This window comes from Collinsella sp. TM05-38, from assembly GCF_003466445.1.
Lineage (GTDB): Bacteria > Actinomycetota > Coriobacteriia > Coriobacteriales > Coriobacteriaceae > Collinsella.
Genome location: NZ_QSPM01000007.1, coordinates 79,400 through 165,390, shown reverse-complemented (window position 1 = coordinate 165,390; position 85,991 = coordinate 79,400). Strand labels below are relative to the sequence as shown.

Annotated in this window: 82 protein-coding genes and 2 tRNA genes (1 of these 84 cut by a window edge); 32 read left to right on the top strand and 52 right to left on the bottom strand. The window is 60.2% G+C overall.

Annotated features, from left to right (window positions below; translation table 11 throughout):
- Positions 1–203: 203 nt before the first annotated feature.
- From DXD49_RS05915 to DXD49_RS05790, 26 genes are all read left to right on the top strand, one after another.
- Positions 204–276: transfer RNA gene (locus DXD49_RS05915), tRNA-Ala, on the top strand.
- A 75-nt stretch (positions 277–351) separates the two neighbouring features.
- On the top strand, positions 352–2,385 hold the full coding sequence (locus tag DXD49_RS05910) for an ABC-F family ATP-binding cassette domain-containing protein (RefSeq protein WP_117735223.1): 2,034 nt from the start codon (positions 352–354) through the stop codon (positions 2,383–2,385).
- Positions 2,372–2,668 carry a hypothetical protein gene (locus DXD49_RS05905; RefSeq protein ID WP_164473297.1) on the top strand — a complete coding sequence of 99 codons (297 nt, stop codon included), beginning with the start codon at positions 2,372–2,374 and terminating at the stop codon, positions 2,666–2,668. Before DXD49_RS05910 ends, DXD49_RS05905 begins: the two co-directional genes overlap by 14 nt.
- Before the next feature lie 9 nt (positions 2,669–2,677).
- On the top strand, positions 2,678–3,361 hold the full coding sequence (locus DXD49_RS05900) for a site-2 protease family protein (RefSeq protein WP_117794468.1): 684 nt from the start codon (positions 2,678–2,680) through the stop codon (positions 3,359–3,361).
- 84 nt (positions 3,362–3,445) lie between these two features.
- Positions 3,446–4,258: a ScpA family protein gene (locus DXD49_RS05895; RefSeq protein WP_117654752.1), complete on the top strand. Its 813-nt coding sequence runs from the start codon at positions 3,446–3,448 to the stop codon at positions 4,256–4,258.
- An 11-nt stretch (positions 4,259–4,269) separates the two neighbouring features.
- Positions 4,270–4,998, top strand: a complete 729-nt coding sequence (gene scpB / locus DXD49_RS05890) for an SMC-Scp complex subunit ScpB (RefSeq protein WP_117794467.1) — start codon at positions 4,270–4,272, stop codon at positions 4,996–4,998.
- The gene (locus DXD49_RS05885; RefSeq protein ID WP_117794466.1) at positions 4,985–5,959 is read left to right on the top strand and encodes a pseudouridine synthase; all 975 of its coding nucleotides are present in this window, start codon (positions 4,985–4,987) and stop codon (positions 5,957–5,959) included. Before scpB ends, DXD49_RS05885 begins: the two co-directional genes overlap by 14 nt.
- A gap of 66 nt (positions 5,960–6,025) precedes the next feature.
- Positions 6,026–6,712 carry a (d)CMP kinase gene (gene cmk, locus DXD49_RS05880; protein WP_117794465.1) on the top strand — a complete coding sequence of 229 codons (687 nt, stop codon included), beginning with the start codon at positions 6,026–6,028 and terminating at the stop codon, positions 6,710–6,712.
- 3 nt (positions 6,713–6,715) lie between these two features.
- Complete coding sequence (locus DXD49_RS05875; protein WP_117794464.1) at positions 6,716–7,444, top strand: lysophospholipid acyltransferase family protein; 729 nt, start codon at positions 6,716–6,718, stop codon at positions 7,442–7,444.
- A gap of 2 nt (positions 7,445–7,446) precedes the next feature.
- Positions 7,447–8,346, top strand: a complete 900-nt coding sequence (locus DXD49_RS05870) for a 4-hydroxy-3-methylbut-2-enyl diphosphate reductase (protein ID WP_117794463.1) — start codon at positions 7,447–7,449, stop codon at positions 8,344–8,346.
- A 2-nt stretch (positions 8,347–8,348) separates the two neighbouring features.
- Positions 8,349–9,791 (top strand): DUF512 domain-containing protein, encoded by a 1,443-nt coding sequence (locus DXD49_RS05865; protein WP_117794462.1) that lies wholly within the window; start codon positions 8,349–8,351, stop codon positions 9,789–9,791.
- A 10-nt stretch (positions 9,792–9,801) separates the two neighbouring features.
- The gene (der, locus tag DXD49_RS05860; RefSeq protein WP_099431760.1) at positions 9,802–11,136 is read left to right on the top strand and encodes a ribosome biogenesis GTPase Der; all 1,335 of its coding nucleotides are present in this window, start codon (positions 9,802–9,804) and stop codon (positions 11,134–11,136) included.
- Positions 11,129–11,812, top strand: coding sequence for a glycerol-3-phosphate 1-O-acyltransferase PlsY (plsY, locus tag DXD49_RS05855; RefSeq protein ID WP_117794461.1), 684 nt, complete (start codon positions 11,129–11,131; stop codon positions 11,810–11,812). The genes der and plsY overlap by 8 nt, the downstream gene beginning before the upstream one ends.
- A gap of 9 nt (positions 11,813–11,821) precedes the next feature.
- Positions 11,822–12,829 (top strand): NAD(P)H-dependent glycerol-3-phosphate dehydrogenase, encoded by a 1,008-nt coding sequence (locus DXD49_RS05850; RefSeq protein WP_117794460.1) that lies wholly within the window; start codon positions 11,822–11,824, stop codon positions 12,827–12,829.
- 18 nt (positions 12,830–12,847) lie between these two features.
- Complete coding sequence (gene rpe / locus DXD49_RS05845; protein ID WP_117794459.1) at positions 12,848–13,519, top strand: ribulose-phosphate 3-epimerase; 672 nt, start codon at positions 12,848–12,850, stop codon at positions 13,517–13,519.
- Positions 13,520–13,525: 6 nt separating this feature from the next.
- Positions 13,526–14,704, top strand: a complete 1,179-nt coding sequence (locus tag DXD49_RS05840) for a cysteine desulfurase family protein (protein WP_117794458.1) — start codon at positions 13,526–13,528, stop codon at positions 14,702–14,704.
- Positions 14,701–15,510 carry a Nif3-like dinuclear metal center hexameric protein gene (locus DXD49_RS05835; RefSeq protein WP_117794457.1) on the top strand — a complete coding sequence of 270 codons (810 nt, stop codon included), beginning with the start codon at positions 14,701–14,703 and terminating at the stop codon, positions 15,508–15,510. Before DXD49_RS05840 ends, DXD49_RS05835 begins: the two co-directional genes overlap by 4 nt.
- Complete coding sequence (locus DXD49_RS05830) at positions 15,507–16,226, top strand: zinc ribbon domain-containing protein (RefSeq protein WP_117794456.1); 720 nt, start codon at positions 15,507–15,509, stop codon at positions 16,224–16,226. Before DXD49_RS05835 ends, DXD49_RS05830 begins: the two co-directional genes overlap by 4 nt.
- A gap of 2 nt (positions 16,227–16,228) precedes the next feature.
- Complete coding sequence (gene coaBC, locus DXD49_RS05825) at positions 16,229–17,443, top strand: bifunctional phosphopantothenoylcysteine decarboxylase/phosphopantothenate--cysteine ligase CoaBC (RefSeq protein WP_233541753.1); 1,215 nt, start codon at positions 16,229–16,231, stop codon at positions 17,441–17,443.
- A gap of 80 nt (positions 17,444–17,523) precedes the next feature.
- Positions 17,524–17,600: transfer RNA gene (locus DXD49_RS05820), tRNA-Pro, on the top strand.
- 294 nt (positions 17,601–17,894) lie between these two features.
- Positions 17,895–18,599, top strand: a complete 705-nt coding sequence (locus DXD49_RS05815; RefSeq protein ID WP_117735207.1) for a CDP-alcohol phosphatidyltransferase family protein — start codon at positions 17,895–17,897, stop codon at positions 18,597–18,599.
- Positions 18,600–18,665: 66 nt separating this feature from the next.
- The gene (locus tag DXD49_RS05810; RefSeq protein ID WP_006236002.1) at positions 18,666–19,100 is read left to right on the top strand and encodes an FHA domain-containing protein; all 435 of its coding nucleotides are present in this window, start codon (positions 18,666–18,668) and stop codon (positions 19,098–19,100) included.
- A 3-nt stretch (positions 19,101–19,103) separates the two neighbouring features.
- Entirely contained in the window at positions 19,104–19,982 is an 879-nt protein-coding gene (locus DXD49_RS05805) for a MerR family transcriptional regulator (protein WP_117794455.1), read from the top strand.
- Between the two features lie 40 nt (positions 19,983–20,022).
- Positions 20,023–20,553, top strand: coding sequence for an adenine phosphoribosyltransferase (locus tag DXD49_RS05800; RefSeq protein ID WP_117794454.1), 531 nt, complete (start codon positions 20,023–20,025; stop codon positions 20,551–20,553).
- A gap of 32 nt (positions 20,554–20,585) precedes the next feature.
- Complete coding sequence (locus DXD49_RS05795; RefSeq protein WP_117794453.1) at positions 20,586–21,713, top strand: NlpC/P60 family protein; 1,128 nt, start codon at positions 20,586–20,588, stop codon at positions 21,711–21,713.
- A gap of 165 nt (positions 21,714–21,878) precedes the next feature.
- Positions 21,879–22,745, top strand: coding sequence for a DegV family protein (locus DXD49_RS05790; protein ID WP_117794452.1), 867 nt, complete (start codon positions 21,879–21,881; stop codon positions 22,743–22,745).
- A gap of 73 nt (positions 22,746–22,818) precedes the next feature.
- On the opposite strand, the gene DXD49_RS05785 is transcribed toward DXD49_RS05790, so the two are convergent.
- Both DXD49_RS05785 and DXD49_RS05780 read right to left on the bottom strand, forming a co-directional pair.
- The gene (locus DXD49_RS05785) at positions 22,819–23,430 is read right to left on the bottom strand and encodes a DUF1836 domain-containing protein (RefSeq protein ID WP_199568966.1); all 612 of its coding nucleotides are present in this window, start codon (positions 23,428–23,430) and stop codon (positions 22,819–22,821) included.
- Between the two features lie 157 nt (positions 23,431–23,587).
- Positions 23,588–24,523: an NAD(P)/FAD-dependent oxidoreductase gene (locus DXD49_RS05780; RefSeq protein ID WP_117794451.1), complete on the bottom strand. Its 936-nt coding sequence runs from the start codon at positions 24,521–24,523 to the stop codon at positions 23,588–23,590.
- Between the two features lie 118 nt (positions 24,524–24,641).
- On the opposite strand from DXD49_RS05780, the gene DXD49_RS05775 reads away from it, so the two are divergent.
- Positions 24,642–25,943, top strand: coding sequence for a glycosyltransferase (locus DXD49_RS05775; protein ID WP_117794450.1), 1,302 nt, complete (start codon positions 24,642–24,644; stop codon positions 25,941–25,943).
- A 576-nt stretch (positions 25,944–26,519) separates the two neighbouring features.
- Here the strand turns inward: DXD49_RS05775 and dut are convergent.
- From dut to DXD49_RS05760, 3 genes are read right to left on the bottom strand one after another with little or no spacing between them, the layout of a single operon-like run.
- Positions 26,520–26,963, bottom strand: a complete 444-nt coding sequence (dut, locus tag DXD49_RS05770) for a dUTP diphosphatase (protein ID WP_117742761.1) — start codon at positions 26,961–26,963, stop codon at positions 26,520–26,522.
- Between the two features lie 4 nt (positions 26,964–26,967).
- Positions 26,968–27,411 (bottom strand): transcriptional regulator NrdR, encoded by a 444-nt coding sequence (nrdR, locus tag DXD49_RS05765; protein ID WP_117742760.1) that lies wholly within the window; start codon positions 27,409–27,411, stop codon positions 26,968–26,970.
- 51 nt (positions 27,412–27,462) lie between these two features.
- Positions 27,463–27,912: a LysM peptidoglycan-binding domain-containing protein gene (locus tag DXD49_RS05760; protein ID WP_158564770.1), complete on the bottom strand. Its 450-nt coding sequence runs from the start codon at positions 27,910–27,912 to the stop codon at positions 27,463–27,465.
- A 163-nt stretch (positions 27,913–28,075) separates the two neighbouring features.
- On the opposite strand from DXD49_RS05760, the gene lexA reads away from it, so the two are divergent.
- Both lexA and DXD49_RS05750 read left to right on the top strand, forming a co-directional pair.
- The gene (gene lexA, locus DXD49_RS05755; protein WP_147347835.1) at positions 28,076–28,720 is read left to right on the top strand and encodes a transcriptional repressor LexA; all 645 of its coding nucleotides are present in this window, start codon (positions 28,076–28,078) and stop codon (positions 28,718–28,720) included.
- Positions 28,720–29,424, top strand: a complete 705-nt coding sequence (locus DXD49_RS05750) for a heparan-alpha-glucosaminide N-acetyltransferase (RefSeq protein ID WP_117794449.1) — start codon at positions 28,720–28,722, stop codon at positions 29,422–29,424. The genes lexA and DXD49_RS05750 overlap by 1 nt, the downstream gene beginning before the upstream one ends.
- Here the strand turns inward: DXD49_RS05750 and hflX are convergent.
- From hflX to pyrR, 42 genes are all read right to left on the bottom strand, one after another.
- Positions 29,409–30,698, bottom strand: a complete 1,290-nt coding sequence (gene hflX / locus DXD49_RS05745; protein WP_117794448.1) for a GTPase HflX — start codon at positions 30,696–30,698, stop codon at positions 29,409–29,411. The two genes, DXD49_RS05750 and hflX, sit on opposite strands and share 16 nt — an antisense overlap.
- The gene (miaA, locus tag DXD49_RS05740; protein WP_117794447.1) at positions 30,698–31,636 is read right to left on the bottom strand and encodes a tRNA (adenosine(37)-N6)-dimethylallyltransferase MiaA; all 939 of its coding nucleotides are present in this window, start codon (positions 31,634–31,636) and stop codon (positions 30,698–30,700) included. The genes hflX and miaA overlap by 1 nt, the downstream gene beginning before the upstream one ends.
- A complete protein-coding gene (gene miaB, locus DXD49_RS05735) occupies positions 31,636–33,006 on the bottom strand; it encodes a tRNA (N6-isopentenyl adenosine(37)-C2)-methylthiotransferase MiaB (protein WP_117794446.1) in 1,371 nt (456 codons plus the stop codon). The genes miaA and miaB overlap by 1 nt, the downstream gene beginning before the upstream one ends.
- Positions 33,007–33,051: 45 nt before the next feature.
- Entirely contained in the window at positions 33,052–33,369 is a 318-nt protein-coding gene (locus DXD49_RS05730) for a stage V sporulation protein S (protein WP_006235982.1), read from the bottom strand.
- A 74-nt stretch (positions 33,370–33,443) separates the two neighbouring features.
- The gene (locus tag DXD49_RS05725) at positions 33,444–34,529 is read right to left on the bottom strand and encodes an ATP-binding protein (protein WP_117794445.1); all 1,086 of its coding nucleotides are present in this window, start codon (positions 34,527–34,529) and stop codon (positions 33,444–33,446) included.
- A 1-nt stretch (position 34,530) separates the two neighbouring features.
- Positions 34,531–36,081 (bottom strand): ribonuclease Y, encoded by a 1,551-nt coding sequence (gene rny, locus DXD49_RS05720; protein WP_089573375.1) that lies wholly within the window; start codon positions 36,079–36,081, stop codon positions 34,531–34,533.
- A 257-nt stretch (positions 36,082–36,338) separates the two neighbouring features.
- Positions 36,339–37,031, bottom strand: a complete 693-nt coding sequence (locus DXD49_RS05715; protein ID WP_117794444.1) for a regulatory protein RecX — start codon at positions 37,029–37,031, stop codon at positions 36,339–36,341.
- Between the two features lie 11 nt (positions 37,032–37,042).
- Positions 37,043–38,206 (bottom strand): recombinase RecA, encoded by a 1,164-nt coding sequence (gene recA / locus DXD49_RS05710; protein WP_304485477.1) that lies wholly within the window; start codon positions 38,204–38,206, stop codon positions 37,043–37,045.
- Positions 38,207–38,462: 256 nt separating this feature from the next.
- Entirely contained in the window at positions 38,463–38,993 is a 531-nt protein-coding gene (locus DXD49_RS05705) for a CinA family protein (RefSeq protein WP_117794443.1), read from the bottom strand.
- 12 nt (positions 38,994–39,005) lie between these two features.
- Positions 39,006–39,554: a CDP-diacylglycerol--glycerol-3-phosphate 3-phosphatidyltransferase gene (gene pgsA / locus DXD49_RS05700; protein WP_233541754.1), complete on the bottom strand. Its 549-nt coding sequence runs from the start codon at positions 39,552–39,554 to the stop codon at positions 39,006–39,008.
- 99 nt (positions 39,555–39,653) lie between these two features.
- Positions 39,654–41,003, bottom strand: coding sequence for a 30S ribosomal protein S12 methylthiotransferase RimO (rimO, locus tag DXD49_RS05695; RefSeq protein WP_117794441.1), 1,350 nt, complete (start codon positions 41,001–41,003; stop codon positions 39,654–39,656).
- Between the two features lie 27 nt (positions 41,004–41,030).
- Positions 41,031–41,528: a YajQ family cyclic di-GMP-binding protein gene (locus tag DXD49_RS05690; RefSeq protein WP_117735189.1), complete on the bottom strand. Its 498-nt coding sequence runs from the start codon at positions 41,526–41,528 to the stop codon at positions 41,031–41,033.
- Positions 41,529–41,554: 26 nt separating this feature from the next.
- A complete protein-coding gene (locus DXD49_RS05685; RefSeq protein WP_117794440.1) occupies positions 41,555–43,066 on the bottom strand; it encodes a RodZ family helix-turn-helix domain-containing protein in 1,512 nt (503 codons plus the stop codon).
- Positions 43,066–45,846, bottom strand: coding sequence for a DNA translocase FtsK (locus DXD49_RS05680; RefSeq protein ID WP_233541752.1), 2,781 nt, complete (start codon positions 45,844–45,846; stop codon positions 43,066–43,068). Before DXD49_RS05680 ends, DXD49_RS05685 begins: the two co-directional genes overlap by 1 nt.
- A 1-nt stretch (position 45,847) precedes the next feature.
- Positions 45,848–47,518, bottom strand: coding sequence for a ribonuclease J (locus DXD49_RS05675; protein WP_117735187.1), 1,671 nt, complete (start codon positions 47,516–47,518; stop codon positions 45,848–45,850).
- A 640-nt stretch (positions 47,519–48,158) separates the two neighbouring features.
- Positions 48,159–50,405 carry a polyribonucleotide nucleotidyltransferase gene (locus DXD49_RS05670; RefSeq protein ID WP_055309899.1) on the bottom strand — a complete coding sequence of 749 codons (2,247 nt, stop codon included), beginning with the start codon at positions 50,403–50,405 and terminating at the stop codon, positions 48,159–48,161.
- A gap of 150 nt (positions 50,406–50,555) precedes the next feature.
- The gene (gene rpsO / locus DXD49_RS05665) at positions 50,556–50,834 is read right to left on the bottom strand and encodes a 30S ribosomal protein S15 (RefSeq protein ID WP_035138510.1); all 279 of its coding nucleotides are present in this window, start codon (positions 50,832–50,834) and stop codon (positions 50,556–50,558) included.
- Between the two features lie 138 nt (positions 50,835–50,972).
- Positions 50,973–51,722, bottom strand: coding sequence for a DNA repair protein RecO (gene recO, locus DXD49_RS05660; RefSeq protein WP_117742747.1), 750 nt, complete (start codon positions 51,720–51,722; stop codon positions 50,973–50,975).
- 15 nt (positions 51,723–51,737) lie between these two features.
- Complete coding sequence (era, locus tag DXD49_RS05655; RefSeq protein WP_199407081.1) at positions 51,738–52,805, bottom strand: GTPase Era; 1,068 nt, start codon at positions 52,803–52,805, stop codon at positions 51,738–51,740.
- 12 nt (positions 52,806–52,817) lie between these two features.
- A complete protein-coding gene (locus tag DXD49_RS05650) occupies positions 52,818–53,195 on the bottom strand; it encodes a diacylglycerol kinase family protein (RefSeq protein WP_117735184.1) in 378 nt (125 codons plus the stop codon).
- Between the two features lie 9 nt (positions 53,196–53,204).
- Positions 53,205–53,714: an rRNA maturation RNase YbeY gene (gene ybeY, locus DXD49_RS05645; protein ID WP_117735183.1), complete on the bottom strand. Its 510-nt coding sequence runs from the start codon at positions 53,712–53,714 to the stop codon at positions 53,205–53,207.
- On the bottom strand, positions 53,711–54,697 hold the full coding sequence (locus DXD49_RS05640; RefSeq protein WP_117794439.1) for a PhoH family protein: 987 nt from the start codon (positions 54,695–54,697) through the stop codon (positions 53,711–53,713). The genes ybeY and DXD49_RS05640 overlap by 4 nt, the downstream gene beginning before the upstream one ends.
- Complete coding sequence (locus tag DXD49_RS05635; protein ID WP_117794438.1) at positions 54,678–55,970, bottom strand: MiaB/RimO family radical SAM methylthiotransferase; 1,293 nt, start codon at positions 55,968–55,970, stop codon at positions 54,678–54,680. The genes DXD49_RS05640 and DXD49_RS05635 overlap by 20 nt, the downstream gene beginning before the upstream one ends.
- A 9-nt stretch (positions 55,971–55,979) precedes the next feature.
- Positions 55,980–57,128, bottom strand: a complete 1,149-nt coding sequence (gene dnaJ, locus DXD49_RS05630; RefSeq protein ID WP_117735180.1) for a molecular chaperone DnaJ — start codon at positions 57,126–57,128, stop codon at positions 55,980–55,982.
- A gap of 81 nt (positions 57,129–57,209) precedes the next feature.
- Positions 57,210–58,313, bottom strand: coding sequence for a DnaJ domain-containing protein (locus DXD49_RS05625; protein ID WP_199568964.1), 1,104 nt, complete (start codon positions 58,311–58,313; stop codon positions 57,210–57,212).
- Between the two features lie 58 nt (positions 58,314–58,371).
- Positions 58,372–59,604, bottom strand: coding sequence for a radical SAM family heme chaperone HemW (gene hemW / locus DXD49_RS05620; RefSeq protein ID WP_117794437.1), 1,233 nt, complete (start codon positions 59,602–59,604; stop codon positions 58,372–58,374).
- Positions 59,605–59,606: 2 nt separating this feature from the next.
- Positions 59,607–60,650 (bottom strand): tRNA dihydrouridine synthase DusB, encoded by a 1,044-nt coding sequence (dusB, locus tag DXD49_RS05615; RefSeq protein WP_117735178.1) that lies wholly within the window; start codon positions 60,648–60,650, stop codon positions 59,607–59,609.
- Positions 60,651–60,654: 4 nt separating this feature from the next.
- Positions 60,655–62,466 carry a translation elongation factor 4 gene (gene lepA / locus DXD49_RS05610; RefSeq protein WP_117735177.1) on the bottom strand — a complete coding sequence of 604 codons (1,812 nt, stop codon included), beginning with the start codon at positions 62,464–62,466 and terminating at the stop codon, positions 60,655–60,657.
- 96 nt (positions 62,467–62,562) lie between these two features.
- Positions 62,563–62,829 carry a 30S ribosomal protein S20 gene (gene rpsT, locus DXD49_RS05605; protein WP_022094714.1) on the bottom strand — a complete coding sequence of 89 codons (267 nt, stop codon included), beginning with the start codon at positions 62,827–62,829 and terminating at the stop codon, positions 62,563–62,565.
- A gap of 133 nt (positions 62,830–62,962) precedes the next feature.
- Complete coding sequence (gene holA, locus DXD49_RS05600) at positions 62,963–63,925, bottom strand: DNA polymerase III subunit delta (RefSeq protein WP_117794436.1); 963 nt, start codon at positions 63,923–63,925, stop codon at positions 62,963–62,965.
- A gap of 78 nt (positions 63,926–64,003) precedes the next feature.
- On the bottom strand, positions 64,004–66,307 hold the full coding sequence (locus DXD49_RS05595; protein ID WP_117794435.1) for a DNA internalization-related competence protein ComEC/Rec2: 2,304 nt from the start codon (positions 66,305–66,307) through the stop codon (positions 64,004–64,006).
- Positions 66,304–67,017: a helix-hairpin-helix domain-containing protein gene (locus tag DXD49_RS05590; protein ID WP_117735174.1), complete on the bottom strand. Its 714-nt coding sequence runs from the start codon at positions 67,015–67,017 to the stop codon at positions 66,304–66,306. Before DXD49_RS05590 ends, DXD49_RS05595 begins: the two co-directional genes overlap by 4 nt.
- A 213-nt stretch (positions 67,018–67,230) precedes the next feature.
- Positions 67,231–68,475 (bottom strand): tRNA uracil 4-sulfurtransferase ThiI, encoded by a 1,245-nt coding sequence (gene thiI, locus DXD49_RS05585; protein ID WP_117794434.1) that lies wholly within the window; start codon positions 68,473–68,475, stop codon positions 67,231–67,233.
- Positions 68,476–68,757, bottom strand: coding sequence for a DNA-directed RNA polymerase subunit omega (locus DXD49_RS05580; protein WP_035138532.1), 282 nt, complete (start codon positions 68,755–68,757; stop codon positions 68,476–68,478).
- Between the two features lie 5 nt (positions 68,758–68,762).
- The gene (gmk, locus tag DXD49_RS05575; protein ID WP_117742740.1) at positions 68,763–69,332 is read right to left on the bottom strand and encodes a guanylate kinase; all 570 of its coding nucleotides are present in this window, start codon (positions 69,330–69,332) and stop codon (positions 68,763–68,765) included.
- Positions 69,333–69,641, bottom strand: coding sequence for an integration host factor, actinobacterial type (gene mihF, locus DXD49_RS05570; RefSeq protein ID WP_006236130.1), 309 nt, complete (start codon positions 69,639–69,641; stop codon positions 69,333–69,335).
- A 240-nt stretch (positions 69,642–69,881) separates the two neighbouring features.
- On the bottom strand, positions 69,882–70,598 hold the full coding sequence (gene pyrF, locus DXD49_RS05565; RefSeq protein ID WP_117735171.1) for an orotidine-5'-phosphate decarboxylase: 717 nt from the start codon (positions 70,596–70,598) through the stop codon (positions 69,882–69,884).
- Positions 70,592–71,500: a dihydroorotate dehydrogenase gene (locus DXD49_RS05560; protein ID WP_006236128.1), complete on the bottom strand. Its 909-nt coding sequence runs from the start codon at positions 71,498–71,500 to the stop codon at positions 70,592–70,594. Before DXD49_RS05560 ends, pyrF begins: the two co-directional genes overlap by 7 nt.
- Positions 71,501–71,514: 14 nt before the next feature.
- Complete coding sequence (locus tag DXD49_RS05555; protein ID WP_117742738.1) at positions 71,515–72,282, bottom strand: dihydroorotate dehydrogenase electron transfer subunit; 768 nt, start codon at positions 72,280–72,282, stop codon at positions 71,515–71,517.
- A 116-nt stretch (positions 72,283–72,398) separates the two neighbouring features.
- On the bottom strand, positions 72,399–73,688 hold the full coding sequence (locus tag DXD49_RS05550) for a dihydroorotase (protein ID WP_117742737.1): 1,290 nt from the start codon (positions 73,686–73,688) through the stop codon (positions 72,399–72,401).
- A complete protein-coding gene (locus DXD49_RS05545; RefSeq protein ID WP_035138537.1) occupies positions 73,672–74,616 on the bottom strand; it encodes an aspartate carbamoyltransferase catalytic subunit in 945 nt (314 codons plus the stop codon). The genes DXD49_RS05550 and DXD49_RS05545 overlap by 17 nt, the downstream gene beginning before the upstream one ends.
- Positions 74,617–74,620: 4 nt before the next feature.
- Positions 74,621–75,205, bottom strand: coding sequence for a bifunctional pyr operon transcriptional regulator/uracil phosphoribosyltransferase PyrR (gene pyrR / locus DXD49_RS05540; RefSeq protein ID WP_117735168.1), 585 nt, complete (start codon positions 75,203–75,205; stop codon positions 74,621–74,623).
- A gap of 452 nt (positions 75,206–75,657) precedes the next feature.
- On the opposite strand from pyrR, the gene rpmB reads away from it, so the two are divergent.
- Entirely contained in the window at positions 75,658–75,846 is a 189-nt protein-coding gene (gene rpmB / locus DXD49_RS05535; protein ID WP_022094725.1) for a 50S ribosomal protein L28, read from the top strand.
- Positions 75,847–76,072: 226 nt separating this feature from the next.
- Here rpmB and DXD49_RS05530 read toward each other — a convergent pair whose 3' ends face one another.
- Entirely contained in the window at positions 76,073–76,849 is a 777-nt protein-coding gene (locus DXD49_RS05530; protein ID WP_117742735.1) for a transposase, read from the bottom strand.
- Between the two features lie 332 nt (positions 76,850–77,181).
- On the opposite strand from DXD49_RS05530, the gene adhE reads away from it, so the two are divergent.
- Both adhE and DXD49_RS05520 read left to right on the top strand, forming a co-directional pair.
- Positions 77,182–79,830 (top strand): bifunctional acetaldehyde-CoA/alcohol dehydrogenase, encoded by a 2,649-nt coding sequence (gene adhE, locus DXD49_RS05525; RefSeq protein WP_117742734.1) that lies wholly within the window; start codon positions 77,182–77,184, stop codon positions 79,828–79,830.
- 88 nt (positions 79,831–79,918) lie between these two features.
- Entirely contained in the window at positions 79,919–80,683 is a 765-nt protein-coding gene (locus DXD49_RS05520) for an aminoglycoside phosphotransferase family protein (protein WP_117735165.1), read from the top strand.
- A gap of 180 nt (positions 80,684–80,863) precedes the next feature.
- Here the strand turns inward: DXD49_RS05520 and DXD49_RS05515 are convergent, their stop codons facing one another.
- The 4 genes in view from DXD49_RS05515 to dxr are tightly spaced (at most 25 nt apart) and all read right to left on the bottom strand, a layout consistent with a single transcriptional unit that may run on beyond the window.
- Entirely contained in the window at positions 80,864–82,573 is a 1,710-nt protein-coding gene (locus DXD49_RS05515; protein WP_117794471.1) for a proline--tRNA ligase, read from the bottom strand.
- Between the two features lie 12 nt (positions 82,574–82,585).
- Positions 82,586–83,668 (bottom strand): flavodoxin-dependent (E)-4-hydroxy-3-methylbut-2-enyl-diphosphate synthase, encoded by a 1,083-nt coding sequence (ispG, locus tag DXD49_RS05510; protein WP_117794433.1) that lies wholly within the window; start codon positions 83,666–83,668, stop codon positions 82,586–82,588.
- A gap of 13 nt (positions 83,669–83,681) precedes the next feature.
- The gene (locus tag DXD49_RS05505; RefSeq protein WP_117742731.1) at positions 83,682–85,043 is read right to left on the bottom strand and encodes an RIP metalloprotease; all 1,362 of its coding nucleotides are present in this window, start codon (positions 85,041–85,043) and stop codon (positions 83,682–83,684) included.
- 25 nt (positions 85,044–85,068) lie between these two features.
- Positions 85,069–85,991 carry the 3' portion of a 1-deoxy-D-xylulose-5-phosphate reductoisomerase gene (gene dxr, locus DXD49_RS05500; protein WP_117794432.1) on the bottom strand. Its footprint extends 265 nt past the window's final position, so 923 of the gene's 1,188 nt are visible here — the last part of the coding sequence; the start codon falls outside the window, past its right edge; the stop codon is at positions 85,069–85,071.

The window sequence follows — 85,991 nt, the reverse complement described above, 5'->3', positions numbered from 1 at the left end:
GTGGGGGGGGGGGGGGTCCCGGGGGCGGCCGGAGTGGAGCCTGATAGGCGGGCGGCGGCAGCGCTGCCCGCCCGCATCGGCCCCGCGGGCGCTGGCCTCCGCCATCGCGACCCCGCGGGGCTCCGGCGCCCGCGCCCCCGGAAAGTTTTTCCAAAAATGTCCTTGCATCGTGGTCCGAGTTCCCGTATAGTACTTCTTCGCACGGGGGCGTAGCTCAGCTGGGAGAGCGCTTGACTGGCAGTCAAGAGGTCAGGGGTTCGATCCCCCTCGTCTCCACCCGAGCATTGAATGAGGCTCCAACGCAAGTTGGGGCCTTTTTTCATATAGGCACACAAGGTCAAAGGCGGCACCATGATCCTCCTGGTCGACAAGATCGAAAAAAGCTTCGGCGCGCGCGTCCTCTTTAGCGGCGCGTCCTTCCAGATCAACCCCGGCGAGCGCTTCGCGCTCGTGGGCCCCAACGGCGCCGGCAAAACCACCATGCTCAAAATCATCATGGGCATCGACAGCCCCGACGCAGGCCAGGTCCAGTATGCCAAGGACTGCCAGGTGGGATACCTAGAGCAGGAAACCAACCTAGAGCAAAAGGACACCACCATCCTTGCCGAGGTCATGGCCGCTGCCAAGGAAATCCGCCGCATGGGCGAGCGCGCCAACGAGCTGCAGGCCCAGATCACCGAGCTCTCCGAACAGGGGAAGGACGTCGACGCGCTCCTCAACGAGTACGGCCAGGTCCAGGACCGCTTTGAGCACCTGGGCGGCTACGAGCTCGAGAGCAACGCCCGTAAAATCCTGTCCGGCCTGGGTTTCAAGGTTACCGACTTTGAGCGCCCTTGCTCCGAGTTCTCTGGCGGCTGGCAGATGCGCATTGCGCTCGCCAAGCTCTTCCTGCGCCACCCAGACCTGCTGCTCCTGGACGAGCCCACCAACCACTTGGACCTCGAAAGCGTCCAGTGGCTGCGCGGCTTTATCGCCAACTACGACGGCGCCGTGCTCATCATCAGCCACGACCGTGCCTTTATGGACGCCTGCGTCGACCACGTCGCCGCTCTCGAAAACCGTCGCGTGACCACCTACACCGGCAACTACAGCAGCTACCTCAAGCAGCGCGAGGACAACCTGGAGCAGATGCGCGCCAAGCGTGCCGCCCAGGAGCGCGACATCGCCCACATGCAGGTCTTCGTCGACAAGTTCCGCTACAAGCCCACCAAGGCAGCCCAGGCTCAGGAGCGCATCCGAAAGATCGAGCAGATCAAAAAGGAGCTCGTCATCCTGCCCGAGGGCCACAAGCACATCGACTTTAAGTTCCCCGATCCGCCGCGCTCCGGCGACATGGTCGTGGGCCTGGAGGGCGTCTCCAAGTCCTACGGCAAAAAGCACATCTACAGCGACATCGACCTCAAGCTCTACCGCGGCGAGCATGTGGCGCTCGTCGGCCCCAACGGCGCCGGCAAGTCTACCCTCATGAAGATCCTCGCCGGTCTGGAGCCGCCAACTACCGGCACGCGTGATCTGGGCACCAACGTGGGCGTGGCCTACTACGCCCAGCACGCACTCGAGGGCATGACCGAGTCCAATACCGTCCTGCAAGAGATCGACACCGTCACGCCCAAATGGACCGTGCCGCAGCAGCGCAGCCTGCTGGGCGCCTTCCTGTTTAGCGACAACGATTCCATCGAGAAGCAGGTCCGCGTCCTCTCCGGCGGCGAAAAGGCGCGTCTGGCACTGGCCAAGATGCTTGTGGCCCCCGAGGCACTTCTGTGCCTGGACGAGCCCACCAACCACCTGGACATCGACTCGGTGGACATGCTCGAGAACGCCCTGCAGAACTTCCCCGGCACCATCGTGCTGATCAGCCACGACGAGCACCTGGTACGCGCTGTGGCCAACCGCATCATTGACATCCGCGATGGCAAGGTCACGGTCTACGACGGCGACTACGACTACTACCTCTACAAGCGCGAGGACCTCGCGGCCCGCGCCGCCGCCGAGGCGGCAGGGGAGGGTGCATCGGCCGCGACCAAGTCCGCTAAGGTCACCGCGGCCCAGCCCGACGCCCCCGCCACCGCTTCCAAGCCTGCCGAAGGCAAAAAGACCAAGGAGCAAAAGCGCGCCGAGGCCCAGGCCCGCGCTGCGCTCAACAAAAAGCTCAAGGGCGTGCGCAACCAGCTCAAGAAGATCGAGGCGGAGCTCGACAAAAAGCGCGCCCGCTATGACGAGCTTATGGAATTGATGGCAAGCGAAGAGCTTTATGCAGATCAGGTCAAGTTCAATGCCGCGCTAGGAGAATATAACGGCCTTAAGCAAGAGCTACCCAAGCTCGAGGACGAATGGCTGGAGCTTTCCACCCAGATCGAAGAGGAGACCGCGCGTGAACTCTCGTAAGGCCGCTGCCGTGGCGATGAGCATCATCGCCATCGCCTGTCGCATCTGCGGCATCTTTATGAGCGCGATGACCGTGCTGCTGTGCTTTAGCGGCCTCACCGCCAAGCTGCAGATCGTAGGCTTTGTCGTTGAGCTTTCACGCGCGCTGCCGAGCGCCATCGCCGGCTACGGCGTCATCACGTCGCCCTTTGGCGGCGTCTTCCGCCTGGATTACGCCATCGTCGCTGTCATCCTGTTTGTGGCCGACTACCTGCTCACGCGCGCCTCGCGCCGCGTCCGCTAGGGGAGCGATATGTCCAGCAGCTACCTCATGAACCTGCTTGCCAGCGCCGTCGCCGTCATCGTCGGCATCGTGATCCACGAGAGCGCGCACGCCGCCGCGGCCTGGGCACTCGGCGACAAGACGGCGCGTTCGCGCGGTCGCGTGTCGCTCAACCCGCTCAACCATATCGACCCGTTTGGCACCATCATCTTGCCGCTGCTCATGCTTGCCGCCGGCGGCCCGGTGTTCGCCTTCGCCAAGCCCGTGCCCGTCTATCTCAACAACCTCAAGTACCCCAAGCGCGACGAGGTCCTGGTGAGCGTGGCCGGCCCTGCGTCGAACATCGCCCTCGCGTGCCTCGCGGCCGCCCTCATGCACGCAACGTACGGCAACCTCTACACCAGCATGTCCTTTGCCGTGGCATCACAGATCATGAACTTCGGCGCCACGTTCATCGTAGTCAACCTGTCACTCGCGTTCTTCAACCTCATCCCGATTCCGCCGCTCGACGGATCGTCGATTATCGTGCCGTTCCTCAAGGGCAAGGCACTCGCCAACTACTATCGTCTGCAGCAATACGCCATGCCTATCCTCATCATTGTGCTGTACCTGCTGCCCATGTGGACCGGCATCGACGTGATCGGCCGCTATTTCGACGTTACCGTGTATCCGCTGGCCGAGTGGCTGCTCAACTTCGCAATCGCCGGCATCTAAGGTAAACTTACAGGTCGACCGTGCAAAACGGTCGTAACATGCACCCAAACCGCGCCGCGAAGGCGCCGTCAAAGGAGGTCGAAGATGTCGTATCGCGTGTCGACGCAGGTCTACAGCGGACCGTTCGACCTGCTGCTGCAGCTGGTAACCCGCCAAAAAGTAGATATCGGCGCTATCTCCATCAGCGAGGTGGCCGAGCAGTACCTTGCCGAGGCTGAGCGCATCGAGGCGCTGGACCTGGACGTGGCGAGCGACTTTCTGCTGGTCGCGGCAACCCTTCTGGACATCAAGGCCGCCTCTCTGGTCCCGCAGGAGGCCCCGCGTAAAATTGATGACGACGATGGCGAGTTCGACGAAGACCTCGAGGAACTCAGCGCGCTCGACGGCGACGCCCTGCGCGAGGTCCTGATTCAGCGTCTGATTGCCTACAAGCAGTTTAAGGGTGCGGCTGCGGCCCTCGGTGCCCGCATGCAGGCCGAAAGCCGCATGCACCCGCGTGTGGCCGGCCCCGACCCCGAGTTTTTGGGCCTTATGCCCGACTACCTGGCCGGCATCACCCTGCGCGGCCTCGCCGTCATCTGTGCCGACCTGGACGGCAAGCGCCAGACCTTCCTGCTGGAGGCCGAGCACGTGGCGCCGCATCGCGTGCCGCTCGATCTGACCGTAGCCTCGGTCGACCGCTTTACCATGGCGCACCAAACTTGCACCTTCCGCGAGCTGTTGGACGGCGACGCCACCACCGAGCAGCTCGTCGTCACTTTCCTGGCCATGCTCGAGCTCGCCAAGCGCGGCTCGCTTACGCTGAGTCAGGACGAAATCTTTGGGACCATTCAAATCAACCGCGTCGAGGGCGCTGAGGCCTATGTGCCCGGCGAGGGCCCCGAGCTCACCGAATAGGAGCCGCAACCATGTCAACCCTTTCCACGCTAGAGGCAAACAGCCTCAAAGGCGCCCTCGAGGCGCTTCTGTTGGTGTCGAGCGACCCGGTGAGCGCGCCCGCGCTGGCAGGCGCGCTGGACATCGCCCCCGGCGAGTGCGTGTCGCTGTTGGCCGAGCTCAAGGTAGAGTATGAGGAGGCCAACCGCGGCTTTCAGCTGCGCGAGGTCGCCGGCGGTTGGCGCCTGTTTACGCACCCCGCCTACCACGACGTAGTCGAGGCCTATGTGTTGAGCTGGGACACGCAAAAGCTGTCGCAAGCAGCGCTCGAAACCCTGGCCGTCATCGCATACCACCAGCCTGTGACGCGCGAGGTGGTCAAGGGCATCCGCGGCGTCAATTCCGACGGCGTCATCGCGTCGCTCGTCGACAAGGGCCTGGTGCGTGAGCTCGGCCGCGACCCCCAGCGCGGTCAGGCCATCATCTACGGCACGACCAACGCCTTCTTGGAAAAGTTCGGTCTGCGCTCCACCCGCGACCTGCCCGACCTTGAGCAGTTTGCCCCCGACGAGCAGTCGCGTCAGTTTATCCGCGAGCGCCTGAGCGGCCGCAGCATTCAGTCCACGCTCGAGGAGCAGGCCGATGACCTGGACGAAGAGCGCGAACTGCTCGATACCGATGTTGAAGATGTTGAGGCAGTCGAGGACTTGGAGACCCTGGTCGTCGACGAGACCTCGGAGGATTTGCATGACGAGAACTAACGAAGTAGGGGAGACGCGCGCCGGCGCTGCGGTGCCCAACGCGGATACGCACGAGTCCGACGCCCAGCCCGTCTATCCGCACACCATGCGCCTGCAGCGCTTTTTGGCGCGTGCGGGCGTGGCGAGCCGCCGCGGCTCGGAGGACCTGATGACCGCCGGCCGCGTGACCGTCAACGGCCAGGTCGCGACCGAACTAGGTACCAAGGTCGATGTCGACCGCGATCACATCGAGGTCGACGGCATGCCCGTCAAGCTCAACCAGGGCGCCGTGTACCTGATGCTCTACAAGCCGACCGGCTACCTCACCACCATGAGCGACCCGCAGGAGCGTCCCTGTGTGGCGGACCTGGTCCCCCGCGACCGCTTTCCGGGGCTCTTCCCGGTGGGCCGCCTGGACCGCGACACCACGGGCCTTTTGCTCTTTACCACCGACGGCGACCTGTCGCAGGACTTGTTGCACCCCAGCAAGCACGTCTACAAGACCTACCAGGCACTCGTGGACGGGCAGCTGACCGACCGCGATCTCACGCCGCTGCGTCGCGGCATAGAGCTCGACGACGGCCTGTGCCAGCCGGCAATCTGCCGCGTCATCACCGCACGCGAGGCCGAGGCCGTGGCGCCACAGGGCGTCAAGCCCGGCACCACCGCCGTGGAGGTCATCATTCGCGAGGGTCGCAAAAACCAGGTTAAGCGCATGCTGAGCAAGATTCACCATCCGGTAATCCGTCTGCATCGCTGCAACTTTGCCGGCCTTGAGCTCGAGGGCGTGGCCAAGGGCTCGTGGCGCGAGCTCACCGACCGCGAGGTGCAGATCCTCAAAGGCGGCGGCATCCCGCCCAAGCATGCCAGCGCCATGCGCGGCAGCAAGCCCCAAGACACGCCCGCCAGCCGCACGCGTCACCACGGCAGCCACGGCTCCGCACCCAAGCGCAACACCTACCGCGAGCGCTACGCGGGCTAGGCAACCCGCCGCGCCCCAACGCCCGCGAACCATACCAGCACGTCACCCATCGAAAGGAAGCATTGCATGATCGTCGCCATCGACGGCCCCGCCGGTTCCGGCAAGTCCACCATCGCCAAGGAGATCGCCCGTCAGCTGGGCTTTAACAAGCTCGACACGGGCGCCATGTATCGCGCCGTCACCTTCGCCGCGCTCGATCGCGGCGTCGATCTGGACGACGAGGCGGCAATCGAAGCCCTCGCCGAGCAGATCGAGATCCGCTTTACCAACGGCACCGGAGAGGACACGCGCCTAACCATTGACGGCCAGGACGCTTCGGCCGCCATCCGTACCCCACAGGTCGACGCCAACGTGTCCAAGGTCTCGGCCTATCCGGGCGTGCGCGCCGCCATGCTCATCCATCAGCGCCGTGCCGCCGAGGACCGCGATATCGTGGCCGAGGGTCGCGACATCGGCACCGTCGTGTTCCCCAACGCCCAGGTCAAGATCTTCCTGACTGCCGACCCGCGTGAGCGCGCCCGCCGCCGCGTGCTGCAGCGTCACCAAAACGACGCCCAGCCGCTCACGTCCGAGCAGCTCGAGGCCGAGGTCGACGAGACCCTCGACGCCCTTAAGCAGCGCGACAAGCTTGACAGCAGCCGCGAGGTCGCCCCGCTCGTGCCCGCCGAGGACGCCGTGCACGTCGACTCCACCGCCCACACCATCGACGAGGTCGTGACCATTATCGAGGACCTCATCAACCAAAGGAGGTAGCCCATGCGCCTGTTTAAGCAGACGCCCGAGGATTACTACAACGCCCCCTACGCCGAGTTCCCGGTGCTCATCCGCGGCACCGTCGTCGTGGTCATGGCCATTCTTTGGGCCTTCTCCAAGCTCATGTGGCGTTGGAAGGTCGAGGATGCCGACCTGCTGTTTGAGCGCCAGGACGACCGCGGCAGCGTGGTCATCTGCAACCACACCTCGATGGCCGAGCTCTTGGCCGTGGAGACGGCGCTGTTCTTTGGGGGCCGCCGCATTCGTCCCATCTTTAAATCCGAGTTCGCCAAGAGCAAGATTGTGCGCTGGGCCTTTAGCCGCGTTGGCGGCATCCCCGTGGAGCGTGGTACTGCCGATATGAAGTGCCTGCGCTCCGCCCAGCATGCGCTGCAGCGCGGCGAGGACGTCCTGATCTTCCCCGAGGGCACGCGCATCCGCTCGCGCGAGATCAAGCCCGAGGTCCACGGCGGTTTTGCGCTCATCGCTCAGATGGGCAAGGCGCCCGTCAACCCGCTCGCCATCTGTGGCTGGTCCGACATCACGCCCAAAGGCAAAAAGCTCATGCGTCCCAAAAAGTGCTGGATCCGCGCCGGCAAGGCCGTCTCGCTTTCCGACGCGCCGGCCGGGCTTAAACGCACGGAGCGCTTGGCCTGGTTTGAATCCGAAGCCATGAACCGTGTCTATAAGATGCGCGACGAGCTGTGCGCTGAGCATCCGGGCAGGTTCTAGCCATGAGCGACAACGTGACAAACACTGCCGCGACTACGTCCGACCAGGACAACGCGCCCACTATCGAGATCGCAGCCCACGCCGGCACTTGCTACGGCGTACAGCGTGCGCTCGATATGGCGCTAGCCGCCGCGCCGCAGGCAGGGGAGAGCACTCAGGTCCATACCTTGGGTCCGCTCATCCATAACCCCATCGTGGTACGCGAGCTCGCCGAGGCGGGCGTCGGTCTGGCCGACACCTTGGACGACGCCACATCGGGCACCGTGATCATCCGCGCCCACGGCGTGGTGCCGCAGGTGATCGATGCTGCTCGCGATCGTGGCCTTAACGTCGTCGACGCCACCTGCCCCTACGTGAAGAAGGTCCATGTGGCAGCCGAGCGCCTGGTACGCGAGGGCTACCGCGTGGTAGTCGTGGGCGAGCCGGGCCACCCCGAGGTCGAGGGCATTCTGGGCCACGCCGGCAATGATGCGCAGGTCGTGAGCTGTGCCGCCGACGCCGATGCCCTGTCGCTCAAGGGCAAGGTAGGCCTCGTCGTACAGACCACCCAGACCGCGCAGAACCTCGCCGAGGTCGTGGCCGCTATCACGCCGCGCGTGCAGGAACTGCGTGTGATCAACACCATCTGCGCCGCCACGAGTGAGCGTCAACAGGCAGCGGCCACACTTGCCAACCGCTGCGACTGCATGGTCGTGGTGGGCGGCAAGAACTCGGGCAACACCCGCCGCCTGGCGCAGATTTGCGCAGACGCCTGCGAGCGCACGTATCACATCGAGGAAGCTTCCGAGCTCCAGGCCGCGTGGTTTACCGACGCTCGCCACATCGGCATCACCGCCGGAGCCTCCACCCCGCAAGAACACATCGAACGCGCCGTCACGCGCATCAAGGAGCTTTGCCGCTAACCATGGACCAGACCGTACCCGCATACGCCGCCGAGGTGGCCGATTACGGGCGCAGCCGCGACCCCGAGCCGGGTGAGGGCGCGCTCGTAAAGAACGTACGTCCCGAATCGCCCGCGTGGGATGTGGGTATCGAGCCGGGCATGCGCGTGCTCACGGTCAACGGCGAGCAGCTCACCGACATGATCGTGTGGCTCTGGGAGGCCGACGACGACACCGTCGAGCTGGAGGTATTCGATCCACGCGACGGCACCGTCACCCCCGTCGAGCTCGACCGCTTTCCCGGCGAGGACTGGGGCCTGGAGTTCGATGGCCCCATCTTTGATGGCATGCGTACCTGCGTCAACGCCTGCGTGTTTTGCTTTATGACCATGCTGCCCAAGGGTGGCCGCTCCACGCTCTACATCCGCGATGACGACTATCGTCTGAGCTTTTTGCAGGGCAACTTTGTCACGCTCACGAACCTCTCCGACGAAGATGTTCAAAACGTCATCCAACGCAACATGAGCCCCATGAACGTGTCGGTCCATGCCGTGAGCCCAGATATCCGCCGCCGCATGATGGGCCGAAACGCCCAACGCGGCATGGACGTGCTCGAGGCCATCATGGCCGCCGGCATCGAAATCCACGCGCAGATCGTGCTGTGCCCCGGCATGAATGACGGCGAGGAGCTGCAGAAGACCCTGCGCTTTTGCGAGGAGCACGAGCAAATCACCAGCCTGGGCATTGTGCCCCTTGGATTTACCAAACACCAGAATCGCTTTAGCTGGTCCTACAGCGACAAGCCCGAGCTGGCGCGCGAGACCATCGACATGATCCGGCCCTTCCAGGAACGTGCCTTCGAGCGCTTTGGCCGCCACACCTTCCAGATGAGCGACGAGTTCTATCTGGACGCCGGCATCGAGCCGCCCGAGGCCGATTTCTACGACGGCTACCCGCAGTATTACGACGGCATCGGCATGATCCGCTCGTATCTGGACGAGACCGACGACGTGATGGCTACCGATGCCGAGCGACTGGCCCGCGTCCGCGCTGGCATCGCCGCCCGCAGCCAGCACCTGCTGTGCCTCTCGGGCGCCAGCGCACGCGACACGTTGGCCCGCTTTGTGGAGTCGCCCCAGGGACTCGCCGGCACTGTCACGGCTATCAAGAACCGCTACTTTGGCGGCAACGTGGACGTGACCGGGCTTATTGTCGCCTGCGACATCTTGGAGCAGCTGCCACAGGGCCTCTCGGGGGTTATGCTCTTTGTGCCTAAGCTCATGTTCAACGCCGACGGTATGACCCTTGACGAGTATCATCGTGACGACTTACTCGCAAGCCTTACCGGTCGCGGCGCCGAGGTTCATGTGGTATCGACCATGCCGCATGAGCTGCTCGATACCCTGGAGCACATTCTTGGCATTGTGCCTGCCGACTCTACTAATTCCGCTGACCCTACCCATTAAAGGAGAGCAGATGAAACCTATCGTCGCCGTCGTCGGACGCCCCAACGTGGGCAAGTCCACGCTCGTTAACCGCCTGGCCCAGACTTCGGACGCCATTGTCCACGAGTCCCGCGGCGTCACGCGCGACCGCTCATACCACACGGCCGATTGGAACGGCCGCGAGTTCACTATCGTCGACACGGGCGGTATCGAGCCGCTCAAGAGCGACGATGTCTTTGCAACGTCCATCCGCGACCAGGCGCTCGCCGCCGCCGAGGAAGCCGCCGTCATCCTGTTTGTGGTCGACGGCCGCACCGGTGTCACCGAGGAGGACGAGTCGGTCGCCCGCATGCTCAAGCGCTGCGACAAGCCGGTCTTTCTGCTGGTGAACAAGCTCGACAACCCCGATCGCGAGAACGACAGCATCTGGGAGTTCTATTCGCTCGGCATCGGCGAGCCCACGCCGCTTTCGGCCCTGCATGGCCATGGCACGGGCGACCTGCTCGACGATATCGTGGCCCTGCTTCCGGAAGAAGAGGACGAGGTCGCCGACGAGTTCCCCGATGCGCTGAACGTGGCCATCATCGGCCGCCCCAACGCCGGTAAGTCCTCGCTGTTCAACCGCATCCTGGGTGCCGACCGCTCCATCGTCTCGAACATCGCCGGCACCACGCGCGACGCCATCGACACGGTCGTCGAGCGCAACGGCAAGCACTACCGCATGGTCGACACTGCGGGCATCCGCAAAAAGAGCACCGTCTACGAGAACATCGAGTACTACTCCATGGTTCGCGGCCTACGCGCCATCGACCGCGCCGACGTGGCGCTGCTCGTCGTCGACGCCTCCGTGGGCGTCACCGAGCAGGACCAGAAGGTCATGGGCTTGGCCATCGAGCGCGGTTGCGCCATCGTGGTGCTGCTCAACAAGTGGGACCTACTCGACGACGACCGCAAGCGCGAGGCCTGCATGGAGACCGTCGACCGCCGTCTGGGCGTCATGGCTCCCTGGGCCCAGTACCTGCGCATCTCTGCCCTGACCGGCCGCAGCGTGGAGAAGATCTGGGCAATGGTCGACGCAGCCGAAAAGACGCGCTCGCAGAAGATCAGCACCTCGCGCCTCAACACGTTCCTCACCGACCTGCGCGAGTTCGGCCATACCGTGGTGGACGGCAAGCGCCGCCTGCGCATGCACTACGTGACCCAGACGGGCGTCAACCCGCCGACGTTCACGTTTTTCGTTAACCACAGCGACCTGGTCAACGACACCTACCAGCGCTACGTGGAGAACCGCATGCGCTCGACCTTCGACTTTGCCGGCACGCCCATTCGACTCTTCTTTAGGAAGAAGGAGCAAAAGGATGCTTAATCCGATTCTGCTGACCGCCATCTGCGCCGTGGTCTCGTTCTTTATCGGAGCGATTCCGTTTGGCCTGATCCTGGGCCGCGTGTTCAACCACACGGACATCCGTAAGGCGGGCTCCGGCAACATCGGCACCACCAACGCCCTGCGCGTGGCCGGTCCCAAGGTGGCCGCGTTCACCCTGCTGCTCGACTGCCTTAAGGGCGCCATCTGCGTCCTTATCGCGCGTCCGCTCATCGCGAGCGTGGGCTATGGCTTTCCGCCGAACATTATGGCGCCCGGTGCCCCTGGCGACTGGATGCTCGGCGTCATTTGCCTGGCAGCCGTGTGGGGCCATATCTTCTCGCCCTACCTCAACTTCCATGGCGGCAAGGGTATCGCAGTTGGTCTGGGCGTCATCCTCGCCTGGTACTGGCCTATTGGCCTGTCGCTGCTAGGCATGTTTATCGTGGCCGTCGCCATCACCAAGTATGTGTCGGTGGGCTCGCTCGCCGCTGCCATCGGACTTCCCATCGCTGCCTGCGCGGTCTTTCCGTACAGCAGCCTGGGCCTCAAGTTTTGCATGGCGATGATCGGCATCACCGTAGTGTGGGCCCATCGCTCGAATATCCAAAAGCTCATGGCCGGTAAGGAGTCCAAGCTCTCGTTTACCAAGCGCGTCACCGAGCCCGACGATAAGTAGGAGAGAGTCATGAATGTTGCGCTGATTGGCTCCGGCTCCTGGGGAACCGCCGTCGCCGGCCTTGCTGCCGCGCGAGCCGAGCGCGTGACCATGTGGGCCCACAGCGAGCAGACGGCCGCCGGCATCAATGGCGAGCACCGCAACCCCCGGTATCTGGTGGGCTACGAGCTGCCCAAAAACGTTGTCGCCACGACGGAGCTGGCGCAGGCGCTCGACGGCGCCGAGGCCATCATCTTTGCCGTACCTTCGACGCACCTTCGCAGCGTGTGCCACCAGGCCGCGCCCTTTATCGCCGCCGATACCCCGGTGCTCTGCCTCACCAAGGGCATTGAGCCCGAGTCCGGCCTGCTCATGAGCGAGGTCATCGCCAGCGAGATCGGCAACGAGGCGCGTGTCGCGGCGCTTTCGGGCCCCAACCATGCTGAGGAAATCTGCCGCGGCGGGCTTTCGGCCGCCGTCATCGCCAGCGAGGACCAGCAGGTGGGGGAGACCTTTAAGAACCTGCTCCTGTCCACTGCCTTCCGTATCTATCTGTCGCAAGACATGACCGGTGTCGAGGTCTGCGGCGCTATGAAAAACGTCATCGCCATCGTGTGCGGCATCTCCGCCGGCACCGGTGCAGGCGACAACACGCTCGCCCTTATCATGACGCGCGGCCTGGCCGAGATCAGCCGTCTAGTGCACGCCCGCGGCGGTCAAGCTATGACCTGCATGGGACTCGCTGGTATGGGTGACCTCATTGCCACCTGCACCTCGGAGCATTCGCGCAACCGCACCTTTGGCTACGAGTTTGCCCACGGCGTGTCACTCGACGAGTATCAGGAGCGCACGCATATGGTGGTTGAGGGCGCCGTCGCGGCCCGCAGCGTCAGCGAACTTGCCCGTTCACTGGGCGTAGACATTCCGCTTACCTTTGCCGTGGAGCAAACGCTCTACAACGGTGTTACCTTGGATAGGGCGCTCGAAATTCTTACCGATCGCGTCCCCTCTCAAGAGTTCTACGGACTCACCGACTAGCGCAGAAAGGCTTCTACCATGGGTTCCATCAAAATCGCTCCATCCGTCCTCTCGGCCGACATGGCCAACCTGAAGGGCGAACTCGACAAGATTGCCGGCGCCGACTACGTGCACTTTGACGTTATGGACGGTCACTTTACCGGTAACCTTACCTTTGGCGTTGACATCCTCAAAGCCGTCAAGCGCTCCACCGATGTACCGGTAGACGCGCACCTCATGGTGTCGAACCCCGACGAGACGGTCGATTGGTACGCCGACGCCGGTGCCGACATGATCACCGTGCACTACGAGGCCTCCGCGCACCTGCACCGCACGCTCACGTACCTGCAGCAGCGCGGCGTCAAGGCCGGCGTGGTGCTCAACCCCGCCACGCCCGTCTGCGTACTCGAGAGCATCATCGACGTCGTCGACATGGTGCTGCTGATGAGCGTGAACCCTGGCTTTGGCGGCCAGAGCTTTATCCCGGGCACTCTGCCTAAGCTGCATGAGCTTACGGCCATGTGTGAGCGCCACGGCGTGTCGCCCCTCATCGAGGTCGACGGCGGTATTTCTTCCAAGAACATCGCCGAGGTCGTCAAGGCCGGTGCCAACGTGCTCGTGGCCGGTTCCGCCGTATTTAAGTCCGAAGATCCCGCTGCCGAGGTTGCGCTGCTGCAGAAGCTGGGCAACAAGGCCGCACAGGAGGCATAATCCCTTATGACCGCAGGTCAAAACCGCATACCCGTGAATCTTGACTATGCCGCCTCGACGCCCATGCGCGCCGAGGCGCGCCTTGCGCAGCGCGAATATGACGACAGCGAGCTTGCCGGCGTCAACCCCAACTCGCTGCACTCGCTCGGCCGCAAGGCCGCCGCACGCCTGGAAGCCGCCCGTCGCGAGATCGCCCGCAGCTTTGGTGCACGCGTTCGCCCGTCCGAGATCATCCTGACCAACGGCGGCACCGAAGCCAACCAGTTGGCACTGCTCGGTCTTGCCGAAGGCGCCCGTCAGCGCGACCGTAAGCGTAACCGCGTGATCGTATCTGCCGTCGAGCACGATTCGATTCTGGACAACCTGCCGCTGCTGCGCGCCGCCGGCTTTTCCGTCGACCTGGTGCAGCCCTGCCGTGCGGGCTACATTGAGCCCGCCGCGCTTGTCGAACTGCTAGGCGACGACGTGGCGCTCGTGAGCGTTATGGTCGCCAACAACGAAACCGGCGTGGTGCAGCCCATCCGCGAGCTTGCCGCCGCCGCACATGCTGCCGGCGCCTTGTTTCATACCGATGCCATCCAGGGCTACTTACATATTCCGCTCGATGTCACCGAGCTGGGAGTTGACGCTATGACCGTTGCAGCGCACAAGATTGGCGGCCCCGTGGCATCCGGCGCGCTCTACCTTAAGAGCCGCACGCCGCTGCGCCCGCGCATCTTTGGCGGCGGACAGGAGGCCGGCCGTCGTGCCGGAACGCAGGACCTGCGCACGCAGCTGGCTTTTGCCGCTGCCGCTTCCGCGCTGTTGCCGAATGTTGCCCAGGAGCGCACAACGCTGCAGGCCTTATCCGATAAGCTCTACGCCACGCTTACGACCCATCCTCGCATTCACGCCACGATGGGCGACTACACGCATGCCGATCGTCTGCCCGGCATGGTATCGATCTACGTCGACGGCATGGACTCAGAGGAACTCATCGTCAAGCTCGATGCCGCCGGCTTTGAGGTTTCGGCCGGATCGGCTTGCTCGAGCGGCAGCATGGACCCGAGCCACGTGCTCAGCGCCATGGGCATTGGTCGCGAGCAGGCGCTGGGCGCACTGCGCATCTCCTTCGATGACCGCATGAACCCGGCTGACCTGGACGACTTTGCCCAAGCGCTGCTGTCGATTGTGGGTGCCGCATGATCGTCGCCGACCTTGAGCGCGCTCTGCTGACGCGCTATCCCAAGACGGACGCCGAGGGCTGGGATCATGTAGGGCTCTCCGTGGGCGACCCTGCCGCCGAGATTACCGGCGTGGCCTGCGCGCTCGATGCGACCGAAGCTAATGTTCGCCGCGCACAAGATGCCGGTGCCAACGTGCTGCTGACGCATCATCCTATCTACATCAAGGCGCCTGAGGCGTTTTGTCCGTCGGATTCCGCACTCCCCCAGTGCAGCGCGGCGCTCTATGAGGCGGCCTGTTGCGGCGTGAGCATCATATCGCTCCATACCAACCTGGACCGCTCGCACGAAGCACGCGTCTGCCTAAGTAAGCTGTTGGACGCCGCGCCCGCAAGCTCGCTGGAGCACGTGGACGACCCCGAAGCGACTGGCCTGGGCGCGCTTGCAACGCTCAACGACCCCTGCAGCCTGCGCGACCTTGCCACTCGTGCCGCCACGGTGTTTGGCAGCGACCCACGCGTGTGGGGCGAGGCCGATAGCCCGTGCCGAACCGTCGCCATTTTGGGCGGCTCCCTGGGCGATTTTGGTGAGCTTGCCATCGCCGCAGGCGCAGATGTTATTGTGACCGGAGAGGCCGGCTACCACGTGGCGCAAGACCTTGCCTTGCGCGGGCTGCCGGTGATCTTGCTCGGCCACGACCGCTCTGAGGAGCCGTTCGTTGATATATTGATGAACTCTACAGTTGACGCCGGGGTCGACCCCCGTCATGCGATTAAAATACTGAACCCTTGCCAATGGTGGACTGTGACAAAAGGAGAGAACTTATGAGCGCCGGCGCTACGCTACTCAAGCTGCAACAGATCGATTTGGAGCTCGCCCGCAACAAGAGCGAACTTTCCAATATGCCGGAGCTCAAGGAGCTCGCTTCCAAGCGCAAGACCTATGTGAAGCTCAAGGCCGAGATGACCAAGCTCTACGCCCAGCGCAAGGATCTGGACATTGAGCTCGACGATCTCAACACCACCGAGATTCAGACCAACAACGCCATCGAGGCCGCCAAGAAGCGTCACGTCGACGGCTCCGACTACCGCGAGGTTCAGGACCTGGAGAATGAGCTCGCCACCCTGGCCAAGCGTCTGGACAAGATCGAGCACACCCGCAAGGACGTCGTTGTCGCCCATAAGGAGGCGCTCGACCGCGAGGTCCGCGCGCAGGCGATCATCGCCAAGTTCGAGGAGGGCGTGAAGGCCGATACCAAGGCCGCCCGCGCCAAGGCTGCCGACCTGCAGGCTCAGATCGACGCCGCCACGAAGGAGCGCACCGCGCTTGCCGCTACGCTACCGGCCGACGTGCTCACCGACTACGAGCGCCTGCTCAAGCAGTTCCGCGGGCTGGCCGTCGAGACCATCCAGGGCAACATCCCCACGGTCTGCCACACCGCGCTGCAGGCATCGTCCATGAGCGACCTCAACCATGACGGTAGGTCAATTACGCACTGCCCATACTGCCACCGCCTCCTGGTACTCCCGAGCAAGGAAGCCTAGCGATGACATCGGTACCCAACAATTCAATGCAACTTGAGGGAAAAACGATCCTGCTGGGCATTACCGGCGGGATCGCCGCCTATAAGTCGTGCAATATCGTGCGTCTGCTGCAAAAGCGCGGCGCACGCGTCAAGGTCGTTATGAGCGAGCATGCCACGGAGTTCGTTGGGCCGCTCACCTTCCGCGCGCTCACCAATGAGCCGGTCGCGGTTGGACTATTCGACGACCCGTCTGACCCCATCCACCATATTTCGCTGGCGCAGGAGCCCGATCTGGTGGTCGTGGCGCCCGCGACGGCCAATATCATCGCCAAGATGGCCAACGGCATCGCCGACGACCTCATCTCCACCACGCTGTTGGCAACGCCGCGACCCGTCGTGATCGCGCCGGCCATGAACAACGGCATGTGGAAGGCACCGGCTACACAGGCCAATATGGCCACGCTGCGCGACCGCGGCGTGCACGTGGTGGGTCCGGGCAGCGGCTACCTCGCCTGCGGCGACGTAGACACGGGCCGCATGAGCGAGCCCGAGGACATCGTCGAGGCTGTCTGTGAGGTGCTCAACCCCGCGCCTCAGGATCTGGCAGGTAAGCGCATCGTGATTACCGCCGGCCCCACGCACGAGCCGATCGACCCCGTGCGCTTCATTGGCAACCGCTCTTCGGGCAAGATGGGTATCGCCCTGGCAGGGGAGGCTGCTCGCCGCGGTGCTGCGGTCACGCTCGTGTTGGGACCGACATCGCTCGATGTGCCCCACGGCGTGGAGTGCGTGCGCGTGCAGACCGCCGCAGAGATGCTCCAAGCTGCCCTGAACGCCTTCCAAACGGCCGATGCGGCAATTTGTGCGGCCGCTGTCGCCGACTACACCCCCGCGGCCCCTGCGGATCATAAACTCAAAAAGTCGAACGAACGCTTGGATCACATTGAACTGGTCGAGACAGTCGATATCTTGGCTGAGCTCTCGCGCCAGAAAGGCGAGCGCCGTGTAATCGGATTTGCAGCCGAGACCGATAATGTCGTGGAGTACGCGCAGCGCAAACTCGCGCGCAAGGACTGCGATGCCATTATCGCCAACGATGTTTCGCGCGCCGATTCGGGCTTTGGAACCGACACGAACAAGGCCTGGATTGTGAGCACGACGGGCGCGCAAGAACTTCCCGTGCTAACAAAACCCCAGCTCGCAGATACAATTTTGGACTTGCTTCAAAATTTGTAAAAAAGTTCTTGCACAAGTCTAAAGTTTCGGGTTAATATACTTCCTGTTGCGAGCGAGAGCAGTGCAACAAACATAAGCTTCGGGACGTGGCGCAGCTTGGTAGCGCACTTGACTGGGGGTCAAGGGGTCGCTGGTTCGAATCCAGTCGTCCCGACCAGAAGTTTGCAGGTCAGGCACCTAGTGCCTGACCTTTTTTATTGAGAATCAACAGCGTAAGCAACAAAGAATCAACGGCTTTCTTGATCGATACTTTCGCTCAACAAAAACTTGTACGTCACCCTCCAAAAATGACAATTTATGACATGTTTGGAGGCTGACGTACACAAAAACGGTACATTCACGTTGCGACAGCGCCTTCCTCATGTCTGGACTCTCTATGCTTACGCTGGATAGACATCGCCAGAACGGGTATAGTATCGAAAGTTTTGTCGTTAACCAGCGGGGGAGTCCTGTGGGCATCAAAAAGAAGATCAAAAAGGAGCTTATCGGCACTTCCGATTACCCGTCGAATAAGATCTTTACGATCTCCAATTTCATCACCTTTACGCGCCTGATCCTCACCCTGGTATTTCTGTACCTGTTTGTGACGGATAACAACCGCGTCATCGCCATCGTTATCTACGCCGTTGCCGCCTCTACCGACTGGATGGACGGGCAGATCGCCCGCATGACTAAGACGGTCTCGTGGCTCGGCAAGGTTATGGATCCCATTTGCGATCGCGCGCTGCTGTTCACCGGCGTACTTGGCCTGGTGGTCCGCGGAGAGCTGCCCATCTGGGTCTGCGTGCTCATTATAGGCCGCGACATCTATCTGGGCATCGGCACGCTTATCGTGCGTCATTATCACCGTCGCCCCATCGATGTCGTCTTTCCCGGAAAAATTGCCACTGCGCTGCTCATGACCGGCTTCTCGCTCATGCTGCTCGGGTTCCCCGTTGTTGACGGCCTGCGCCTTTTACCTTCAACCCTCACGGCCTTCCCGGGCCTCAACGGAAGCTCGGTGCCCCTCGGCATCTTCTTTGTGTATGGTGGTGTGATCTTCTCCATGCTCACCGCTGTCATCTACTCCATTAAGGGCAGTGTGGCCATTAAACAGGCTCTCGCGCATCCCGAGGACGAGGACATCGACTTTCTTAACCCCGAAATCGAAGACTGATTCGTTGGGGTATGATTACGTACGGTTCATTATTTGCGGCACGTCCGCGATAAGTTAGGGGTTGTCATGGACAACATGGTTAACAATATGCCTCAGAATGATAAGACTGCTGACGCTACCTGCGTATTCCGCGTGCCTTCAAGCGACGTCACCGTTCCCGACCTCATGGCCAACGTGCGCATCACCGCCCCCGTTCTGTCCATCGTCAAGGGTCCGCAGACTGGTGCCGCCTTTGAGCTCGAGGACGACGTGACCACCATCGGCCGCGATCCCGCGAATGGCATCTTCCTCAACGACATGACTGTCTCGCGCAGCCACGCACGCATTATTCGTGAGGGCCTGGGCGCCCGTATTGAGGATCTGGGCTCGCTCAACGGCACCTGGGTCGACGGTGCCATTGTCAACGCGGCTCCGCTGCACGACGGCTCTTCCGTTCAGATCGGTACGTTTACGCTCATCTACCACGAGAGCACGCCGGAGCGCATCGAAACCGGTGAGTAGGGCATGGCCGAACGCAACTATCTGAGTATCGGCCAAGTCGTCAACCTACTTCGAGGCGCATACCCCGATCTTTCGAACTCAAAAATTAGATTTCTAGAAGATGAGGGGCTCATTACCCCTCATCGTACGCCTAAGGGATACCGTCAGTACTCCAAGGAGGACGTTGACCGCCTGGAGGTCATCCTGCACCTGCAGAAGACCCGCTATATGCCGCTCAACGTGATTAAGCAGCGCTTGGAAAACGCCACGGACCTGTCAACGCTCGCCTACGAGGTGGGCTTGCTGTCCGATGTTCCGCTTAAGACGGAGCCCAAGGAGACCAAACAAAAGCTGCATCCCATCGAGACCATTCCCGATATGCTGGGCGTCGAGATCTCGTTTATCCGCTCGCTCGCCGAGAACGACCTCATTCGCATCATCAAAAGTCCGCAGAACCGTGAGCTCGTCGATGGTCGCGATTTTCCGATCATCCGCTACTGCTCCGAGCTGTCACGCTTCCATATCGAGCCGCGCAACCTGCGTCAGTACGTGTCTTCCGCCAACCGCGAATCCTCGATGTTTGAGCAAGTGCTCGTAAGCATGCTCGGCATGGATACCTCCGACGACGAGCGCGACGCCAAGCTCGAGCGTGCGTTTAAGAAGCTTCACGACCTGACGGAAGGCGTGCACACTGCGTTGCTCAAGAACCGCGTTTTTGAGTCGCTCAACGCCGTGGTCGAGGACGCCGACATCGATGCGCTCGATGAGGAGATCGCGCGTTCCGAATCCACCAAGGCCAAAAACGAAGAAGCTGCCGCGCCGGCTTCACACGAGGATTCTCTCGTAAAGCCGCTCAAGGTCGTCGCCCCCTCGCAATCCAACACTGTCACCGCGGGCAAATAACAGCTACCGCTTATCCGGCAACCCATTGAAAGGTCATGCAATGTACGACTTCGAATCTCAAATCGTCGACATCCCCGACTATCCCGAGCCCGGAGTCATCTTTAAAGACATCACGCCGCTCTTTGGCAATCCCGAGGCGCTCAATGCCATGACCGATGCGCTCGCCGAGCACTTTGCCGGCATGGGAATCACCAAGGTCGTGGGTCCCGAGGCTCGCGGCTTTATGGTTGGCGTACCGGTGGCTGTAGCCCTTGGCGCCGGCTTTGTTCCCGCACGTAAACCGGGCAAGCTGCCGCGCGAGACCGTGAGCCAAAGCTATGAGCTCGAATACGGAACGGATTCCATTGAGATCCATGCCGACGCTATCAGCTCTAAAGATACCGTGTTGATTCTGGATGACTTGGTCGCGACGGGCGGAACCGTCGAGGCAACAGGTAAACTGGTGCGAGATATGGGCGCAAAGCTTGTCGGTTACGGTTGTATCCTTGAGCTTGCGTTTCTCAACCCGCGCGAGAAGCTCACGCCGTCTGATAGCGATGTGGAGCTCTTTAGCCTGGTGACGGTGGACTAGCCGTTACCCTTAGTTACTGGAAAGGAAGCTACATGCGCACAGCAAACACGCACAAAAACATGGCACGCTGCGCTGCTACGGCAACCCTCGCTTGTGTTTTGGGCTTGGGCCTCGCGGCTCCTGCCTACGCCGATACCGCATCCGACCTTGCCGCTGCTCGTACGAAGCTCGAGCAGATCGGTACCCAAACTCAGCAGATTTACGATGAGCTCGCCACGCAGACGCAGGCGCTCGACCAGACTGCTGGCGAGATCACACAAAAGCAGCAGGAGATCGCCGATGGTCAGGCCAAGCTCTCGACCTATGTCGCCGGCGAGTACAAAACCGGCGGTCTGAGCCTGCTTCAGGTTCTGACCGGCGTCGATGACCTGAGCGATATGCTCAACCGTCTGTTCTACTACGGCAAAGTTTCCGACAAGCAGGCTCAGACCATTCAAGAGGTCAAGGAGCTTAAGCAGCAGCTCACCGATAAGCAGGCCGAGCAGGAGAAGAACGTCGCCACCACGCAAAAGAAGGTCGACGAGCTTAACGCCCAGCAGGCTGAAGCCCAAAACGTCGTAAACTCTCTGGATTCTCAGCTGCAGGCTGAGCTTGCCGCCGAGGCCGAGGCCAACGCCGCGCTGCAGGCCGGCATCAACGCCAGTACCGCCGAGAAGGCCACGGTGAGCAACGAGACTGCCGGTACGACCGAGAACACCAACAAGGGTGGCGGTACGACCAACGACGGCGGCGGCAACACGCCCGCGCCCGCGCCCGCGCCCGCTCCCACTCCGCAGCCCCCGACGCCCGCTCCGGCTCCGGCTCCGACGCCTTCCGTTCCGAGCCAGTCCGTCGATGGCGGTTCTGTTGTCTCGCGTGCATACAGTAAGCTTGGTTGTGCTTATTCCTGGGGCGGAATTGGCCCGAACAGCTTCGACTGCTCTGGTTTTGTTAGCTACTGCCTCACTGGTCGCTATTGTCGCCTGGGCACCACGGGCACCTTTATGGGCTGGACGCGTGTGTCCGATCCGCAGCCCGGTGACGTTGTGGTCAACTCGTACCACACCGGCATTTACATCGGTGGCGGTCAGATGATTCATGCTTCCGACTACAACACGGGTGTTATCATCAGCTCCGTTGCCGCCGGCATGAACAACAACTATATCTTCGTGCGTTACTAAGTCATCTTACACAGCGTGTGAATGTGGACCTCGTGGCTTAAAGTCGCGAGGTCTATACTTTTGTCTCTAATCTTGTACGGCTATCTAGTATTCAAAACTAGATAGCCGTACATTCGGTTTGCAAGATGGCTATAATTGTTGAGGAGCAATTAGAAAGGACCCTCTATGAGCTGGGCACTTATCTCAGATTCAAGCTGCAACCTCCGCGATTGGCAACCGACCGCACCCCATACCACCTTTGCATTTGCGCCCCTCAAAATTCGAGTGGGGGAGCGTGAATTCGTCGATGATCTTTCGCTCGACGTTCATGAGCTCAATTGCGCTGTTCAGGCGGAGACGAACGCCTCTTCGAGCGCTTGTCCCAGCGTAGGGGAGTGGGCCGAGCTCTTCAAATTGGCAGACAATACCATCTGCATGCCGATCTCTGAGGGCGTGTCGGGCAGCTACAACGCCGCCGCAACGGCTCGCGATATGGTTCTTGCCGAGGAACCGGACCGCAATATTCATCTTGTCAATTCACGCGCAGCTGGCGGCAAAATGGACCTGATCTTCCTGCTGTTCGACCGTTATCTCGCAAGCAATCCGGATGTCTCATTCGAGGATGCTTGTGCATACTTCGATAGTCTTGAGCAGAACAGCAAAATCCTCTTCAGCTTGTGCAATTACGAAAACCTCGCCAAAGCCGGACGTATCCCTAAGGCAGCCGGCGTCATTGCCAACAAGCTCAATATTCGCATTTTGGGTACGGCGAGTGAGGCCGGTAAAATCGAACTCGTCGGACACACGCGTGGCGAAAAGAAGATGTTCAACAAGATCATCGACACTATGGAAGCCGAGGGTTTTACGGGCGGCGAGGTCGTCATCGACCATGTCGAGAATGAGGCAGGCGCCCAGGCACTTGGCAGCCGCATTGTAGAGCGCTGGCCAGGCTCCAAGACTGTCATCATGCCCTGTAACGGGCTAGATTCATACTATGCCGAAATGCATGGGCTCATTATCGGCTACGGCATGGGCATAGCTTCGGGCAAGTAAAGTCCAACCAAACAAAATTACGGGCGGGACAAAGTGACAGATGGCTCTTTGTCCCGCCCGTTTTAAACGTGGGCTAGCTATTAAACCCGTTGAACTTGAGATAGCTCATCAGGTACGCCTTCGAAACGAAGGACGATACCGCACTGCGTACGAGCAGCGATTCGCGCGTAACCTGGTGTGCGCTATCGGGCACGGGAGTCTGCTCGACGGAAAACGCCGCACGAATCGATGCCTCAAGTTGATCGACCACATAATCGAATGCCGTCGGAGCGTCATAGCTCAAGCGCTGAATATTAAAGAGCGCCTGAACCGCAGCGATGGGCAGCACCTGCTTAAAGATACAAATGGCGATGAGACGCGCAATCTGTTCTCGGCCATATTGCTTTTTGACCGGAGCAGGTACCAGGCCGACCTTCACGTAATTATTGATCATCGATGGCGTAATGACTGGCTGCTCCACGCAAATGGACAGTGGCTCCATCCACAGCGCGACATATTCAATGACCTGATCGCGGTAGAGCGTCACGTTGGGCAACTGGTCATAGCGAGGCAGACTCAACGTATTAAGTTTGCGCACGATATCGGACTGAATAAATGTATCGGGCAGCACCGTGGGCTGAATATCCTCAGGCTTAATGCTGACAGTCGAATCGGACATCGGAATAACGTGGTTAACGTGGTTCATAAAGGTCCTCCGTTCCTTTTCAATATTGTATTCTAGATTTCCCAGTTTTGCATACCACATAGCCGCCAAGAAAATTGGCGGGACAGTGCACTGATGCATCTGTCCCGCCATTTAGTAAATTGATAACAACTTTACATAAGATATATTATCGTACTTATCAACGGAGAAACGCGTATGCGCTCGTTGCTGCTATGGCTCCGTCAGAAACGGCGGTCACAACCTGGCGTAAACGCTTGGAACGGATATCGCCGGCTGCGAATAAGCCGGGCGTACGGGTGGCCATCGAATCGTCGGTGACAATGCCGCCGTCAGGAGCCAGATCGACTAGATGCTCAATAAGCTCGGTATGTGGCTGCATCCCCGTAAAGACAAAGATGCCAAACGAGCCAGGTTCAAATGACTCGGTATGAGTCTTACCGGATGCATTGTCCTTAAAGGTGATCATCGTTGGCATGGCTTCGCCCGAGAGCTCCACAATACTTGTTTGGTACCTAACTGTAATATTGTCCTTTTCGAGTACTCTCTGAACAACACCATCAGGCGCACGAAACTGGTCGCGGCGCAGCACGATGGTCACGCTGTTGGCAATGTCTGACAGGAACAGAGCTTCTTCGCATGCCGAATTGCCACCACCAATTACAAAGACCTGTTTGCCGCGGAAGAACATGCCGTCACATGTTGCGCAATATGAGACGCCACGACCGCGATACGTATCCTCGCCAGCGAAACCTGCCGGTCGCGGCGTGGCACCCATGCAAGCGATAACACTCGAGGCCAGCGTATCGCCCGTATCGTGATGCACCGTAAACAGCGCTGCATCGGCATCGTAATCGATACCCGTAACCATGCTCCATGCAACCTGTGCTCCCAGGCCCTCTGCATGCTGCTGAAAACGCTCGCCGAGTTCGGCGCCACTCAAGAGCGGAATGCCCGGATAGTTCTCGATCTCATTGGTTGTGGCGATCTGCCCTCCCGACATGCCCTGCTCAATCACGGTCGTCGTCAGGTTGGCACGCGCAGCGTAAATGGCGGCAGCATAGCCCGCGGGGCCGCCACCGATAATCGCAACATCGATCGGCTGATCGGTAGTCATGGAATATCCTCTCGTCGAAACATTGACGTTCTTTGCGCTCATACCCAAATTTACGTGAACATGACACTCATGCACTACAATGATAAATCCGTGTCACAACGTCGAAGGGGAGTTATCGATGGATCAAACGCAGACGAGCGACGACGCTCCCCTGCTCACACACAGCACTCCCCAATCGGAGCAAACAGCGCTCTTGGCTCAGCAAAAACCTCTCGTGACCATCGTGCACGCCTCGGTCGGCTCAGGCCATAAGGCCGCCGCAAATGCGATTGCGCAGGCATTCGACCTCATCCGCGGCACCAATGGCATCCCCGAGGATGTTGAGATTGAAGTGCTCGATATCCTTGATTTTGGACGTATTAAATTCGACGGCAATAAGACCGCGGCTTCGTTTACGGGAGCCACACGCCCCATTTACGACCTGACCTGGAGATATACACTTACGGGACATCTTCTCTGGGGTGGCGGCACGGCATGGTCACGAATCATGTTCCCCGCCTTCAACGAATATATTCGTAGCCGCAGGCCCATAGCCGTGGTCGCAACGCACATCACAGCAGCCAATGTTGCCGTGGGTGCCCGCGTAATTACGGGTATCGATTATCCGGTCATCTGCGTACCGACCGACTACGAAGTCGAGGGCTGGTGGCCCCACAAGGACACCGATCTATTCTGTGTTGCCAACGAATTTATGTCCGAAACGCTGCGTCCGCGCAAGGTGCCCGAGGCAAAGATTCGCATTACCGGCATTCCTATTCGCACCGGATTCGACACGGATTACGATCGCGAGGAAGAGCTAGCCAAGTTCAACCTCCCCACCGACAAGACCGTCGTGCTGGTTATGGCCGGCGCCAGTTTACCTCAACCGTACGTCCGCTTTCGCGCGGCGATGGACCAGACCCTCCCCTTCCTACGCAGCTTTGAGGACATGCATTTTGTCTTTTTGCCGGGCAAGGATGAGGAATACGCCGCCCGACTCAAGAAGCTCTTCGACGCCATGAAGCTCGAAAACGTCACGGTTCTGGACTACGTGGACGACATGGCGGCCCTCATGCACGGCTGCGACCTGGCAATTCTCAAATCGGGCGGACTCACCGTCACCGAGTGCCTGTGCGCGCATCTGCCGATGATCCTGCTGGGCAAGTCCTATGGCCAGGAAAAGGCCAACACCACGATGCTCACCGGCATGGGCGCCAGCATGCATGTCACCACCGCACGAGAACTCATCGTAACCCTGCGCCACCTGCACGACCATCCCGAATCACTCAAAGCCCTACTCATCAACGGCGAAGTACTACGCCGCCCCCACGCAGCCGAAGACATAGCCATCGCAACCACGGAGCTCGTAGGCAAACCCCAAAAGCGCAAACGAGCCTTCTGCCGCTTCTACTGGGGCGGAAAACCTGCGCATATCCGCTAGCGTCTTTATGTCCGCTTACCTGCGGGAGGCCCCTATATATCATCCCATGCTCAAACATTCTCGCTTCGCTGCGAAACTGCGCGTGGGACGATATATAGGGGCCTCCCGCAGGTAAGCTGCGTTTACGTACTAGCAGCTATACCAGATTCCCCACCACTAGAACCTTCAAAGGCGAAACCGGAAAATCTAAATACAGCAAGCCAATGCGACAAAGGGATTGTTCCTTTGTCGCATTGGCTTACTAGAATGTAAATTTTTTTCAAGCGAGTAGCCGCCCGCCTGCCTCTCACACATATCGTTCCACGCGCAGTTTCGCAGCGAGCGAAGCGAAGCGAGAATGTTTGAGCATGGAATGATATGTGTGAGAGGCGGGCGGGAGGGATACGAGCGCCCCGCGAGAATGTTTGAGCATGGAATGATATGTGTGAGAGGCGGGCGGGAGGGATACGAGCGCCCCGCGAGAATGTTTGAGCATGGAATGATATGTGTGAGAGGCGGGCGGGAGGGATACGAGCGCCCCGCGAGAATGTTTGAGCATGGAATGATATATAGCGGCCTCCCACGGGTGAGCGGACATTACAATACGCCGCTAGAACCGAAACCGCCGGCTCCTCGGTCGGTTTTGTCTAGTTCTTCTACTTCTACTAGGTTGACCGTGGGGACTTCTTGGATGACGAGTTGGGCTATGCGGTCGCCTTTGTTGATTTGGATGTCGTTGGTGGGATCCAGGTTGATGAGGATAACCTTGAGTTCTCCTCGGTAGTGGGCGTCGATGAGGCCCGGCGTGTTAACTATAGACAGGCCCTGCTTGATGGCCAAGCCGCTACGGGGCTGGACAAAGCCGGCGTAGCCATCGGGCAGGGCGATAGCCAGCCCAGTAGAGACCAGACGGCGTTCGAAGGGCTTCAGGACGCAGTCCTCGTTGGAGCGCAAATCCAAGCCGGCATCGGTGGGATGGGCGTATTTGGGAAGCTCGACGGTGGGGTCGAGACGCTTTATGTTGACGGTAATGTTGGACATGGAATCACCTTAACTTGTCGAGCTCTTGCAGAAACTCATCGACGTCTTTGAAATCACGGTAGACCGAGGCAAAGCGGATGTACGCCACCTTGTCGATCTTGGCCAAGCGTTTGAGCACCATATCACCCAACTCATGCGACGTGACGGCCGTCAGCGTGCGAGAGCGCAGCTCGACCTCGATGTCGTCGATAAGCTCATTGAGCTTCTTAGTGTCGATATCACGCTTGATGGTGGCGCGCATCAAGCCGACAAGCAGCTTATTGCGATCGAACCGCTGCTTAGTTCCGTCCGACTTAATGACCTCGATTGGGTCTTCGCATCGCTCGAACGTTGTAAAGCGGTAATTACACGAGCAACATTCGCGACGGCGCTTAATGGTGTTATTTGACTCCTGCATACGGGAATCAACGACGCGGGTATGTGCCTTGCCGCATTTGGGACAGCGCATGGTACCTCCTCTTAAACGATAACAAGGGTACCATGCGCAGCGCGATAATGATTACGAACGAGCAGGAACCTTAAGATGCGCACCGGCGGCGAGCGAACCATGCTCCAGATGATTGACGTTACGGATCATGTCAGAAGTCTCTTGCGTGGAAAGGCCTTCGATTGGATATTCCTCGGCAAGCGACCAAAGAGAATCACCAGGCTGAACGCGAATGGTCTCGTAGGTAACGTTGGTAACGGACTCGGCATACGCAGCGTGACGAGCACTAAAGACAGACGTAGCGAGGACAAAGAAGAGCGTAAGCGCAACGGCAACGGCGACAATCGTCGAAACCTTCAGGGCGGCGCGGGTAGGCGCGGCTACAGTCTGCTGATTGCGAGCAGGCTGCACGGTCAGAGGCTGAAAGCCGGAGCGGCCACCCTGAACAACCGTAAAAGTGGGTTCTGCAGGCGTCTCGAGCTTAAGGGCGAGGTTTCCCTGGACCATATTCGTTACATTCATCATGTTCTCCTCTCGCGTGTTTTGCTGAGAACAGTTTTATCAAGCCGCGCGGACAAAAATGTCTGGCGCGGGAACGAATGTTCGGTTATTATTATCTTCGAACAGTTGTTCCTGTCAAGCAAAAATCGAACATTTGTTTGGCATGGGTAGAGAGGATGCCCTGATGGCTCGCAAAATTACCAAGCGCCAGCAGCAAATTTACGACTTCATCAAGGAATATCAGCAGGAGAAGGGTTATCCGCCCAGCGTGCGCGAGATGGCTTCTGCCGTGGGCCTTTCCTCCCCCAGCACCGTGCACGCTCATCTCTCTGCCCTGGAGGCGCGCGGGCTACTCAAGCGCGATGCCACCAAACCGCGCGCCCTGGAACTCTTTAACGAAGACGGTTCCTCTGTCTCAATTTCTAAATCTGACGAGCCCTCCGCACCTCGCGGGACGGTCTCGCTACCGCTCGTTGGTCGCGTCGCGGCTGGGATCCCCATTCTGGCCGAGCAGAATATCGAAGACACTTTTACTATCCCGACCGAAATCGCCACTGATCAAGGTTCATTTATCCTTGAGGTGCATGGGAACTCAATGATCAATGTCGGCATCTTCAATGGCGATTACATCATCGTCCGTGAACAAAAGAGTGCCATGAACGGCGAAATTGTCGTGGCCATGATTGATGGTTCAGCGACCGTCAAGACGTTCTACAAGGAGCAGGGACGCGTACGCCTGCAGCCTGAGAATGACACCATGGAGCCTATCTATGCAACGAATCCCGTTATCCTGGGCAAAGTCGTCGGTTTGATGCGCCGGTTCTCGTAATGCAGAAACGCATCACCATCTTTGACACCGTCCGCGGGTTTACGATGATTTCAATGGCAGGTTTTCACGCTTGCTACGATCTCGCGTATCTGCACGACTGGGATATGCCCTGGTTTACCCAGACTGTCTTTCAAGACATCTGGCGCGCCAGCATCAGCTGGGTATTTTTGTTTATCGCGGGTTGGATGTGTACGCTCTCACGCAACAATGCTAAACGAGCGGCCAAGTACGCTGCCGCAGCTTTGGTCGTCTGGATCGCAACAACGCTCGTATCGGTCGACGATTCAGTGAACTTTGGCATCATTTATTGCATGGCAACGTGTACCGCTGTGGTTGCACTAACCCGTCCGCTACTCCAAAAATTACCGGGTTCATGGGGCATCGCAGCGTGCCTTGTTCTTTTTGCCCTAACTTGGGGCATTCCAAAAGCGGTCTACCCACTCCCCTACCTGGCATGGCTAGGATTTCCGGGCCCGGGTTTTGTATCGGGAGACTACTATCCACTCATTCCGTTTGTCTTTATGTACCTTACCGGCTTTTTTGCTGCCCAGGCAGCACAAGCATCAAGCCTCGAAGCGCCAGAATGGGCATACGCGAATCCCATCCCGGCGCTCACAGTCCTTGGTCGGCATGCCTTACCGTTCTACCTGCTCCATCAGCCTGTCATTCTAGGCGTACTAGAACTCGTTTATTCCGTACGATAACGCTCGAGCCGCGGTGCAATACGAGCCGGCAGTTTCGCCACAATACGAACGCCATCCTCAAGATATTCCTCATGCAAAAGGGTCCCCTGCTCATGCACCAGCGTGATGAGGGCGCCTTCGCGATAGGGAATGTCGGCGGAAATCAGCACATCGGTGGCGGCCGCCTCGCGAGCAATGCGATCGACGAGATCGTCGAGCCCCTCGCCCGTTTGGGCCGAAAACAGAACGGCCTCGGGATAGCGACGACGGAAACTCAATCGATCAACGCTGTCGAGAAGATCGATTTTATTGAATACGGTCAGCGTTAAACGCTCTCCAGCGCCGATCTCATCAAGCACGCGGTCGACAGCCTCCAGCTGTCGCTCATAGTCCTCGTCAGACGCATCTACGACTTTGAGAATTAAATCGGCACCCAACACCTCGGACAGCGTCGATTTAAAGGCATCGACCAAACCATGCGGTAGCTTTTGAATAAAGCCGACGGTATCGGTAATCGTCATGCCGCGACCGCCGGGCAGGCGATACGAACGCGTCGTCGGGTCGAGCGTAGCAAATAGCTTGTCCTGCGAAAGTACCGTAGAGCCGGTCAGGCGATTGAGCAACGTCGATTTACCGGCATTGGTATAACCGGCTAACGCGACGCGAAACGCCGGTGACTCAATGCGGCTCTTGGATTGAACATCGCGACGCTGTTCAACCTGCTTGAGCTTACGACGAAGCGCAGCGATCTTATTACGAATGAGGCGACGGTCGACCTCGAGCTGACTTTCGCCCTGACCAAAGCGTGAGCCGATGCCGCCGCGCGTCTGTTCCTTGGCGAGGTGGCTCCACATGCCACGCAGACGAGGCAACAGATATTGAAGCTGTGCCAGCTGTACCTGTAGGCGTCCCTCACGCGTCTGAGCATGAAGGCCAAAGATATCCAAGATCAGTGCCGTACGATCGATAATCTTTACCGGCTCGCCCACGGCTTTCTCCAAATAGGATTGCTGCGAGGGCGTCAGGTCGTCGTCAAAAATAACGACATCGGCATCCATACGATGCACCAGGCCGCACAGCTCTTCAACCTTACCGGAACCGATAAACGATTTTGGATACGGCTTAACCAGACGCTGTGACAAACGCGAAACACACTGGGCGCCAGCCGTATGGGCTAGGCGCTCAAGCTCGTCAAGCGAACGATCGAGCGGCCACGCATTGTCGCGCCACTCAACACCAACTAATATGGCACGCTCGGGCTCGGGTACCGTGGGAACGAGGGGGAAACGGGCCATTAGGCAGCCTCAATACGATGCAGGATGTCCTCAACGACCTCATCGATCGTAAACTCGTCCATATCGAACCACACGATGCGGTCATCGCGTTTAAACCACGAAAGCTGACGTTTGGCATAGCGACGCGAACGCATCTTAATGAGTTCGCGAGCCTCATCCATAGAAATCACGCCATTGAAAGCATCAATGATCTCTTTATAACCAATTGCCTGCATCGACGTCAGGGCATCTCCCAGCCCCTGGTCCATCAGACCGCGAACCTCATCGACAAGACCCTGTTCAAACATCAGATCGACACGCAGGTTAATGCGCTCGTAGAGAACCTCGCGATTACGCGTCAGACCAAACCATAGAGCATGATAATGCTCGCGCGGAACACTAAACTGCGACTTTTGCTGCGCGTAGGACACACCATCATCGTGCATTTCGAGCGCCCGAATCACGCGACGAACATTATGGTGGTGGATGACCGCAGCGGACTCGGGGTCACGCTCGGCAAGCAGCGCGTGCAGCGCTTCCTCGCCTATGCGCTCGGCAAGTTCCTGATACCCCACGCGACGATCGTCCTCAAGCTCGCCCGAGGGAAAATCCATCTCATCCAGGGCGGCCTTGAGATACAGCCCCGTACCTCCGCAAAAAACCGGCAGGCAACCCGAACCAAGGAGACGTTCAATATGCGCGCGAGCGTCAGCCTGATAAAGCGCAGCAGAATATGCCACACCCGGCTCTACAATGTCGACGAGACGCAGCGGCGCCGTACACTCATCGGGCGCCATCTTTGCGGTACCGATGTCCATGCCGCGATAGATTTGCATCGCATCGCACGACAGCACTTCGGACGAAAGACGAGCTGCCAAACAGTCGGCAACATCGCTCTTACCAACCGCCGTCGGACCGACGATCGCAACGGCGGAAAGACCTGCCCTGGGAGAAACCATTAGCGCGGCTCGCCCACAACGGAGCCGGACAAATACCAGGTCTTGGCAACGTCAACGTCAACATCAACGATCTTGCCAACAAGCTGATCGATGCTGTAACCCTCGGGGATAGGCGCATGCACGGTCTGATTCTTGGGACTCTTGCCCAGCAGGACCGCGTCGTTCTTTTTACTCGTTCCCTCAATGAGCGCCGGCACCACAGCATGAAGCTCACCCTGGTTATACTCGTGTGCCGTGGTCTCGATAACCTTAACCAGGCGGTTGAAACGCTCGAGAATAACCTCATGCGGCGTAGGATCGTCAATCTCTGCGGCCGGGGTACCGGCGCGCTTGGAATAAATGAAGGTATAGGCCTGGGCATAGCGGACCGTCTCGGCAAGCGAGAGCGTCTGCTCAAAGTCTTCTTCAGTCTCGCCCGGGAAGCCAACGATAATGTCGGTCGAGAGTGCGATATCGGGCATACGGTTGCGAATGCGATCGACCAAGCCCAAATAGTCCTCGCGTGTATAACGGCGATTCATCTCTTTGAGGATCCGCGTCGAACCTGACTGGACGGCCAGGTGCAACTGCGGCATAACGGCAGGCGTCTCGGCCATGGCGTCGATGGTCTCGGGCAGCAGATCCTTGGGATGCGAAGACGTGAAGAAGATGCGCTCCACACCCGTATCGCCCACGGCACGCAGCAGATCGGCAAAACGCGGCTTGCCAAACAGATCACGACCATATGAGTTAACGTTTTGGCCCAGCAGCGTAATCTCACGCACGCCCTGGCGCACCAAACCGGTCACCTCGTCGACAATCTCCTCGAAGGGGCGGCTCTTTTCGCGACCGCGCACGTACGGCACGATGCAATAGGTACAGAAATTATTGCAACCTGTCATGATGGGCACCCAGGCGTGATACTGGGTCTCGCGATGCCACGGCATGCTCATGGCATCCGTATCCTCATGCTCGTTGGTGCGGATATGACGCTTACCATCAAGGAACGCCTCGGCAATGAGCTCGGCCACATGTGCGATGGAATGCGTGCCGAAAATGACATTGACGTTATCGACGTTGGTGAGCAGGCCCTCGCCATCACGCTGCGCGATGCAGCCGCCCACGGCAACCACACGCTTGCCCGAAGGCGAAGGCGGCAGGCTTTTGCAGGAATTGCACTGACCGTACAGGCGAGTATCGGCGGCCTCGCGCACGCAGCACGTCATGAAGACAACGATATCGGCATGCGCAGGATCGAGCGCCATGAGGCAGCCATATGAATCAAGCAGACCGCTCACACGCTCGGAGTCGTGCTGATTCATCTGGCAGCCAAAGGTGCGGATAAAGTAGGTTTTACCGGTAAGAATATCGCGTACGGAACGCTGGTCCATGTGCATAAGTCCTAACGATGGGGAGCTAAACAAGGCAATCAGAAGCTATGCCACAGGCTTAACATCATCCATGACGACGTTATCCATAGCAGCTCGATTGATCTGGTGAACGTAGATAGAAAGGCGGATGGCCGTGCGCGACTCCCCGTTAATGAGGATGTCGGAGAACACAGGCGCGCAGGAAATATCAAAACCGGTTGGGATCAAAAAACCGCGCGCGATAGCCACGGCCTTAATGGCCTGGTTGACCGCACCGGCGCCGACACACTGAATGTTGACGGGTACACCATCCTTGACCATGCCGGCGATGGCGCCGGCAACGGACGCGGGCGATGATTTGCTTGATACCTTCAGGCAATCCATGAAGAAACTCCTGCGTTTAAAAGTACGTTTTAACTGCAATAACTGTATCGTACCGAGTGGACTCGGTAAAGGCACTATTCCTCTTTGGCAAGATCGAAGGTCACGGTGATTCGATCACGCGAAACGCGAATCTTTGGGTCGCCGCAAAGGTTGAGATAGTACCGGGCGGCAAGGTCATTAAAGTCGCGCTCCACAGCACGCGAAAACTGCGCCATATCATCCTTGGCAATACGTAGCCCGCGACGATCCTTTGCGAGATCGACAGGAGCCGGCGCATGCGAGGACGAATCACGCTCGCGCAGCAGACGCGCGGTCACACCGCGAACGGGCTTAATCTGCCCTGCCAAAATGCGATGAGCCGTGCGCTCGGACATCTCAAGACCCAAACCCGCACAGATACGGATAAAGTCCTCGGCATCAGAAGCAAGGCCTAAACGATCGATAACCGGAAGCTCGCTCTCGTCATCAATGAACAAGAGACGAGACGTATCAAGCCGACCTGACGCCTGAGCATAAAGGGTCGCGGCAATCTCAGACGGAGAGCCCAGATAGACATCGCAACCACGCAACTCCTCGAGCGCAAACTCACAAGCAGCGCGAATAATATTATGCGGACCGCGAGCACAGACGTAACGCCCGTCCTCATCCTTGACGGCCTGGGGCCAGCTGGACTGATCGGCACGCTCACTGAGGCGGTCGGCCGCAACGCTCACCTTGAAGGCTGAACCAAGATCGACGCCGGACGTGACCACACGGGCCTCGTCGGTGTTCTGCTTGATCGAAAACAATGCCATGCCACGACCGTGAACGCCCCAACGGTCCATCTTCATGCTCTCGAGCTTGGAGGTAACGCGGGCATCAAAGATTCGCTCTTGCATATCCAGCGGAACGCCAGAACCGTTATCCAGAAAGACAAGCGTGCGGACGCCATCTTCCTTGGTCGTGGCGAGATAGACCTTGTCGGCGCCGGCATCGCGAGCATTACGGAGCATTTCGATGACGATGTCCTCGACATGCTGAATGTCGTGCTTTGCCTGGCGCCGCTCGGCCTCCGAAACGCGGAGGCGGACATACCCCTCGCCAAGGTTCTCCTCGACGCGAAGGTTGCCCTCCCCCGACATCGACGCGATAAATGAGATAAGCTCGTTCGCGTCGCTCATGTTATTTAGCGATATCGACAGCGCGGCTCTCGCGAATCACGACGACGCGCACCTGACCGGGATACTCCATCTCTTCCTCGATCTGATGGGCGATATCGTGAGCCAGAACCGTGGACTGGGCATCGGAGATCTTATCCGGCTGAACCATGACGTGGACCTCGCGACCGGCCTGCATGGCATAGGTACGCTCGACGCCGTCATGGGAGTTGGCAATCTCCTCGAGCTTCTCAAGACGCTTGATGTAGTTCTCGGCAGACTCGCGACGGGCTCCGGGGCGAGAGGCAGAGACAGCATCGGCGGCCTGTACCAGGACATCGAGCACCGTGTTGGGGTCGACATCGGCATGGTGAGCCTCGATAGCGTGGACGATAACGGGCTTCTCGCCATAACGGCGGGCAAGCTCGGCGCCGATGACGGCATGCGGGCCCTCGACGTCGTGGTCGATTGCCTTGCCCAGGTCGTGCAGCAGGCCGGCGCGCTTAGCGGTCACAACATCCAGGCCAAGCTCGGAAGCCATCACGCCGCACAGATCAGAGACCTCGAGGGAGTGCTGAAGCACGTTCTGACCAAACGAGGTACGGTAGCGCAGGGCACCAAGGGTCTTGACGATCTCAGGGTGTAGGTCGTGGATGCCGGTATCGAAGGCAGCCTGCTCGCCAGCCTCGCGCACGCGCTGCTGAACCAGGTCGGCAGCCTTGTGATACATCTCCTCGATGCGGGCAGGGTGAATGCGGCCGTCGGCGATGAGGTTCTCGAGGGCGACACGGGCGGTCTCACGACGAACTGGGTCGAAGCTCGAAAGAACGACGGTCTCGGGCGTGTCGTCGATCACGAGGTTGACGCCGGAAACCTGCTCAAAGGTCCGGATATTGCGACCCTCGCGACCAATGATGCGGCCCTTGAGGTCATCAGAGGGAATATGCACGGAGGTAACGGTAACCTCTGCAGTGTGGTCGGCAGCGCAGCGCTGAATCGCCAGGGACAAGATCTCCTGGGCAGTCTTGTGGCACTCGGCGCGAACCTGCTGCTCGGACTCGCGAATGATCGTGGCGGCCTCGTGGGTGACCTCGCCACGAACCTTATCGAGAAGCTCCTTGTGGGCGTCCTCGCGGGTAAGGTCGGCGATTCGCTCGAGCTCGGAGGTCTGCTTTGCGCAGAGCTCCTCGAGCTCACGGGAGCGCTTCTCGACCTGACCGGCCTGGCTGGACAGCTGATGCTCGCGCTTGTCGAGAGCGTCGTTGCGGCGATCGAGGGATTCCTCGCGCTGCATCACGCGGTTCTCGAGCGTACGAATCTCGTTCTTACGCTGCTTGTCCTCGGCCTCGGCAGCCTGCTTGTTCTTGATGATCTCTTCCTTGGCCTCAAGCAGAGCCTCTTTTTTGAGGGTCTCGGCCTGACGCTTTGCATCACCGATCAAGGACTCAGCCTGTGCATGTGCCGACTGGATCTTTTCGTCGGCCTCGTGAAGACTACCCTGCTTGGCGGTGCGCATGTAGGCAATGGCGGCGATGGCACCCAAAACGATGCCAACGAGCGCTGCGATGATAGGCATGCTCACTCCTTTTTATGGATTCGTTACACAACAAAGCGAACCGTCCTTACGAACGGCTCGCGACATTTGAGTAATATGGGCGCAGCTTATGCGGGTCGGATACAGATAAACATATAAACAAACTCATCGCAGATGAGCACATATCACAAAGCAAATGACATTGTTTATCGTACGTTGAACCACAACAACTGTCAAATAAATGGCCCCAGTACGGCGGCTAAAACAAGGTGAACGGCAGGGCCACAAAACGCATACGTCTAAAGCGCACATTCCTCGCATTCGGCATCGAGACGCGCCTTAACGGCATCGGCGGCGATGTGATACGAGAAGCCCTTGCCCATCAAAAACCGAACCAGTTTTTCGAATCCGCGCGTCTCTGGAACACGCCGCTTGGCGAGCAGGGCTGACGCACGCGCCAAATCGTCTTCGACGGCAAAATAATCCTCGGGATAACCGGGAATGTCATCGAGCACAACATGACGGCGCTTGAGCTCGGTCTCGATTTTGCGCTGCCCCCAACCGCGCCGCTTGCGTTCCTCGATAAAGTGCGAGCAAAAGCGGTTCTCGTCTAAAAAGCGATACTCGGTGGCGCGCTCGACGGCGAAATCGATCGCGGGATGGCGAAAGCCGTAGCGAGCCAACTTGTCACGGACCTCACCCGTCGCATGGTCGCGTCGCGACAACATCTCGGTCACCATGGTGAGAGCACATTTACGCTCGATGAGCTGAACCGCCTCACGAAAGTCATCCCAATCACAGGGAAAATCGGGGCGGTTTTTGACATACAGGCGCGCGACCCGCACGGGAATCCAAATGGACCGCTTAAAACCGCCCTCAAGCTCACAATCGATATGTGCGCAAGGCTTTTTGGACGCATATCCGCTCGAGAACGAGGAGGCCGCCTTCTTATCGGGAAAGACGACCGTGGCCTCGGTCACCGTATACGACATGAGCGTAACCGCTACTCGTCGTCGTCATCGAGCATGGCGGACCCATCGATGGCGTAAAGCTCGTCGAACTCCTCGCCGGAAGGCTGATCCGCAGCCGGCTGATCGGTCAGCTCGACCTCGGACGGAGCATCGTCATCAAACTCAAGCCCGCAGGCAAGGCGAACCTTATGCTCAATCTCGTCGGCGCAATCGGGGTGTTCGCGCAGGAACGCCTTGGCGGCCTCGCGACCGTTGCCGAGCTTGTCCTCGCCATAGGCAAACCAAGAGCCCATCTTCTTGCAGATGCCGCACTCGACAGCCATGTCCAAGATCGAGCCCTCCTTAGAGATTCCCGTACCGTACATGATGTCGAACTCAGCAGAACGGAACGGAGCTGCCACCTTGTTCTTAACGACCTTGGCGCGCACGCGGTTACCGATAACCTCGTCCTTAAGCTTAATGCTGTCGATGCGGCGAATGTCGATACGCACCGAAGAGAAGAACTTAAGGGCGCGGCCGCCCGTCGTGGTCTCGGGGTTGCCGAACATGACGCCGATCTTCTCACGCAGCTGGTTAATGAAGATGCACGTCGTGTTGGACTTGGACAGCGAGCCGGCGAGCTTTCGGAGCGCCTGGCTCATCAGGCGAGCTTGCAAGCCGACCGTGGTATCGCCGATCTCTCCCTCGATCTCGGCACGCGGAGTCAGCGCGGCGACAGAGTCGACGACGATGGCATCGATGGCGCCGGAACGCACGAGCATGTCAACAATCTCGAGCGCCTGCTCACCCGTATCGGGCTGGGAAATGAGCACCTCGTCGATATCCACGCCAATGCGCGCGGCATACGTGGGATCGAGCGCGTGCTCGGCATCGATAAATGCCACAACGCCACCCATTGCCTGGGCCTCGGCCAGGATCTCGAGCGAAAGCGTCGTCTTACCGGAGGACTCGGGACCGTAGATCTCGACGATACGACCGCGCGGCACACCGCCGATACCCAGAGCGGCGTCAAGTGCCAGAGCGCCCGTGGGAATGGCCTCGACCTCAAGCTCGGGGCCGCCGTCACCATACCTCATGATGGAACCTTGACCGAACTTCTTCTCGATCTCGGCCTTGGTGGTGGCGATCATCTCTTCGCGCTCTTTACCCGTCGTGGGTGCATGGACGGTACGTACGGGACCTGAATTCTTGGCCATGAATAGCCCTCCTCTTAACAACCTGCATCGATAATAAACGAACGGCTGTTCGTGGTCAACCGTTCAGACCAATCATATGCAGGCAGTCTTTCCAAAACCCAACCAAACGCCGACCAAACACTGGCCAAATGCTTGACCACATAGGGCCAAATAAAACAAGGAAGGAGAAAATACACCTATGACCAGCACAAACGCTGAATTCGCCAGAGGTCCCTATCTCCACAATTAAGGGGCCCTAAGGCCCCTTAAAACACGCCTATTCCATAGAGTTGAGCACAAGGGCAATGCGTCCCAATGCCTCCGTGACCGCATGGGCACGAACACACGAACGGTCGACCTCATAGTAGCAACTCACAGAGTCCACGACCGGCACTTCCCCATCGACCGTGCGATACGCCCAGCCAATATAGAAGGTGCCAGCCGGATCGTCCTCGGTACCGCCGCCGGGACCAGCATAGCCCGTTGCGCTCACGGCAACATCGCTCTGGTACAGATCCAGCGACCCCGCCGCCATCTCGCGCGCGGTCTGATGCGACACCGCGGTATAGCGGTCGAGCGTTTCCTGCTCAACACCCAGCACGCGATGCTTGATCTCATCACAGTAGGTTACCGCACCGCCACGCAGCACCGCCGAGGCGCCCGGGATATCGGCAATCGTCGAGGAGATCATACCTGCCGTCAGCGACTCAGCCGTCGAAACCGTCACGCCCCGAGCGCTCGCGCGCTCGACAATATCGCGCGCCAGCTCCTCGTTATGAGCGGAAATCTGCTCAAAAGAGTCCGTCATACCCACCAGGACCTAGACCGAAAAGACGATCTTGCGGCAGTTCCAGAAGTACTGGGCGCCCGAGATAACGGTCAGGACAACGGCAACGGCGTACAGGAAGCGCGATAAAGAGTAGATGCCGAGCGTCAGCGCCACCGGGCCAAGGTGCAAGCCGGCCATCGCAAAGACGCACAGGTAACCGCAGATGGAGACCATCGTGGTCGCCGTCTTGTACTTGCCGAGCTTATCGGCGGCAACGACCACACCAGCGGCACTCGCAACCATGCGCAGGGCGCTCACCAGCAGCTCGCGGAACAGGATAACGAACACCGACCACACGGTTACGGCACCAAAGTCCAAGAACAGCAGCAGGGCAGAGAACACGAGCAGCTTATCGGCGATGGGATCCAAGAACTTACCGAAGTCGGTAATCTCGTTGCGCGAACGAGCCAAGTAGCCATCAACCTTATCGGTGCACGACAGGATGACGTACAGAATAAAGGCGGCGGCGGCGAGCGGGCCGTCGAAGGTGCTCCAATCCGTACCGGCAACGCTCGTGTGAGACAGCGCCGACACGATCATGAACACCGGGATAAAGACGATGCGCACGCACGTCACGATATTGGCGGGCGTCCAGACGCTCGTCAGTTCCTTATTGCTCTCGTTAGCCACAACGCGCTCCTACTCCACAACATGACCGATAAGCTCATAGCAGAAGCTATCGGTAAACTCGACGGTCAGAATATCGCCCACAGATGCCTCGCTGGCATCCAGATGCACCGCGCCATCGGAATCGGGCGCCTGGAACCAAGCATGGCCAATCAGCTCGGCACCGTCCTCGGTCTCTTCGATACCGTCGACGATCACCTGGGCGCGCTCGCCCACATGTGCGGCGGTGGCGGCAAAACCGAGCGACTCGGCCAGGTCCATGGCCTCCTGGGCGCGCTCGAGCTTGACCTCTTCGTCGACCTGACCCTCCATCTTGGCGGCCAGGCTGCCCTCCTCACGCGAGTAGGCAAAGACGCTCGTGTAGTCAAAGCCGACGGTGTCCATAAAGTCGATAAGGTCGCGGAACTCGTCGTCGGTCTCGGTCGGGAAGCCGACCATGGCCGTGGAACGGATCACGATGCCGGGAATGCGCACACGCAGATCGCGGAACAGGTCCTCGAGCTCCTGGCGCGAACCGGAGCGACGCATGGCCTTGAGTATGCGAGTATCACAGTGCTGCACGGGGATATCGATATAGGGCAGCACCTCGGGCGTATCGCGAATGGTCTCAATGAGCTCATCGGTCATGCCCTCGGGCTGCAGGTAGAGCACACGGACCCAGACGTTCTGCGGGCGCACGGCCTCGGCGACGGCGCGCAGCAGCTGCGCCAGATTGCGCGGCGAGCCCTCGGCGACGCCCTCATCCGCAAAGTCGGTGCCCCAGATGCCCGTGTCCTGGCCGATCAGCACGATCTCTCGCACGCCACCGGCAACCAAGTCGCGCACCTCGGAAATAATGCTCTCGGCATTGCGCGAGTGATAACGACCACGGATATACGGAATCATGCAGAAGCTGCAGAAGCGGTTGCAGCCATCGGAAATCTTGACGTAGGCGACAGCGCCCTCGACAGTGCGCTTGACCTGCGGAATATAGGCGGCGATCTCACGCTCGACACCCAGCACGCCATCGATGACCGCCACGATGCCGTCCTCTTCGTCGGCCTTCACAAAGGCAGCGACCTCGGGCAGCTCGTCAGGCAGGTCGTCGCCATAGCGCGACGGCACGCAACCGCACATGACGATGGGACAGGAGCGAACGCCGTCCTGCACCTCATTGGCGAGCTCGAGCGTGGTCTCGATGCTCTCAGACGTTGCGGAGGCGAGGAACGAGCATGTATTGACAATGGCGATATCGGCTTCCTGCGGGTCGAATGCCTCCTCGTAGCCTGCGGCGGTCAAAAGAGAACGCATGCGGTCGGTGTCAACCTCGTTCTTAGCGCACCCGAGGGTGATGTAGAGCACGGAGCCCAACGGTGTATCCATGTTGGAGAGCGGTCCTTTCGAATGATATTAGCGGTAGTTGGTGAACTGCAGCGGCTGGCCGTAGTCCTGGTCGCGCAGGAACTGAATCACGGTCTGCAACGCGTCCTTCGAAGCAGAGGAAACACGCAGCTTGTCGGCCTCGATGGCCACCTTGACCTTGAGCTTTTGGTCCTTGATGTCCTTGTTGATCTTCTTGGCGGTCGCCTGGTCGATACCCTCGACGATATGGCCGAGCACGCGCACGGTGCCGCCCGATGCCGCCTGCGGAGCATCCCAAGAGACAGCCTTGAGGTCGATGCCGCGCTTGATGAGCTTGGAGCTCAGGACATCGATGATCTGCTTGGAGACAAAGTCAGCCGGGGCGTTGATCGTAAAGAGCTTGTCGCCCTTCGAAAGCTCAATGGTGGCGCCGGAATCCTTCAGGTCATAGCGCTGGGAAATCTCGCGCGTGGTCTGCTGGAAGGCGTTGTCGACCTCTTGCATGTTGACCTCGGACACGACGTCGAAGCTGGAATCTTTAGCCATGATGTTTCCTTTCGCGTACGAGCGGCTTAATAGCTATCGTACGAATAGTCGGTAGAATCGGTGGGCGTCTGACCGTCAGTTGCGGTATCGGCGCCATCCGTGGACTGGGCATCGATGCCGTCGGTGGTATCGGTACCATCAGTGGTGTCGACACCATCAGAACTTTCACCATTCTCGGAATCAGTCGTCTCCTTCTTGGGAACGGTGATCGTCACACGCGCCACGCCCGAAGTCTTGGTATCGTAACGGACCTTTTCGCCGTTCTTGGTAACGGTGACATCGGAAGGCTTGGACGTGGTGATCTCGATCGAGGACTCGGGCGTGTACTCCTGCTCAAAGGGGCCAGTCGCCTGGGCGCCATAGACCGACTTTCCATCGACCTTGACCTCAATCCACGCGGTCTTTCCCTTGGCAACGGAGACCTTGACCTTCGTTACCTCGTTCTCTTCCTTTTTAGCCGTCGTCTTGGTGGCGTCCGAATCGGTCGACTCATCCGTCGCCTCATCGGTGTCTTCGTCCTCGTCGACCGTTTCGGTCTTCTTAGAAGACTTCTTGGTCGTCGTCTTGGTAGCAGTGGGCGTCTCGGGCGTGGTCTCGGGCGTCGAAGATGCGCAGCCGCGCAGAAGTACCACGATGAGCACGATCAGCAGCAGCGTCACGGCACCGATGCCAGCGTAGACGATACGCGGATCGAGCCCGTTGTTTTGAGGAGTACGAGATCCGCCGCGTCCACGACTGGAACTGCTGCGGCCGCCTCCCTGAGGCATACGACCACGATTGCTATCGGAACGACCACGATAGCCACCCTGGCCCTGAAGGCCGCGCTGACCCGAGCGGGGCGCAAGTTCACCGCGGCCTTGATAGCCACGCTGGCCCGAACGCGGAGCCGAAGGGCGCTGGCCACACGGCTGAGACTGAGAGCGAAGACGCGGCGTCACCTGCGTAGTATCGGCATCCGCATAGCCACCGCGAGAGCGTCCGGTGGAGACACCACGGTAACCGCGATCGGAATAGCCGCCGTCGCCGTAGCCGGCACGAGGGTCACGCGCCACGCCGCGGGCAGCGGGGAGTGCACGGTCCTCGGGCATCGGCGCACTGCGGAACCGGTCACGCTGTGAGCGAATCTCCTCGCCCGAACCCGTCTCGGTAATATAACCGGCCTGCTGAGGACGCTGTCCATAGCGGGTCGAACGACCGCCCTGAACCATCAGAAAGCGCCCGTTATCGACCGAGGAACGCGAATTGACGTAGCCGGCGGCGTCCTGAAAACGACCGCCCTGCTGCGACGTCTCGCGTTCGTATGCCATCAGGTCGTCAAAGTAGGCATTGACGACCTCGCGCGGATTGAGGCCCAAAAAGCGAGCATAGCTCGAAATCATGCCCTGCGCATAGCCGCGCGGCGGCATCGAAGCAAAGTTACCGGTCTCGAAAAACTCGATGATCTGCGGCCTGATTTTGATGGTGTTGGCGACCTGCTGAATGGAAAGGCCCATTCGGCGACGCTGCTCGAGCAGCATGTCACCAAAGCGTGCAGCCATCAGAATCCTCCAAACTCACGATCTTCACGTGCCATCTCGGCGTCGACAGATTTCAGCGCGGCAAGTCCCTCCTCGTCCAGCAGAACCTCGCGCGGCTTCGAACCGTCGGGCGGGCCGACGACACCCTTTTCTTCCAGCATGTCCATAATACGCCCGGCGCGCGCATAGCCAACCTTCAGACGACGCTGCAGGCCAGATGTGGAGCCAAGCTGCGAATCCACCACAATATGGGCGGCTTCCCAGATGAGCGGATCATCGTCTTGCGGCTCGGCGACTCCGGTGCGGACAATGCCGCCGCCACCCGCCATGGACATGGAAGCGGGCGCCACGGCAGACAGGATCTCCTCGTGGTAGTCGGGCTCGCTCTGCGACTTGACGAACTCGACAATCTCGTTGATTTCGTCGTCCGAAACAAAGCAGCCCTGGATACGGCGAGGCTTGCCCCAGTCGACCTTGGAGAACAGCATGTCGCCCAAACCGGTGAGCTTTTCGGCACCCATCTGGTCGATGATGACGCGCGAGTCGATGCCCGTGGCGACGTTAAAGGCGATGCGGTTGGTGATGTTGGCCTTGATGAGACCTGTCACCACGTTGGAGCTGGGGCGCTGCGTGGCCACGATAAGATGAATACCGGCGGCACGGCCCAGCTGAGCGATACGAACGATCGACGCCTCGACATCCTTGCCGGCGACCATCATCAGGTCCGAAAGCTCGTCGATGATGATGACCAAGTAGGGCATCTTTTGCGGCGGGTTGTCGTAATGTTCAAACTCGCCGGCGGCCTGCTTTTCGTTGTAGGTCGAGATCTTACGCACGTTGAGACGCTCGAAGACCTTCAGGCGACGCTCCATCTCGGACACGGCCCATTGCAGAGCGCTAGCGGCTTGCTTGGGCTCGGTCACCACGGGCACATAGAGATGCGGCAGACCGTTATAGCCCGCAAGCTCGACGCGCTTGGGGTCGACCATAATCAGGCGAACGTCCTCGGGAAGGGCGCGCATGAGCAAGGTCGTGATGATGGAGTTGATCATGACCGACTTACCGGAGCCCGTGGTACCGGCAATCAGCAGGTGGGGCATCTTGGCGAGATCGGCGACGACCGGCGTGCCCTCGGCGTCGCGGCCGATGGCGAGCTCGAGCGGACCGCCCTTCACATAGGGCAGCACGTCGCCCAGATTGACGTTCTGGCGCTTGCGGTTGGGAATCTCGATGCCCACGAGCGAGGTGCCGGGAATCGGGGCAAAGATACGCACCGACTGAGCAGCGAGCGAAAGCGCGATATCGTCCTCGAGGCTCGAAATCTTGCTCACGCGCTCGCCCTCGCCAGGTTGCAGCTTAAAGGTCGTCACCGTAGGGCCGGCGATCCAGCCGACCACGCGGGCACTGCGGCCAAACTCAAGCAACGTGGACTGCAGCGACTCGGCAGTCTGTTCAAGCTCCTTGTCCGAAGACGCGGCAGAAGCCGACTGCGGGTTGGCATGCAGGATCTCGAGCGGCGGAAGCTTGAGGCCATCCCCTTCTTCGCCCTCGTTATCTGCAGCGTCGTCGTCCACTCCCCCATCACGAGCCGCAGCCGATTCGACAGCACTCGAGGCAGCGCTATCGGCAACCTTGGGATGCTTCAAGAAGTCGGGAATCTGAGGTGTTGCCGAGACAGGATTCACGGCAAACGGCGGCTCGGACTCGTCAATCTTATCGGGGTCGTCTTCCATCGAAAGCTGGCCGGTTACCTGGCCGCGCTTTGCATGGCGACGCGGCAGCAAAGTTGTCTTTGCGGTCTCAATCGGAGTCTCGTCGTCCTCGTCATCACCCTCGGTAAGCTCAATCTCGCTCTCGGACCAAGACGGATCGGGCTCACTCGTATTGAGCTTGGGAACCGTTTTGCCCTTCTTGGCATGTCGGCGCGGCAGCAGCGTCGTCTTAGCGCGCTCAGCCTCCACGGCATCGGACACGTCGACAAACGAATCCTCATCCTCGTCGTCATCGTCCAAAACCGGGTCCGCATCGTTGCCCATGACCGTGGTCATGGCAGCATCAGAGCCCTTTTGACGAAGAATGCTCAGATGCGGACGGGCGACCCCAGGCACCGACAGGGCCTCATCGTCACCCCACGGGCTCGCGTTAACATCGGCACGACGGCGTTCGGCAAAATCTGCCGCACGATCGCGGGCGGAGCGCAGCACGCCGCCCACCGAAAAGCCAATGATAACCAGGCCCACGACGACAAGGCCCAGCAGGACTACCATCGCGATAGGCTTACCCAGGGCATTCTGCAGCGCACTCGCAATAAACGCACCGATGTAGCCACCCGAGGCGGACAGATTTTGCGGCGTAAACATGAGGTCACACGAGTTGCTCGTACCCGACACCATCAGCGAAAGAATGGAGACGACGGCGATAAAGACCACGGCGCCGCCCGCAACAGAGCGCACGTTGAGCGGCGAGTCCTCGCCTAAAAAGAGCGTGGCGGCAAACAGCAAGATGACGATCGGCAACACGTAGGCGCCCAGACCAAAGCCTAAGTGGTAGAAACCGGCAACCGCAGCTGTAACGGGTGCAGTCGCCGGCGAAATCACGGCAATAAAGGACGCAATCGCCAAAACGGCAATGACCACGCCGGCGATATCGCGATTGGCTGAGGGCTCGACCAAGGGCTCAAAATCGTCGAAGTCTGCCTCGTGGCCCTTATTGGCACGCAGATGGGAACCGGCACCCTTAGCAGATGCCGGTTGGTTATTGGCCTTATTGCCTTTGGCGTTTTGTGCAGATCCGCGCGCCAAACTAAACCTCCATGACGACCGGGATGATCATCGGACGGGTACGCGTACGGCTCCAGATAAAGTTAGAGAGCGAATCGCGCACGGCCTTGCGAATGGCATCGGAACCGCTGCTCGTAAAGCTGAACTTGCCCTTCTCGATCGTCTTCATGATGGATGCGGAGGCATCCTCGGAGAACTGGTCGTCGATGGCAAACGAAACACCGCGGCCCGAGAACTCGATGGCCTCGATCTTCTTTTGCTTGAGCGAGACGATGGCAACAGCGGTAACCATACCGTCGTTGGCGAGCTTCTGGCGATCGCGCAGGACGATGGGGTCGGTATCGCCGATACGCAGGCCGTCGACGTAGACGACGCCAGACTCGACGGGCGTACCGCGCTTGACGATACCGCCGCGCATCTCGAGCGTGTCACCGTTATCGAGGATAAAGATATGGTCGTCCTTGAGACCCATCTTGCGGGCCAGCTGGGCGTGTGCCCGCAGATGCACGGCCTCACCGTGAACCGGCATAAAATACGTGGGCTTGGCCATGGCCATCAGGAGCTTGAGCTCCTCCTGGCTACCGTGACCGGAGACGTGGACGAGAGCGCGGTTCTTATCCCACACGTCGCAGCCGAGCTTGGCCAGGCTGTTGACGACCTGCTGGACGGCCTTCTCGTTGCCGGGAACAGGAGTTGCCGAAAGGATAACGGTATCGCCCTCGTGGATGGAGAGCGTCTTGTGCTCGCCATTGGCCATGCGGGACAGGGCCGACAGCGGCTCACCCTGCGAACCGGTGCACATGACGACAATCTTGTCGTCGGGCAGGTTATCAATGTCGAAGGCATCGATGATATCAGCGTCGTCGATGTTGAGGTAGCCCAGCTCACGCGCCACGCGGGTGTTCGTGAGCATGGAGCGACCGGTCACAACGACCTTACGGCCGCACTTGCGGGCGGCATCGCAGATCTGCTGCAGACGATGGATGTGGCTCGAGAACGACGCGACGAACACGCGACCCGGCGCATTCTTGATGGCGTGCAGTAGGTTGGGACCAACCTCGGCCTCGGACTTGGTAAAGCCGGGAACCGTGGCATTGGTAGAGTCGGAAAGCAGCAGGTCGATGCCCTGCTTGGCAAAGCGGCTGATAGCGGCATAGTCGGGCGTAACGCCGTCGATGGGCGTCTGGTCGAGCTTAAAGTCGCCGGTGTGCATAACGGTGCCCTGATTGGTGCGGATGAACACGCCCAGAGCGCCGGGGATGGAGTGTGTCATCGAGAAGAAGTCGAGCGAGATGCCGCCGAGGTTGACATGGCTACCGCCCTTGACCTCGCGGAACTTGGGTGCGCGGATGCGGAACTCGGAAAGCTTGCCCTCGATGAAGCCGAGCGTCAGCTTGCTCGAGAAGATGGGCACCTTGTTGTTGAGGTCCTGCAGCAGATACGGAAGCGAACCGGTGTGGTCCTCGTGGCCGTGGGTGACGATGATACCGCGGAGCTTCTCCTCGTTCTCCAGGACATAGGTGTAGTCGGGAAGCACCAGATCGATACCGGGCTGGGAGTCATCCGGAAACATGAGGCCGGCGTCGACGAGCACCATGTCGTCGCCGCACTCAAAGACCGTCATGTTCTTGCCGATGCCATCAAGGCCGCCGAGCGGGATGATCTTCAAGGGAGATGATTTTTTAGCTGCCATAGGTAAGTGTGGTTTCCTTTCTTCGAAACGGGTCTGGAACAACCGACGGGGCGCTTCTGGCAAACCGACCGCCGGGCACATACAACAAAGCATCGCAGAGTCGATGCAGTAACTACAGTATGATACCCATTTGCCTACCAACAGACCACCCATGCATTAAAGCCCCATCTGAACTGGTCCATCCCGCCGGTTTCCCGTGGGGCGGGCACTGATGAAGTTTCCTGCTCTACAGTCCTGCTCACGACGGAGGCCACATTAAGTGGCCTCCTGTTCGTGCGGAACTCGCGATAAACTTCATCAGTGCCCGCCCCACGGGAAACCTACCAAAAAAGGACAGGTTTGTTTTGGTCGGTTTTATCTGGGAAGATGCTGCTGCGGCTATCTACAGATCTGAAATCTGACTACTGAATAGACTGTCTAACTGAATAGCGAGCGGCACTAACCAGCCCTTTTGCTTGCGACCGGGAGGGGCGCATATGAAGTTTATCGCGAGTTCCGCACGCAAAGGAAAGCACTTAATGTGCTTTCCGTCTTGCGCGGGACTGTAGAGCAGGAAACTTCATATGCGGCCCTCCCGGGCGCAAGCAAAAGGGCGACCCCTGTACGGAGTCGCCCTTGGTGAGCTGCTTGTGTGTAGCTGTTACTCGGCGTCGTGGTGACGGCGGGGCTTGCGGCCTCCGTTGTCGCCGGGACGGCGCGGACGGTCGCTGCGCTCGGAGCGCTCGCGACGCGGACGCTCACGGCGCTGGAAGTGCTCGCCGTCGCCCTCGGAGGCACCCTCGGCACGAGCAGGAGCCTCGGGCTTGTCCAGACGATCGAGCGAGATCTTGCCGCGATCGTCGACCTCGATGACGACAACCTTGACCTCGTCGCCCACGTTGAGGACGTCCTCGACCTTCTCCACGCGGCCCTTGGCGACGCGGGAGATGTGCAGCAGACCGTCCTTACCGGGCAGCAGGTTGACGAAGGCGCCGAAGGGCTGGATGGAGACCACGCGACCGGTGTACTCCTCGCCCGGCTCGGGAACCTTGATGATGAGCTTGATACGCTCGACGGCCTGGTCGACGGACTCGCCGGTGCCGCCGACAAAGACGGTACCATCCTCCTGGATGTCGACCGAGGCGCCGGTCTCGTCCTGGATGCCGCGGATAACCTTACCGCCGGAACCGATGACGTCGCGGATCTTGTCGGTCGGAACCTGGATGGAGACGATACGCGGGGCGGTGCTGCGCGTGGTGTGGCGCGGCTCGGGAATCACATCGAGCATCTTCTGCAGGATGAAGGCGCGACCCTCCTTGGCCTGCTGCAGGGCGCGGGCCAGGATGTCGAAGGTGAGGCCGGTGGCCTTGTTGTCCATCTGCAGGGCGGTGATGCCCTCGGTGGTGCCGGTGACCTTAAAGTCCATGTCGCCGAGGAAGTCCTCGAGACCCTGGATGTCGGACAGGACCACGGTCTTGCCCTCCTCCTGGATCAGGCCCATGGCGATACCGGAGACCGGGCGCTTAATGGGCACGCCGCCGTCCATAAGGGCGAGCGTGGAGCCGCAGGTCGAAGCCATCGAAGAGGAGCCGTTGGACTCCATGACCTCGGAGACGACGCGGATGGCGTAGGGGAACTCGTTCTCGTCGGGGAGCACCGGAAGCAGAGCGCGCTCTGCCAGATTGCCGTGACCGATCTCGCGGCGCTTGGGGCTGCCCATGCGGCCGGTCTCGCCGGTGCAGAACGGCGGGAAGTTGTAGTGGTGCATGTAGCGCTTGCCCTCGGTGGGCTCGATGGTATCCAGACGCTGGCCCTCGTTGAGCATACCGAGCGACAGGACGGAAAGCACCTGGGTCTGGCCACGCTGGAACAGACCAGAGCCGTGAACGAGCGGCAGGTAGTTGTCCTTCACCATGATGGGACGGATCTCGTCGGCGGCACGGCCGTCGACGCGCTCGCCGGTCTCAACGACCATGGTGCGCATGGCCTTCTTCTCGAGCTTCTTGAGCGCCACGGGGATCTCGCGCTCCCAAGCGGCCTGCTCCTCCTCGGTGAACTCGGCGCGGATGGACTCCTTCAGAGCCTCGACCTTACCGATACGGGAGAGCTTGTCGGCGTCGCGAAGGGCGGCAGCCATCTCGTCGTAGTGGGCGAAGATGCGCTCCTGGACCTCCTCGACGGGCTGGTCGAGCGGGTACTCCTTCTTGACGATGGGGCCGTTAACCTGCTCCCACTCGGCGACGAACTCGTCCTGAGCCTGGCAGAAAGCAGCAAGGGCCTCCTGGCCAAACTTCATAGCGGCGAGCATGTCGTCCTCGGAGATCTCCTCGGCGCCGGCCTCGACCATCGAGATGAAGTCGGCGGATCCGCCCAGCTCCAGGTCCAGATCGGAGTTCTCGCGCTCCTCGTAGGTGGGGTTGACGATAAACTCGCCGGTCTCCACGTTACGGCCGATGCGCACGCAGGCAAGCGGGCCCTCGAAGGGCACGCCGCCGAGCGTCATGGCCAGGGAGGCACCCATGACGTTGATGACGTCGAAGGGGTTGACCTGGTCGGCGACGAGCGAGGTAGCGACAATGTGTACCTCGTTGCGGAAGCCGTCCGGGAAGCTCGGGCGAATCGGACGGTCGATCATGCGCGCGGTGAGCGTGGCCTTCTCGCTGGGACGGCCCTCACGCTTGAGGTAGCCACCCGGGATGCGGCCGGCAGCGTACATCTTCTCGTTGAAGTCGACGGTCAGCGGGAAGAAGTCATAGTTCTTGCGCTCCTTGGAGACGACCACGGTATCGAGCATCGTGGTGTCGCCCTGCTTGACCAGACAGGCGCCAGTGGCCTGCTTGGCAAGCTCGCCGGACTCAAAGGTGTAGGTCTTGCCGTACAGCTCAAAGGTCTTGGATACGAGTGTCATTGTTCTCCTTTACCCCACAGGCCCCTTGCCTGCGGGCTTCTCATGTGACGCGGGCCCCCTGCCCCCGCCACGCTTCAGAGCGTGATTGTTCACGCCCTTACACAAAAAGAGCGTCCCGCATGCAGGACGCTCTTAGCATGTACAAGTTCGCTACTGAATATTGTCGCGAATGCCCAGAGCCTTGATGAGCTCACGGTACTCGACGATGTCGTTCTTCTTAATGTAGGAGAGAAGACGACGACGACGGCCGACGAGCATGAGCAGGCCACGACGGGTGTGGAAGTCCTTCTGGTGGGACTTCATGTGCTCGGTCAGCTCCTTGATGCGCTCGGACAGGATGGCGACCTGAACCTTGGGGTTGCCGGTGTCGACCGGGGTGTTACCGAACTGGGCAGTCAGCTCCGCCTTGCGCTCTTTGGAAACAGTCATTGTTTCACCTTTCGTTTTGCGTCGCCATCGGGCGACTCGATTCGCCTCGGACTGGGAAGCCGCCGGTGGAGCGAGCAACCAAGGTCGAGGTACCAACAGGCCGATATGTTACCACAAGCAGCCCGCGTCTGTGCATCATCACCGACCCAACATGAATTCCATCGCACGGAGGCGCTGATCGGTGTGCGTCGCAGCCCAAACATGTGAAAGCCCCAACAAAAAGGCAGCGGTATGGGGGTCGACCCTCTCGGCCATAAGCGCATCGAAGGTCATGGACATGAGGGCGCGCAGCCACGCGACCTCACCGGTCGACACCAGCTCGGCACCCGGAACGCTCGACGCACACGACCCGCACATGAGCCCGCCGGCCTGGGGCGAAAAATACGACAGCATAGGGTCTCCGCACAGCACGCAAGCCGAAAAATCGGGTCGGTAGCCAACGTGCGATAGCAGCTTAAAGACATATGCCGCCACGAGCAGGTCCATATGCGCCGCGTCGAGCCCGCCGCCCACCAGGGCAAGCGCCCGCTGCGTGATGGCAAAGGTAAACGGGTCCTCGGCGTCCTCGAATGAGCACACACGCGCGACCTCGGCAATCGCGCTTGCGGCGCAGGTCGTCTCGTAATCGGGCGCGGCGCCGAGCGGCGCTTCCATAAGCTCGGCCTGGGAAACCACATCGAGCGAGCGTCCATGTGCGAGCAGCATATCGACGGTACAGAACAGCTCGCAGCGCGCTGCCAAGCGCCCACCGGGTTTGCGCGCGCCCTTTGCCACGGCACGAACCTGCCGACCCCGCTCGTCAAGCATCGTCAGAATCAGGTCGGTCTCTTTGAGCTTCGTCTTATCGAGGACGAGGACCTTCGTGCGATATGTCCGGGAGCCTGCCATGCGCGTCGCGCGTCCTTAATCTTCGGCATTGTAGCCAAAACGGCGAATCTGAGCCTCGTCGTCGCGCCAACCGGCCTTGACCTTTACGTCCAGCTCCAAAAAGACCTGCGTGCCAAAGATGCGCTCAAGATCACGACGGGCATCGATGCCGATATGTTTGATCATCTCGCCGCCCTTGCCGATGATGATGCCCTTTTGGCCCTCGCGCTCGACGTAAATGGTGGCATGTACGCGCAACACCTTTTTGGTCTGCTCGAGCGCATCACAGATCACGCCCACGGAATGCGGAATCTCATCACGGGTGCGGCGCAAGACCTTCTCGCGCACAAACTCGGCAACGAGCGTCTCGTCGGAAGCATCGGTGCCCATGTCCTCGGGGAACCAGCGAGGACCCTCGGGCAAAAAGTGCGCAACGGTCTCGATGAAGGCATCGACGTTAAAGTTCTTGACCGACGACGTCACGATCTCGTCGTCATAGTCCATGAGCTCGTGGGCTGCCTTGAGCTGCTCCATGACCTGTGCGGGGTCGGCCTCATCGGCCTTGGTGAGCACCAGGACCTTCTTGCAGCGGGCGCTCTTGACGCGCTCGGCAACCCAGGCATCTCCCCTGCCGATCGGCTTGGTGGCGTCAATCAAAAACGCGACGACGTCAACATCGTTCAGCTCGAACAGCGCACTCTTGTTGAGCTCGGAACCCAGGCCATCCTTGGGCTTATGAATACCCGGGGTATCGACAAAGACCAGCTGGTAGCCGGGACGATTGACGATGGCGCGCATACGGCGGCGGGTCGTCTGTGCCACCGGCGAGGTGATGGCAACCTTTTTGCCGTAGCAGGCATTAAGTAGCGTGGACTTGCCGGCGTTAGGGCGACCGACCAGGGCCACGAAGCCGCTGCGGAAACCGGGTTCCACGTCACCAAAGCCCATAGGACCGTCGTCCTCGTCGCATAGGGCGTCGAGTTCCTCATCGCTCATGCCCTCAAACGGGTCGAACTCCTCGACTTCCTCGAGCTCCTCAGTATCCACCGCGTCCAGGGACTCGTCGTCCAGAATCTCATCGGTAGGCTGCATATTGTCGGACATGGGACTCCCTTTCTAAATAAAGCCGAGCGCGTGGGCAAATACCAGCAAGCCCACAATCGCGGCGGTGATGGAAAGAACGTATACAGAGGCGGCGGCGATGTCCTTCGCACGCTTGGCCAGCGGATGAAGTTCCTGGGTCGCCAGGTCGACGATGGCCTCCATAGCGGTGTTGCACAGCTCGCCGTGAATCACCAGGCCACAACAGATGATAATCGTGGCCCACTCGGCAATGTCGAGCCCCACGATGCAGCCGGCAACGACGGTGCACACGCCCGCAACGAGCATGACCTTAATGTTGCGCTCGGTCTTGACGGCGGTGACGAAGCCCTCCATGGCGTAGGAAAACGACTTTAAGAAGGACGGATGGTCCTTGTTCGATCCGGGAATCATAGACGGCTCCTAGTCGTGGACGTGGTTGGTGATGGGGCCGACGTGGACTAGCTTGGGGTCCTCGCCGCGCTCGAGCGCCAGATCGCGCAGGATGGCGTCCTCGCGGGCCTCCATGACCTCGGCCTCGTCGTCCTCGATGTGGTCATAGCCCAGCAAGTGCAGCATGCCGTGTACGAGCATCAGACGGCACTCGCCAGCGGGGCTATTGCCAAAACCGGGGGCCTGACGGGCAATAACCTGCGGGGCCAAGATAATATCGCCGAGCTCGAGCGTCTCATCGGCGGGAATATCCTCGTCAAAGGCCGAATCGCACTCGAACGAGAGTACATCGGTGGTGCGGTCGATACCGCGCCACTCGTGGTTGAGCCCGTGCATCTCGTCCTCGTCGACATACGAAAGGGAAATCTCGACTTCACGTTCAACGCCCTCAGCGGCGAGCACAACCTCGCAGATGTGTTCCACCTCTTGCGCGTCGAGCAGCGTATCGAGCTCGGCATCGTTGCTGATCAATACACTCAACGGGACTCCTTTCGGTCGCGCGAGCGTTGCTCACGCATATCATCATAAGCATCGTATGCCTCGACGATACGACCCACCAGGGCATGGCGCACCACGTCGGCATGCTCCAGGTGTGCAAACGCCACATCGTCGACACGGCCTAAAATCCGCTCAACATCGGCAAGGCCGCCACGGCGACCCACCAGGTCGCGCTGACTCAGGTCGCCGGTAATCACAAACTTGGAGTTAAAGCCCAAGCGCGTCAGGAACATCTTCATCTGCTCGGGCGTGGTATTTTGTGCCTCGTCGAGTACCACGAAGGCATCGCTCAGCGTACGGCCGCGCATGTAGGCGAGCGGGGCAATCTCGATCACACCGTGTTCCATAAGCTCATCGGTGCGCTCGCGATCCATCATGTCAAAAAGGGCGTCGTAGAGCGGGCGCATATACGGGTCGATCTTTTCCTCGAGGGTGCCGGGCAAAAAGCCCAGGTTCTCCCCCGCCTCGACAACCGGGCGCGTCAAGATTAGGCGACCCACCTCGTGACGCTTAAGCGCGGCGACGGCGAGCGCCATGGCCAGATAGGTCTTACCGGTACCGGCAGGACCCAAGCCAAAGGTGATGGTATGCGAGCGGATAGCATCCACATAGCGCTTTTGCCCGAGCGTCTTGGGGCGAATGACGCGGCCGCGATACGAAAGCAGCACGTCATCGCGAAGCGACGTAGCCTCGTGCTCACCGTCGCGCAAGACGGCTAGGCAACGCGAGACATCGTCGGCAGAAAGGGTACGGCCGGCCGCCGCCTCGCGAAAAGCATGTTCGAAAAAACGCACCACGAGCTCGACCTCGTCCGGGTCGCCGCTCACGGAGATGCTATCGCCACGGGCGACCACGTGGGCGCGAACCAAGCTCTCGAGCGCACGAAGGACGCCGTCGCCGGCGCCCAAAACGCGCGAGGGGTCAATTCCCTCGGGAACGGCAAGTCTAATCTTCGAGGCTTCCATGAACCTCCCTGCGTGCATGGACCAAGCCGGAATCATCGACTCCGATGATAGCAACATCGAGCAGGCACGGGGCTGTAAGTCCACGGGTATCGTCAAGACGGGCATGATGGAACGAGCCGAGTGTCAGGTTGTCACCATACTCAAGCACGGCGCGCTCAACGGTTCCCACGCGACGACGAGCGTCGGCAATGGCGAGCTCCTGAGCAGCCGCGCGCATGCGGCGGCTGCGCTCGGCCATGACCTCAGGTGGTACCTGGTCGGGCATGTCGGCGGCGAGGGTGCCGGGGCGCTTGCTATAGCGGAACACGTGCATGCGCGAAAAGCCCACGCGACGGCATAGCGCCAGCGACTCCTCGAACTCCTCATCCGTCTCACCGGGAAAACCGACGATAACGTCGCACGAAAGAGACGCCTGCGGCAGGTTGGCGCGAATCATACGCACCGTGTCCTCAAAGGCCTCGGCGCTATAGGGACGGCCCATGCGATGCAGGGTCGCCGTGCAGCCAGACTGCACGGGCAGGTGCAAAAACGGGGCGATACGCTGCGGATAGCGAGCCATAACCTTAAGCAGGCGCTCAGAGATATCCATGGGCTCGACTGAGGAAATGCGCACATGCGGAATAGACGTGCGCTCCATAATGGCCTCGAGCAGCTCATCGATTTCGACATGTTCATCGGTCGCGCTCTTGCCATCGTAGGCACCCAGGTTCACACCGGTCAGCACCACCTCGGGCACGCCGGCCTCCTGGGCCTCGCGAACTTGCTCGAGCACGGACTCGACGGGCACGGAGCGCTCGGGGCCGCGTGCCTTCCACACAATGCAATAGGTGCAGCGATGGTTGCAGCCGTCCTGAATCTTCACGCCCAGGCGAGAGCGACCGAGCGCATCGACCACCTCGCCATCACTGCAGGCTGGAACACTATCGGACTCAACGCCCAGCACCTCGCAGACACGTTCGGCGACATCCATCTTGGACGGCTCGGCGATCACGCGATCCGAAAGCTCCAGCAGTTCCTCGGGATGCAAATTGACCACGCATCCGGTCACGACCACATAGGGGTCGTTTGGATGGGCCAGCGCATGACGGACGGCCTTACGGGTCTTGGCCTCGGCCTCGCCCGTAACGGCACAGGTGTTAATGACGATCAGATCGGCATCCTGGGGCTCCACCATGGCAAAGCCCAGGCGCATAAGATCGGCAGTGATACGGTCAGACTCAACCCGGTTGACACGACATCCGAGGTTGACGACGGAAATATGGGGTGCGAGCACGCGGGCTCCTTAATCGAGGATATCGTCGAGGGCACTCTTGATACGGTCGGTCACCGACTTCTTACCGGAAGCGACGTCATCGCCCATCTCATCGGCAAAAGCACGGAGCAGCTCGCGCTGCTTATTGGAAAGATTGGTGGGAACGACCACGCGCAGTTGCACGATCAGGCGGCCACGCGAACCGCCACCGCCAATGCGCGGCATGCCGTAATTATTGACGCTCACGGTGTCGCCGTACTGGGCACCGGCGGGAACCGTCACCTTAACGACCTCATCGGGCATAATGCCCTCGACCTCGATCTCGCAGCCGAGCGCAGCCTGTGCAATCGAAATATCGCTCACGAGGTACAGGTCGTCACCGTTGCGCTTAAAGCGCTCGTGGTCGGCGACGCGCACGTTGACAATCAAGTCGCCCGAAGGCTCGCCGCGAAGGCCGGCCTCGCCAAAGCCGCTCACACGCAGCTGGCGACCGGTCGAAACGCCGGCGGGAATATCGATGTCGATCTTTTCATGCGAAGGCGTGCGGCCCTGACCGTCGCAGGTCTCGCAGGGATGGTCGATAACCGTGCCCTCGCCATGGCAGTCGGGGCAAGGCGAGGAGGACTGAACCTGGCCCAGGAACGAACGCTGGACCGTCGTGACATAGCCCGTACCGTGGCAGCGGCCGCACTGCTTTTCCTGTGCACCCTCGGCCCTACCGGTGCCATTGCAATCCTCACAGGGAGCAAGGCGGTCATAACTAATCGTCTTTTTGCAACCGAGCGCCGCCTCCTCAAGGGTCACCGAAAGAGAGATGGCCATATCGCGGCCGCGACGACGCTCACGACGGCTGCGGGCGCCACCGCCGGCACCGCCGCCAAAAAACGACGAGAACAAGTCGTCCATGCCCATGCCACCAAAGATATCGTTGATATCGACGTAGCCCGAACCACCAGGGCCGTCGACAGTGCCATAACGGTCGTAGTTAGCACGCTTCTGCTCATCGGAAAGAACGGAATAGGCCTCGTTGAGCTCCTTGAACTTGGCCTCAGCATCGGGGTCGTCCGAAACGTCCGGGTGTACGGTACGGGCCTTCTTTAGAAACGCGCGCTTAATCGTCCGCGCGTCGGCATCCTTGTCAACGCCAAGTACCTCGTAGTAATCCCTATTTTCCGACACGACCGAATCCTTCCAACTTTCATTATTGTCACAGTGCGTCCTATACCCAAGCTGGGCCGACCGCAAACAGAGGGTTTGATGTTATTGCATTTGATACGGCGAAAGCATGGCCCGTTGCGAGCAGCTCGCAAACCAAACAGACACGAGCGCGAACATGAAGCCGTTGGCAAAACCGTTGGCAAACTGCATCGCACCACGCTTCCACCACAGCAGGCTGCGATGAAGCACACCGTCCGAAAGCACCATGAACAGGCCCATGGTAAACGGAATAAAGCACATCACGGCAAAGGCCGAGAACACGCCCGAGATGGCCGACAGCACCAAAAACGGCGCCACAATGCCCATCAGGTAAAAACCGGTACGAGCTTTGCCTTCCAAGCGCTCGGCCTCAACATGGGCGCGGCCGACCAGGTCGCCGCCCGCGGCACCGTTGGTGCCAGCATGACCCATGCCGCTAATGCGGACCTCGTCGCTATCGTGCGTGCCGGCAGGAAACTCAATCGTCTGCTCGGAGGTTACGCGAGTACGACCGCTGCCACCGCAATCGGGGCAGGGGTCGGCCACGACCTTACCGGAACCGCCGCACTCGGGGCAGACCGACTGGAACGTGCCCGCACCAAACAGGAAGGACAGGTCAACGTCGATGTGGCCGCGGCCGCCGCAGCTCGGGCAGGTATGGGCATGCTCAGACGAAACGGAGCCCGAGCCGCCGCAGTTGCTACAGGTGTCGAAGCGCGTGTAGCGGACGGTCTTGCGGGCACCGCCCTTGGCCTCCTTGGCGTCGAGTTTGATATCGACGACCACGTTGGCGCCGTTCTCGGGATTGTAGGCAGCCTGCCCACGACGCTGCTGGCCCCAGGCACCGCCAAAAGGAAAGCCGCCCTCAAAGGGATTGCCATAACCCGTGCTGCCGGCGTAGCCGCCACCATAGGGCGAAGCCGTAGGAGCACCGGCAAAGGGGTTGCCAGAACGCATGGCGTCGTAGCGCGCACGTTTTTGCTCATCCGAAAGCACGGCGTAGGCCTCGGAAACCTCTTTAAACTTTTCCTCGGCATCCGGCTCTTTGTTGACGTCCGGATGGAGCTTGCGGGCCTTTTGCTGAAAGGCCTTTTGAATATCACGCGAGGTGGCGTCCTTGGAGACGCCCAGGATCTCGTAGTAATCTTTTTCGTTCATCGTCGCCATGCGCGGCAACCTCCTGCTCACAGCAGCGTATATATTCCGGTAATTCTACCCGAGCGGCTTAAGCTAGATCCCAAAACAGCTCGAACAGAACATTTCCATCGAGCCAGCCCAGGTGGGTCGGCGCCAGACGAGCGCGAACGCGGCCCGAGACGACATCTGCCGAAGTAAAGGGTCCCTCATGGACCCCGAGCGCCTCGGGCAACCAAGTGGCAAGACCCAATTCGAGCGCGCGATCGCAGGCAGCTGCCAGCTCGCCCGTTGGGATGACGCAAGCTGCACGAACCAACAGGTCGGACGCAACACCGCGCGTCATGCGGCAAGCGAGCATCAGGTCTTCGGCCGAAGCCTCGCGCTGCGACAGATATTCGGCCTCGAACGCCGTCGCGTCATCGTCGCGCTGAACCAAGCGCACACGGTACGCATCGCCTCGAGAAGGCGCGCCAGGGAACAACATAGCCAGGTGATCGAAATCCTCGGCATCGAGCATACCCGCGGCAGAGCGTCCTAGACCCAAATAGCCCTGTCCAGTCCAATAGGCAATGTTATGGGCGCATTCATGGCCGTCGAGAGCGTAACTCGCCACCTCATACGGGTGATAGCCGGCGGCACCCAGGAGCTCGCGTGCCACGTCCATGCAGGCGGCCTGAAAATCTTCATCGGGCTCGAGTGACTCGTCGCGGCACGCCATGCAATAAAGGGGCGTCCCCTCCTCGAGCGTGAGCGGGTAGACCGACACATGATGCGGAGCCGCCGCCAGCACGCCATCGAGTGTGCACTGCCAACTCGCCGCCGTCTGCCCGGGAAGGCCACACATAAGGTCGCACGACACATCGAGACCAGCGTCCTTCACCGTCGCGATAGCCGCAAGTGCCCGATTAGCATCGTGAATGCGGCCAATAGCAGCCAGCTCGATATTGTCGAGGGTTTGCACGCCCAGAGAAATGCGCGTGAAACCCGCCTCGGCAAGCGCCGGGGCGAGCTCAGCGGTCAACGACTCAGGATTTGCCTCGCAGGTAAATTCAACGGGCTTGCACCACATGGAGATACGACGGGCAAGTTCTACCAGGCGCTCCCCTGCCAGCGACGGCGTACCGCCGCCTACGTAGACTGTGCGGATCTGCCTGAGTGCCCCAGCGTTGCCAAAGGCATCGAGCCGCGCATACAGCTGCTCAAAATAGGCATCGAGCGCAGCGTCCAGGTCGCACGGGGCAAAGCTGCGCGAGTCAAAGTCGCAATAGCGGCATTTTTGAGCGCAAAACGGCACGTGCACATACAGCGCGGTAACGGACACCTTTAGGCCTCCAGCGGATGAGCGGGCACCGACTCGCCGGCGGCAAGCGCGGCCTCGCAGGCCACCACATCGCGCTCGATATCATCGACCAGCCCCATAAACTCCTCGTATGTGGAACAGCGCACCACCTGGGCGCGCCAAGCGGCTGCATGGGGCATACCCTTTAAGTACCAGCTTGCATACGTACGGGCGCGCGACATAAGCGGCAAAAGCTCGTGCGTCAGCGTCAGGTGTTCGCGCAGGGCGCCCAGGCGCTCGACCGAGGAGCGAGAAGGAACCGGCGTGCCATCGAGTGCAAGGGCTCGGGCATCGCCGAACACCCACGGATTGCCGTAGATGCCGCGCGCGATAAATACCGCGCTGGCACCCGAATTGCGCAGATGCTCCGCGGCATCCTCGGCAGTGAACACGTCACCCGAACCAATCACGGGAATCTCGACAGCGTCGGCAACCTCATCGACGACCGACCAATCGGCCTGGCCCGTATAGAGCTGCGTGGCACAGCGACCATGCACCGCCACCGCTGCGGCCCCCGCCCCCTCGAGCATTTGGGCAAACGTCGCGGCATTACAGTCCTCGGCATAAAAGCCCTTGCGGATCTTCACGGTCACGGGAACGTGTGCCACGCCCACTGCCGCCTGGACGATTTTCTCGGCCAGGTCGGGCGTGCGCATGAGCGCCGAGCCCTCGCCCTTGGTGACGACCTTGCGAGCCGGGCAGGCCATGTTGATATCGATCAGCGACAGGCGATCGCCCACGCGTTCCTCGACGGCAGCGACAGCGCTCGCAAATTGATCGGGCTTGGAGCCAAAGAGCTGCACGCAAATCTGCTGCTCCTCGTCGGCCGGCAGCACCAGACGCCACGTCTTATTGCTGGCATAGGCAAGGCCCGCCACGCTCACCATCTCGCTATAGGCAAGATTGGCACCGCGGCGGCGGCACATAATGCGATACGCGGGATCGGTCACGCCCGCCATGGGAGCCATAAGGAACGGCTGCTCGGCATAGGCGCCCAGCAGCCGCGTACTGTATTCAGAAAGCGCCATGGTCCTACTCGTCCACCTTGAGGATCGCCATAAAGGCCTCCTGCGGGACCTCGACCGAACCAATAGCCTTCATGCGCTTCTTGCCCTCTTTTTGCTTTTCGAGCAGCTTGCGCTTACGCGAGATATCGCCGCCATAGCACTTGGCCAGAACGTCCTTGCGGCGCGCCTTGACGGTGGAGCGGGCGATGATCTTGTTGCCGATGGCGCCCTGAATAGGTACCTCGAACAGCTGACGCGGGATGATCTCCTTGAGCTTGTCGCACAGGCCGCGGGCCAGGCCATAGGCCTTGTCCTTGTGCACGATAAACGAAAGCGCGTCGACCTCGTCGCCCGAAAGCAGGATGTCGAGCTTCACAAGCTCGGAGGGACGATATTCGTTGAACTCGTAGTCGAGCGACGCATAGCCCTTGGTGCGGCTCTTGAGCTGGTCAAAGAAGTCCAGGATGAGCTCGGCAAGCGGCATGTCAAAGCGCATCTCGACCGATTTGCTCGTGAGGTGGATCATATCGGTGGTAACGCCGCGGTGCTCGATAGCGAGCTGCATGACAGCACCCGTATACTCGGGCGGGCAGATGATCTTGGCCTTGAGGTAGGGCTCCTCGATACGCTCGATGCGCGTGGCCTCGGGCAGGTCCTGCGGGCTGCGGACATCGATCATCTCGCCGTCGGTCTTGTAGACGTGATAGTCCACCGAAGGGCTCGTGGCGATAAGGTCCAGGTTGAACTCGCGCTCCAGACGCTCCTTGACGACCTCCATATGCAGCAGGCCCAGAAAGCCCACGCGGAAGCCAAAGCCGAGCGCCACCGAGGTCTCGGGCTCCCACACCAACGACGGGTCGTTGACATGCAGCTTATCGAGCGCGTCACGCAGGTTCTCGTAGTCCTTGTTATCGATCGGGAACAGGCCCGTATAGACCATGGGCTTGGCCTCGCGGTAGCCCGGAAGCGGCTCGGGGCAGGGATTCGATGCCCACGTGAGGGTGTCGCCCACACGCACGGCCTCGGGGTCCTTCAGGCCCGTGACCACGTAGCCCACCTCGCCGACCGTCAGCGCGTCGACCGGCGTCTCGGCGGGACGCTTGACGCCCACGCCGTCGACCAAAAAGTCGCCCTCGGCCTGCATCATGCGCAGGGTATCGCCCTTTTTGATGGAGCCGTCAAAAACACGGACCGTGGCAACCACGCCGCGGTATTCATCAAAATAAGAATCCAGGATGAGTGCCTTGAGCGGCGCATTCGCATCGCCCTTGGGCGGCGAGATCAAAAAGACGATGGACTCCAGCAGGTCGTGGATACCCTCGCCAGTCTTGCCCGACACGCATACGGCATCGTCGGCAGGGATCGCGAGGTCGTCCTCGATCTCGGTCTTGACCTCGTCGGGGTGTGCCGACGGCAGGTCGATCTTGTTGATCGCGGGCACAATATCCAGGTTGGCGTTCATGGCGAGCGTCGCGTTGGAGACGGTCTGCGCCTCGACGCCCTGCGTGGCGTCGACAACGAGCACCGCGCCCTCGCAGGCGGCCAGCGAACGCGAGACCTCATAGGTAAAGTCCACGTGGCCCGGCGTATCGATCAGGTTGAACTGATACGTCTCGCCGTCGTCGGCGTCATAGGACACGCGGACGGCATTGGACTTAATCGTAATGCCGCGCTCGCGCTCGATATCCATGGTGTCGAGCAGCTGCGACTCCATGTCGCGCTCGTCGACGGTATGGGTGAGCTCGAGGATGCGGTCACTGATCGTGGACTTGCCATGGTCGATGTGCGCAACAATCGAGAAGTTACGGATGTGGGAAATGTCAATTGAAGTATTCATGCGGACTATCTTACCCGAGCGATACAAAAAATGGAGCCTGTTCCATAAAACAGGCTCCATTTATGCGCGTAATCTGTGTGGTGTGAAATTTACAACTTAGGCGTTGATGCTGTTCACGAGCTTGGCAAGACCGGACTTGCGGTTGGAAGCCTGGTTCTTGTGGATAACATGCTTGGCGGCAGCCATGTCGAGACGCTTGGTGACGGTCTTAAGGGCAGCCTGTGCCTTCTCGGCATCGCCCTCGGCGACGGCGGACTGAACGTGCTTGGTCAGCGTCTTGAGCTCGGACTTGACAGCCTTGTTACGCATGCGAGCTGCCTCATTGGTGCGGATACGCTTCTTCTGAGACTTGATGTTTGCCACTTCTGGAGTTCCTTTCGAGTTCCTTGCAAAAAATGTATGACACCTCTGAGACACGGTGAGGTCATGCAAGCGCCTACTATAGCACGCTCCCCCTCAAAGGGATAGAACGAATTTGTCAAATAGGCAGGTATCATCACGATTTTCTCAAGATGTTCGTAATCCAGAGCAAAAGCGCGGTCTCAGAATCGGCCGAACCCTTGAGCGCGAGCTCCACATCAACGGCACCCTCGAGCGCTGCGACGAGCTCGGTCATCGAAAAACGACGTGCCCAGGTCAGGTGATTTTTGACCTGCCAGGGCTGAAGTTTGAGCGTCGCGGCGAGTTCACGCCCCTGCCCACGAGAGTCGAGCGCCTTGGCGACGATCAGCTCACGAATACGACCGCATAGCAGCGTGTAGGTCCACACGTAGCTCTTGGAGGGCAGAAGCTTAAAGAGCTCGAGCGAACGCCGCATATCGCGAGCTGAGACGGCGTTGAGGAAGTCCCAGGGCTGAACCTCGGCCGTACGCACGATCCAACGCTCCACGTCGGCAAGCTCAATCTGGGGCGCCTCGACCATCTGGGAGAGCTTTGCCAGGTCGTTATCGAGCATGCGGGTGTTCTCGCCCGAGCGCGAAACGAGCTCCTCGGCGGCCGCCGTCGAGATCGACTTGCCGTGCTGCGTCGCCATCTGCTGCACGCGGCGCGGTAGCTCCCAGCGCTTGGTACCCGAGCAATCGACGATAGCCTTCTTGTCGATTTTGGCGATCGCCTTATACAGGCGCGTGTTCTTGGCAAGCGAGTCGGCGATGATGAGGCAGACCGTTGTGGGGCTGGGACTCGCCAGATACTCGACGAACGGCTCCGAAACCGCCTTGGCAAGCTTTGAGCAGCCATCAAGGATTACCAGGCGAAACTCGTTGCCCATGGGAAAGGTATTGAGCGATCCGATAATGGACTCGATATCGGAGTCTTTGGTCATGTCGCGCTCGTCGAGGTTGAACTCGACCATTCCCGACTTTTCCAGACGCGCTTTCATACGCGAGACGGCGTGATCGCGCTTGACGCCGTCGGTACCGACGATCAGGTATGCCGGCAGCAGACCGGTTTCGGACATTGCGCTCCCCTCCCGCAGGCCTTCGTATTCATTCCGTGCCATTCTAGCCCAGGGGCCCACCACACGCCAACGATGTCGTCACGGTCGCTGGCATCGCATCGCAAAACCATTCGCAGTCGGCGCGACGGTAATGTCGCCGTGTTCGATAGTGCACGCGAACACACCGCCCGCTTCCTTCACGGAATCGATGCAGGCATCGGACGGATGGCCGTATCGATTCCCCTCGCCCGCGCTCGCGAGGGAAAGCTCGGGCTTCAGGACGTCCAGCAACTCACCATCGACTGAAACCTTGGAGCCGTGATGCCCAAGTTTAAGTACATCGATATCCCCCACCTCCTGCACGAATTCCCGTTCTTGGTCGAGCTCGGCATCACCGGTGAGGAGCATGCGCAGGCCCATGCCTTCCTGAACATAAGAGAGCAGCAGGACAAGCGAGTCCTCATTTCCCTCGCCATCCACGGACTCGAATGGCCACATCACGCGGGCGCAAAATGAGCCGATGTCGACCATATCCCCACGGCGCACCTGTCGATACTCCACGCCAGGTCGGTTCAATACCTCGACAGGAGCATCCTCCAGCGCTTCGGCCGCCACGGCAATCGTTCCAACCGAAAACTGTTCGAGCACGGCAGGCAGACCACCCCAGTGATCCTCATCCCAATGCGTCACAAAGACGGCATCGATATGGTGCACGTTATTGCGAACCAACGCCGCTACCACGCGCTCGTCGACCCCGCAGTCGACGAGCGCTACTGCGCCGCCCTGGCGGATAAGAATCGCATCGGCCTGGCCCACATCGAGCACCGTCACCGAAGGCGGAGCGAATCGATCCCAGTAGACGTACGGAATCGCAGCCAAGAGCACCAGACATGCAAACCCCACCGCCATAGGCCGTGCCTGAGGGCGCGGCCACCAGACCAGGAGAACCGCCAGCAAACACGGCGCTAGGTAAATCCACAAGCTATCCGGCGGCACACTCACGGATGCACCCGGCACGGCGGCAAACAGCTGCTCGAAGAACAGCGTGCAACGGGCGGTAATCATGGGCACAACGAGCGCCCAAGTGCGCAACGGCGCCACGAGCGAAAAGGGAACCAGCACGATCGACACAGCAAGCAGCAGACTCACCACCGGACCGATGACCGCATTTGCCAGCGGAGCAATGAGCGAGAACGTACCGAAGGCAGGAATGGTAATGGGAAGAGTCGCCAGCTGCGAGCACAGCGTGACGGAAAGCATGCTGGCAATGCCCGATGGCACACCCAGCTCACCCATAGCGTAGGTCGCATAGGGGCAAAAGCACAGGATGGCTAAGACGCTGGCGCATGAAAGCTGAAACCCCATCTCGAACAGCACCGTCGGCCGCAGTAGCACAAAGATGGACATGGTTACGAAGAGTGCCGATGCGCCGTGCCGGCGACGGCCCGCGCCGTTTACGACAAGCGTCGCGAACACCATGCAGCACGCACGCACGGCCGAGGGAGACGCGCCCGTAAAGGCAGCGTAGCCTACAAGCGTTATCGCCAATATCGCCCGCTGAAGGCCACGTGAGCACCGAGTCTTTTGCAATACGCCCTCGATTACAAACCCCACGATAGCCAAATGGCTGCCCGAGACGGCGATAAGATGCGCCGTTCCCGTCACCGAAAACCAGTCGCCCGCCGGCTGGGCGCGCAGCTCGGCCGAACGACCGCAGACGACACCGGCTATGAGCGCACGCGCCGGGTCGGTCGCAGGCGCGATGGAAGCAAGCAGCCCATTTCGCAGCCGAGGCAGCGGCCCCGGAGAGCCCTCATCGACCGACACAATCCGAACGGCTTTAACCTTGCGCACCTCGCCTCGGAGCATGCGCGATCGTCCATGCGCATCGTTCTCAAAACGTGAAACGCGACCGATAACACGCACGTGCGCCCCGACCTTGAGCTCGCGGCCACACGATAGGCGAACCGTTGCCAAGCTCTTGCCGTCCGTGCGTGCCTCGCAAGTATAGGAATACACGTCGTCGTTTATGGATGGATCACCCTGCACGACAAACTCGAGGCTGCTTGCCGCTCGACCATCGAGCGCCTTCGAGGCGCTGAGCGCGCCCACAGCCCACCACGCCGAGACGACCGCTCCCGCCACGAGACCGACGGACGCGGCATACAGCCACCGCTTAAAAGGGGCAAACCGCGCACAAGATTGAGCCAGCGCAACGAATACCGCCGCCGCAACGGGAATGGCCCATAGCGGCCCGAACGCTGGCGCCTGCTCCCCCAGTAGCGCATCAGCGGCCACGTTGAGCACCAAGGCGCAGCTCACGCACATGCCGACACACAGGGCCATCGTCCACGGAATCAGGGGCCGCGGAGGCATCACATGCTCGCGCTCGGTCGCACTCATACGCAGATGCAATCTTTGATTTTGGCAAGCTTCTTCTCGCCGATTCCCGACACACGCATCAGATCGTCAACCGAGGCAAAGGCACCGTTCTTTGTCCGCTCATCGATAATCGACTGAGCCATGGAGGGACCGATGCCCGAAAGCGTCTGCAGCTCTGCCGCGCTTGCCGTATTGATGTTTACTAGGCCTTTTGCGCCACTCACGCCCGATGATGCGGAAGCCCCACCATCGACACCGGCTTCCGCAATGGACGCCCGCTGTTCCCCTACCGTTGGAACGTGAATCTTCTGTCCATCGATGACCTTAGATGCCCGATTGAGCCCCGTAACGTCTGCCTCGGGCGCCAGCCCGCCGGCGGCATCAATCGCCTGAGCCACCCGCGCGCCGTCCTTGAGGCGATATACACCGGGCGACACAACGGCGCCATCGACATCGACATAGACCTCTGCCGCGGCAGAAGCCTTAGTCGAAGATCCTTCGGATGTCTTTCCGCTCGAAGCATCGCCGGATCCCGGCTCCACTAACGAGCCCGAACCATCAGTGCGCTCAAACGACACACCGCCGGCACCGCCGCCAAGGTTCGCCATCGCCAAGCCGCTCGCCATCGCAATGACGCCCAGCATCGCCACCACCACTGCCTTATGACCGAGCAGCTTGCCCGCCCAGCGGTCCATCTTTTTGACCCGTTCGTGTTGTTCGCGCTGCGCCATAGCAAAACCTCCCAACAACATCGTGTCAGGAAAAGAGCCCTGCAACAGCCATGCTTCAAAACCGGTTATCGCGGTCAAACCAAAAGCCGACCAAAACCTTGCACAAATCTGTCCATTTATTCAGGCACACGTCAGCAAATGAACACTTAGTCGCAAAATGCCCAGATGGCAAAAAACCGACGATGCAGGCGCATCGTCGGTCTATGCACAAATTTAGTCGTGATCTTGGTAAATCTCACGCGGAGCAAGCTCCGAATGTTTGCGTTTTAAGGTCTTAGGCGCCTTATACGTGTTGCTATCGAAGTCGATGTACTCGGTCTGCTTGAGCAGACGCTCGATCATCTCCTCGTGATCGAACAACTCCCAGGCCTCATGCACGGCATCGAGTTTAGCATGCGTCTCGGGACGGCGCGGCATAAACAGCGTGCAGCAGTCGGGAGCGGCCTCAGTCGAGATATCGAACGTACCGATCTCCTCGGCGCGCGCGATGATCTCCTGCTTGTCCGAACCGATGAGCGGACGGAACACAGGGATCTTCACGGCCTCGTTGACGGCCATGATGTTCTCGAGCGTTTGGGAGGCAACCTGCCCAAGTGATTCGCCCGTAACGATGGCCTTGGCACCCTCGATGTGTGCAATGCGCTCGGCAACCGAATACATAATCCGGCGATACATGATCACACGCAAGTTGCTGGGGCAGGTGACCGAAATCTCACGCTGGCAGTCGCCAAACGGGACTACGTACAAGCGGCCGATCTGGACACCCGGTGCAAGCGCACGGATGATGTCCTGCACCAAATACTCGCTCGTATCGGGCGTCTGCGGACGACCGGAGAAATGCACCGGCACGCACACCGCACCGCGACGCGCGAGCATCCAGGTCGCCACCGGAGAATCGATACCCGACGACAGCAGCGTCACGACCTTACCGGCAGAACCCACCGGCAGGCCACCCACGCCGCGCTCGGAACGCGCATACACATAAACGCTGCCCTGGACCACCAACACATGCACCATCGCATCGGGGTCGTGCATTTGAACCTTTTTATCGGGGAAGGCCTCACACAGCACCTCGCCCACCTGACGATTGATATCAATCGAGGTGAGCTCATAGTCGGTGTTGGAGCGCTTGGCGTGCACCTTAAACGAATCGAAGGAACCAAACTCGCGCAGCGCCTTCACGGCGGCGGCGCAGTACTCCTGCGGGTCGCGGTTGGTGTGATACGCCAAAGACACACGAGCAACGCCGGGAACGGTGCGAATGACACGCGCCGCCTCGTCGGCCTGATGCTCGTTAAAGGTCACGAGGATATAACCGGAAATTCGAGACACGGCATTCACGGAAAAGGCGGCCAAGGCCGCCTTGATGTTATCCATGAGGATATGCTCAAAATGTGCGCGGTTCTTGCCCTTCAGTCCAACCTCGTGATAGTGGACCAGGCAGACGCGAGCTGCCATTTAGGCTTCAGCAACCTTGTGGCCGAGCGCCTTCTCGTAACGAGCCTCATCGTAAGAGATGTCGCCATCGACAATCTCGTCCATAGCCATCGAGATAGTATCGGCACCGGAAAGCCCGATGGTGATGTCATCGACATCCTGGACGGCAAGCACGCGATTGTGCTGGCCACGCAGCATGCTATTGATGTCGCAGGCGCGCTTGGAGGCAAGCGAAGCGAGCAGGAAGCGGTTGTGATCGGTCTTCTCCAGAAGATCGTCAATGCAAGGCTTTACAACGGACACGGACCTCAGATCCTTTCATGCATATCGAGAACGCGAACGAGCTCATCGGTCGCGCGGTCGAGATCGTCATTAACCACGACGTCGTCGTAGCGGTCGGCAAGGGCAAGCTCATCGGCGGCGTTTGCCATGCGCAGCTCAATCGTCTCGGGCGTCTCGGTACCGCGACCGACTAGACGCTCGCGGAGCACCTCAAGCGAAGGCGGCTTGATAAAAATCAGCACGGCCTCGGGGAAACGCTCCTTCACCTGCAGGGCGCCCTGGACATCGATCTCCAAAATCAGTGACGCGCCCGAGGCGAGCTTGGATGTGACCTCGCTCACCAACGTGCCGTAGCAGTTACCGTGGACCTCGGCCCATTCAACAAACTCACCGTTTGCCACGCGGCGGTCGAACTCCTCGCGCGTCAGAAAAAAGTAGTTGACGCCGTCGACCTCACCTTTGCGTGGTGCTCGCGTGGTAGCCGAAACCGTCAGGCCCAGGTTCGAGCGGAGCTCGCGCACACGAGTGACGAGCGTGCCCTTGCCTGCGCCTGACGGTCCAGAAATCACAAAGAGCTTGGAATCCTGAGCGCTCACTTATTTGGTCAGCTGCTCGAGGAGCTGCTCGCGCTGACGGACGCCGAGGCCCTGGACGCGACGGGTAGCGGAGATACCGAGCTCCTCCATGATCTTGGCGGCCTTGGCCTTGCCATAACCAGGGAGAGACTCGATGAGGGTGGAAACCTTCATGCGGGAAGCGATGGGGTCATCGGAGTTGAGCACGGACTCGAGGGACTTCTCGCCCTTCTTGATCTGCTCGCGAAGCTCAGCGCGGGCGTGACGTGCGGCAGCAGCCTTCTCAAGTGCCTGCTTGCGCTGCTCGTCGGTAAGCTGAGGGAGTGCCATTCGAACCTCCAAATAGTTGGGTTATATCTGATGCAGTAATTGGCATTTTAGCACGTCAAACGCACTAAATGCCCAATTGACGGCTCCATAGATTAGACGATACCTACGAAAAGTGCAATATGCGGAGGTCAAAGTTAAGCCCCTGACCTGCGATTCCACACAAAGGGTAGGAAAGTTTTCGCAGGTACAGGGGCAAATTTGTGCTAATGATACCCAAAAGTGGTGACTTGAGGGAATCTTTTAGGCGACGTTTTCGACCAGCTCGGCGACGATGGCGTCAAAGGCGGCAACCGGATCGTCGGCACCGGTAATGGGACGGCCCACCACAATGTGGCTTGCACCACGCTCGATAGCCTGGGAAGGCGTCGCCACACGAGACTGGTCACCAAGAGCGGCACCCATCGGACGCACACCCGGAGTAACGATCAGGGCATCGGGACCCAGCAGCTCACGCATGTCGTGAGCCTCCATCGGCGAGCACACGATGCCATCGATGCCGTTGGCCTGAGCGAGCTTTGCCAGGCGGACGGCCTCCTCGGCCACAGGCGACTCGACGCCGATCTCGCTCAAGGCATCCTGATTCATGCTCGTGAGCACGGTGATGGCGACGAGCTTGGCGCGGTCCTCGCGCGCCTCCTCGGCACCCTCACGGCAGGCGGCGAGCATAGCACCCGAACCCAAGCCGTGAACCGAAAGCAGGTCGGCACCGGCAAGCGAGGCCGAGCGGGCGGCACCGCGAACCTGATGCGGAATATCATGGAACTTAAGGTCAAGGAAGACCTTAAAACCCAGGTCCTTGAATGTCTTGACGATCTCGGGACCCTCGGCGTAATAGAGCGTCATGCCCACCTTGAGCCAGGCGGCATGGCCCGAAAGCTCATGGGCGAGCTCGAGCGCACGCTCACGGTCGCAGTCGAGGGCGACGATAACACGGTCGCGGGCATCGGTCTCTAGCATTCGAAAGCACCTACCAGCTCGTTGATGTCCTTCACGCCCTGGGACTCAGCCCAAGCCTCGAGCTCATGCGCGATCTTGAGCGAAGCACACGGATCGACAAAGTTGGCCATGCCGACCGACACGCAGGTGGCACCGGCCAGGATAAACTCAGCCGCATCCTCGCCGGTCATGACACCGCCGACACCGTTGATGGGGATATCGACGGCCTGGGCAACCTCCCAGACCATGCGCACGGCGATGTGGTGGCACAGCGGGCCCGAAAGGCCGCCCTTGGGCTTGGCCACGCGGGACTTACGGGTATGGACGTCGATGGCCATGCCCTGAATGGAGTTGATGACCGAAAGGCCGTCGGCGCCGGCAGCCTCGAGGGCCTTGGCGATCTCGGCGACGTTGACCGGCGCCATCTTCACGAACAGCGGCTTATCGGTCACCTTGCGGCAGGCAGCCATAACGGAAGAGGCGCCCTCGGGCGTGGAGCCCATGGCGGCACCGCCAGCGGCGATATTAGGGCAGCTCACGTTGATCTCGTAGCCGGCAGCCCAAGGGCACAGCTCGACATACATCTCGAGTGCGCGGACAAACTCGTCAACAGAGTGACCGGCAACCTGGCAGATGACCTGGCAGCCGTCCTTGGAAAGCTGCTCCAGCCAAGGGCCGGACTCACGGGCAAAGGCGGCCACGCCGGGGTTCTGAAGGCCCACCGAGTTGATCATACCGCCGGGGATCTCGGCCATACGGGGTGCGGGGTTGCCGGGCCAGGGCTCGGCAGCGCAGCCCTTGGTGGTGATGGCGCCCAGCTGGGAAACATCGAAGAAGTTCTGGAACTGCCAGCCGTAACCAAAAGTGCCGGCTGCGGTGTTGATGGGGTTTTGCATCTTGACGCCGCCGAAATCGACGGCCATGTTCACGGTACCCACTAGAAGACCACCACCTTGGAAGCATCGAACACGGGGCCGCACATGCAGGCGCCCTTCATACCGTCAACCGTCTCGACGTTACAGGTGTTGCAGGCGCCAAAGCCGCAGCTCATCATGCGCTCAAGCGACACCTCGCAGTACACACCGGCCTCGGCGGCAGCGGCGGCGACCTTCTTCATCATGACGGCGGGACCGCAGCTGGCGACATAGTCGTAGCCACCCTCGCCAAGCAGCTCGGCGGCCGGATCGGTGCAAAAACCATGCGTGCCAAGCGAGCCGTCGTCGGTGCATACATTAACCGTGGCGCCCAACGCGCGGAACTCATCGATACCCACGGCCTTGGACGCGGTGCCAAAGCCCATGCACACGTCGACGGCCACACCCTGCTCGGCAAGCATGCCCGCCAGGCAGAGCACGGGCGGGACACCGATGCCGCCCGCCACGAGCAGCGCCTTCTTGGCGCCCTCGGGCACCAGCCAGCCGCGACCGCCAGGGCCCAGCAGGTTAGAAGTGGAACCAGAGGCCATCTGCGACAGACGGCGGGTGTCGTCGCCCACGACGGTGTACCACAGCTCGACGGTGCCGGCCTGGGCGTCGGCGCGATAGAAGCTCAGGGGCACGCGAAGCAGCGAGGACGCATCGCCGGGCACGGCGATGTTCACAAACTGACCGGGCTTGAGCGCACTTGCAAGCTTGGGGGCCGAGATTACGAGCGAGAAGATGCCCTCGGCGATCTCCTGGTTCGAGACGACCTCGAAGTCGTGCATGCGTGCAGTGGAAGGTGTGGGCATAGACGCTCCAATCCCCCATGCGGTTGCATGGTCAAAACGAACAGAAAGCGCGGCACCGCAAGGGCACCGCGCACAAAAGCGATAAGGCTATGCTAGCAGATGCAGCCGTCGGCGAGCGTCTGCTTACCGCCGACAAACACATCGGTGGCACGACCGGTGAGCGTGCGGCCGGCAAAACCGGAGTTCTCGGCGCGCGACTCGTAACCGTCCTCGCCGACCGTCCAAGTGGCGGACGTGTCGAACACGGTCAGGTCGGCGACGGAGCCCACCTTGACCTGAACCTGGTCGAGGCCCAGGATCTCACGCGGTTTGATGGCCATGAGCTCGACCATGCGGCCCATGCTCATCTTGCCCGTATTGACCAGCTCGGTGAGTACGAGCGACAGCGAGGTCTCGAGGCCGATCATACCAAAGGGCGCAAGCTCGAACTCGCGGGCCTTCTCCCACGGGGTGTGGGGAGCGTGATCGGTGACGATAACGTCGACGGTGCCGTCGATGACGCCCTGACGGATGGCCTCGGCGTCCTCCTCGGTACGCAGCGGCGGATTGACCTTGAGCGAGGTGTTGTAGGTCTCGTCCAGGTCGTTCTCGGTCAGGAACATGTGGTGCGGGGTGGCCTCGCAGGTAACCTGAACGCCAGCGGCCTTACCGGCACGCACGATCTCCAGGCCATGGGCGGTGGAGATGTGCTGGATGTGCAGCTTGGCACCGGTCAGCTTGGCAATCTCGATGTCGCGGGCGATCTGGAGCTCCTCGCCGGCAGCCGGCCAGCCCTCGAGAGCCAGACGGGTCGAGACCTTGCCCTCGTTGATCTGGCCGTGGCCGACCAGGTCCTCGTCCTGGCAGTGGCTCATAAAGACCTTGCCGAACATCTTGCCGTAGTCCATGCAGCGACGGAGCATGCCCGCGCCCTGCACGCCGCGACCGTCGTCGGTGAAGGCGACGGCGCCGTGGGCGACCATATCGCCCATCTCGGACATGGCCTCGCCCTTAAGACCGCGGGTCATGGCGCCCGACGGATAGACGCGGCAGTGACCGACCTCGGCAGCACGGGACTTGACGAACTCCACGACGGTGCCGTTATCGGTGACGGGATCGGTGTTGGGCATGGAGCACACGCCGGTAAAGCCGCCCTTGGCAGCTGCGCGGGTGCCGCTCTCGATGTCCTCTTTGACCTCGTAGCCGGGCTCGCGAAGGTGAACGTGCATATCCACCAGGCCGGGGACGAGGTACTTGCCGGAAAGGTCGCGGACTTCGGCCCCCTCGACGGCGAGATTCTCGCCGACCTCGGCGATCTTGTCGCCGTCAATCAGGACGTCAACGACACCGTCAAGCTCGACGGACGGGTCGACGACGTGGGCATTCTTAAGAAGCAAGGCCATTATCGGCACCTCCAAGCAGCAGATACAGGATAGCCATACGCACGCAGATACCGGCGTAGACCTGCTCCAGGATGACGGAGCGTTGCGGGTGGTCGGCCATATAGGAGTCGAACTCGACGCCGCGGTTGATGGGGCCCGGGTGGCAGATGATCGCATCGGGCTTCATAAGCTTCTCGCGATCCTTGGTCAGGCCGAAGAGCTTGTGGTACTCGCGAATGGTCGGGAACGGGGCGCCCTCGAGGCGCTCCTGCTGCACGCGCAGCATGTAGACGACGTCCAGCTCGGGCAGGACGGAATCGAGGTCACTCGTCACGTGGTCGCAGCCCAGGACCTCGGGCGCCGGCGGCAGCAGCGTGCCGGGAGCGACGGCGTAGGTCTCGCAGCCCATGATCTTAAGGGCGGGGATCAGCGAGCCGCAGACGCGGGAGTGCGCGATATCACCGACGACGGCGACCTTCAAACCGTGGAAGTCACCCTTGTGCTCCCAGATGGTGTACAGGTCGAGCAGGGCCTGCGTGGGATGGTTGTGCTTGCCGTCGCCGGCGCAGATGACGCTCGCAGGCGAGTTCTGCGTGACGATATAGGGAGCGCCGGCGTGCTTGTCGCGCACGACGATGCAGTCGATCTTGTAGGCGTTGAGGGTCTCGACGGTGTCGACGAGGCTCTCGCCCTTGACCGTAGAGGTCGAGGAGCCGCCGAAGTTGAGGCTGTCGGCCGAAAGACGCTTCTCGGCAAGCTCGAAGGAGCTACGGGTTCGCGTCGAGGGCTCGTTGAACATGTTGACGATGGTCTTGCCCTTGAGCGTGGGGACCTTCTTGATCGCACGCTCGTTGACCTCGGAGAACGCCTTGGCGGTCTCGAGGATGAGCTTGATGTCCTCTTCGGAGTACTCGGTAATGTCGATCAGGTGCTTATGATTGAACGCCACGGTACTACTCACCTCCCAGCGGCGCGGAGCCCACGCGGGAACCCGGCGCGACGTCGTTGATCTCGACGGCGGTGTGGCCGTCGACTTCTTTCATATATAGGTGCACGTTCTCCTCATGCGACGAGGGAACGTTCTTGCCGACAAAGTCCGGCGAGATGGGGAGCTCGCGGTGGCCGCGGTCGACGAGGACCGCCAGCTCGATGCGGCTCGGACGACCCAGGTCCATGACGGCGTCGAGAGCGGCGCGGATGGTACGGCCCGTATACAGGATGTCGTCCACCAGCACGACGCGTTTGCCGTTGACGCTAAAGGGAATGTTGGTGGCGTGGATCGCGGGAGCGAAATTGGTAGCGTAGTCATCGCGGTAGAAGCTGATGTCGAGGCTGCCGAGCGGAACGTCGACGCCCTCGATCTCCTTGATCTCCTCGACGAGCTTCTTTGCCAGAAGGTCGCCGCGCGTGACGATGCCGACCAGAGCGAGGTCTTCACAGCCCTCGTTGCGCTCGAGAATCTCGTGCGCGATGCGGGTCATAGCTCGATTGACGGCGGTCTCGTCCATGATGACCGCCTTGGGGGAAGTCGTGCCCATCGATCTCCTTCCTCACATGTCTTGACTGCTGACACAGTCAAAAAAAATAGATGCCCGACCGCTTAAAGCGGACCAGACACCCACAGGAAGGGCTGCTCTTTGGCAGCTATGTAATTCCATGTGGGTATCTCGTACCCCTTTAATGGTCAAGGTATAGTGTAGCCAACCTCGAGCGTAATTGCGAGCATAAATACAAAGCAATCCATAAACGGGCGCAGGCGCTCCATAAACCTATATATATTTGTGGGACGAACTTGAAAACCTCGGTTCGAGCTGGCATAATCCCCTCTGCTGCACGCAAATCGGATCTACGTCCAGGGCCGTGGCGTGCGCACTATCGCCAAAAGAGGAATATCTCTGTGTAGATTGCGCACAGGGAGCGACTTCTGTGCTATAGTTCAGGCTTGTTTGTTAACGCGACATGTTCGTTTGTCGCCCAAGGAGGGTCAGTTATGTCCAAAGTTTGCGAAGTTTGCGGTAAGCACCCCGTTGCCGGTCGCTCCATCAGCCACTCTCACCGCGTCACCAACCGTAAGTTCCGCCCCAACATCCAGCGCGTCTACGTCGTCGTCGATGGTCACCGTCGCAAGATGAACGTTTGCTCCACCTGCCTCAAGTCCGGCAAGGTTGCGCGCTCCTAAATAAGGTCTTACCAACAAGTACCTCGGACTCTCCGGGTCAAAGACCTCGCGTTCACATAGAACTTACCAAGGGCGTCCTCCCCTACGGAGGGCGCCCTTTTGCACTCATTGGGGACAGACTTACATAAGTGTTTTCACGCATTGGGGACAGACTTAGATGAGCGCTTTCCAAAGCTCGCAGCGCATCGATGAACTCACGGCGTTTCGATCGGCCCCAATCCATACCTCACGCCGCCTCTTTCCAGCCTGTGGTGGCCTTGGTTACGCTCGTAGCGCCGATACCGGTGATACGGGCAATTTGCTTGACCGTGAGATGCGCCCGCCTGAGCCTCAGCAGACACGCATCACGTTCGGGACGAGGCAGGGCCTTGAGCAGCGCAGGATCTATGCTCGGCAACACTTCGTGCGCGACGGCAAGGGCATCCTCATCGGGGATCCGCCGGCGTGGAAGAACCCCCACTGACCAGATGCGCCCAGCAACTTCCTTGAGATGCTCGCAATAGCAACGGGAGCCTCCGACAATATCGAGCATGGGGGCCGCATCGCAGATATCAAAGGGATCATAGCCCAGCTGATATGCCTTGTAGCTTGACCAGCGGTATGCCTCGAGTGAGTCGAGCGCACCTTTCACGGGATTGAGATGAATATAGTCGAGCAGCTGCACCGCCTGCGTGTCCGTCTCAACAGCGACCCGCGAATAGCGATTGTCAAACAGATGGCCCGTTCTTCCCGTTTTCCCATTGAAATACTTAGCATACGCCGTCAGTGCGCACTGCATTGCCTTTGAAAGGTTGTCATATGGGTCATCAACCATCAAATGGAAGTGGTTGTCCATAAGGCACCAAGCCAACACCGCCACTTTATGACGCGCAAACCTGTCCGAGATGTCCGATAAGAAACGATAACGGTCGGAATCATCTTCAAAAATAATCTGTTTGGAGTTGCCGCGGTCAAAGACGTGGTAATAGCCGGTGAGCGAAACGGCGCGGGCACATCGGGGCATAGCCTCTCCTTTCAAAACTGTACAGGCAACACCTAAAAGGAGAGACGCAACGCGAAATGCTGAGCCTGTAACCTATTTATATCCAATGAGCGGCAATAACAGGCCCAGAACGGCAAAATGGCAAAACGATGTCTGTCCCAAATGAGTGAAAGCACTCATGTAAGCCTGTCCCCAATGAGCGGGGCGATGCAGCAGAAAGATTGTTTTAGTTGAAACGTTTCAGTTTGTTGAAGCGTTTTAGTGTGCCTTTTACAGGAATCTTGCCACTCACCGAATTATTTATTGCTATCATGCAAGGCGTAGGGTAAATCTCCGATCGCAAGGAGACACAAATGGTGAAAAAGTCACCGGAAAACACTACTCCCGCAATTGTGGACAACGTAGAGGCGCTTGAGGCTAAGCTCGCTCAGATGCGAGAGGCCCAGGCGCTTTTTGCTACGTACACGCAGGAGCAGGTCGACAAGATCTTCTACGAGGCCGCCATGGCCGCCAACAAGGCTCGTATCCCGTTGGCGAAGATGGCCATCGAGGAGACCGGCCGCGGCGTTCTTGAGGACAAGGTCATCAAGAACCACTACGCCGCAGAGTACATCTACAACGCTTACAAGAACACCAAGACCTGTGGTGTCCTGGAGCGCGACGAGGCCTACGGCATCACCAAGATTGCCGAGCCCATCGGCATCGTGGGCGCCGTCATCCCGACGACCAACCCCACCTCCACCGCGATCTTCAAGACGCTGATCAGCCTGAAGACCCGCAACGCCATCATCATCTCCCCGCACCCGGCTGCCGCCAAGTGCACCATCGCCGCCGCCAAGCTCGTGCTTGACGCCGCCGTCAAGGCCGGCGCCCCCGAGGGCATCATCGGCTGGGTCGATGTCCCCTCCATCGAGCTAACCAACATGGTCATGCGCGACGTCGACATCATCCTCGCCACCGGTGGCCCGGGCATGGTCAAGGCTGCCTACTCCTCGGGCAAGCCCGCCCTGGGCGTTGGCGCCGGTAACACCCCGGTCATCATCGACGACACCGCCGACGTGCTGCTCGCCGTCAACTCCATCATCCACTCCAAGACCTTCGACAACGGCATGATCTGCGCTTCCGAGCAGTCCGTGACCGTCATCGACAGCATCTATGACCAGGTTAAGGCCGAGTTCCAGAAGCGCGGCTGCTACTTCGTCAAGCAGGGTGCCGAGATGGAGGCCCTGCGTGGCGCCATGTTCAAGAACGGCGCTCTCGATCACCGCATCCCCGGCATGGCTGCCGCCAAGATCGCCGAGCTCGCCGGCATCGAGGTTCCCGCTAAGACCAAGATCCTGATCGCCGAGGTCACCTCCACCGATCCGGCCAAGGAGGAGTTCTCCCACGAGAAGCTCTCCCCGGTCCTGGCCATGTATCACGCCAAGGACTTCCAGGAGGCCGTCGACAAGGCCGAGCACCTGGTGCTCGCCGGTGGCCCGGGCCACACCGCCTCTCTGTACGTGCACCCCGCCCAGGCCGAGAAGATCAGCCTGTTCGAGCACGTCATGAAGGCCTGCCGTATCGTCATCAACACCCCGTCTTCGCATGGCGGCATCGGTGACCTGTACAACTTTGGCATGAAGCCGTCTCTGACCCTGGGCTGCGGCTCCTGGGGCGGCAACTCCGTCTCCGAGAACGTTGGGGTGAAGCACTTGATCAACGTTAAGACTGTGGCCGAGCGCCGTGAGAACATGCTGTGGTTCCGCGCTCCCGAGAAGGTCTACTTCAAGAAGGGTTCCACGCCCGTCGCTCTCGACGAGCTCGGCACCGTCATGGGCAAGAAGCGCGCCTTCATCGTCACCGACCAGTTCCTCTTCAAGAATGGCAACACCCGCGCCATCGAGGCCAAGCTCGACGAGATGGGCATCGCCCACGACTGCTTCTACGACGTCGAGCCCGATCCGTCGCTGCAGTGCGCACGTCGCGGCGCCAAGCAGATGGCTCTCTTTGAGCCGGACGTCATCATCGCCGTCGGCGGCGGCTCCGCTATGGACGCCGGCAAGATCATGTGGATGATGTACGAGCACCCCGAGTGCAAGTTTGAGGACATGGCCATGGACTTCATGGACATCCGCAAGCGTATCTTCACCTTCCCCGAGATGGGCAAGAAGGCCTACTTCGTCGCCGTCCCGACCTCTTCGGGTACCGGCTCCGAGTGCACGCCGTTCGCCATCATCACCGACAAGGAGACCGGCATCAAGTGGCCGCTTGCCGACTACGCGCTGCTCCCCAACATGGCTATCGTCGACGCCGACAACTGCATGACCGCCCCGCGCGGCCTGACCGCTGCCTCCGGCATCGACGTCATGACCCACGCCATCGAGTCCTATGTCTCCATCATGGCTTCCGACTACACCAAGGGCCTCTCCGAGCGCGCTGCCAAGCTCGTTTTCGAAAACCTGCCCTCCAGCTTCGAGAACGGCGCCAAGGACCCGCACGCCCGCGAGGAGATGCACAACGCCTCATGCATGGCCGGTATGGCCTTCGCCAACGCCTTCCTGGGCCTCAACCACTCCATGGCCCACAAGCTCGGCGCCTTCCATCACCTGCCCCACGGCATCGCCAACGCCATCATCCTGACGCGCGTCATGCGCTACAACGCCGCTGAGGCTCCCGTCAAGATGGGCACGTTCTCCCAGTATCCTTACCCCAACGCGCTGCACAACTACGCCGAGATGGCCAAGTACTGCGGCATCGAGGGCAAGGACGACAAGGAGGTCTTCGAAAACTTCATCACGAAGCTCGAGGAGCTCAAGGACTTCATCGGCGTCAAGAAGACCATCGCCGACTACGGTGTTGACGAGCAGTACTTCCTCGACACCCTCGACGAGATGACCGAGCAGGCATTCAACGACCAGTGCACCGGCGCTAACCCGCGCTACCCGCTCATGAGCGAGATCAAGGAGCTCTACCTGGACGCCTACTATGGCCGCGAGCCCCAGGACTACGCCGTCTGCTAGTCTTTAGCACGGTTATTTGCGGCGGGGGTGCACGGGTGTACGCACGCCCCCGCCGTTGCTTCTATCGCATCGTTGAAAGGATGCAATCATGCTGCTTCCCGATTCCAAGACCGAGCTCGTCCGTCGTGGCAACAAGGTCGTTTACGACCTGGGCGACAAGATTGTCAAGGTCTTTAACGAGACCAAGCCCGTCTCCGACGTGTTCAACGAGGCTTTGAATCTTGCCCGCATCAATGAGTGCGGCATCCGCAGCCCCAAGGCGCTCGAGGTTTCTCAGCTCGAGAACGCCAACGGCTGGGCGCTTGTGACCGAGAAGGTTGCTGGCACCACCCTCGCCGACAAGATGACTGCCGAGCCCCAACGCTTTGGTGAGTACCTCGAGATGTTCGTCGACCTCCAGATCGAGATCCACGGCTACACCTCCCCGCTGCTCAACCGTCAGCGCGACAAGTTCGCCCGCATGATCGACAGCCTTGATCAGCTCAATGCCACCACGCGCTACAACCTTCAGGAGCGTCTGGACGGCATGACCAAGGAGTTCAAGGTCTGCCACGGCGACTTCAACCCCTCCAACGTCATCGTTGGCGACGACGGTCAGCTGTACGTCTGCGACTGGGCACATGCCACCCAGGGCTCCCCTGCTGCCGACGTTGCCACCACCTACCTGCTCTTTGCCCTCAGCAGCAAGGACCAGGCCGAGGCCTACCTGGAGCTCTACTGCGACCGCGCCGACATGCCTATGCAGGTCGTGCGTCAGTGGACGAGCATCGTCGCCGCTTCCGAGCTCGCTCGTAAGCGCAACGTGAACGATGAGTTCCTTAAGAACTGGATCGACGTCGTCGATTATCAGTAATATCTGAGCGATTTATTTCGCATCGGAGGCACAAAAGGGAAACCCCGCAGCACGCATGGGCCGTGGGGTTTTCCTTTTAGATATCGAGGATGCCACAAGATAAAAGGACGGCCCCACATCTCCCCGATCTGGAGAAATGCGGGGCCGTCCCGTATATCGAACTACAAGCGAAATCGCCGATTAGCGGCGGGCAGCCTTAACAAGCTCGGCAACCTTGGCGACGATCTCGTCAATCGCCACGTCCTCGCGATCGCCCGTGGCACGGTCCTTGAGCTCAACGGTGCCATTCTTAAGACCGCGCTTGCCCAAAACCACCTGATACGGGAAGCCCATGAGGTCGTTATCGGCAAACTTAAAGCCGGGACGCTCATCGCGGTCGTCGACGACGACCTCGATACCCTCGGCGCACAGACCGTCGACGATCTGCTCACAAACTGTAGCGCACTCCTCCTTCTTGGGATCGAGCGGAATCACCGCGACCTCGTACGGGGCAACGGAGACCGGCCAGACAATACCGTGCTCGTCGTTATGCTGCTCCACGACGGCAGCGAGCGAGCGGGACACACCAACGCCGTAGCAGCCCATGATGAGCGGCTTCTCCTTGCCGTCCTCATCCATAAAGGTGGCACCCATGGCCTCGGAATACTTGGTGCCCAGCTGGAACACCTGGGAGACCTCGATACCGCGAGCAGCAGAGAGCGGCTTGCCGCAGTGCGGGCAGGGATCGCCGGCAACGACGGTAACCAGGTCGGCCCACTCGTCAACGGTAAAGTCACGCTCGGGGCAAGCGCCGGTAAAGTGATAGTCAACCTCGTTGGCGCCGCAGGCCCACTGCTTAGACTCACGCAGGCTCTCGTCGCACACCAGACGGATGCCCTCGGGCAGGTTAACCGGTCCGATAAAGCCCTTATGCAGTCCGTAGGTCTGAAGTTCCTCGTCGGTCATCATGCAATAGCCCTTGCCAAAGACGTGCTCGGCCTTGCAGTCGTTGAGCTCATGATCGCCCGGGACAATGGCCACGACAGGCTTGCCCTCAGCGTCGATGAGTGCCAGCGACTTGCGCGTGCCGTTCTCGGGGAAGCCGAAGAACTTTGCAACGGCCTCGATGGTGCCCATGCCCGGGGTCTCGACCTTGGTGAGCGTACCGTCGCCGGGGCCCTCGGTCACGACGACCTTGGTGCTTGCCGCCTCGTCGTCGGCAGCAAAGCCACAATCGTCGCAGTAGACCAGCGAAGCCTCGCCGGCGTCAGCAAGAGCCATGTACTCGACGGAGGTGTCGCCACCGATCTCACCGGAATCGGCGACAACGGGCAGAGCCTTGATGTAGCAGCGCTCGCAGATATTGGCGTACGCCTGCTTCATCTTGTCGTACTCCTCCTGCAGGCTCTCCTGCGTAGCGGAGAAGCTGTAGGCGTCCTTCATGATGAACTCGCGGCCGCGCATCAGGCCAAAACGGGGACGGAACTCGTCGCGGAACTTGTCCTGGATGTGATAGAGATTTACCGGCAGCTGCTTGTAGGAACGCAGTTCATTGCGTACCAAGGCGGTCACGGTCTCCTCGTGCGTGGGACCCAGCACAAACTCGCGGCCGTGGCGGTCATCAAAACGCACGAGCTCCTTGCCATAGGCATCGATACGGCCGGACTCACGCCACAGCTCGGCATCGACCATAATGGGCATCATGAGCTCCTGGGCGCCGGCAGCATCCATCTCGTCGCGCACGATGTTCTCGATCTTGCGGATCGAACGCCATGCGAGCGGCAGATAGGAATAGAGACCGGCGGCCTCCTTGCGAATCATGCCAGCACGGAGCAGCAGGCGATGGCTCGCAAGCTCGGCGTCGGCCGGATCCTCTTTGAGCGTCGGAGCATACAGCTTAGACATATACATTGCTCGAGTCATTTACTTCTCCTCAATAAGTTTGTCGACCTCGGCCATCAGCGCGTCGACAATTTGGTCCTCAGCTACTTTACCAATGATCTGGCCGTGCGAAAAGAGCAGGCCCTGGCCTCGTCCACAGGCAACCCCCAAGTCGGCATCAGAAGCCTCGCCGGGGCCATTGACCGCACAGCCCATCACAGCGATCGAAAGCGGCGCGGAGTAGTTCTTAAGCCGCTCGGTAACCTCCTCGGCGATTGCGATGAGATTGACCTGGCAGCGCGCACATGTGGGGCACGAGACAATCTCGGGGCCACGACGACGCAGGCCCAGCGACTGCAGAATACCCCAAGCGACCGGCGGCTCCTCAACCGGATCGGCCGTAAGCGAGACGCGCATGGTGTCGCCAATGCCCTCGGAGAGCAGGATGCCCAGTCCCACCGAGCTCTTGATGGTGCCCTGCAGCTTGGTCCCCGCCTCCGTCACGCCCAGGTGGAGCGGAACATGCGGTATCTCGCGCGACAGGGCACGATAGGTATCAAGCGTCGTCTGTACACTATGGGCCTTGGCGGAAAGCACGATGTTGGTAAAGCCGCGGTCCTCAAAGTGCCGCACAAAGCGCTCACTCGACATCACGAGCTTCTCGGGCTGCGTAAGCTCGCCGCGCTCGGCGATATCCTGCTCGAGCGAGCCGGCGTTGACACCGATGCGAATCGCACAGCCCGCAGCGCCGGCGGCGTCGATGACGGCATCGACCTTAGCCCAATCGCCGATATTACCGGGATTGATGCGCAGCTTGGCGGCACCAGCCTCGATGGCGCCGATGGCGAGCTTATGGTTAAAGTGAATATCGGCAACGATTGGCACCGGAGACCCGGCACAGATGGCACGGAAGCCCTCGAGCGCGGCTTCGGTGGGTACACTCACGCGCACGATATCGCAGCCCGCCTGTGCCAAAGCGCGGACCTGCCCAAGCGTTGCCTGAGCATCGGCGGTATCGGTGCAGGTCATAGACTGGACCACGACCGGCGCGCCGCCGCCGATCTGCACCCCGCCCACATGCACGGGGCGCGTCAGCTCGCGCGGCAAAGAATGGGATAGAGACAATCCAAGCACTCCCCTACAGAATAAATCGAAGGATGTCGGAACGAAGCATATAGACAAACAGCAATGCGAAGAGCGCGACGCCCACATAGCTCACGATCGTCTGGACCTTGAGCGGCAGCTCGCGGCCAGCAATCTTTTGAATGATCTCAATTAGCAGCTTGCCGCCGTCGAGCGGCGGGATGGGCAGCAAGTTCATAAAGCCCAGTGAGAACGAAATGAGCGCGGCAAACGACAAGAACGTAATGGGACCGGCAGCAGCTGCCTGCGAGGACATGACGCTAATACCCACGATCGAAGAGGACTGATCGAGGATCTCCATCGTATGCTGCGGCTGGAGCAGGCGCATCACGCCCTCCGCTGTCTGCGCAACATACGAGAAGGAAAGGCGCGCCGAGGTGATGGGGTCCAAGCGGACCACCTGCGTAGAGGCATAAACGCCCAGACGTTCATCCTCTTTGAGTGCGACCGAGGTCGAGCACTGCTTGCCATCGCGCTCATACTCAATAGCAATATCGTCCTTACCGGCGGCCTTACCGATGGCATCGTAGACGTCCATCCAAGTGGAACATGAGACACCGTCAACCGAAAGGATCGCATCACCGGACTCGATACCCGCCCTGGCGGCAATAGACCCCTCGTCAACCTGACCGATCACGTTGGTATCGATCGGCACGGTGACACCCGCAATGGAATAGATACTCATAAGGAGCAAAAAGCCCGTCAAGATATTGACAATAATGCCCGCGAGCAGCATAAAGGCACGCTTGAGAAAGCCTTGGCCAAGATAGGTGTGCGAACGTTCTTGCGCAAGGAACTCGGCCTCGCCGCACGGCAGCTCCCACACATCGCCCTCGGCAGTTGAATGTTCGCGATCGAAACGGCGACCGTCAAAGGTGGTATAGCCTGCCGTGTCTCGCGGCAGCGTCTGATACTTGGTGGGATAGTAGCTCGGCGAGGGCTTCTCCCCTTCCTCATACCAGGGTGCGATGGAGCCCCAGCCCAGCAATAGGGCGCATGCCTCGAGCACATCCTCCTCGGAAAGCTCGAGCTCGACAGCAAGATCGGCCACGGTCACGCGACCATGACGATAGATAGCCGCGAGCACGCGATCGGCGCACGAGACGTCGGTCGGGTCCATACCGCAGATGGCAGCGTAGCCACCCAGCAGCAGCGGGGTCACGCCAAACTTGGTTCCAATGCGACGCGACGTGTAATGGATGTCAAAGCGGCACGGCAGGCCCAAAAAGAACTCGGTCACACGGACGCCGCAGGCACGCGCCGCCAAAAAGTGGCCGCCCTCGTGCAAAAACACGAGGACGGAAAGCATCAGCAGGCCCCAAAAGACCGATGAGAGAACGCTCAGAACAGTATCCATAAAACGAAATAGCAATCCTTATGGGTTAGGAACGGGTTGCGACGAGCACCTGCACAGCCTTTTCACGCGCCCACGCATCGATGTCGCGAAGTTGCTCAAACGAATCGACCGCCTGCATATCGTGAGCATCCATGCAGGATTCCACAATGCGATCGATATCGGTAAAGCTGCAGCCATCGTGCAGGAAGGCATCGACGGCGACCTCGTTGGCGGCATTGAGCACGCACGGCATGGTGCCACCCGTCTTGCCGGCACGCTCGGCCAGCGCCAGACAGCGGAAGGTATCCATGTCGGCAGCATCAAACGTGAGCTGCCCCAACTCGCGAAAATCGATACGAGGCGCCGGGGTATCCCAACGCTCGGGATACGAGAACGCGAACTGGATGGGAATACGCATGTCGGAAGCACCGAGATGCGCCATCACGGAGCCGTCGGCGAACTCGACCATAGAGTGAATCTTGGACTGACGCTGCACGACCACGTTAATGAAATCGAGGTCGCAGTTAAACAGATGCATGGCCTCAATGCGCTCCAGGCCCTTGTTCATGAGGGTGGCGGAGTCGATGGTGATCTTGGCACCCATGGCCCACGTGGGATGTGCGAGGGCATCGGCACGCGTCACGCGATCGAGCTCGTCGCGCGTACGGCCAAAGAACGGACCGCCCGAGCAGGTGAGCCAAATACAATGAGCCTCGCGCGGGTTCTCCCCCAGATAGCACTGGAAGATGGCAGAGTGCTCAGAGTCGACTGGAATAAGCTGGCCCGGTTGCGCCAACGGCACAAGCAAGTCGCCACCGACGACGAGGGACTCCTTGTTGGCAAGGGCAAGACGCTTATTCGAGGTCAAGGCCGCATGGCTCGCCTCGAGACCGGCGGCACCCACAATAGCGACAAGCACGCAGTCGACATCATCGCGACGTGCGAGCTCGCAAACCGCCTGCGCGCCAA

What these genes read in the sequence shown, in the direction of transcription:
- DXD49_RS05775 (WP_117794450.1), top strand. Translation starts at nt 24,642, where the DNA reads ATGGATCAAACGCAGACGAGCGACGACGCTCCCCTGCTCACACACAGC.
- DXD49_RS05555 (WP_117742738.1), bottom strand. Translation starts at nt 72,282, where the DNA reads ATGCACGACTTCGAGGTCGTCTCGAACCAGGAGATCGCCGAGGGCATC.
- DXD49_RS05650 (WP_117735184.1), bottom strand. Translation starts at nt 53,195, where the DNA reads ATGATTCCCGGATCGAACAAGGACCATCCGTCCTTCTTAAAGTCGTTT.
- DXD49_RS05705 (WP_117794443.1), bottom strand. Translation starts at nt 38,993, where the DNA reads ATGACGGACTCTTTTGAGCAGATTTCCGCTCATAACGAGGAGCTGGCG.
- hflX (WP_117794448.1), bottom strand. Translation starts at nt 30,698, where the DNA reads ATGGCCCGTTTCCCCCTCGTTCCCACGGTACCCGAGCCCGAGCGTGCC.
- DXD49_RS05790 (WP_117794452.1), top strand. Translation starts at nt 21,879, where the DNA reads ATGAGCTGGGCACTTATCTCAGATTCAAGCTGCAACCTCCGCGATTGG.
- DXD49_RS05560 (WP_006236128.1), bottom strand. Translation starts at nt 71,500, where the DNA reads ATGGCCGTCGATTTCGGCGGCGTCAAGATGCAAAACCCCATCAACACC.
- DXD49_RS05760 (WP_158564770.1), bottom strand. Translation starts at nt 27,912, where the DNA reads ATGAATGTAACGAATATGGTCCAGGGAAACCTCGCCCTTAAGCTCGAG.
- der (WP_099431760.1), top strand. Translation starts at nt 9,802, where the DNA reads ATGAAACCTATCGTCGCCGTCGTCGGACGCCCCAACGTGGGCAAGTCC.
- DXD49_RS05520 (WP_117735165.1), top strand. Translation starts at nt 79,919, where the DNA reads ATGCTGCTTCCCGATTCCAAGACCGAGCTCGTCCGTCGTGGCAACAAG.
- DXD49_RS05840 (WP_117794458.1), top strand. Translation starts at nt 13,526, where the DNA reads ATGACCGCAGGTCAAAACCGCATACCCGTGAATCTTGACTATGCCGCC.
- DXD49_RS05725 (WP_117794445.1), bottom strand. Translation starts at nt 34,529, where the DNA reads ATGAGCGACGCGAACGAGCTTATCTCATTTATCGCGTCGATGTCGGGG.
- cmk (WP_117794465.1), top strand. Translation starts at nt 6,026, where the DNA reads ATGATCGTCGCCATCGACGGCCCCGCCGGTTCCGGCAAGTCCACCATC.
- recO (WP_117742747.1), bottom strand. Translation starts at nt 51,722, where the DNA reads ATGGCAGGCTCCCGGACATATCGCACGAAGGTCCTCGTCCTCGATAAG.
- DXD49_RS05900 (WP_117794468.1), top strand. Translation starts at nt 2,678, where the DNA reads ATGTCCAGCAGCTACCTCATGAACCTGCTTGCCAGCGCCGTCGCCGTC.
- DXD49_RS05515 (WP_117794471.1), bottom strand. Translation starts at nt 82,573, where the DNA reads ATGTATATGTCTAAGCTGTATGCTCCGACGCTCAAAGAGGATCCGGCC.
- rpe (WP_117794459.1), top strand. Translation starts at nt 12,848, where the DNA reads ATGGGTTCCATCAAAATCGCTCCATCCGTCCTCTCGGCCGACATGGCC.
- DXD49_RS05785 (WP_199568966.1), bottom strand. Translation starts at nt 23,430, where the DNA reads ATGAACCACGTTAACCACGTTATTCCGATGTCCGATTCGACTGTCAGC.
- dut (WP_117742761.1), bottom strand. Translation starts at nt 26,963, where the DNA reads ATGTCCAACATTACCGTCAACATAAAGCGTCTCGACCCCACCGTCGAG.
- thiI (WP_117794434.1), bottom strand. Translation starts at nt 68,475, where the DNA reads ATGGCAGCTCGCGTCTGCCTGGTCCACTATCACGAGGTTGGACTGAAG.
- DXD49_RS05780 (WP_117794451.1), bottom strand. Translation starts at nt 24,523, where the DNA reads ATGACTACCGATCAGCCGATCGATGTTGCGATTATCGGTGGCGGCCCC.
- lexA (WP_147347835.1), top strand. Translation starts at nt 28,076, where the DNA reads ATGGCTCGCAAAATTACCAAGCGCCAGCAGCAAATTTACGACTTCATC.
- DXD49_RS05805 (WP_117794455.1), top strand. Translation starts at nt 19,104, where the DNA reads ATGGCCGAACGCAACTATCTGAGTATCGGCCAAGTCGTCAACCTACTT.
- plsY (WP_117794461.1), top strand. Translation starts at nt 11,129, where the DNA reads ATGCTTAATCCGATTCTGCTGACCGCCATCTGCGCCGTGGTCTCGTTC.
- DXD49_RS05715 (WP_117794444.1), bottom strand. Translation starts at nt 37,031, where the DNA reads ATGTCGTATACGGTGACCGAGGCCACGGTCGTCTTTCCCGATAAGAAG.
- DXD49_RS05830 (WP_117794456.1), top strand. Translation starts at nt 15,507, where the DNA reads ATGAGCGCCGGCGCTACGCTACTCAAGCTGCAACAGATCGATTTGGAG.
- mihF (WP_006236130.1), bottom strand. Translation starts at nt 69,641, where the DNA reads ATGGCACTCCCTCAGCTTACCGACGAGCAGCGCAAGCAGGCACTTGAG.
- adhE (WP_117742734.1), top strand. Translation starts at nt 77,182, where the DNA reads ATGGTGAAAAAGTCACCGGAAAACACTACTCCCGCAATTGTGGACAAC.
- DXD49_RS05750 (WP_117794449.1), top strand. Translation starts at nt 28,720, where the DNA reads ATGCAGAAACGCATCACCATCTTTGACACCGTCCGCGGGTTTACGATG.
- DXD49_RS05550 (WP_117742737.1), bottom strand. Translation starts at nt 73,688, where the DNA reads ATGGCCTTGCTTCTTAAGAATGCCCACGTCGTCGACCCGTCCGTCGAG.
- lepA (WP_117735177.1), bottom strand. Translation starts at nt 62,466, where the DNA reads ATGAATACTTCAATTGACATTTCCCACATCCGTAACTTCTCGATTGTT.
- DXD49_RS05690 (WP_117735189.1), bottom strand. Translation starts at nt 41,528, where the DNA reads ATGGCTAAAGATTCCAGCTTCGACGTCGTGTCCGAGGTCAACATGCAA.
- pyrF (WP_117735171.1), bottom strand. Translation starts at nt 70,598, where the DNA reads ATGCTAGAGACCGATGCCCGCGACCGTGTTATCGTCGCCCTCGACTGC.
- miaB (WP_117794446.1), bottom strand. Translation starts at nt 33,006, where the DNA reads ATGGACCAGCGTTCCGTACGCGATATTCTTACCGGTAAAACCTACTTT.
- DXD49_RS05835 (WP_117794457.1), top strand. Translation starts at nt 14,701, where the DNA reads ATGATCGTCGCCGACCTTGAGCGCGCTCTGCTGACGCGCTATCCCAAG.
- rpsO (WP_035138510.1), bottom strand. Translation starts at nt 50,834, where the DNA reads ATGACTGTTTCCAAAGAGCGCAAGGCGGAGCTGACTGCCCAGTTCGGT.
- era (WP_199407081.1), bottom strand. Translation starts at nt 52,805, where the DNA reads ATGTCCGACAATATGCAGCCTACCGATGAGATTCTGGACGACGAGTCC.
- DXD49_RS05885 (WP_117794466.1), top strand. Translation starts at nt 4,985, where the DNA reads ATGACGAGAACTAACGAAGTAGGGGAGACGCGCGCCGGCGCTGCGGTG.
- DXD49_RS05675 (WP_117735187.1), bottom strand. Translation starts at nt 47,518, where the DNA reads ATGGCAGCTAAAAAATCATCTCCCTTGAAGATCATCCCGCTCGGCGGC.
- DXD49_RS05875 (WP_117794464.1), top strand. Translation starts at nt 6,716, where the DNA reads ATGCGCCTGTTTAAGCAGACGCCCGAGGATTACTACAACGCCCCCTAC.
- DXD49_RS05795 (WP_117794453.1), top strand. Translation starts at nt 20,586, where the DNA reads ATGCGCACAGCAAACACGCACAAAAACATGGCACGCTGCGCTGCTACG.
- pyrR (WP_117735168.1), bottom strand. Translation starts at nt 75,205, where the DNA reads ATGGGCACGACTTCCCCCAAGGCGGTCATCATGGACGAGACCGCCGTC.
- DXD49_RS05850 (WP_117794460.1), top strand. Translation starts at nt 11,822, where the DNA reads ATGAATGTTGCGCTGATTGGCTCCGGCTCCTGGGGAACCGCCGTCGCC.
- DXD49_RS05640 (WP_117794439.1), bottom strand. Translation starts at nt 54,697, where the DNA reads ATGGAAGCCTCGAAGATTAGACTTGCCGTTCCCGAGGGAATTGACCCC.
- rimO (WP_117794441.1), bottom strand. Translation starts at nt 41,003, where the DNA reads ATGGATACACCGTTGGGCTCCGTGCTCTACATCACCCTCGGGTGCGCT.
- DXD49_RS05670 (WP_055309899.1), bottom strand. Translation starts at nt 50,405, where the DNA reads ATGACACTCGTATCCAAGACCTTTGAGCTGTACGGCAAGACCTACACC.
- DXD49_RS05865 (WP_117794462.1), top strand. Translation starts at nt 8,349, where the DNA reads ATGGACCAGACCGTACCCGCATACGCCGCCGAGGTGGCCGATTACGGG.
- nrdR (WP_117742760.1), bottom strand. Translation starts at nt 27,411, where the DNA reads ATGCGCTGTCCCAAATGCGGCAAGGCACATACCCGCGTCGTTGATTCC.
- coaBC (WP_233541753.1), top strand. Translation starts at nt 16,229, where the DNA reads ATGACATCGGTACCCAACAATTCAATGCAACTTGAGGGAAAAACGATC.
- pgsA (WP_233541754.1), bottom strand. Translation starts at nt 39,554, where the DNA reads ATGATCGTGTCGGCGCTGTCTCACACGAGCGTTGCCGGTACGGATTGG.
- holA (WP_117794436.1), bottom strand. Translation starts at nt 63,925, where the DNA reads ATGTCCGAAACCGGTCTGCTGCCGGCATACCTGATCGTCGGTACCGAC.
- DXD49_RS05810 (WP_006236002.1), top strand. Translation starts at nt 18,666, where the DNA reads ATGGACAACATGGTTAACAATATGCCTCAGAATGATAAGACTGCTGAC.
- rpmB (WP_022094725.1), top strand. Translation starts at nt 75,658, where the DNA reads ATGTCCAAAGTTTGCGAAGTTTGCGGTAAGCACCCCGTTGCCGGTCGC.
- DXD49_RS05530 (WP_117742735.1), bottom strand. Translation starts at nt 76,849, where the DNA reads ATGCCCCGATGTGCCCGCGCCGTTTCGCTCACCGGCTATTACCACGTC.
- DXD49_RS05590 (WP_117735174.1), bottom strand. Translation starts at nt 67,017, where the DNA reads ATGGCGCAGCGCGAACAACACGAACGGGTCAAAAAGATGGACCGCTGG.
- DXD49_RS05800 (WP_117794454.1), top strand. Translation starts at nt 20,023, where the DNA reads ATGTACGACTTCGAATCTCAAATCGTCGACATCCCCGACTATCCCGAG.
- recA (WP_304485477.1), bottom strand. Translation starts at nt 38,206, where the DNA reads ATGGCCAAGAATTCAGGTCCCGTACGTACCGTCCATGCACCCACGACG.
- DXD49_RS05595 (WP_117794435.1), bottom strand. Translation starts at nt 66,307, where the DNA reads ATGAGTGCGACCGAGCGCGAGCATGTGATGCCTCCGCGGCCCCTGATT.
- rny (WP_089573375.1), bottom strand. Translation starts at nt 36,081, where the DNA reads ATGCCTATCATCGCAGCGCTCGTTGGCATCGTTTTGGGTGCCATCGCC.
- DXD49_RS05685 (WP_117794440.1), bottom strand. Translation starts at nt 43,066, where the DNA reads ATGGCTGCACGCTTTGGTGACATGCTGCTCGAGCAGCGTCGCCGAATG.
- dusB (WP_117735178.1), bottom strand. Translation starts at nt 60,650, where the DNA reads ATGGCGCTTTCTGAATACAGTACGCGGCTGCTGGGCGCCTATGCCGAG.
- DXD49_RS05505 (WP_117742731.1), bottom strand. Translation starts at nt 85,043, where the DNA reads ATGGATACTGTTCTGAGCGTTCTCTCATCGGTCTTTTGGGGCCTGCTG.
- DXD49_RS05730 (WP_006235982.1), bottom strand. Translation starts at nt 33,369, where the DNA reads ATGGATTGCCTGAAGGTATCAAGCAAATCATCGCCCGCGTCCGTTGCC.
- DXD49_RS05625 (WP_199568964.1), bottom strand. Translation starts at nt 58,313, where the DNA reads ATGGCGACGATGAACGAAAAAGATTACTACGAGATCCTGGGCGTCTCC.
- DXD49_RS05870 (WP_117794463.1), top strand. Translation starts at nt 7,447, where the DNA reads ATGAGCGACAACGTGACAAACACTGCCGCGACTACGTCCGACCAGGAC.
- miaA (WP_117794447.1), bottom strand. Translation starts at nt 31,636, where the DNA reads ATGGTTTCTCCCAGGGCAGGTCTTTCCGCCGTTGCGATCGTCGGTCCG.
- scpB (WP_117794467.1), top strand. Translation starts at nt 4,270, where the DNA reads ATGTCAACCCTTTCCACGCTAGAGGCAAACAGCCTCAAAGGCGCCCTC.
- DXD49_RS05910 (WP_117735223.1), top strand. Translation starts at nt 352, where the DNA reads ATGATCCTCCTGGTCGACAAGATCGAAAAAAGCTTCGGCGCGCGCGTC.
- DXD49_RS05895 (WP_117654752.1), top strand. Translation starts at nt 3,446, where the DNA reads ATGTCGTATCGCGTGTCGACGCAGGTCTACAGCGGACCGTTCGACCTG.